This window comes from Halomonas sp. KO116 (assembly GCF_000734975.2).
Taxonomy (GTDB): domain Bacteria; phylum Pseudomonadota; class Gammaproteobacteria; order Pseudomonadales; family Halomonadaceae; genus Vreelandella; species Vreelandella glaciei.
This window is the reverse complement of record NZ_CP011052.1, coordinates 1,380,168-1,495,510: the sequence shown is the minus strand read 5'-3', so window position 1 is coordinate 1,495,510 and position 115,343 is coordinate 1,380,168. Positions and strand designations below refer to the sequence as shown.

Annotated in this window: 97 protein-coding genes, 1 tRNA gene and 1 pseudogene (2 of these 99 cut by a window edge); 42 read left to right on the top strand and 57 right to left on the bottom strand. The window is 55.3% G+C overall.

Features of this window, described 5'->3' with window-relative positions; translation table 11 throughout:
* The 5 genes from KO116_RS06890 to arcC all read left to right on the top strand — a co-directional run.
* Nucleotides 1-752, top strand: the 3' portion of a protein-coding gene (locus KO116_RS06890; RefSeq protein WP_035559960.1) for a DMT family transporter. Its footprint begins 187 nt before the window's first position; 752 of the gene's 939 nt are visible here — the last part of the coding sequence; its start codon lies off the left edge, out of view; it ends in the stop codon at nt 750-752.
* A gap of 522 nt (nt 753-1,274) precedes the next feature.
* Complete coding sequence (locus KO116_RS06885) at nt 1,275-2,720, top strand: YfcC family protein (RefSeq protein WP_035559940.1); 1,446 nt, start codon at nt 1,275-1,277, stop codon at nt 2,718-2,720.
* A gap of 22 nt (nt 2,721-2,742) precedes the next feature.
* Nucleotides 2,743-3,972: an arginine deiminase gene (locus tag KO116_RS06880; protein ID WP_035559937.1), complete on the top strand. Its 1,230-nt coding sequence runs from the start codon at nt 2,743-2,745 to the stop codon at nt 3,970-3,972.
* 18 nt (nt 3,973-3,990) lie between these two features.
* Entirely contained in the window at nt 3,991-4,992 is a 1,002-nt protein-coding gene (locus tag KO116_RS06875; protein ID WP_035559934.1) for an ornithine carbamoyltransferase, read from the top strand.
* A 15-nt stretch (nt 4,993-5,007) separates the two neighbouring features.
* Nucleotides 5,008-5,913: a carbamate kinase gene (arcC, locus tag KO116_RS06870; protein WP_035559932.1), complete on the top strand. Its 906-nt coding sequence runs from the start codon at nt 5,008-5,010 to the stop codon at nt 5,911-5,913.
* A gap of 157 nt (nt 5,914-6,070) precedes the next feature.
* Here arcC and astB read toward each other — a convergent pair whose 3' ends face one another.
* The 5 genes from astB to KO116_RS06845 are packed head-to-tail and all read right to left on the bottom strand — an operon-like array spanning nt 6,071 to nt 12,309.
* Entirely contained in the window at nt 6,071-7,438 is a 1,368-nt protein-coding gene (gene astB / locus KO116_RS06865; protein ID WP_035559931.1) for an N-succinylarginine dihydrolase, read from the bottom strand.
* Nucleotides 7,435-8,907, bottom strand: coding sequence for a succinylglutamate-semialdehyde dehydrogenase (gene astD / locus KO116_RS06860; RefSeq protein ID WP_035559930.1), 1,473 nt, complete (start codon nt 8,905-8,907; stop codon nt 7,435-7,437). The genes astB and astD overlap by 4 nt, the downstream gene beginning before the upstream one ends.
* Nucleotides 8,908-8,960: 53 nt before the next feature.
* Complete coding sequence (astA, locus tag KO116_RS06855) at nt 8,961-9,992, bottom strand: arginine N-succinyltransferase (protein ID WP_035559929.1); 1,032 nt, start codon at nt 9,990-9,992, stop codon at nt 8,961-8,963.
* The gene (locus KO116_RS06850; protein ID WP_035559927.1) at nt 9,992-11,056 is read right to left on the bottom strand and encodes an arginine N-succinyltransferase; all 1,065 of its coding nucleotides are present in this window, start codon (nt 11,054-11,056) and stop codon (nt 9,992-9,994) included. Before KO116_RS06850 ends, astA begins: the two co-directional genes overlap by 1 nt.
* Nucleotides 11,057-11,094: 38 nt before the next feature.
* Nucleotides 11,095-12,309, bottom strand: coding sequence for an aspartate aminotransferase family protein (locus tag KO116_RS06845; RefSeq protein WP_035559924.1), 1,215 nt, complete (start codon nt 12,307-12,309; stop codon nt 11,095-11,097).
* A 229-nt stretch (nt 12,310-12,538) separates the two neighbouring features.
* Here KO116_RS06845 and KO116_RS06840 point away from each other — a divergent pair, with 229 nt between their 5' ends.
* Nucleotides 12,539-13,333 carry an SDR family NAD(P)-dependent oxidoreductase gene (locus KO116_RS06840; protein ID WP_035559922.1) on the top strand — a complete coding sequence of 265 codons (795 nt, stop codon included), beginning with the start codon at nt 12,539-12,541 and terminating at the stop codon, nt 13,331-13,333.
* A gap of 33 nt (nt 13,334-13,366) precedes the next feature.
* On the opposite strand, the gene KO116_RS06835 is transcribed toward KO116_RS06840, so the two are convergent.
* The 5 genes from KO116_RS06835 to fabV form a co-directional block, all read right to left on the bottom strand.
* Entirely contained in the window at nt 13,367-14,344 is a 978-nt protein-coding gene (locus KO116_RS06835; protein WP_442905821.1) for a GlxA family transcriptional regulator, read from the bottom strand.
* Nucleotides 14,345-14,571: 227 nt separating this feature from the next.
* Nucleotides 14,572-15,357 carry a PRC-barrel domain-containing protein gene (locus tag KO116_RS06830; protein WP_035559919.1) on the bottom strand — a complete coding sequence of 262 codons (786 nt, stop codon included), beginning with the start codon at nt 15,355-15,357 and terminating at the stop codon, nt 14,572-14,574.
* A 189-nt stretch (nt 15,358-15,546) separates the two neighbouring features.
* On the bottom strand, nt 15,547-15,801 hold the full coding sequence (locus KO116_RS06825) for a hypothetical protein (protein WP_035559918.1): 255 nt from the start codon (nt 15,799-15,801) through the stop codon (nt 15,547-15,549).
* A 192-nt stretch (nt 15,802-15,993) separates the two neighbouring features.
* Nucleotides 15,994-16,209, bottom strand: coding sequence for a hypothetical protein (locus KO116_RS06820; protein ID WP_008958099.1), 216 nt, complete (start codon nt 16,207-16,209; stop codon nt 15,994-15,996).
* A 54-nt stretch (nt 16,210-16,263) separates the two neighbouring features.
* Nucleotides 16,264-17,475, bottom strand: coding sequence for an enoyl-ACP reductase FabV (gene fabV, locus KO116_RS06815; protein ID WP_035560353.1), 1,212 nt, complete (start codon nt 17,473-17,475; stop codon nt 16,264-16,266).
* Between the two features lie 207 nt (nt 17,476-17,682).
* Here fabV and KO116_RS06810 point away from each other — a divergent pair, with 207 nt between their 5' ends.
* Nucleotides 17,683-18,069 (top strand): DUF7079 family protein, encoded by a 387-nt coding sequence (locus KO116_RS06810; protein WP_035559915.1) that lies wholly within the window; start codon nt 17,683-17,685, stop codon nt 18,067-18,069.
* 44 nt (nt 18,070-18,113) lie between these two features.
* Here KO116_RS06810 and KO116_RS06805 read toward each other — a convergent pair whose 3' ends face one another.
* Both KO116_RS06805 and KO116_RS06800 read right to left on the bottom strand, forming a co-directional pair.
* Nucleotides 18,114-18,605, bottom strand: a complete 492-nt coding sequence (locus KO116_RS06805) for a glutathione peroxidase (RefSeq protein WP_035560350.1) — start codon at nt 18,603-18,605, stop codon at nt 18,114-18,116.
* Nucleotides 18,606-18,663: 58 nt separating this feature from the next.
* Complete coding sequence (locus KO116_RS06800) at nt 18,664-19,281, bottom strand: LysE family translocator (RefSeq protein WP_035560347.1); 618 nt, start codon at nt 19,279-19,281, stop codon at nt 18,664-18,666.
* A 245-nt stretch (nt 19,282-19,526) separates the two neighbouring features.
* Here KO116_RS06800 and KO116_RS06795 point away from each other — a divergent pair, with 245 nt between their 5' ends.
* Nucleotides 19,527-20,261, top strand: a complete 735-nt coding sequence (locus KO116_RS06795; protein ID WP_035559913.1) for a YebC/PmpR family DNA-binding transcriptional regulator — start codon at nt 19,527-19,529, stop codon at nt 20,259-20,261.
* Here the strand turns inward: KO116_RS06795 and KO116_RS06790 are convergent.
* Both KO116_RS06790 and KO116_RS06785 read right to left on the bottom strand, forming a co-directional pair.
* Entirely contained in the window at nt 20,258-21,109 is an 852-nt protein-coding gene (locus KO116_RS06790; RefSeq protein WP_035559911.1) for a mechanosensitive ion channel family protein, read from the bottom strand. The genes KO116_RS06795 and KO116_RS06790 overlap by 4 nt on opposite strands.
* Before the next feature lie 35 nt (nt 21,110-21,144).
* Nucleotides 21,145-22,293 (bottom strand): hypothetical protein, encoded by a 1,149-nt coding sequence (locus KO116_RS06785; RefSeq protein ID WP_035559909.1) that lies wholly within the window; start codon nt 22,291-22,293, stop codon nt 21,145-21,147.
* Between the two features lie 157 nt (nt 22,294-22,450).
* Between KO116_RS06785 and KO116_RS06780 the strand changes: the two genes are divergently transcribed.
* Complete coding sequence (locus KO116_RS06780; protein WP_035559906.1) at nt 22,451-22,717, top strand: hypothetical protein; 267 nt, start codon at nt 22,451-22,453, stop codon at nt 22,715-22,717.
* An 89-nt stretch (nt 22,718-22,806) separates the two neighbouring features.
* On the opposite strand, the gene KO116_RS06775 is transcribed toward KO116_RS06780, so the two are convergent.
* From KO116_RS06775 to ybaK, 6 genes are all read right to left on the bottom strand, one after another.
* The gene (locus KO116_RS06775; protein ID WP_035559902.1) at nt 22,807-23,814 is read right to left on the bottom strand and encodes a zinc-dependent alcohol dehydrogenase family protein; all 1,008 of its coding nucleotides are present in this window, start codon (nt 23,812-23,814) and stop codon (nt 22,807-22,809) included.
* Between the two features lie 36 nt (nt 23,815-23,850).
* Complete coding sequence (locus tag KO116_RS06770; RefSeq protein WP_035559897.1) at nt 23,851-25,755, bottom strand: ABC transporter ATP-binding protein; 1,905 nt, start codon at nt 25,753-25,755, stop codon at nt 23,851-23,853.
* 39 nt (nt 25,756-25,794) lie between these two features.
* On the bottom strand, nt 25,795-26,826 hold the full coding sequence (locus KO116_RS06765; protein WP_144408627.1) for an AbrB family transcriptional regulator: 1,032 nt from the start codon (nt 26,824-26,826) through the stop codon (nt 25,795-25,797).
* A 196-nt stretch (nt 26,827-27,022) separates the two neighbouring features.
* Nucleotides 27,023-27,898, bottom strand: a complete 876-nt coding sequence (locus KO116_RS06760) for a PA4780 family RIO1-like protein kinase (RefSeq protein WP_035559891.1) — start codon at nt 27,896-27,898, stop codon at nt 27,023-27,025.
* A 33-nt stretch (nt 27,899-27,931) separates the two neighbouring features.
* Nucleotides 27,932-29,365: an ATP-dependent RNA helicase DbpA gene (gene dbpA / locus KO116_RS06755; protein WP_200897132.1), complete on the bottom strand. Its 1,434-nt coding sequence runs from the start codon at nt 29,363-29,365 to the stop codon at nt 27,932-27,934.
* Nucleotides 29,366-29,477: 112 nt separating this feature from the next.
* Nucleotides 29,478-29,945 (bottom strand): Cys-tRNA(Pro) deacylase, encoded by a 468-nt coding sequence (gene ybaK / locus KO116_RS06750; protein ID WP_035559888.1) that lies wholly within the window; start codon nt 29,943-29,945, stop codon nt 29,478-29,480.
* 366 nt (nt 29,946-30,311) lie between these two features.
* Here ybaK and KO116_RS06745 point away from each other — a divergent pair, with 366 nt between their 5' ends.
* Nucleotides 30,312-30,497: a DUF3008 family protein gene (locus tag KO116_RS06745; RefSeq protein ID WP_035559886.1), complete on the top strand. Its 186-nt coding sequence runs from the start codon at nt 30,312-30,314 to the stop codon at nt 30,495-30,497.
* A gap of 62 nt (nt 30,498-30,559) precedes the next feature.
* On the opposite strand, the gene KO116_RS06740 is transcribed toward KO116_RS06745, so the two are convergent.
* Both KO116_RS06740 and KO116_RS06735 read right to left on the bottom strand, forming a co-directional pair.
* Nucleotides 30,560-30,832: a hypothetical protein gene (locus tag KO116_RS06740; protein WP_035559884.1), complete on the bottom strand. Its 273-nt coding sequence runs from the start codon at nt 30,830-30,832 to the stop codon at nt 30,560-30,562.
* A 101-nt stretch (nt 30,833-30,933) separates the two neighbouring features.
* Nucleotides 30,934-31,800 (bottom strand): cation diffusion facilitator family transporter, encoded by an 867-nt coding sequence (locus tag KO116_RS06735; protein WP_035559882.1) that lies wholly within the window; start codon nt 31,798-31,800, stop codon nt 30,934-30,936.
* Between the two features lie 115 nt (nt 31,801-31,915).
* Between KO116_RS06735 and KO116_RS06730 the strand changes: the two genes are divergently transcribed.
* A complete protein-coding gene (locus KO116_RS06730; protein ID WP_035559881.1) occupies nt 31,916-32,785 on the top strand; it encodes a LysR family transcriptional regulator in 870 nt (289 codons plus the stop codon).
* A gap of 195 nt (nt 32,786-32,980) precedes the next feature.
* Entirely contained in the window at nt 32,981-34,390 is a 1,410-nt protein-coding gene (locus KO116_RS06725; RefSeq protein ID WP_035559880.1) for a PhoH family protein, read from the top strand.
* Nucleotides 34,391-34,474: 84 nt separating this feature from the next.
* On the opposite strand, the gene KO116_RS06720 is transcribed toward KO116_RS06725, so the two are convergent.
* The 10 genes from KO116_RS06720 to KO116_RS06675 form a co-directional block, all read right to left on the bottom strand.
* Entirely contained in the window at nt 34,475-35,458 is a 984-nt protein-coding gene (locus tag KO116_RS06720) for a YihY/virulence factor BrkB family protein (protein WP_035559878.1), read from the bottom strand.
* 36 nt (nt 35,459-35,494) lie between these two features.
* Nucleotides 35,495-37,267 (bottom strand): complex I subunit 5 family protein, encoded by a 1,773-nt coding sequence (locus KO116_RS06715; protein WP_052703736.1) that lies wholly within the window; start codon nt 37,265-37,267, stop codon nt 35,495-35,497.
* The gene (locus tag KO116_RS06710) at nt 37,264-38,769 is read right to left on the bottom strand and encodes a complex I subunit 5 family protein (protein WP_035559875.1); all 1,506 of its coding nucleotides are present in this window, start codon (nt 38,767-38,769) and stop codon (nt 37,264-37,266) included. The genes KO116_RS06715 and KO116_RS06710 overlap by 4 nt, the downstream gene beginning before the upstream one ends.
* Complete coding sequence (locus KO116_RS06705) at nt 38,766-40,256, bottom strand: complex I subunit 5 family protein (protein ID WP_045812088.1); 1,491 nt, start codon at nt 40,254-40,256, stop codon at nt 38,766-38,768. The genes KO116_RS06710 and KO116_RS06705 overlap by 4 nt, the downstream gene beginning before the upstream one ends.
* Nucleotides 40,253-40,933 carry a hypothetical protein gene (locus KO116_RS24090; protein ID WP_052703735.1) on the bottom strand — a complete coding sequence of 227 codons (681 nt, stop codon included), beginning with the start codon at nt 40,931-40,933 and terminating at the stop codon, nt 40,253-40,255. Before KO116_RS24090 ends, KO116_RS06705 begins: the two co-directional genes overlap by 4 nt.
* Before the next feature lie 40 nt (nt 40,934-40,973).
* Nucleotides 40,974-41,639 (bottom strand): alpha/beta hydrolase, encoded by a 666-nt coding sequence (locus KO116_RS06695; protein ID WP_035559872.1) that lies wholly within the window; start codon nt 41,637-41,639, stop codon nt 40,974-40,976.
* Between the two features lie 90 nt (nt 41,640-41,729).
* Entirely contained in the window at nt 41,730-43,499 is a 1,770-nt protein-coding gene (locus tag KO116_RS06690; RefSeq protein WP_035559870.1) for an SLC13 family permease, read from the bottom strand.
* Between the two features lie 223 nt (nt 43,500-43,722).
* The gene (locus KO116_RS06685; protein ID WP_035559868.1) at nt 43,723-43,926 is read right to left on the bottom strand and encodes a cold-shock protein; all 204 of its coding nucleotides are present in this window, start codon (nt 43,924-43,926) and stop codon (nt 43,723-43,725) included.
* Nucleotides 43,927-44,157: 231 nt separating this feature from the next.
* A complete protein-coding gene (locus KO116_RS06680) occupies nt 44,158-45,828 on the bottom strand; it encodes a GMC family oxidoreductase (protein WP_035559866.1) in 1,671 nt (556 codons plus the stop codon).
* 26 nt (nt 45,829-45,854) lie between these two features.
* Entirely contained in the window at nt 45,855-47,366 is a 1,512-nt protein-coding gene (locus tag KO116_RS06675) for a CoA-acylating methylmalonate-semialdehyde dehydrogenase (RefSeq protein ID WP_035559863.1), read from the bottom strand.
* Between the two features lie 150 nt (nt 47,367-47,516).
* Between KO116_RS06675 and KO116_RS06670 the strand changes: the two genes are divergently transcribed.
* Both KO116_RS06670 and msrA read left to right on the top strand, forming a co-directional pair.
* Nucleotides 47,517-48,425 (top strand): LysR family transcriptional regulator, encoded by a 909-nt coding sequence (locus KO116_RS06670; RefSeq protein WP_035559860.1) that lies wholly within the window; start codon nt 47,517-47,519, stop codon nt 48,423-48,425.
* A gap of 106 nt (nt 48,426-48,531) precedes the next feature.
* Nucleotides 48,532-49,200: a peptide-methionine (S)-S-oxide reductase MsrA gene (msrA, locus tag KO116_RS06665; RefSeq protein ID WP_035559857.1), complete on the top strand. Its 669-nt coding sequence runs from the start codon at nt 48,532-48,534 to the stop codon at nt 49,198-49,200.
* Between the two features lie 50 nt (nt 49,201-49,250).
* On the opposite strand, the gene KO116_RS06660 is transcribed toward msrA, so the two are convergent.
* Nucleotides 49,251-49,490, bottom strand: a complete 240-nt coding sequence (locus tag KO116_RS06660; protein WP_144408565.1) for an iron-containing alcohol dehydrogenase — start codon at nt 49,488-49,490, stop codon at nt 49,251-49,253.
* 405 nt (nt 49,491-49,895) lie between these two features.
* Here KO116_RS06660 and KO116_RS06655 point away from each other — a divergent pair, with 405 nt between their 5' ends.
* From KO116_RS06655 to KO116_RS06630, 6 genes are all read left to right on the top strand, one after another.
* A complete protein-coding gene (locus KO116_RS06655; protein WP_200897131.1) occupies nt 49,896-50,681 on the top strand; it encodes an ABC transporter substrate-binding protein in 786 nt (261 codons plus the stop codon).
* A 120-nt stretch (nt 50,682-50,801) separates the two neighbouring features.
* Nucleotides 50,802-51,467, top strand: coding sequence for an amino acid ABC transporter permease (locus KO116_RS06650; RefSeq protein ID WP_035559850.1), 666 nt, complete (start codon nt 50,802-50,804; stop codon nt 51,465-51,467).
* On the top strand, nt 51,464-52,192 hold the full coding sequence (locus KO116_RS06645) for an amino acid ABC transporter ATP-binding protein (protein WP_035559849.1): 729 nt from the start codon (nt 51,464-51,466) through the stop codon (nt 52,190-52,192). Before KO116_RS06650 ends, KO116_RS06645 begins: the two co-directional genes overlap by 4 nt.
* 12 nt (nt 52,193-52,204) lie before the next feature.
* The gene (locus tag KO116_RS06640) at nt 52,205-53,497 is read left to right on the top strand and encodes an NAD(P)/FAD-dependent oxidoreductase (RefSeq protein WP_035559847.1); all 1,293 of its coding nucleotides are present in this window, start codon (nt 52,205-52,207) and stop codon (nt 53,495-53,497) included.
* 96 nt (nt 53,498-53,593) lie between these two features.
* On the top strand, nt 53,594-54,388 hold the full coding sequence (locus KO116_RS06635) for an IclR family transcriptional regulator (RefSeq protein ID WP_035559844.1): 795 nt from the start codon (nt 53,594-53,596) through the stop codon (nt 54,386-54,388).
* A 237-nt stretch (nt 54,389-54,625) separates the two neighbouring features.
* The gene (locus KO116_RS06630) at nt 54,626-56,008 is read left to right on the top strand and encodes an NAD-dependent succinate-semialdehyde dehydrogenase (RefSeq protein WP_035559843.1); all 1,383 of its coding nucleotides are present in this window, start codon (nt 54,626-54,628) and stop codon (nt 56,006-56,008) included.
* Nucleotides 56,009-56,097: 89 nt separating this feature from the next.
* Here KO116_RS06630 and KO116_RS06625 read toward each other — a convergent pair whose 3' ends face one another.
* From KO116_RS06625 to KO116_RS06605, 5 genes are all read right to left on the bottom strand, one after another.
* Nucleotides 56,098-56,586, bottom strand: a complete 489-nt coding sequence (locus KO116_RS06625) for a phosphatidylglycerophosphatase A family protein (protein ID WP_035559841.1) — start codon at nt 56,584-56,586, stop codon at nt 56,098-56,100.
* A complete protein-coding gene (locus KO116_RS06620; RefSeq protein WP_035559839.1) occupies nt 56,586-57,329 on the bottom strand; it encodes a tellurite resistance TerB family protein in 744 nt (247 codons plus the stop codon). The genes KO116_RS06625 and KO116_RS06620 overlap by 1 nt, the downstream gene beginning before the upstream one ends.
* A 113-nt stretch (nt 57,330-57,442) precedes the next feature.
* Complete coding sequence (locus KO116_RS06615) at nt 57,443-60,508, bottom strand: AAA family ATPase (RefSeq protein WP_035559838.1); 3,066 nt, start codon at nt 60,506-60,508, stop codon at nt 57,443-57,445.
* On the bottom strand, nt 60,505-61,650 hold the full coding sequence (locus KO116_RS06610) for an exonuclease SbcCD subunit D (RefSeq protein ID WP_035559835.1): 1,146 nt from the start codon (nt 61,648-61,650) through the stop codon (nt 60,505-60,507). The genes KO116_RS06615 and KO116_RS06610 overlap by 4 nt, the downstream gene beginning before the upstream one ends.
* A 126-nt stretch (nt 61,651-61,776) precedes the next feature.
* Nucleotides 61,777-63,426 (bottom strand): DASS family sodium-coupled anion symporter, encoded by a 1,650-nt coding sequence (locus KO116_RS06605; RefSeq protein ID WP_035559832.1) that lies wholly within the window; start codon nt 63,424-63,426, stop codon nt 61,777-61,779.
* Nucleotides 63,427-63,700: 274 nt separating this feature from the next.
* Between KO116_RS06605 and KO116_RS06600 the strand changes: the two genes are divergently transcribed.
* The 4 genes from KO116_RS06600 (at nt 63,701) to KO116_RS06590 (ending at nt 73,589) form a co-directional block, all read left to right on the top strand.
* The gene (locus tag KO116_RS06600) at nt 63,701-64,324 is read left to right on the top strand and encodes a CDP-alcohol phosphatidyltransferase family protein (RefSeq protein ID WP_035559829.1); all 624 of its coding nucleotides are present in this window, start codon (nt 63,701-63,703) and stop codon (nt 64,322-64,324) included.
* 185 nt (nt 64,325-64,509) lie between these two features.
* Nucleotides 64,510-69,984, top strand: a complete 5,475-nt coding sequence (locus KO116_RS25710) for a glucoamylase family protein (protein ID WP_235272518.1) — start codon at nt 64,510-64,512, stop codon at nt 69,982-69,984.
* Complete coding sequence (locus KO116_RS25705) at nt 69,984-73,127, top strand: GH36-type glycosyl hydrolase domain-containing protein (protein ID WP_235272517.1); 3,144 nt, start codon at nt 69,984-69,986, stop codon at nt 73,125-73,127. Before KO116_RS25710 ends, KO116_RS25705 begins: the two co-directional genes overlap by 1 nt.
* A gap of 141 nt (nt 73,128-73,268) precedes the next feature.
* Complete coding sequence (locus KO116_RS06590) at nt 73,269-73,589, top strand: hypothetical protein (protein ID WP_052703734.1); 321 nt, start codon at nt 73,269-73,271, stop codon at nt 73,587-73,589.
* A gap of 87 nt (nt 73,590-73,676) precedes the next feature.
* Here the strand turns inward: KO116_RS06590 and KO116_RS06585 are convergent, their stop codons facing one another.
* The gene (locus tag KO116_RS06585) at nt 73,677-74,006 is read right to left on the bottom strand and encodes a hypothetical protein (RefSeq protein WP_035559823.1); all 330 of its coding nucleotides are present in this window, start codon (nt 74,004-74,006) and stop codon (nt 73,677-73,679) included.
* Nucleotides 74,007-74,223: 217 nt separating this feature from the next.
* On the opposite strand from KO116_RS06585, the gene sstT reads away from it, so the two are divergent.
* Nucleotides 74,224-75,447, top strand: coding sequence for a serine/threonine transporter SstT (gene sstT, locus KO116_RS06580; RefSeq protein WP_035559820.1), 1,224 nt, complete (start codon nt 74,224-74,226; stop codon nt 75,445-75,447).
* Nucleotides 75,448-75,502: 55 nt separating this feature from the next.
* Here sstT and KO116_RS06575 read toward each other — a convergent pair whose 3' ends face one another.
* The gene (locus KO116_RS06575; protein WP_035559817.1) at nt 75,503-76,807 is read right to left on the bottom strand and encodes an MFS transporter; all 1,305 of its coding nucleotides are present in this window, start codon (nt 76,805-76,807) and stop codon (nt 75,503-75,505) included.
* A 158-nt stretch (nt 76,808-76,965) separates the two neighbouring features.
* Between KO116_RS06575 and KO116_RS06570 the strand changes: the two genes are divergently transcribed.
* The 6 genes from KO116_RS06570 to KO116_RS06545 all read left to right on the top strand — a co-directional run bounded on the left by KO116_RS06570 (nt 76,966) and on the right by KO116_RS06545 (nt 81,632).
* Nucleotides 76,966-77,496 (top strand): helix-turn-helix domain-containing protein, encoded by a 531-nt coding sequence (locus KO116_RS06570; RefSeq protein WP_035559814.1) that lies wholly within the window; start codon nt 76,966-76,968, stop codon nt 77,494-77,496.
* Nucleotides 77,493-78,215: an AzlC family ABC transporter permease gene (locus KO116_RS06565; protein ID WP_035559812.1), complete on the top strand. Its 723-nt coding sequence runs from the start codon at nt 77,493-77,495 to the stop codon at nt 78,213-78,215. The genes KO116_RS06570 and KO116_RS06565 overlap by 4 nt, the downstream gene beginning before the upstream one ends.
* Nucleotides 78,212-78,544 carry an AzlD domain-containing protein gene (locus tag KO116_RS06560; protein ID WP_035559810.1) on the top strand — a complete coding sequence of 111 codons (333 nt, stop codon included), beginning with the start codon at nt 78,212-78,214 and terminating at the stop codon, nt 78,542-78,544. Before KO116_RS06565 ends, KO116_RS06560 begins: the two co-directional genes overlap by 4 nt.
* Before the next feature lie 111 nt (nt 78,545-78,655).
* On the top strand, nt 78,656-79,600 hold the full coding sequence (locus tag KO116_RS06555; RefSeq protein ID WP_374730574.1) for an ABC transporter substrate-binding protein: 945 nt from the start codon (nt 78,656-78,658) through the stop codon (nt 79,598-79,600).
* The gene (locus KO116_RS06550; RefSeq protein WP_035559808.1) at nt 79,594-80,598 is read left to right on the top strand and encodes a FecCD family ABC transporter permease; all 1,005 of its coding nucleotides are present in this window, start codon (nt 79,594-79,596) and stop codon (nt 80,596-80,598) included. The genes KO116_RS06555 and KO116_RS06550 overlap by 7 nt, the downstream gene beginning before the upstream one ends.
* The gene (locus KO116_RS06545; RefSeq protein ID WP_035559805.1) at nt 80,595-81,632 is read left to right on the top strand and encodes a FecCD family ABC transporter permease; all 1,038 of its coding nucleotides are present in this window, start codon (nt 80,595-80,597) and stop codon (nt 81,630-81,632) included. Before KO116_RS06550 ends, KO116_RS06545 begins: the two co-directional genes overlap by 4 nt.
* A 70-nt stretch (nt 81,633-81,702) precedes the next feature.
* On the opposite strand, the pseudogene KO116_RS06540 reads toward KO116_RS06545, so the two are convergent.
* Nucleotides 81,703-83,841: pseudogene (locus tag KO116_RS06540) on the bottom strand (TonB-dependent receptor).
* Nucleotides 83,842-84,056: 215 nt separating this feature from the next.
* Between KO116_RS06540 and KO116_RS06535 the strand changes: the two are divergent.
* Nucleotides 84,057-84,896, top strand: coding sequence for an ABC transporter ATP-binding protein (locus tag KO116_RS06535; RefSeq protein ID WP_035559802.1), 840 nt, complete (start codon nt 84,057-84,059; stop codon nt 84,894-84,896).
* 89 nt (nt 84,897-84,985) lie between these two features.
* Here KO116_RS06535 and KO116_RS06530 read toward each other — a convergent pair whose 3' ends face one another.
* A complete protein-coding gene (locus KO116_RS06530) occupies nt 84,986-87,049 on the bottom strand; it encodes a TonB-dependent siderophore receptor (RefSeq protein WP_035559799.1) in 2,064 nt (687 codons plus the stop codon).
* A gap of 566 nt (nt 87,050-87,615) precedes the next feature.
* Between KO116_RS06530 and KO116_RS06525 the strand changes: the two genes are divergently transcribed.
* The 4 genes from KO116_RS06525 to nadS all read left to right on the top strand — a co-directional run bounded on the left by KO116_RS06525 (nt 87,616) and on the right by nadS (nt 90,413).
* Nucleotides 87,616-88,335 carry a Crp/Fnr family transcriptional regulator gene (locus KO116_RS06525; protein ID WP_035559797.1) on the top strand — a complete coding sequence of 240 codons (720 nt, stop codon included), beginning with the start codon at nt 87,616-87,618 and terminating at the stop codon, nt 88,333-88,335.
* A gap of 407 nt (nt 88,336-88,742) precedes the next feature.
* Nucleotides 88,743-89,312 carry a Crp/Fnr family transcriptional regulator gene (locus KO116_RS06520; RefSeq protein ID WP_235272516.1) on the top strand — a complete coding sequence of 190 codons (570 nt, stop codon included), beginning with the start codon at nt 88,743-88,745 and terminating at the stop codon, nt 89,310-89,312.
* 481 nt (nt 89,313-89,793) lie between these two features.
* A complete protein-coding gene (locus KO116_RS06515; protein ID WP_035559796.1) occupies nt 89,794-90,132 on the top strand; it encodes a type II toxin-antitoxin system RelE/ParE family toxin in 339 nt (112 codons plus the stop codon).
* Entirely contained in the window at nt 90,129-90,413 is a 285-nt protein-coding gene (nadS, locus tag KO116_RS06510; RefSeq protein ID WP_035559794.1) for a NadS family protein, read from the top strand. The genes KO116_RS06515 and nadS overlap by 4 nt, the downstream gene beginning before the upstream one ends.
* Nucleotides 90,414-90,458: 45 nt before the next feature.
* Here the strand turns inward: nadS and KO116_RS06505 are convergent, their stop codons facing one another.
* On the bottom strand, nt 90,459-90,875 hold the full coding sequence (locus tag KO116_RS06505) for a DUF6088 family protein (RefSeq protein ID WP_035559793.1): 417 nt from the start codon (nt 90,873-90,875) through the stop codon (nt 90,459-90,461).
* Nucleotides 90,876-91,224: 349 nt separating this feature from the next.
* On the opposite strand from KO116_RS06505, the gene KO116_RS06500 reads away from it, so the two are divergent.
* Nucleotides 91,225-92,430 (top strand): IS256 family transposase, encoded by a 1,206-nt coding sequence (locus KO116_RS06500; RefSeq protein ID WP_035565815.1) that lies wholly within the window; start codon nt 91,225-91,227, stop codon nt 92,428-92,430.
* Here KO116_RS06500 and KO116_RS06495 read toward each other — a convergent pair.
* From KO116_RS06495 to KO116_RS06465, 8 genes are all read right to left on the bottom strand, one after another.
* On the bottom strand, nt 92,420-93,598 hold the full coding sequence (locus tag KO116_RS06495; protein WP_045812086.1) for a hypothetical protein: 1,179 nt from the start codon (nt 93,596-93,598) through the stop codon (nt 92,420-92,422). The two genes, KO116_RS06500 and KO116_RS06495, sit on opposite strands and share 11 nt — an antisense overlap.
* A gap of 62 nt (nt 93,599-93,660) precedes the next feature.
* The gene (locus KO116_RS06490) at nt 93,661-94,860 is read right to left on the bottom strand and encodes a GIY-YIG nuclease family protein (protein ID WP_035565260.1); all 1,200 of its coding nucleotides are present in this window, start codon (nt 94,858-94,860) and stop codon (nt 93,661-93,663) included.
* Nucleotides 94,853-96,841, bottom strand: a complete 1,989-nt coding sequence (locus tag KO116_RS06485) for a DEAD/DEAH box helicase (protein ID WP_235272515.1) — start codon at nt 96,839-96,841, stop codon at nt 94,853-94,855. The genes KO116_RS06490 and KO116_RS06485 overlap by 8 nt, the downstream gene beginning before the upstream one ends.
* Before the next feature lie 241 nt (nt 96,842-97,082).
* Nucleotides 97,083-97,334 carry a hypothetical protein gene (locus KO116_RS06480; RefSeq protein ID WP_035565255.1) on the bottom strand — a complete coding sequence of 84 codons (252 nt, stop codon included), beginning with the start codon at nt 97,332-97,334 and terminating at the stop codon, nt 97,083-97,085.
* The gene (locus tag KO116_RS06475) at nt 97,331-98,263 is read right to left on the bottom strand and encodes a hypothetical protein (RefSeq protein ID WP_052703733.1); all 933 of its coding nucleotides are present in this window, start codon (nt 98,261-98,263) and stop codon (nt 97,331-97,333) included. Before KO116_RS06475 ends, KO116_RS06480 begins: the two co-directional genes overlap by 4 nt.
* Nucleotides 98,263-100,728 carry a class I SAM-dependent DNA methyltransferase gene (locus tag KO116_RS06470; protein WP_235272514.1) on the bottom strand — a complete coding sequence of 822 codons (2,466 nt, stop codon included), beginning with the start codon at nt 100,726-100,728 and terminating at the stop codon, nt 98,263-98,265. The genes KO116_RS06475 and KO116_RS06470 overlap by 1 nt, the downstream gene beginning before the upstream one ends.
* A complete protein-coding gene (locus KO116_RS25700) occupies nt 100,709-101,008 on the bottom strand; it encodes a type IIL restriction-modification enzyme MmeI (RefSeq protein ID WP_235272513.1) in 300 nt (99 codons plus the stop codon). Before KO116_RS25700 ends, KO116_RS06470 begins: the two co-directional genes overlap by 20 nt.
* Before the next feature lie 342 nt (nt 101,009-101,350).
* Nucleotides 101,351-101,427 (bottom strand) — tRNA-Ile (locus tag KO116_RS06465).
* A 112-nt stretch (nt 101,428-101,539) separates the two neighbouring features.
* Here KO116_RS06465 and KO116_RS06460 point away from each other — a divergent pair.
* The gene (locus KO116_RS06460; RefSeq protein WP_045812085.1) at nt 101,540-102,130 is read left to right on the top strand and encodes a hypothetical protein; all 591 of its coding nucleotides are present in this window, start codon (nt 101,540-101,542) and stop codon (nt 102,128-102,130) included.
* A 10-nt stretch (nt 102,131-102,140) separates the two neighbouring features.
* Here the strand turns inward: KO116_RS06460 and KO116_RS06455 are convergent, their stop codons facing one another.
* From KO116_RS06455 to KO116_RS06435, 5 genes are all read right to left on the bottom strand, one after another.
* Complete coding sequence (locus KO116_RS06455) at nt 102,141-103,952, bottom strand: ABC transporter ATP-binding protein (RefSeq protein WP_035558816.1); 1,812 nt, start codon at nt 103,950-103,952, stop codon at nt 102,141-102,143.
* Between the two features lie 113 nt (nt 103,953-104,065).
* The gene (locus KO116_RS06450; protein ID WP_442905824.1) at nt 104,066-104,830 is read right to left on the bottom strand and encodes an ABC transporter ATP-binding protein; all 765 of its coding nucleotides are present in this window, start codon (nt 104,828-104,830) and stop codon (nt 104,066-104,068) included.
* Between the two features lie 50 nt (nt 104,831-104,880).
* Complete coding sequence (locus tag KO116_RS06445) at nt 104,881-105,996, bottom strand: FecCD family ABC transporter permease (protein ID WP_235272511.1); 1,116 nt, start codon at nt 105,994-105,996, stop codon at nt 104,881-104,883.
* Between the two features lie 8 nt (nt 105,997-106,004).
* Nucleotides 106,005-106,973, bottom strand: a complete 969-nt coding sequence (locus tag KO116_RS06440) for a FecCD family ABC transporter permease (RefSeq protein WP_035558820.1) — start codon at nt 106,971-106,973, stop codon at nt 106,005-106,007.
* A 53-nt stretch (nt 106,974-107,026) separates the two neighbouring features.
* Complete coding sequence (locus tag KO116_RS06435; protein WP_082072556.1) at nt 107,027-107,998, bottom strand: ABC transporter substrate-binding protein; 972 nt, start codon at nt 107,996-107,998, stop codon at nt 107,027-107,029.
* A gap of 243 nt (nt 107,999-108,241) precedes the next feature.
* Here KO116_RS06435 and KO116_RS06430 point away from each other — a divergent pair, with 243 nt between their 5' ends.
* A complete protein-coding gene (locus KO116_RS06430; protein WP_035558823.1) occupies nt 108,242-110,374 on the top strand; it encodes a TonB-dependent receptor domain-containing protein in 2,133 nt (710 codons plus the stop codon).
* A gap of 154 nt (nt 110,375-110,528) precedes the next feature.
* Here KO116_RS06430 and KO116_RS06425 read toward each other — a convergent pair whose 3' ends face one another.
* Nucleotides 110,529-112,487, bottom strand: a complete 1,959-nt coding sequence (locus KO116_RS06425) for a ligand-gated channel protein (RefSeq protein ID WP_035558826.1) — start codon at nt 112,485-112,487, stop codon at nt 110,529-110,531.
* A 190-nt stretch (nt 112,488-112,677) separates the two neighbouring features.
* On the opposite strand from KO116_RS06425, the gene KO116_RS06420 reads away from it, so the two are divergent.
* From KO116_RS06420 to KO116_RS06410, 3 genes are all read left to right on the top strand, one after another.
* The gene (locus KO116_RS06420) at nt 112,678-113,592 is read left to right on the top strand and encodes a LysR family transcriptional regulator (protein ID WP_035558829.1); all 915 of its coding nucleotides are present in this window, start codon (nt 112,678-112,680) and stop codon (nt 113,590-113,592) included.
* A gap of 85 nt (nt 113,593-113,677) precedes the next feature.
* On the top strand, nt 113,678-114,553 hold the full coding sequence (locus KO116_RS06415; RefSeq protein WP_035558832.1) for an AEC family transporter: 876 nt from the start codon (nt 113,678-113,680) through the stop codon (nt 114,551-114,553).
* Nucleotides 114,554-114,683: 130 nt separating this feature from the next.
* On the top strand, nt 114,684-115,343 hold the 5' portion of the coding sequence (locus KO116_RS06410) for a PQQ-dependent sugar dehydrogenase (protein WP_035558835.1). Its footprint extends 537 nt past the window's final position; only the first 660 of its 1,197 coding nucleotides appear in the window; the start codon lies at nt 114,684-114,686; the stop codon falls past the right edge of the window.

Sequence of the window (115,343 nt, the reverse complement as noted above, 5' to 3'; positions counted from 1 at the left end):
TTGCACTCGCCGCCTATCGCCGCAATCTGCCACCGTTGACCGTTCGCAGCGTCGAGTACTACCTGATCTCTGCGCTGCTGGGCGTGGCGGGCGCCAACCTGCTCTTCTTTTCGGCTATCCCCCATGTCGGCGCAGGATTTGTGGCATTGATCATCACGTTGCCACCGCTGCTCACCTACGTTGGTGCGTTGACGTTAAAAATGGAGCGCTTTCAGCTCTTGCGTGCGGCTGGCGTCATGTCAGCCCTTGCGGGCGCCTTCACTCTGGCTTTCCATAAGCTTTCCGCCCCTGATGCTGACTACCTGTGGATTCTTCTTGCCTTGATTGGCCCTGTGCTGCTGGCCATCGGCAACCTCTACCGGACCCTGCGCTGGCCAGTGGGCGTATCCAGCGATGCCTTGGCGCCTGGAATGCTGATAGCTGCCTCTATTCTTCTGCTGGGAGTGGGCCTACTGCCAGGCTTCTCACTTCACGTCTCCATGGATCGGTCTCTGCCGATAGTCCTAATTGCTGTCCAAGCAGTGGTGTTCGCTGGCCAGTTTTTACTGCTCTTCCTGCTGCAAAAAAGCGGTGGCCCGGTATTTCTGAGTTTGTTGGGCTCCGTCGGTGCCGTGGTGGGAGTTCCAGTCGCCATCCTGTTACAGGGAGAAACTGCCCCTGAGGGCTTGCTGCCTGGCATCCTACTGATTGGTGCCGGTATTGCCTTGCTTAACATTGGTAAAGCGAAGCAGGTGCCTGATAAAGCAGTCTAAACGGTGGCCTTAAGCGATGAGGCAATGTGATGATCATGGCAGGGCGCCACTGAGAGGGGGACAAGAACTGTTATACGATCCTACTTACTGCTACAGAATGCGACACTCCATGGGGTAAACGTAGCTGAAAATCTCACTTGTAGAAGACCTGTTGCTGGGAAAAGATCACAGCGTTTATTTCAAGCCCCGAGATTCATCAAACCGATGTGCTGTAGCGAGATATAAAAACCACTAGTGAATAAATCACAGAACCAAACTTAGCCTGCTGCCAAAAAAACGTAAAAAATAATAATAGCTAAAGCTACGAAAAACTTACCAGCTCGTCTTCAGAACATACCAAAGCTCAAAATCTGCATTACCAGTTACAGCAGCAAGCACGGCTCGACCAATTAAATTTTTCGTCATTTATTAGCTGCAGCTGCATGTACTTTTGCGTGATTGATCTAAATCAATTCAAGCCATTGTAATGGGAATACACTGAATATAGTTGATTGCTCCTTAACCATAGGTCGGAGACAGCGCATGTCAGATGAAAAGCTCACTTCACCAAAGCCTGAAGAGGATCTAGCGACACGGTTCCCTACAGCCTACTCAATTCTCTTCCTGCTAATTATTCTTGTAGCGGCGCTGACCTGGATCATTCCTGCCGGGCAATACGAACGTACGATGAACGAAGAGGTCGGACGCGAAATTGCAGTACCTGGCACCTATGTAACGGTTGATTCAAACCCTCAAGGTTTTGTGGACGTCATGCTGGCCCCCACGGCGGGTTTCTATGATCCCGACAGCTATGTCGCCAATGCCATCGACGTTGCCTTATTTGTGCTGTTTTTGGGTGGCTTCTTAGGCGTTATCAATGCTACCGGCGCAATCGACACGGGGATACGTAACGTGATGCATCGGCTGGAAGGCCGAGAGATCTGGATGATCCCCATCCTGATGACGCTGTTTGCCCTCGGAGGCACCACCTATGGCATGGCAGAAGAGACTCTGGCCTTCTATGCCATTCTAATCCCCATCATCATCGCTGCTGGCTATGATGCGATCACAGGAGTCGCCGTGATTCTGATCGGCGCTGGTATTGGTGTGTTGGGCTCCACTATCAACCCCTTCGCTACTGTCATTGCCTCTAACGCAGCGGATATTCCTTTTACAGAGGGAATTGTACTTCGGCTGGTGCTGCTGATTGGCGGGCTGGTGATTTGTTCAGTCTACGTGATGCGCTACGCCAAACGCATTAAGTTGGATCCTGCTCGCTCCGTTGTGGCCAGACAACAGGATGCACACCGCAAACTCTTTCTACAGGGACACGACGAGCTGGAAAATTTTGATCTTTCAGGCACTCAGAAAATTACCCTTGTTATTTTTGCTCTGACCTTCATCGCGATGATTTGGGGCGTCTCGTCCCAAGGCTGGTGGATGGCTAGGATGGGCGCACTTTTCTTTGGTTCCGCCATTGTGATCGGCATCATCGCTCGGCTGGGCGAGAAAAAGCTGACCAGTAGTTTTGTCGACGGCGCCCGCGATCTGCTCGGCGTAGCCCTGGTCGTTGGTCTGGCCCGCGGCATCGTGGTGATCATGGAACAAGGCATGATTGCCGATACCATCTTGCATAGCGCCGAAAGTACATTAGGTGGATTGCCTGAACTAACCTTTATCAATTTGATGTTCTGGATCGAGGTAGGAATGAGTTTCTTCGTACCCTCCTCATCCGGACTTGCCGTACTATCCATGCCTATTTTAGCGCCCTTGGGCGACTTTGCTGACGTAGGACGTGACTTGGTGGTAACTGCTTACCAATCAGCCAACGGCCTGGTTAATCTGATAAACCCGACCTTTGCCGTAGTGGTCGGTGGCCTAGCGATAGGCCGTATCTCTTATGACCGTTGGCTAGTATTTATCTGGCCTCTCCTTCTTATTTTGACTGTTTTTATCAGTGCAGTTATTAGCATTGGTGCATTTCTATAATCAGGGCAAAGGAGTATGCGACATGTCAGAACACACTTTGGGCGTTCACTCGGAAACTGGGACTTTACGGCAAGTTATCGTCTGCCGCCCTGGGCTAGCCCATAGAAGACTGACTCCCTCCAACTGCGATGCGTTGTTGTTCGACGATGTCTTCTGGGTCAAGCAGGCACAGAAAGACCATGACGTATTCGCCGAGGTAATGCGTGAACGTGGTGTGGAGGTTCTGGACGTTAACGACCTGCTGGCGACAACGCTTGATATTCCCGAAGCACGTACCTGGGTTCTAGACCACCGGATTACCTGGAATCATATCGGGGTAGGCATGGTATCCGACCTTCGCGCATGGATGAACGAACTGCCTGGTAATACGCTGGCGAAATTTCTCATTGGTGGTTTGGAAGTAGGTGACCTGCCTTTCGACCCTGCAGGGCTGTTCGGTAACCATCTGGGGCCTCACGGCTTTGTGCTGCCGCCACTGCCCAACTTACTGTTCACCCGGGATAACAGCGCCTGGATTTATGGTGGTGTCACCCTGAACCCTATGTACTGGGCTGCGCGCAAACCAGAGACGCTGCTAATGAGCGCGATCTACCGGTTCCATCCGAAGTTTGCCGGCAAGGTGAACGTGCATTGGGGCGACCCACTTGAAGATCATGCGCTGGCGACCCTGGAAGGAGGGGACATCATGCCGGTGGGTAATGGTGTCGTGCTGGTGGGAATGGGGGAACGATCCTCTCCGCAAGCCATTGGCCAGCTGGCCAAGACGCTTTTTGCTAACGGCACTGCAGAACGGATAATTGCCTGCCAGATTCCCAAGAGCCGTTCTGCCATGCACTTGGATACCGTGTTTACCTTCTGTGGCGGCAATGTAGTGACCACTTTCAAGGAAGTCGCAGATGAAATGGTTTGCTACGACCTGCGTCCGGGGGAAGGCAGCAAGCACCTGTCGTTCTTCCAGGACAGCCGTCCGCTGTTTGATGTTGTTGCCGATGTACTTGGTTACCCGTCCCTGGAAGTGGTCGCCACGGGTGGCGATACCCCTGCCGAACGGGAGCGAGAACAATGGAACGATGGCAATAACGTGCTGGCACTGAGTCCGGGGGTCGTCATCGGTTATGACCGCAACGACGATACCAATGCTGCGCTGGAAGCAGCCGGCATAGAGGTACTGGCCATACCCGGAGCGGAGTTGGGCCGGGGCCGGGGCGGTGGGCGCTGCATGAGCTGCCCGACAATACGAGATACAGTCTGACAAGGTAGGAGCAGAACCATGGCTTTCAATCTCAAGAACCGGCACTTCCTGACCCTGAGGGACTTTACGCCCCGAGAGATCAGTTTTTTGCTCAAGCTTTCCACCGACCTGAAAACAGCCAAGTACGCCGGCACCGAAGTACCGCAGTTGCAGGGCAAGGACATAGCGCTGATCTTTGAAAAGAACTCCACCCGAACCCGGGTAGGCTTTGAGGTTGCAGCGTTTGATCAGGGCGCCCGAGTAACCTATCTGGGCCCGACGGGCACCCATATCGGCCACAAGGAATCCGTCAAGGATACCGCCCGTGTGCTCGGCCGCGTTTACGATGCCATCGAATACCGGGGGTTCGGCCAGACGGTGGTTGAGGAGCTGGCACAATATGCCGGCGTGCCGGTTTACAATGGGCTGACCAATGAATTCCACCCCACACAGATCCTCGCAGACTTCCTGACCATGCAGGAAAACGTGGAAAAGCCGCTGCGGGATGTTGCCTTTGTATTTATCGGGGACGCTGCGAATAACATGGGCGACAGCCTGCTGATCGGCGGCGCCATGATGGGAATGGATGTGCGCTTGTGTGCGCCCAAGGCCTGTTGGCCCAGCGAGGCTATTCAGAATGAAGCACAGGCTATTGCCAGTGAAACCGGCGCCCGGATTATGATCACGGAGGACATTGATGCCGCCGTTGCGAGCGTGGATTTTGTCTACACCGACGTGTGGGTGTCCATGGGTGAACCCAAGGAAAAGTGGGCAGAGCGAATCAAACTGTTGCAGCCCTATCAGGTCAATGCTGCCCTGATGGAGAAAACCGGCAACCCCCGCGTAAGGTTCATGCATTGTCTGCCGGCCTTCCATAACACCGAGACCACCATAGGCAAGGAAATACAGGCCGAGTTCGGCATCGACGCCATGGAAGTCACCGACGACGTCTTTGAAAGTCCCGCCTCTATCGTATTTGATCAGGCGGAGAACCGAATGCACACCATCAAGGCGGTGCTCGTCGCCACTCTTGGAAACTGATTCAAGGAGCATGACATGCTTGTAGTAGCAGCTCTGGGAGGCAATGCCCTGTTGCGGCGAGGGGAGCCCCTGACCGCCGAGGCCCAGCGCGCCAACGTAAAAATTGCCGCCGAATCATTGGCCGAAATCGTCCGCGCTGGCCACCAGCTGGTAGTCACTCACGGCAATGGCCCCCAGGTAGGCTTACTGGCGCTTCAGGGCGCCGCCTATAAGCCGGACGAGGCTTATCCGCTGGATGTACTGGGCGCTGAAACAGAAGGTATGATCGGCTACATCATCGAGCAGGAACTGGAAAACGCCCTGGACCATAACAGACCTGTGGCCACCCTACTTACCCAGGTTCTGGTCGACAAGAATGACCCCGCCTTCAGCAATCCCACCAAGTTTGTCGGGCCAGTTTACGAAAGGGAAGAAGCCGAGACCAAAGCCGAAGCCGCCGGTTGGCACATCGCTCAGGATGGTGACAAGTGGCGGCGGGTAGTGCCTTCGCCCAAGCCCTTGGAGATACCCGACATGAGGGTGCTCCAGCTGCTGCTGGAACAGGGCGTTGTGGTGATCTGCGCTGGAGGCGGTGGCATCCCCATTCTTCGCCGAGAGAACGGCAGCATGATCGGCATCGAAGCCGTGATCGACAAAGACGCCGCCAGCGCACTTCTGGCCAGCCAGCTGGGCGCAGACGCCTTGCTCCTTCTCACTGACGTGGACGCCATCTACCGTGACTTCGGTAAGGACACCGCTGCACCTATCCATAAATTAACGCTGGATGAAGCTCGCAAGCTGGACCTGCCGGCTGGTTCTATGGGGCCAAAAATGGACGCCGCGTGCAATTTCGCTGAAAGCGGAGGCATCAGTGGTATCGGCCGTCTAGAGGATGCACTAGATATTCTTAACCTACGGACGGGCACTTGTGTTGCTAGCTAACGCTGTTTACTGCTTATTGCAGACTTAATGAAGACGTGTACCTACCGAAGGACGCCTTCATCAGTTGTCACAGCCTCCCCCTTATAAAACTAATAGAGGTAAGCCACCAAATCTGATGGCTCTTTTGATTCTCTCTTTACTCTGTTTATTCAATCCCCTACCCCAACTGGAACGGGTAGACCGAACCAATCTGCAGTAACTGCGTCAGTTCATCCAGAGCAACCAGTGACTCTTCCGCCAGCTGTGGATCGGCGAGATCGTCCGGGGCTAGGCGATCGCGGTAGTGGCGCTCCACCCACGCGGTCAGATCGGTATACAGTGCCTCGTTGAGCAGTACTCGGCCAGTGAGCGCGGCACGTTCGGCTTCCGTTAGCACCACACGCAAGCGCAGGCAGGCGGGGCCGCCACCGTTGCGCATGCTCTGCTTGACGTCTTTGACGATCACCTCACCGATGGGGTTATTGCCCGCCAGGATCAGATCCTGGATCGTCCGCCAGACCGCTTCGCGCTCCTGACATTCGCCGGGTACCACCAGCGTCATGGTGCCGTCCGGGCTGGAGAGCAGTTGGGAGTTGAAGAGATACGATGCGACCGCGTCTTCCATGCTCACCGCCTCGACCGGCACGCGCACGGGAATCAGCGGCGTGTGCATTTTGGCACGCAACTCATCGAGCGTGCCCTCTTCGTCCAGAAAGGCCATTTCGTGGTAGAGCAGCACGGGCCCGTTGCCCACTGCAATGACATCGTTATGGAACACGCCAGCATCGATGGCATCCGGGTGCTGCTGGGCGAAGACGGTTTGCGCTTCCGTAAGCCCGTGCTGGCGGGCTACCGACTGGCTGGCTTCCAGAGTCTGCCGGGCGGGATAGCGCTGGGGTTCACGCTCGCCGCTACGCACGTCACCAAATGCCTGGCGACCATAGACAAACAGGTGAACCCCGGGTTCACCATATTCGCCGCAAAGGCGGGTGTGATTGGCCGCCCCTTCATCGGAAAAGGCCGGCGTTGCAGGCAGCACCGGGTGGTGAGCAAAACACTGCTCATCGCGGAAAATAGCTTGCAGTACTCTCCCGGTGGTTTGCGGCTCCAGGTAGCGGTGAAAGCTCGACTGCAGATTGGCTGGCGTGAAGTGCACCCGGCCATCCGGTGCGTCGACGCTGGGGGTAATCGTGCCTGCGTTAGCGGTCCACATGCTGGAGGCCGAGCATACCGCCCGCAGAAGCTGCGGTGCCTCGACAGCGGCACGGGCCAGCACATCGCTATTACTGCCGCTGAAGCCCAGATCACGCAGCGCCCCTACATCAGGCCGCTGCTGTGGGGGCAGTACGCCCTGGGCGTAGCCCGCGTCCATCAGCGACTTCATCTTTGCCAGCCCCTGGAGCGCGCCCTCCTTGGGATTGGAGAGCAGGCCACCGTGGCTCATCGAGGCGACGTTACCAACTGCCAGCCCCGAGTAATTATGGGTAGGGCCGACCAAACCGTCGAAATTGACTTCCCTGATACGACTGAAGGCACTGCCTTTCATAGACTCACTCCTGGTGGCAGGGTTTCAGGCATCTCCAGGGTGTCGGCTTCCATGGAAGCCACCGGATAAGCGCAGTAGTCTGCCGCGTAATAAGCGCTGGGGCGGTGGTTGCCGCTGTCACCTACGCCGCCGAAGGGCGCATCGCCGGAAGCGCCGGTGGTCTGGCGGTTCCAGTTGACGATGCCTGCGCGAATGCGCAACAGGAAGTCGTCCCAATCGGCTTGCTCGCCGCCAATCAACCCGGCGGAGAGCCCGTAGCGGGTGTTGTTGGCAAGCGAGAGTGCTTCATCCCAATCGCGATAGCGGTGGATTTTCAGCAGCGGTCCAAAGTGCTCCTCGTCAGGAACGTCCAGGCCCGTCACATCAATCAGCGCGGGGCTTAGCAGGCTGGTGTTCTCTTCCAGGCGCCGCATGCGGTTGATCACCGTACCGCCCATGGATTCCAGTTCCTCTTGCGCCTTGAGCAGGCCATCTGCAGCGGCCACGCTCACCAAACCGCCATAGAACGGGGTAGGGTTCTCTTCGAACTGGCCCGCCACATGCAGCTTGCTGACCGCCTCTGAAAGCGCATCGATCAGCCGGTCGCCGACGGCGCCCTCCGGCACCATCAATCGGCGAGCGCAGGTGCAGCGCTGGCCACCGGAGAGAAACGCCGACTGCAGAATGGTAAGCACCGCCGCACGCTCGTCATCGATATCTTTCACTACCAGCGGATTATTGCCGCCCAGTTCGAGCGCCAGGATTTTATCCAACTGCCCGGCAAACTGCTGATGCAGCATGCCACCCACCTTGGCGCTGCCGGTAAACAGCAGGCCATCGATCCCGGGGTTGCCTGCCAGCGCCTGGCCCACGGCAACGCCGCCCTGCACCAGGTTGATCACCCCGGCAGGCAGCCCGGCTTCCAGCCAGCACTGAAGGGTTAAATCGGCGGTCAGTGGGGTCTGGTCGCTGGGTTTGAAGACGACGGTGTTACCCGCCAATAGCGCGGGCACCATATGGCCGTTGGGCAGGTGGCCTGGAAAGTTATAGGGGCCGAACACCGCCATCACGCCGTGGGGGCGATGGCGCAATACGGCTTTTGCATTGCCAACAGCTTTTTCACGCTCACCGGTACGCTCGTTATAGGCCTTGACCGATAGCGCGACCTTGCCCACCATCGCACCCGCTTCAGTGCGCGCTTCCCAGAGGGGTTTGCCGGTTTCAGAGGCAATCGCCACGGCTAGCGCTTCCCCTCGGGATTTCAGCACCTCGGCAAAACGCTCGACGAGAGCCTGGCGCTCGGCAAAGGGGGTACGCGCCCAGCCAGGAAAGGCACTGCGGGCGGCTTTCACAGCGATCGTGACCTGATCCTCGCTGGCCGTGGCGGCCTGCCAGAGCAGCTGTCCGGAAACGGGATCGTGCTTGCTCAACGACGCGGCGTCGCCTGCTAGCCAGGCGCCATTGATAAGTTGCTGCTGTTGGGCGTGCATCGTTCTCTCCTTGCCGTGTAAATGCGGGCTTATGTACGTACAGGCTTTCGGGCTCAGGTTTCCAGCAGGCGCAGGTAATCACCGGTAGCGACACTCAAGCGGCTCGCTTCCTGCTCGTTAAGCACGATGGTGTTGTCGTCGGCGGGCGCGCGGCCTATCCAACTGGCAGTAAAGTTCAACATATGGGTGGTAGCCGCCAGCCAGCGGCTGACGCTCTCTTCACGGGCAGCGGCAGATACTTCCACCTGGCATAGCCTTGAATTACGGATAGCGCGCACATCATCGATGTAGGCTTCCACGGTGGGGCCCCCGTCGAAAATGTCGATATAGCCTTCCCAGCGCAATCCCTCCTTCTTCAGCATTTCCAGTGCTGGGCGGGTATGGCGATGCACCTGACCAATGCAGGCGCGCGCCTCTTCGGCCATAAAGGTGGTGTAGATCGGAAACTTGGGCATCAGCTCACCGATAAAGCTCTTCTGCCCCAAGCCGGTGAGTCGGTCCGCTTCGCTGAAATCCATGGGGAAGAAGTGTTTGCCCAGGCTCTCCCAGAAAGGGCTGGTGTTGTTCTCATCGAACACACCGCGCATTTCTGCCAACACTTTATTGGGGAATCGGTCACGAAACTGGGCGATAAACAGCCAGCGCGCCTTGGAAAGCAGCGCGCCGTTGCGCAAGTGGCGATTGGCTTCACCGCGATACTCCGGACGCAGGAACAGCGAGCACACTTCGGCATCACCGGTGTGGTCGGAGCTTAAAAACAGCGTGTCGATGGTGCGGTGAAGGTCCAGCTGGATGGAGGAGTGCGCCAGGGTGCCGAGACGATAGTTATAAAACGGCACTTCTCGGCCTACCTGGCCTTCAATGGCGCAGCAGCCCGCCAACTCACCACTCACTTCATCTTCCAGTACAAAGAAGTAGAGTCGGTCATCCACCGGGGTGCGCTCTTCAAAGGCACTGGCGGCGGCTTCTATCTTGCCGGCCAAAAACTCGCGGTTATCCGGCAGCGAGGTAAACCCCACCCCGGCCTGCTGCGCAAGCGCCTGCAGCCCATCCAGGTCATTGCGGGCAATGGGTCGAATGCGCATTACATTTCTCCTTCATCGAGCGCGTCCACCGCGACGGGTAAGGTAAGCGGTGCGGCCAGCACGGCTCGCCCTTCCGAAACGCCCAGCCGCTCGGCGTGCTCCGCCGACAGCATCAACTGGCCCGTGGGCGACAACGCATAACGCGCGACGATACAGCGGAAATCACCCAGCTTCTGGTTGGCAATCATCGCCGGTTCTGCGTCCGGCAAAGCGTGTTCAGGGCGAATGCGCACCGGATGCCAGGCGGCACGGCGAAAGGTTTCCAGCCGGTCGCGCTCGGCTTTGACAATTGGCCCGGCGTCGAAAATATCCACATGGCGAGAACGCACAAACCCCTCGGCCAGCATCTCTTCCAGCGCCTCTTCATGGGCGGGGTGTTCACGTCCAATCGAAGCCCTCGCCTGGGGCGTCAACAGCGGCAGGTAGAGCGGGAATTGGGGCATCACTTCAGCGATAAAGCTTTTCGAGCGTACTCCCGCAACGTGATTGATGTCCTGGAAGCTGCGGGCAAAAAAGTGCCTGCCGACGCTTTCCCAAAACGGCGATTCGCCGCGGGTATCCAGATAGCCGGGGAACGCGACCGCCAGGATGCGCGAAAAGCGCTCGGGATACTGGGCAATAAACATCAACCGCGCCCGACGCAGCAGGTTCTCGGCACTGGTGCCCTTATAGCGGGGGTTCAGCGAAAAAGCGCATAGCAGGGTGGCATCCGAAACTTCGTGGGAAAGTGCCAGTGTCTGAACTTCACGACGCACATTCAGCTGCTGCGAAGCGTGAATCAGCGTTTCCTGACGATAGGTGTAGTAAGCCTCATTGGCACCCGCCTGGGCACGGATAGTGGCGGTACCGAGCACTTCCTCGCGTGAGTCGTCAGCCAGCACAAACGTATAGTGCTCGTTTTCTGGAAACTCGACGTCACCATTGAAAGCCTCCTTGGAGCGCGCGATGCGCTCCTGAAGCCGCTCGCGATTGGCAGGCAAGTTGGTCAACCTGGGCACTGCATGCTCAGCCAACTGTTCGAGCGCCGGTAGATCCGACGCTTTAACGGGTCGCACTACCAGCATCTTCGACGCCCCCTCTGTTAACCCAGTAGGCTGCTCACTCATGCTGAGGCAACTAGCCGCTCAATGGCACGCTCTAGCCGAGCCATGCCCTCGGCAATATCCGCTTCTGGGATCACCAGCGAAGGCGCCATGCGCAGCACATTGGGGCCTGCAATCAAGGCCATCAAGCCCTCTTCGATGGCCAGCGGCAGGATATCTTTGGCGCGGCCTTCATAGGCATCCGACATTTGGGCACCCATCAGCAGGCCCATACCACGGATCTCCTTGAACACCCCGTGTTTGCGGTTGATGGTTTCCAGATGCTCGCGGAACAGGTCGTGGCGTTTTTTCACCCCTTCCAGCACGTCAGGGGTATCGATAAACTCGACGGCCGCCAACGCCACGGCAGAGGCCAGCGCATTGCCGCCGTAGGTGGAGCCGTGAGTACCAACGACCAGCGACTTAGCGACGTCATCGGTGGCCAGCATGGCACCAATGGGGAAACCGCCGCCCAGCGACTTGGCGCTGGTAAGGATATCCGGCGTAATGCCGTAGTTCTTGTACGCGTAGAGCTCGCCGCTGCGACCCACGCCGGTTTGCACCTCGTCAAAAATCAACAGCGCGTTATGTTCATCACACAGATCGCGCAGGCCCTGAAGAAATGCTGGTGTTGCGGGCACGATGCCGCCCTCGCCCTGCATGGGCTCAACCATGATCGCGCAGGTGTCGTCGCCCATCAGCGCACGAACGCTTTCCAGGTCGTTGTAGTTGGCGTGCTGAATGCCACCCGGCACCGGGCCAAAGCCCTGGGAATACTTGGGCTGGCCGCCCACGCTGACGGTAAAGAAGGTACGACCGTGAAACGATTGATAAAACGAGATGATCTTGTCTTTCTGTTCGCCATGGTTATCGACGGCCCAGCGGCGTGCCAGCTTTAGCGCAGCTTCATTGGCTTCACCGCCGGAAGAGCATAAAAACACTTTATCAGCGAAGGTGCGTTCAACCAGCGTTTTAGCCAGGTTCAACGCAGGCTCGTTGGTAAACACATTAGAGAGATGCCAGAGCTTTTCGCCCTGCTCTTTCAGCGCATTAACGAGCACCGGGTGACAGTGGCCCAAGGAGTTGACGGCGATGCCACCGGCGAAATCGATATATTCGCGCCCCTGCTGATCCCACAAGCGGCTCCCTTCGCCGCGCACGGGAATAACCTGCTGCGGTGAGTAGTTGGGCGTCATGTAGTGATCGTAATCTTGACGGCTTGGGGTATGGCTCATGGGGCGTTATCTCCAATGGAGGGAAGGAATGAAAACAGTATAAGGGGCCAACACGGTCAACCGCTTTCAGCAATGGGACGGCAAATTATGAATAGCGACGCCCACTGAGTCGCGTTAACGTCTTGAAGAACGCTATAAGACCCCCATACTTATTGGCAAGCGATAAAGTCATGCTTGGATAGCGAGGTATCGCGACGTACTGACACTCAGGAAGAGAGGAGTACACCTTATGCAAATTGATCTAAGCGGTAAGCACGCCATCATTACCGGCTCGACGGCGGGTATCGGTTTTGCGATTGCCCTAGGGCTTGCCAACGCTGGCGCCAAGGTTGTCGTCACAGGCCGTTCGCAGGCACGTGTGGATCAGGCAATAGCCAGCATTAAACAGGATGCCCCGAATGCCCAGGTAGAAGGCGTGGCCGCCGATCTCGGTACTGCTGAAGGCTGCCAAACACTGATCCAGCAGCAACCCAGCGCAGATATACTGATCAATAATGTGGGAATTTTCGGTCCACAGGACTTCTTCGAGGTTGATGACGCGACCTGGCAACAATTTTTCGACATCAATATCATGAGTGCCGTGCGCCTTTCTCGCCATTATGCCCAAGGCATGCGCGACCGCAACTGGGGCCGCATCCAGTTTATCTCCAGCGAATCGGGCATCAACATCCCCACCGAGATGGTGCATTACGGCATGACCAAATCAGCACTGCTATCGGTTTCGCGCGGGCTGGCCAAAGTGCTCAGCGGCACGCAGGTAACTGTCAACGCTATCTTGCCTGGGCCAACGCGCTCTGAAGGCGTGCTTAAGATGATTGCTGAAATGGCTGAGAAAGAAGGCACTTCTCAACAGGAGATGGAAGCGCGCTTTGTCAAAGAGAACCGGCCCTCTTCCATCATCCAGCGCCTCGCCACGCCTGAGGAAGTGGCCAGCATGAGCGTCTATGCCGCATCGACCCAAGCGAGCGCCACCACGGGTGCGGCGCTGCGCGTGGAAGGCGGTATTGTCGATACCTTAACCTGAGCTCTCTAATCTTATCTTTCTAATCATACCTTTCTAATTTAGGCGCTCTTCTCTTGGCGTCATGCCAAAATGATTTCGGTAGGCGGTGGAAAAATGCGCGCCGGAGGAAAAACCGGTAGCAAAAGCGATATCGCCTACCGGCCGGTCACTCTCACGCAGTTGCTTGCGCGCTTCCTGCAGGCGTAAATCGAGGTAGTACCGGCTAGGTACCGCCTGTAGATACTTCTTAAACAGTCGCTCCAGCTGGCGCCGGGAAATCCCCAGGTGCTCGGCCAGTTCGAGGGTCGAGAGCGGCTCCTCGATATTGGCTTCCATTAGCGTAACGGCATCCACTAAGCTTTGCGGCGCGTGGCCCAAGCGAGTGCGCAGCGGCACATGCTGGCGCTCATCCGCCAGCCGAATGCGATCGCACACGAACTGTTCTGAGACCTGCTCTGCCAAGCGTGCGCCGTGGTGCTGACCTATCAGCGTCAGCATCAGATCCATCGCCGCCGTGCCACCGGCGCAGGTCAGCCGGTCGCGGTCAATTTCGAACAACTGCTGGGAAAGGGTGACTTGCGGGTAGGCCTGCGCAAACGCCTCAAAGCGCTGCCATGGCAGCGTGGCACGATAGCCTTCCAGCAACCCACAGCGGGCCAGCACTTCAGTTCCCCCGGCCAAACCACCAAGCGCCACACCGCGCCCTTGGTGGCCTCGCAACCACTCATTGAGCTTTGCTGGCAACGTATAGGGAAGCGGCGTGGGTGCGCATATTAGTAACAGATCAAGCGGCCCCAGCGCTGTACCCAGTTCATGTTGTGCGATCAAGGAAAGCTGAGCACCGCTGCGCACTGGTTCATCGCTGAGGCTTAACGTAACGGTGTGATAAAGCATCTGGCCGCTCAATTGGTTCGCCATTTGCAGCGGCTCCAGCGCGCTGGCATGGGTCAGCAGCGAGAACCCCGGCAGTAGCATAAACGCGACCCGCCGACGGACTATCGTTACTTTTGATGCTAAGTGATTTGACTGCATAATTATTGAAGAAACTGCATGAAAACCGCCATCGGCTTGGATAAATAACCATCTTACCCAATTGCGCAAATGAAGGCAGCGCTTGTTACTCATACATAAAAAAAGATGTCGCTGCGTTAATAGCGTCAGGTCAGCCACCAAAAAGGGCAAGGCGTATCCGCCTTGCCCTCATCATTAGTCACTAAAGATCGACTGAGTCAAACAGCGTCTCTGTTAGTGTTGCTGCGTTACTGTTGCTGCGCCTCAGATAGCGTCATGTTGCCATCCACTTCGCTGTACTCATCTTCTTGGTAATTATTAGATGAAGCTTCGATTTCATCTTCGCCATAGTTTGTGTTGACAACGAACTGATCATTTTCAAGCTGCATGTCATTGATAGGCAGCGCAATGTCCGTTGCGCCAAAACCCCAAATACCACCTACCGAAACGATAGCAAACAAATCGCCAGACTCATCGTGCTTTGCAATATGCTGCACTCCACCGATCTCTTCGTCCTCCTGATTCATCACTGTCATCCCTTCCAGATCGCTGACCTGACGTGACATCAGTGAGTTGGACTGGTCATTTTGATCGGCCTGATCATTTTGATCAGTTTGGTCACTCTGCTGATCATTCTGCTGGCGCTCTTGCTCGTCTTCATTGACATTGACCTGGGCGTCTTCCGCTTGCTCAACCGTCACCTCAGGCTCGCCAGTTTGCTCAATAGTGACATTAGGTTCGGCGTCTTCAACGGTCACATTGGGCTCAGGTTGCTCAATAGTGACTTTAGGTTGAGACTGCTCCACCGTGATATCAGGTTTCTCTTGCTCTACTTCTACTTCAGCAGGCTTTTGTTCAACATTGATGTCCCTAGTTTCGTCGTTGCTACGCTGCTCTTGCGCGTTTGTGTCTTGTTGCTGAGCCGTTTGATTGCTGCGATCAGTGTCATTCTGGTTCTCTTCCTGAGCAAGAACGCCAGCTGACAAGCCTGCGCAAACCGCACCGATGGCAATTGCTAATGCTGTCCGTTTCATACAATCTCTCCTTGTGTTGGTTTACACATAAGAAGCTAGTACACCGAAGTACACTAAATCAAAGCCAAAACGAATTTCTTATAAAAGATTAATAAATATTAACCACTTACCAACAACAACTATTATTGATTTAGGCAAAGTATTTACTACCACTTTTACTATTTAGCTTTTAGCTAATTAGCAATGCAATTACCCAGGAAAACGCTTACCCGCCTGTTCATCCGACGCATCATAATCTTGAGTATCATCAGGGTCGGAGCCAAGCTCCTCGGCTGTTTTGGCTTCAAAACGACGTGCAGCCTCAATGGCTTGAGGTTCAGTTTCGTGTTGTGAGATTTCCTGAGGCTCATTAGGATCAGTTACATCTATCACTCGCCAACCCGAAATAATAAGCTTATTGTCTCGCTTTTGACTGATAGGCTCCACGCGTGCTACTCGTGTCATATATCCTCCTGCTTGACAGGTATTAACTTTTTATAACCTCTTCCTTTCTTAGCAGAGCTTTCGCCCTCTGACGAATTTATAGGCGAAATTTAACAACGGTTGAAAGTAATAAGCCTCCTTCTAACTATTAAGCGCTCTTGCCAAAAAAATTGCCGGGCGCTTGGCCCGGCAATACATCAGCATCGTGACTCGCTAGTTACCCCGATTAATGATGCCTAATACAATAATGCTCACCACAATCACACCAAGAATGATAATCACCAGCGGGAGTAACTTATACATCCCGCCGGGGCGCTTCTTGGCCTCAGGTTGAAGATGTGGCTTGGAAGATTCAAAATCTTCGGGCACCCGTTCACCAATGATGTGCTCTTTCTGTTCTTCCGGGGTTTTGCTTTCCTTAGTATCCATAAACACCTCCCGCGTTCCGGTCGAATAGGCGTCACTAACGCCTAGGTGAATGACTTACAGATTGACGACATCGAACGTAACCTCTGGGTTGACGTCAGCATCGTAATCTACGTCGTCACGCTCGAAACCAAACAGCTTCAAGAATTCGTGCTTATAACCAGCATAGTCGGTAATGTCGAACAAGTTATCGGTCGTCACCTCTGGCCATAGATCCTGACAAGCTTGTTGAACGTCGTCACGTAGCTCCCAGTCATCCAAACGCAGACGCCCAGCTTCATCTGTCACGAGTTCGCCCCGCTGTCCTTGGGCTGAGTAGAGGTGCTCGCCGAATAGGCGGTTCAATTGGTCAATAGTGCCTTCGTGCAGCCCCTGCTCTTTCATGATGCGATAGACCATGGCGATATACAGCGGCATTACCGGAATCGCCGCACTCGCCTGGGTGACCACCGACTTGAGTACCGCCACATTGGCACCGCCACCGCTCTCTTTCAGCTTGGCGTCGATAGCCATGGCAGCACGGTCCAGATCTTCCTTGGCTTTACCCAATGCACCGTGCCAGTAAATCGGCCAAGTGATTTCGGTACCGATATAACTAAACGCCACGCTGCGTGCGCCTTTCGCCAACACGCCTGCTTGGTCAAGGGCTTCCATCCACAGTTCCCAATCTTCGCCACCCATGACGGTAATGGTGTCGTCGATCTCTTGCTGGGTGGCAGGTTCTACTTCCGCTTCAATGATGGCGTCTTTATTAGTGTCGATTGCGGTGGCACGGTAGGTTTCGCCAATCGGCTTCAGGCTGGAACGCTTCAGCTCGCCGCTGTCCGGCAGCTTACGCACGGGCGACGCCAGCGAGTAGACCACCAGATCGATTTCACCCATGTCTTGCTTGATCAGCTCAATGGCTTTTTCTCGCGCTTCATGGGAGAACGCATCGCCGTTGATCGACTTGCTGTAAAGCCCTTCCTGCTTGGCAAACTTATCGAAAGCCGCACTGTTATACCAACCGGCAGTGCCCGGTTTTTTGTCGGTGGCGGGCTTTTCAAAGAAGACGCCTAGCGTATCGGCCCCATAGCCAAACGCCGCGGTAATACGGGCGGCCAAGCCATAGCCACTCGAAGCTCCTATCACCAATACTTTTTTCGGGCCAGCCTGCTTATCCAAACCGCGGGCACGGGTCGCTTCAATCTGCTCGCGAACGTTCTGCTCACAGCCAATGGGGTGAGTGGTAGTACAAATAAAGCCGCGCACTTTGGGTTTAATAATCACATTGAACCTCGTTATAGGATTGATTTGGTTACCAACATCGCCCTGCCAAGGCAACATTGTGACTCAGTGGGGCTATTCTAGCTGTCTCCGTGCCGTGTGTCCGCTCTTGAGCTATTGTGTAGCCGTGCGCTATTGTCCGCCCTTGAGCTAAAGGCGCTTTCACGTCACGATAGTTGCCTAAGCACCGACTTCTCTAATGAGGTGACCATGAATGCACAGCAGCTAGTAGATGAACGTGGTGACCTTTGGCTAGCGCTAGCCCCGCTGTGGCTGGATCGTGAACCCAGCGAACGCGATTACGCCCACATGGTAGAGGTCGTGCAGCGCTACGATATGACCCTCAATGAACTTGAGTGGATGTTTCGCTTGGAAATGGCCCCGGTGATGTCTCGCCACCAACTTTCAATCGCTAGCGAGTGGCGGCAATTTGACGATTATAAGCTGATGAAGCAGTTGGTTAATCACAACATGCGCTTGAAGGGCTGGCGACGCAAAAGCTGGGCGCTGTTTTCGGGGTTGACCACGATGATGGTTCGCCACCGCTGGAATGCGCTAATGAACCGCGTCGCTGTCACGCGGGGAGAACAGATTTAGGCCGACTTTTTCAGGCAGTCTCACTCTTGTTTTACAGATTAGCGTTATGGGTAGGCTTGATCCAGCGCTTGCTCTAACGCCAGACGCAGCGGGCGCCCATGGTCGCGGGGCCCAAAGCGCGCAATCACTTTGCCATCGCGGCCTATTAAGAATTTGGTGAAATTCCACTTAATCAATTGGGTCCCCATCACACCGGGCGCTTCACGCTTAAGCCAGCAAAACAGAGGATGGGCCTGGCTGCCATTGACGTTAACCTTCTCCATCAACGGAAAGCTTACCCCAAATTTCTGTTCCCCAAACTGGCAAAAGGCTTGCGCGCTCTCGGGTGACTGGCGGCCAAACTGGTTGCAGGGGAAACCAAGCACGGTAAAGCCCCGGTCCCGATAGCGCTGATAAAGTGCTTCCAGCTCGCTTAACTGGGGGGTGAAGCCACACTGGCTGGCAACGTTGACCACCAGCAGTACTTGGCCACGCAGCGCGCGTAGGTTGAATGGCAGCCCTTGGTGGGTATAGCAGTCTTGGTCGTAAATTGGCATCACTCGACCCCACAAAACCTCAAACGGCATAGCGATCACCATGCCACGACTCTACTTTTTACACCAGCGGCCCAGCGACCACTCTTAGCGCCAGCGCGATCAGTAGTACCCCGGTAATGCGGTTAATCCAGTGGGCACGCTGTTGCAGCCAAGGCAAAATGCGTGAGTGGGAAAGCAGCACAGCCACCAACACGTACCAACCACCATCAATAATCATCGCTGTTAGCACTATAATTGCTTTGGCCAGCGCGCTCATGCCCGGCGTTACAAACTGACTTAGCAGGGCGACAAAAAATAGGATCAGCTTAGGGTTACCTAACGCGACGAGGACGCCCTCTTTGGCTGCTTGGCCCCGGTTAGTGGTCATCACTGTCGGCTGTAAGGCACCCGCTTGACCGGCCCGCAGTGCTTTAATTCCCAGCCATGCTAAGTAGGCGGCACCGCACCAAGTGATCAGTTGAAACAGCAGCGGAAAACCGGCAATTAATGCCCCCAACCCCCACACGGTCAATAGCGCGTAAAACCCTACGCCCAGGGCATGAAATATGGCTGCCGTTACACCAACAAAACGACCACCGCCTAATGTATGGCGTAGCACCAGTGCCAAACTTGGCCCCGGCGACATAGCGCCCATGGCACAGATCGCGGCAAGTGATAGCCACAGTGTCAATGGCATGCGGTTGTCTCCTTGGGGGTCGATATCACGATATAAGGCGTAAGCGCCAGTATACGCTAAGCCAAGTAACACTTCGGCCAGCTTCTTAAATAACGCTGTTAGCATGGTACGCTGTTGGGTAAAATTTGCTTTTTCGCTCTTTTGCACTCTTTTGAAGACACCCGTCCCGCTGCGCAATGCGCGGGGCATATAGAAAACTTAAGTCTAGAAAAATTAGGTCTAGAAAACATACATAGGACGGCAACATGGGTAGGGCTTTTCAGAACCGTAAGGAATCCATGGCCAAAACGGCCGATGCAAAGACCAAGGTCTACAGCAAATACGGGCGCGAAATTTACGTCTGCGCCAAAGCTGGTGGTACCGACCCGAACGGTAACTTAGCACTGCGCGGTTTAATGGAGCGGGCTAAAAAAGACCAAGTGCCCTCTCACGTCATTGATAAAGCACTCGATAAAGCTAGCGGTGCCGGTGGGGAAGATTTCTCTGCCGCGCGCTACGAGGGCTTTGGCCCCGGCAATGTGATGGTGATTGTCGACTGCCTAACCGACAACCCTAACCGCACCTTTGGCGATGTGCGCGGCTGCTTTACCAAAACCAAGAGTAAAATCGGTACGCCCGGTAGCGTTAGCCATATGTTTGACCACTGCGCCATCTTCTCCTTCGCCGGAAGCGATGAAGACGCCGTGCTGGAAGCATTGATGGAAGCCGATGTCGATGTCACCGACATCGAGCAGGAAGGCGAGCGTATTACCGTTTTCGCGCCGCATACCGACTATGCCAAAGCCAAGCAGGCGCTGCTGGATGCGTTTGGCGAGATTGACTTTGAGGTTGACGAGATTCAGTTTCTGCCGCAAACCACCACGCCGGTTGAAGGCGATGACGTGGTCATGTTTGAAAAATTCCTGGGCATGCTCAATGAGCTGGACGACGTGCAGAACGTCTATCACAGCGGTGAATTACCCGAAGAGAGTGATAGTTAATCATTACCTCTTGAGGAAGCTGACCCTACCGCGTTGCGGGTATCCAGAGCCGCATCCGGTGGCAACATCGCTGACTGTACGCCCGCGGCACTCAGCACTTTTTTGCCGCGTAAGGTGAGATCGGTAATAAACAAAAATTGCTGGCGAGGGTCCACCGGGTAGGCGCGTATGCGGTAGTGGGTACCCCAGGGTTTCTCCTCAGCTACGACAATAATTGGTTTGTCGAACTTCAGATAGGCACTGGTTAGCGCCACATCGCGCAATGCTTTGCGTACCCAGCCTGCTTCGTGCTCCGGGTGAAGATAAAAGCTCGCCACGCACTGCAGGCTGGTACCGCCGTTGTTGGCGTTATAAACGGCGTGATCCCACAGCTTTAAATGCGGCACATAAACTAAATCATCGTCAGGGGTTTGGATGTCAACGGTGCGTAAGCCAACGTGTTTGACCTCGCCGTAGGTATCTTCAATTTGAACCCAGTCGCCGGGCCGATAAGGCAGTTCTACCGCTGAGACAACGCCCGCTATCAGGCTGCTGACGTAATCTTTCATGGCAAAGCCAATGGCTAAGCCCAACGCCCCCATCACGGTCACCATGTTACGTAGCGACGGCTCTATAATCGTCGGTACGATGATGGCGAGCGCAGTCATCAATATCAGCAAGCGTGTCATCGGCACCAAGGCGAAAATACGAAAACGCACTTGGCCGTGCATTCGATTGCCGATCCAGTTCAGCCCGCGTTGGCTGACAATAATCAACACAATGGTTGCTAGCAGCACAACACCTAACGTAATCAGCGTTTGGCTATCGATATCGTTAAACAGTCGCGCGTACTTCTGTTGTTCTTCCATGGAATGCCCTCCGTGGGCCTATCGAGAAGGGCTGCTTAAAGAGGGTCGACCAGATAATTACGCGACGCCAATAACTGACGAACGCTCGCGTAGCTTAGCGGTGTGATCTGCCAGCGCCCTTCGCAACTTAAAATAATGCCTTTGCGCTGCAGGGCTAAACGGGCATTCAGTGCTTCATGGTGTGAGAACGGCAGCACATCTCCTAGAGCGTGGTCATCCAGACCGCCATGAAGCAGTAACGCATGCAGTACCAGTGTGGCGATATCCCCGGTGTCGGCGGAAAGCTCCGCCTCGGCTAGGGCATCCACTAACCATAGGGCCTCTTCATCCTCTGCTTTTGGCTCACGCAGCCGCTCGCGCCAGTAGTGCCATGCAAGTCCTATATGACCACGGCAGTGAGCCGCTAAGCGCTGGAGCTCTTTATTAGGCGCTTTACCGTTTTGCTTAGATGCTGAATCGGACAATACCTGCTTGCCGGTTCGCGTACTGTAGACCGCTGGAGGCTGCCCCTCATGAGTCGCCATCGCCGCAAAATAACGTGACAGCTGCTCACCCTCCATCGATTGCAGGGTAAACACCGGCGCGCCATCAATTCCGATCACCTGCTGAAGATACGCATAGGCCCAGCTGTCACAGCCAATCACGCCCTGCCCCAGGCGGCCGCTTAAAGCGCGCTCAAGAAACTCACGAATACCCTGAATCCCTTGGGTATGGCGTAAAAAGTGGCGCTCTAGGGCCGGCACTGCCCACTTTTGTTGATTGATGCAGCGCTCTACCCACTCAGTGCCCCCCTTGGCGAGTTCGTTAAGCGTGGGTGGCGGTAAACAGGCGACGTGATGCTCTTCCGCCCACTGCCTAACCACCGATGTATGGCCGCTATGAGGTGGGGTAATAAAAAAGATTACCGGCGCTTCGCAGCTTTCAAGCTGTTGCGCTAACGCCTTAGCTGCAAATGACCAATCGATGGGTGGCACTAAATGCGCCAGCCGAACCTCAGGTAGCGCGCGTAGCTCGCTCTCTTCTTTCACTTGCTGCTCGGCAGCGCTCTTGCCCACTAGCCATTTTGACGCCGAGCGTAATGAACGTCGCCACTGGCTGGCCTGGGTCTGCTCGGGGGTATGAAATTGATCAAGCTCAACGACTTCCCACAACGGTGTGTCGGCTGATGATGGCTGCTCCCCCATGTACCTATTCCTGTCACTAGAAATACCAGCACTTTAGCACGGCATTCCTAAAGGCTAACCTCATAACCGAACTTATAGTCTAAAATAAAGTCGTTAAAAGCAGTATTTAACGCTCTTAAAGGACGGATGTCGTAGGCAACAGCTAAAGGAGAAAGCGATGAGTGTTGTTCAGGTCAGCGCAGAAGAGCTACACGCCAAATTAGAAAAATGTATTGCTGGTGAGCGGCTATTGATCGAGCATGAAGGTAATCGATTTAGTGCCAGAATTCAGCATGTCGGCTTGTTTGGCGTGAAAGTAATTCCAGAAACTGAAATTAAAAACAGCCACCGCACGCCAGGCGATGTGGAAGGGATTACAGTGCCCTACAAAGAAATACTTGAGCTTGAAGTAAAGGGGGTAGTCTATAGCCTATTGCCGGAATAACGTAAATGTTGTCTTGCACGCCCACAAGGTCGGCTAGGCGTGCAAGCTTTCTGGCTATAGCGATGGTAGAAATGACGCTGCCAACTGGCTTAGAACGTTAGACAAATCTTACCGAAGTGTTGACCTGACGCCTGATGACGAAAGGCGTTAGCGATTTCAGCCAGCGGAAATTCCCGGTCAATTACCGGATGCATATCGAGGGTTTCCAGCGCACGAATCATTTCGACCTGCTGGCGACGACTGCCGACGATTAAGCCTTTCAAATTCGCCTGCTTGGCCATTAACTTAGCCGTGGGTATTTCACCCTCACGGCCAGTGAGGATGCCAATCAAAGCGATATGCCCACCGATTTTTATCGCATCAAAGGATTGCGGCAGCGTACCCGGCCCACCTACTTCAACGATATGATCAACGCCTTCGCCATTTGTCAGCTCTTTCACGCGCTTACCCCAATCAGGCGTCTCTGTATAGTTGATGGTGTGCTCGGCGCCCATTTCCCGCAGCCGCGCCAGTTTTTCATTCGACGATGAGGTGGCGATCACACGCGCGCCCATCAGGCGAGCAAACTGCAGGGCAAAAATGGATACCCCACCGGTGCCCAGCACAAGCACCGTATCGCCCGCTTTAATGCCACCATCGACGACCAGTGCCCGCCATGCGGTTAAGCCAGCGGTAGTTAACGTAGCGGATTCCGCATGGCTGTAGCCCTTGGGCTGATGAGTAAACCATTCAACCGGGCGTATAACCTGCTCACGGGCATAGCCATCCACGCCGTCGCCCGGCGTAGTGCGAAAATCCCCCACTCTGGCCGGGCCTTCCAGCCAGTGTGGGAAAAAGGTCGAGACCACGTGGTCGCCCACCGCGAATTCGCTAACACCTTCGCCGACGGCTTCGACAACGCCCGCACCGTCCGACATGGGAATACGCCCATCTTCGGCAGGAATCATCCCGGCGACCACGGCATAGTCGTGGAAATTCAAGGAACTTGCATGAAGGCGTACTTTAATTTCACCCGCTCCCGGCTCACCGGGGGCTTCCGCCTGCTGCACCTTAAGATTGTCTAGCCCGCCGGGCTGCTGCAATGTAATCACTTGCATCGGATACCTCCTTCGAAGCAGTAGCTGCTGCTGTATTCATGTGTACGACACGTTAGCAGACGAAGCATCTTCTGACACGTCCAGACCCAGGAAACCACCAGATTGGCGCTGCCACAGGCTGGCATAGATACCCCCTTTTGCCAGTAACTCCTGATGCGTACCGGTTTCCACCATGCGCCCTTCATCCACCACAATTAACCGATCGAGCATGGCAATGGTAGAGAGACGATGCGCAATGGCAATCACCGTTTTGCCTTCCATTAGCGTATCCAGCTGTTCTTGAATGGCGGCCTCCACTTCTGAGTCCAGCGCCGAGGTGGCCTCGTCCAGAACCAGAATCGGAGCATTTTTGAGCAGCACCCGGGCGATCGCGATCCGCTGGCGCTGCCCGCCGGAAAGCTTCACACCGCGCTCGCCCACATGGGCATCCAGGCCGCGACGCCCTTTCGGGTCGACCAGATCATTGATAAAGGTATCTGCATGGGCACGGCACACCGCGTTCCAAACATCTTCATCACTGGCGTGGGGGCTGCCGTAACGAATGTTCTCGCGCAGCGAGCGGTGCAGCAGCGAGGTGTCCTGGGTCACCATGCCAATCTGGTGGCGCAAGGAGGTTTGCGTCACCTCGGCAATGTTTTGCCCGTCGATCAATATCTGCCCACCTTGCAAGTCATAAAAACGCAGCAGCAGATTGGCCAGGGTAGATTTACCTGCGCCGGAACGGCCGATCAGACCGATTTTCTCGCCAGGCTTAATGGTCAGGCTGAGTCCATCAAAGACATTTTTACTCTCCCCTTTCGCCTGAGCGTATTGAAAGCGCAGCGCGTCAAACACAATTTCGCCATGGGGAACCTGAAGCGCTTTCGCATTGGGCGCATCGTTGATCGTTGGCTTCTGAGCGATGGTGTTCATGCCATCTTGAACCGTGCCAATATTTTCAAACAGCCCGGCGACTTCCCACAAAATCCAGTCGGACATAAAGCGGATACGCATGACCAGCGCGATGGCAATCGCCAAAACGCCCAGAGAAATCGCCTCCGTATACCAGGCGCTGATCGCCATGGCCGCAGTACCCACCAACAGCGCCGTGTTGAGCAGCGTCAATCCCACGCTCATGATCGTCACCAGTCGCATCTGGCGGTGAACGTTGACCATAAAGCCTTCCATCGCGTCTTTGGCGTAGCGCTGCTCGCGCTCGGTATCGGCAAACAGCTTGATGGTTTGGATATTGCTGTAGCTGTCCACCACGCGACCGGTCATCTGGGCACGAGCGTCCGCCTGGTCCATAGAGACATCACGCAGACGCGGTACGAAGTAACGCATGATCGCCAGGTAGCCCACCAGCCAGAGCCCCAACGGGATCAGCAGCAACAGATCCGCCCGGCCCAGCAGGTAGGCCGCGCCGGTAAAATAGACGATGGCGTAAACCAATAAATCCATCACCTTGGTGACGGTCTCGCGGATCGCCAGCGCCGTTTGCATCACTTTTTGCGACACCCGCCCGGCAAATTCGTCCTGATAAAATGCCAGGCTCTGGCTCAGCATATGGCGGTGGGATAGCCAGCGGCCGATCATCGGGTAGTTGCCGAAAATACTCTGATGGGTGACCAGTGACTGCATCAGCACCAACAGCGGCAAGCCGACCAACAGCACTAGCCCCAGGCCAGCAAGCCATAGGCCGTTTTCAGCCCAAAAGCCTGCACGTTCAACGTTGCCCAGCCAATCGACCAGTTGACCCATGTAGCTGAAGAAAACCACTTCAGCCGCCGACACCAGCGCCGTGAACAGCGTCATGAGCAGCAACAGCGGCAGCATCGGACGGGAAAAGTGCACAATAAACGGTATTAAGCCCTTAGGTGGCGTTTTGACCTCGCCTTCCGGGTAAGGGTTAACCCGTGTTTCGAAATAACGAAATAGCGGCTGTAAAACACGCGATAGCATGATGTTTCCTTACGTCACTGGCGTTGGTGTTAATGGACGTTATGGCGTGGTGGAGGAGTGGCGCAGTAACCAGCGCGCCCAGAACGGAGCAATAATCATCAGCGTGACCATACGCAACAGGTGATGAAAGGCGACAAACACCGGATCAATGTTGAGCGCAACCGCAAGAATCGCCATTTCGCCAATACCGCCGGGGGCAAGCGCCAATAGCGCCACATCGCGCCCGACGCCCAACAGCTGGTGGATTAGCTCGGCAAACAGCGCCAGTACCAGCAGTGCTAACAGCGTCGCCACGCCAGACTGCCATAAATAGCGGCCAAAAAGCTTGCGCGTCATGCCTTGAAAGCGCGAACCAATGGCACTGCCCAACACCCATAGCATCAGGTTCATCCCCCACCCTGGCAGAGCGAGACTAGCCATATCACTACCGGATAATAAAGCCGCGACTAGCAGTGGTGCCAGCAATGCGGGGCTGGGAATTCGCAGCCAGCGGCCTAGCGGCAATATTAGCGGGATCATCAATAGCATCCAGCCATGTTCTAAGCCACTGTGAATAGGGCCAATGCTGTCGCCACCGTCCTCGTAGGCCCAGAACAGCGGCGGAAGAAATAGAATCACTAAAATGACCCGCAGCGACTGCGCGACCGCAATGCGCTGAGGGTCGCCGCCGCACTTTTCGCCCAACAGGATCATCGCCGTCATGGCACCAGGAGAGGCACCAAACCAGGCACTGACTGGGTCAAATCCACAGCGTCGATACCAGGCAGCGGCGACGGCGGTGGAAGCGGCTACCCCTAGCAGTAATAGCGCAGCGGAAACAGGCCAATCCAACACCCGGTGCGCTAACTGTGGGGTCACCTGGCTGCCCAGCACCATGCCCATCACCGCTAGAAACACGTTACGCAGCGGCTCGGGTACCGCGACCTTCACGCCTTGTGAAGACGCCAGCAGGTTGGCAATCAAGGGGCCTAGCATCCAGGCGAGGGGTAATCCGGTGAGTTGAAACAGCGTGCCGCCGACGGCGCCAACGGCTAACGATATTGATAGCGCTTTTGCACTCCCTGCAGACACTCCCGTTACGCTGCCCCTCACACGTGCTCCTCACCTTAGCCATGTTTTCACTGGCAGCCCTGTCAAGAAGCGAGCGGCCAACAACCGTTAACAAGCTAAGGATATCGATTTACGTCAGCTATGGCTATTGACCGGGGCTCTTCTTCAAGGACTGTTCTTCAAGGGCTATTACTCAAGGGCTATCAACTGCGCTGATTCAGTAAGGCTGCGGAATCTCGCCGTCGTCATCATCGTCGCGCATACGCGCCTGGCGTTCCGCCTCTTCCTCTTTGGCATCGTCGATCACTTCCATCAACTCATCGACGTTAGCGATATGGGTGTCGGCATCGAAGTGGCCGGTGAGCTTGCTATCTGGGTGTAGTTCACCGGTTTCGTACAGCGCCCACATCTCTCTGCCATATTCGGTATTCAGAAGTTCAGGAGCGAACTGGCCAAAGTAATTGCGCATGTTATCCACATCGCGATACAGCATTGCTGCCGCACTGTTATTACCGGCGGCGTCAACGGCCTGGGGAAGATCGATAATCACCGGACCGGAGGCATCGACCAGCACGTTAAATTCCGACAAATCGCCATGAATCAGGCCCGCGCACAGCATTTTAACCACGTCTTGAATGACCTTGGCGTAGTAGGTCTCGGCCTGCTCTGCGGTAAGGGTCACTTCGTCCAAGCGCGGCGCGACGTTGCCCTCGGCGTCGCTGATCATCTCCATCAGCAATACACCATCGACAAAACCATGGGGCTCGGGCACGCGGACGCCCGCCGAGGCAAGACGGTAAAGCGCGTCGACTTCGGCATTCAGCCACGCCTGCTCCTGCTCTTTCTGTCCGTAACGGGTTTTTTTGGCCATCGCCCGTGAACGGCGGCTATTGCGCTCTTTACGCCCCTCTTGATACTGAACGGCCTGTTTAAAGCTGCGCTGCTTGGCCTCTTTAAACACTTTGGCACAGCGCACTTCTTCACCGCAGCGCACCACGTAGACCTGCGCTTCCTTGCCACTCATTAACTGCACCAACACCTCGTCGATCATTCCATCATCGACCAGGGGCTGTAATCGTTTAGGGATTTTCATGGTTAGCTGCGTCGGCTCCTCTTTGGTACGCGTTCAATAACGGATACGGCGAACACGGAAAGCACGCCCTTTTAATTTATCACGCTCGAGTTTGGCCTGAGCCTGCTGAATCACATCGCGGTCAACGGCCACATAGGCACTGCGCGCAAGCACTTTGATTTTACCCACTTGATCGCCGCGCAACCCGCCTTCACTGGTCAGCGCGCCAAGAATATCGCCGGGGCGCAGCTTGTCTTTTTTACCACCGGCTAACTGCAGTGTCGCCATTAACGGCTCAAACGGCACCGAGTGCTGCGGTTTTGGTAAGGGTTCAGTTTTAATCGCTTGCTCCAGCAATCCTTCCAACCGCTCCAAGCGGTAGCTCTCTTTAGGAGTCACCAGCGTGCAGGCAATACCGCTGGCCCCGGCACGCCCGGTACGACCTACCCTATGCACGTGAACATCAAGCTCGCGGGCAATTTGGTAATTAAACACGGCGTCCAGCTGGGCAATATCAAGGCCGCGGGCGGCAACGTCCGTGGCTACCAGGATAGACGCACTCTGGTTAGAGAACAGAATCAGAATGCGGTCGCGATCCTTCTGCTCTAAATCGCCATTGAGCGCCACAGCGCTAAAGCCGGCATCGGTCAGTTGCTCCGCCACCGCCTGGGTTTCGCGTTTGGTGTTGCAGAATACCACGCTGGTCGCGGGCCGATAGACCAGCAGCAACTGGCGAAGGGCGTCAAATCGCGCCTCTTCATTGGCGACACTGTAGAAGTGCTGCTGAATCGTCGTGGCGTCGTGCACCTCGGCGATTTTGACCATCACCGGTTCACGTAAGATACCGCGGGTCAGCTCGGTTAGCCCGCCCGATGTCTGCTCGTCTGGGAAAGTCGCGCTGAACAACAGCGTTTGGCGGTCAGTTGGGGTCTCGGCAATGATGTCGTCAATGGTTGCCTGAAAGCCCATATCCAGCATGCGGTCGGCTTCATCCAATACCAGCGTGGCGAGGGATTCCAGCGTCAGCGAGCCTTTGCGCAAGTGCTCGTCAATACGCCCTGGCGTGCCTACCACAATGTGCGCCCCGTGCTCTAAAGAGCCGAGCTGCGGGCCAAAGGGGGCGCCGCCGCAGAGGGTGAGTATTTTCACATTGGCCATGCCGCGGGCCAAACGGCGCAGCTCTTCAGCCACCTGGTCAGCGAGCTCCCGGGTCGGGCACAGCACCAAGCCTTGCACCGCAAAGCTCTCGACTCTCAATTTAGCCAGCAGTGCCAAACCAAACGCCGCCGTTTTGCCTGAACCGGTTTTCGCCTGCGCCAGCACATCGCGCCCGGACAGCATCGGCGGCAGGCTCTCTGCCTGCACCGGCGACATTTCGTGGTAGCCAAGGGACGCAAGGTTGCTCAGCAGTGCTTGTGGCAACGCTAACGAGGAGAAAGAGGAGTCAGACACGATATTACCTTGCTTGGGCCACAGGTAGGCGGCCATCGGAAAAACAGTGCGTGCTACCTAGAGGGGTAGACGACACACGCAAATATTACCGCACCATACCAGAAAGTGCCCTGGGCTGCGCCGCCATCAAATTGCCGTCACATCGACATCAGGTTGCCAGGGGTACAAAAGTAGCCTGACTAAGCGCGGCTAAATCTCCTGGCGCTAGTTCGATTTCAAGCCCGCGACGTCCGGCGCTCACATAGATACTGGCGAAATTTTTGGCGGAGTGATCAATAAAGGTGGCCAAGCGCCTTTTCTGACCCAATGGACTAACCCCGCCCAGCACATAGCCGGTAGTACGCTCCACCTCCAACGGTTCCGCCATGATCGCTTTCTTCGCACCTGCGGCTTTGGCGATCTGCTTTAATCCCAGTTGGCCATTCACCGGCACAATACCCACCGCCAGTTGTTTACCATCCAGCTTGACTACTAAGGTTTTAAATACCTGTTCCACCGCGACACCGAGTTTTTCAGCGGCTTCCAATCCATAGGATTGCGCGGTGACATCGTGATCGTACTCGTGGATTTGAAAAGCAATGCCTGCATGTTTTGCACTATTGATAGCCGGTGTCATGGCGTTCTCTTGGTTAACAGCGTTGATACGATGACTTTACTGAATGGCACACTTTGCCCGATAGGTTAATAGCGCGACAGGCAAATGGAAGTCAACGTAAGGCAGGACATTAATTTTAGGGTTTGTACGAAAAGTCGGCGAGCGAAGACTAGACAAGGCAAAAATCAACGAGAAAGCGGAGTTTACGGGGTGTAAATGAGCATTTCGAGGCGATTTTTAACGCAGTATTGTCGAGCGCAGTCAGTTTTCGTACAAAGCCTAGCACGCTATGAATGGAAAGCTGAGCACCAGCTACTATGTTTAAAGGTGCAATGCTCAATAGCGTAATAAGTCGTTAAATGGAAGCTAAATGAAAGGAGTTCAACAATGCCAGCAAACTCCCAAGCGCAACAGAAAGCAGCGGGCGCGGCGCTATCCGCTAAGCGCGGAGAAACCAAGCCCAGTGAACTGTATGGTTCGTCTAAAGAGATGTATGACTCCATGAGCGAGGAGGAGCTAGAAGAGTTCGCGAGTACAAAGCGCAAAGGCAAGCCGGAAAAGAAACAGGATTAACTATCCTTTTTGTTATAAAACCGCCAGCTTAACAAAGCTGGCGGTTTTAGTTTCGCTAACGACTACTGCTTGCAAGGCACCACTTTACGCAGGGTGTCTTTTGCCCACAGCGTCTGGCCATCCGGCGTCTGGCCATGCTCATTCCAGCGTTCGGCAGTTTCCAGACAGAACGATCCAGCGCTTTCAACGCTCGCATCGCGGTTAGCCGGGCGCTCGCCGCCAATCCGCATAACATCAGGATTGTCGGAGGTATAGTTTGGCGCAATGGTAGAACTTGCACAGCCAGCGACCAGTGCGGTCAGTAGCAGTACGGGTAAACAGCGGCGCAATGGCATGTTTTTACAACCCTCAACGTAGCACTATTAAGCCGACACCCATTGTCGGTAGCGCTAAATAGCACTGCTTCTAACTAAACGTCAATCTTTTTTCACGCAGTTCAGCCAGCAACTAAAGTAAGGCTGGTAACCGGGCGCAGGTTTAGCCGCTTACAGCGCTTCTCTACGCTGTCCATAATTTCTTGAGCGTCGTCGAACTGCTGCTTGTCCAGCTGGATATCCACCATCAGGAAGCTACCCACTTGGGCCAGACGCACATCGTCGGCGGAGACATCAAAGTCGGCGACATCTTCCACCACATCGCGACGCACGCTACTACATGAGCCGCCGAACATCAGCTCACGCAGCGCCCCCTTCACCATGCGAATCGGCATGGGTAAGAAGTAGCCCGCGATAACCAGCACCATCACCGGGTCGGCAAAGCGCGCGTAGCCTGCCCAGGGCGACTGGGTTAACAGCCAGGTAAACCCAAAGCCCAGCATGACAGCGGCACTCAGCCAAGTATCCATCTGCCATTGGCGTAGCTCGGCGGCCAACAGCGAGGAGCGCGCCACCCGGGCGTAGCGCGCCAGCCACCACCAGGTTAATAAACAGCCCGTTACGTTGACCACGCCAAACATCAGCGCCAAATCCAACGTGACCAGCCGCCCGCCATCAAGCAGGCTCCACAGAGCGGAAACCAGCGAGACGATACACACCATCGCGATCACTACGCCTTTGAGCAGCACAGCGAGTGGCTCTACCGTCAGCCGCCCAAAGGGGTAGTGATCATCCGCCGGTTTACGCGCCTGCTGAAGCGCAAACAGAGATAACGACGCCAGCACAAGGCTCAACAGCGAGTAGCCGCTGTCAAAAAGAATCGTTATTGAACCACTGGTCAACCCTAGCGCTAGCCCAGTAAACGCAAATAGGCTGGCAGAAATGGCTGAAAATCTTAGCGCACGGCGCTCGGCAACAAAGGGGGTCACGCGGATAACTCCATCACATTATTCGGATTATGCGCCATAATAGTGAAGAGTTATGACAATCACGAATCGCTCAGCGCCAAGTTAACTGGCGCTCAAAGCGCTAAACGAGGCGACTATGCGTGCAGAACAGGTACAGGCCTTTATCGATGTCACCGAGCATGGCTCCTTTGCCGCCGCTGCACGACATACCGGCCTTAAACGGAGCACCCTGAGTGCTGCCGTCAATGCGCTTGAGGATAGCCTGGGCGTGGCGCTATTTGAGCGTTCAGGCAATAGCCTAACGCTTACCGCGGTGGGCGATAGCGTGCTCCCCGACTGCTACCGCCTGCTGACCAGCGCCAGCCGAATCAAAAAACACTGCCACCAGCACTTGCAAGGCGTGGAAAGCCAACTCGGCATTGCCCGTGATGATGCCTTGCCCGAGGTGTTTTGGCGCCAGGTGATGCATGATTTAAAACAGCAGTTTCCGCTAACCGCGATTTCGGTGTACTTGGTGCCACCCCAGGAACATACCCAGTTTGTGCAGCGCCAAACGGTGGATATTGCCTTCGGTCTGTATACAGCTGAAGGCATTGATGCCAACGCGGCCAACCTTGCCCCCGTCAGCATGCGTTTAGTGGCAGCGCCCCATCACCCGCTCAGCCGCCTCCCCAGCGTTAATCGCGACGACTTAGCCCAGTACACCCAAGTGTGTTTGACCCATGTACAGGACGACAAACTGATCAGCGAAGCGCTGTTTTCAGGTAATTATCTGGGTTTAACCATGTTTGAAGTGATTCGCGACGCCGTCATCAACGCTACCGGCTGGGCGCTGCTGCCTTACCCGCTGGTTAAAAGCGCTCTGGAAGCAGGTACCCTCTGCACGCTAAATCATGATCTCGCCTTGGATAGCCACTATTACCGCTACGTGGAGAGTGATAACCGCGGCGTGGTGGCCACCGCGCTACTGAATAAAGTGGCGCATTTTCTAGCCACGCTTAATTAGCCCGATGACCACTCACTGACATATCGTTGAAATCTTTTTTGTGGAAAAAAACGCCAAAGCCTTCCACGCTATTAAAAATAGCTAAATAAGGAGACGCCAGGACACGCCACGTGAGGAACACTGGTAAGTGTCATCCAGACGTAATACGCACCTGCCAGTGTCGAAGTTGCCGTCAACCAAGGAGTGATTCCAACGATGGTACGACTCGATAAGAAAGCCACTCGGCTGTATGTGTTGGACACCAATGTCCTGATTCATGACCCTACCGCGCTCTACCACTTCGATGAGCACGATGTGGTTATCCCCATGACCGTCCTGGAGGAACTTGATAAGCACAAAAATGGTGTACGTGAAATTGCCCGCACGGCCCGCCAAATCAGCCGTACGCTCTCTGACCTTACCAGCCAAGTCACCTTTGATGAGATCCAACGTGGTATTCCGATTCCCCGCCTCAGCGGCGACACAGGACGCCTGCACTTTTTATGCTACAACGATTTAAAGCTGTTTGATTCCCTCGACGATAGCCCTGATAACCGCATACTGGCGGAGACCTGCCGCCTGCGCGAAGAGCGTCCCGACGCCTCGGTCATTCTGATCACCAAAGACATTAACCTGCGCGTTAAAGCCGCTGCGCTGAAAGTGCCTGTTGAGGATTACCTCAATGACCGCGCCTTCTCCGACAGCGACGCCATGATTGAGGGCGCGCAGGTTTACGCCTCTGCAGGGCAAAATGGCGCCTCACTGTGGGAAGCGTTGAATGTCGATGTCACGGTGGAGCGCCTGGATCACCACACTTTCTACCAGCTCACCGGCACTATGCCGCGAAACTGGCACGTGGGCATGCTGGTCTCGGATAGCGAAAACGGGGCAGAGTTTGAAGCGATCATTCGCGAGCTGGGCCCCTCTTCGGCGCGCCTTCAGCTGCTGACGAACTACCGCCACCACGCGGGTGTTTGGGGCGTTCACGCCCACGACAGTCGACAAAACTTCACGCTAAACCTACTCATGGACCCCGATATAGATCTGGTCACCATTGCGGGTAATGCCGGTACGGGTAAAACCTTTATGACCCTGGCCGCCGCCTTTCAGCAGACACTGGATGCCAAGCTGTTTGAACGCATTGTATTTACCCGCGCGCCGATCCCCATGGGGGAAGACATTGGCTTTCTACCCGGCACCGAGGAGGAGAAGATGTCACCGTGGATGGGTGCCTTCCACGACAACATGGATAACCTGCTGCGCAACGAGGAGGGAGAATCAAGCTGGGATAACGGCGCCACGCGGCAGTTGATTGGTTCACGGGTGCAAATCCGCTCGCCAAGTTTTATGCGCGGCCGCACCCTAAACGACACCTTTCTAATCATTGATGAGGCACAGAACTTCACCCCCAAACAGCTTAAATCGCTGGTAACTCGGGCGGGGCGTAATACCAAAATTGTCTGTCTGGGTAACGTCGGGCAGATTGATACGCCCTACCTTACAGCCAACACCTGCGGTATGGCTGCGGTGGTGGAACGCTTCCGTGATTGGCCCCACGCCGGGCATATCACCCTGAAGAGCGTTGAACGCTCGCGCTTGGCCTTGGCGGCGGAAGAGCTGCTTTAAGCCTGCTGTCTTAAACCTGTTGTTTTAAACCTCTCGCTTTAAACCAATCGCCCCCCACCAGCGGTGGGGGGCGATTTTTTGCACTCAATTATCGTTACTGTCCTCAATATCCTTCCACGGCCGGGGGGCGCCAATGGTGTCCGCGGCAAACGCCTCGCGCTCCCCCAACGGGCGCACCTCGCCAACGGTAGTGTCGGTGAAGGTTTGCCGCTCCATCTCACAGTTGACTTCCGCGCCAAACAGCACCACAAAAGCAGACAGCCAGAACCAGATCATGAGCGCCACCACCGCCCCTAACGAGCCGTATAGCTCACTAAACATGGAGAAATAGCGCACGTAGAGCGAAAGCCCACCGGAGCCTAACAGCCACATCACCGTCGCCAGTAGGGTGCCATAACTTAACCAACTCCACTGGGCCGAACGACGATAAGGCGCGTAGCGGTAGAGCAGCGCAATTAACATGCTCATTACTATAAGCAACGCTGGCCAGCGCAGCCACTGCAGGATTTGATCCAACGGAGGATCAATCGCCAGGGCGTTGACGACCACCGGTACGATGGCAATGAACGCCAGCGACACCAGGGTCATAAAAATCAAGCCAAAGGTCAGTGATACCAATACCGTACTGCGGTGTAAAAGGCTGCGTTTTTCGCTTTCACCGTACACCACGTTCAGCCCTATCACTAATACCGCCACCCCTTTGGAAGCGATAAACATGGCAATCAGTAGCCCAGCGATAGCACCCAGAAAGCTACCTGACTCCGCACTCTCCACTACCTGCTGGGCCTGCTTATCGATTAACTCAGCAGCATCCGGTGGCATGAAGCGACTGATCTCGTACAACTGCTGGCCTGCTTCATAGGGGTCAAACAGCAACCCCCAGAGGGAAATGACCGCGGCAATGGTGGGAAACAGCGCCAGCAAGGCGTAGAACGCCACCCCGGCGGCCAGCATGGTCAGGCGGTTACGCCGAGCGGCGCGCACTACCCGCCAGGCAATATCGTGCCAGCCGCGCTGGGGAATATCGCCGGGCACCTGCGCGCGGCGACCGCGCGGGAGCTTACCCATAGTAGGCTCCAGACAAGTACAGTCCACACAGTCGTTTCATCGCTGACCTTCCCACATCATTAGCGCCGCAAGCAGCACGGCAAGCACCATCATCAAACCACCGGCATGGTGACGCAACCAGGACTCGGATGCCAATAGGCGAGTTAAATGGCCCATCAACGTGTCTTCAGCTTTTTGTGCGTTTGCCACACTCGCCGCTTTAAGCTGGGCGCAGTAGTGCCCAACCAGTCGTATCGGCACCAATGCAGCGCCGACCATTCCCGCGTAAAGCCACCATAGATCGCCAGCGGGCAGTGACTTACCCTTAAGCGGGCGTGTTAGTAGCCAGCCAGCCGCGGCGAACAGAACCCCCACCGGAAATGGCCACATAATCCCCAGCCACTCTTTAAGCGGCGGCATTTCGATACTGCCCGCAGGTAAGGGGAGCCAAAGTGGCGTCAATAGCGCTGCCGCTATGGCTACTAACCAGGCCCCCCACTGCTCTGGGTTACTGCCGCCCTTATGGCGCTGCTGCCACTGACGCCATAAAGCGACGCTTACCAATGCCGCGGTGCCAACAGCCGCCCAACTGAGCAGCTTGACCAACGATTCATGATGCATTTCATAAAGCGGACTCTTCACGCCCCACTTACTGACCATACCCGCGCCAATGGCGCCCGCCAGTGAGATACCCGGCAGTGCCAGCAAAGCCCAAACCAACGGTAGCGGCCAGCGCGGTAAGTGCTCGCTGATACTGGTACCCAAAAACAGCGAACCTTTAGCCAGCGCGTGATGGGCAGCAAACAGCACAAGGCCCGGCCATAACAGTGACCATACGTCGGGCGCAACCAACCCCATGGCGACCACCGCGGTCATCATGCCCATCTGGCTGATACTGGAGTAGGCTAAAACGGCTTTAGGGTGGCGCTGAAAAACGCCATAAAGCGCGGCGCCAAAGGCTGCCGCCAGCCCCGCGATTAGCATGATGTTGCCAAACTGGGCTAGCGAAGAAGACACCTGTTCCTCACCTAACGGCAGCACGCTGATCCAGCCCAACAGCCCCGCCTTAATCATCGCCCCGCTAAGCACCGCGCTGGCCGGGGCCGGGGCCACCGGGTGGGCTAACGGTAGCCATACGTGCAAGCCAATGACGCCGGCTTTAACGCCAAAGCCCAAGCACAGCAAGGCGGCCATCCATGCGCCTTGCTCGGCGACTAAAATGCCTTCACGCACCCCTTGTAGCGTAAGCGTATCCGCCGCGCCGGCCGCCCATAAAAAACCACCTAAAATCAGCCCTTCGCCCACCACGGCCAACATCAAATAGGCCTTGGCACCCAGCCGTGCTTCCTGTAAACCGCTATGCACCACTAAGGCGTAGGCGGCGAAGGTCATCAGCGCAAAGCCTAGATAAAAACTGGCGATATCCTGGGCAATAATCAGCAGCACATTACCGAGCAGTGTCAGCGGCCACAGCAGCGCTAAACGCAACAGGCGTCGCTCAGCGTCTTGATCACCGTCCCGGGCCTTCGTCTGCTCCGCGGCAAAATAGCCTCTGGCATGAAAAGCTGCCAGGCTCCAGAGCAGCGCGGTAAACGCAAGCCAGGGGCGGCTTAGCGAGTTAAGCGCCCATTCGCCGCCTAGCATCCAGGCATCCATCGTCCACTGCGCTTCGCCGCCGTACGCTAACAGCAGCGCGGGCCAAGCAGCGCTTAGCCATAGTGGTGAAAAATAACCCTGCTGCGCAGCGGGAGTGCGGTAGGCGCTCCATAGCGTCCAACCGATGACAACCAGCGGCCAGAGTAGCGCCAGAGCAAGCAGCAGCGTCATCATGGCAGATACTCCCCGTTGGCTACCCGCGCCGCCCAATCCAAGGGGCTAAACGGGAGCCCGGCAAACAGCCCTGCCCCCAAACTCACCAAGGCGGTAAACACCATCGGTAAAAGCAGCCAGCTATGGGTTTCAAAACGGCCTAGGCGCTGCTCTTTGGGCCAACTGCCTTTGCCATGGGAGGGCCCTGAACGGAACCATAAGCGGTGCACAATGGGTAAAAAGTACATGGCGTTGAGAGTACTACTCGCCACGAGTACGGCGACGACCCAGTACATCTCGGCCTGAATCGCACCAACGCCGAGGTACCACTTGGTAATAAACCCCGCTACTGGCGGAAGGCCAATCATACCCAGCGCGCCGATAGTAAACGCAATGCTGGTCAACGGCATGCGTTTGCCTGCGCCGTCCATTTCATCAATACGATGAATCCCCAGCTCCTCGGCATAGTTACCCGCGCAGAAGAACAGCGTGACCTTCATTAGGCCCTGATGCAGCAAGTGCGCTAAAGCACCGACGGTGCCGAAAGGGCCAAACAGGCCTATCCCCAGAATGACGTAGGAGACCTGGCTAACGGTGGAAAACGCTAGGCGGGGTTTAAGCTCCTCTTGGGCAATGGCTCTTAACGAGCCATAGATAATCGTAATCGAGGCTGCTACCGCTAGCGTGGTAATAACGCCGAGCTCCACACTCAGTTCAATGCCAAACAGATCGTAAACGACCCGCAGAATCCCGAAAGCCCCCGCCTTTACCACTGCTACCGCGTGTAGCAGTGCACTCACCGGCGCAGGGGCGACCATCGCCCTGGGTAGCCATCCATGCAAAGGTACCATGGCCGTTTTTACCGCCAACCCACCCACTAGCAAGGCAAATATCAGCGTCAACAAACCGCGATGGTCGTTTAAATAGTCGCCCAAGCCCTCTTCTGAAGAGAATGACTGATCCCCGGTCAGGCTATACAGCAGCACGGTGCCCAGCAGCAGTACCACACCGGCGCTTAGGGTGTAGCGCAAATAGACGCGCCCGGCATTGAGTGCTTGCTTCGTACCACTGTGGACCACCAAGGGATAGGTGGAGAGCGTCAACATTTCGTAGAAAACCAGGAAGGTAAACAAGTTATCGGCCAGCGCAATGCCGATCGTGCTCGCAACGCAGAGGCTAAAAAAGCCAAAAAAGCGCTTCCGATTAGCTGAGCCTTCCAAGTAGCCAATGGCGTAGATGGTGGTGCATAGCCACAGCAGTGAAGATAGCCCGGCGAACATCACCCCTAGCGCATCGCTGCGCAGTACGAAATCAACGCCACCGATCACTTGAAAGCTAAAAATATCCTCATGCCCCGCGGCTACCCGCCTGACCATAAGAATCACTAGAATAATCTTAACCACCGCGGCCGCTAGGTTAATCGTGGTGCGCAGCCGCCGGGCGTCTTCCGGCAGCGCAAAGATAATCACCACCACCAGTAGCGAAGTAGCCAAAGCAGTCAGCGGTAACCAGGCGGCGTTCATGGGCTACCTCCATGCATCAATTCCAGCGGGAAATGCGCCAATAGCCCTAGCGCGAACGCAATCAGAGCAAGCGTTAGTGCAATCAGATCCATGCCCGGCGCCAAGGGTTGATAACGATGCCGTGGGGCGGTCTCATCAAAGCAGTAGCGAAACATGCGAAATATATAAGCAGCAGTGAGTAGCGTGCCGGTTAACAGTGCTGCCACCGCCCACCACTGCTGGGATAGCACCATCGCTTGTAGCAATAGCCACTTGGCGGTAAACCCCGAACTGGGCGGCAGCCCCATCAGAGTGATGGAGGCAATGCCAAACACTAATAGTGAAAGCGGCAAACGGCGGCTGGTACCGGCCAGGCCTTTGAGCGTGCTCTCCCCAGTGGCCAGTATCAGGTTGCCTGCGGCCATAAACATGGCGGCTTTAGCAAAGGCGTGGCCCATCAGTTGCAGCCAAAACCCTTCCCAAGCCAAAGCACGCGGCAGCGGCGCAATATCCGGTCCCAGCAGCAGCGGAAAAGCCACCATGAGATACCCCAATTGGCCAACAGTAGAAGAAGCCACCAGGGTTTTAAGAGAATCGGTACGCCAGGCCAGTAACCCACCCCATACAATCGCCAGCAGGCCTAACCAGGCGATAACACGCGGGGCGTAGAACGTATCAGGCAGCAGAATGCTCCATAGCTGCAGCAATATAAACAGCGACGCCTTGATCACCAGCGCGGCGTGAAGCGAGCTCACCGGTGTCCAGGCATTCTCGTGCACAGGTGTCAGCCACGCATGCAGCGGAAACAGCGCGGCTTTCAAAGCTAGTCCTGCGCCGATCAACGCAGCAGCGAACCACGCCACCGGTCCAGGCTCTACGACATCAGCCAAACCCTGCAAATCCAATCGACCCCAGTGGCCTAAAATCAGTGCCACCCCAAGTAGATAGGTTAGCGAGCCTACCAGGGCCAACAGCAAGTAGCGCACTCCCGCCACTAGCGCGGGCGCCTTTCCCGATAGCATCAGCATGCCGACTGCCGCCAGCCCCATCAATTCCAGCCCGGCATAAAGGGTCAATAGATCGGTGGCCAGCCAGATTAACGAGAGCGCACTCAGCACAACGCCCATCAGCGGCCACAGCCAGCGTGCCAACGGCCCGGTTTCGCTTAAGCGCAGATACCCTGGGGTATAGAGCGCTGCCGCAACACCAATCACCTGGGTCATTAACAGCAACAGCACACTCAGCCCGTTTAGGCGCAGCGACAGATGAATATCGGCAATTTGCCACTGCCAGCGCAGTAGGCCCGCTTGGTCATAAGCTGATAGCAGGACCAGCCCCGAAGCCAATACCGGCACACAGGCAAGCGCTACGGGCCATGCCCGCCTGGGGGGAAAGAGTGCCGCCAGCATGCCCCACAGTAGCGGCAAGCCAAGCGCGGCTAACAGCGCCCAGTGAGTATGGAGAAGGGGTTCAAAGGTGCTATCGAAAAGACCGAAGCGCCAGATCATATGGCGCTCTCCTCAGGCTTACCGTCACGCCCCAAGGCCTCGACCCCTTCCAGATGCAAAAGCTGCCTAATCAACAACGCACCCAGCATTGTCCCCAGCCAGGCCACTAACAGCCCCACGCTAATTAATGCCTGGGCCGTCGGCGAGGTGCCCGCCACGCCAGCCAATAGCATAAACACCGCAGAGCCGAGTAGATTAAACGCCAGCAGCCGACGCAGCAGATGGCGGTGTAGCGCGAACGCCCCTAAGGCACACGCGGCGATCAGCACGCCAGCAAGCAGCAGCGGATGCTCGGAAGGTGAATACGCCATGTCGGTCATTACAAAGCGAATCGCTGCCCCTACCATCACAAACCAAGCCAGCGCCAACACCACCCGCATCGCTACTCGTGACCAAGGCTCGCTGAATTTATCACGCTCTAGAGGCGAGGAAGCGCCGGGTAAAACATGGCCCAGGGCATAAAAAAAGCAGGGCCCGGTTAGCCCTACCCCTAGCACCAGCTCGACGGCTGCCAGCCAGGGCGCACCGAGCTGCCACCAGGCGGCTGTCATTGCGGCCGCAAAGGTCACAAAAAAGTAGCAGGCGCGCACCAGGTGGCGATCAAACAGGCACACTAGCGCCGACGCTGTGAGGCACAGCGCCAGCAGCACTTCTATTGCATCAAAGGAAGCTATCATTCGCTTTCGCTACATCCTTGCATCGGTCACGAATAGGCGCTTAGTGTAGGCGAGAACTCAGCCATTTGCCGATATCATTCACCTGCTGGGGGCAGAGCGCATGGGCCATTGGGTATTGCCGGTAGTTGACCGCGTAGCCCATCTCTTTTAAACGGTCAGCACCGCTGCGACCCAGGCTTTCAGGCACAATGGGGTCAAAGTTACCGTGTTGCACTTCGACAGGGATCTGACGATTGGCTTCCGCAAGGTCGATATTATCGGCGGTGGCGAAGTAGGTCGACATAGCCAATAAGCCCCCTAGCTGCGCGGGAAAAGTCAGCGCAGCATGATAGGCAACAGCTCCCCCTTGCGAAAAGCCTGCCACAATAATGCGCTGGCTATCGATGCCTTGGTCGATCTGCTCTTGAATCAGCGCTTGGATACGCTCAGCGGATTTTTTGAGTTGGCGCTCATCAACCCGACGCCCTAAATCCATGGCCAAAATATCGTACCAGGCGGGCATTACCATACCGCCATTAATCGTCACCGGCAGGCGTGGCGCATGGGGCATGATAAAGCGCACGCGTGAATCTTTGGGCAGCGCTAATGCGGGTACCAAGGGTTCAAAATCGTGCCCATCCGCGCCTAAGCCGTGAATAATAAACACACAGGCATCGGCGGGTTGACCACCTTTCGGCTCAATAATCAGTTCGCCAGGAGCAGTCATGACATCGTATTCCTTATTCAAAAAGGGCCACCCTAGCGCAAACCCGCGTTAACAGCGAGCCATGGCATGTTTAAAAAGGTCACGCCACGTTTAAAAGGGCCACACAAGGGGAATCAAAGCAAGCGCTATGGCACCGGTCAGTATATTTAAGCCACTGCCCAAACGCAGAAAATCGCTCACCCGGTAACCCCCGGGGCCATACACCATCAGGTTGGTTTGATAGCCGATGGGGGTTAGAAAGCTCGCCGAGGCAGCAAACATAACCGCTACCACATAGGGCATCGGACTCACACCCAAGCTCTCTGCTGCGCTCATCACTACCGGGAAAATAATTACCGCCGCTGCGTTATTGGTCACTAGTTCGGTGAACAGCGCAACCACGCAGTAAGTGCCGATTAATAGCAGTAATGGATTACCTGCCACTAAGGTGAGCACCCCACCAGCCATTGCCTCGGCGGCACCGGAGCTTTGCAACGCCGCCCCCACCCCGAAAGATGCGGCAATAGTGAGCAGCACCTGGGTATCCAGCCCACGTTTGGCGGCGCCCACCGAACAACAGCCCGTTAATAGCGCTAATGCCGCCCCCAACATGGCAGCGTTAAGCATGCTCATCACGCCAAAGGCGGCGAGCAGTACGGCGCCTAACAGCAAGCCCCAAGCTAGTGGCGCTTTCTCATGGATCGGCCGCGCCGCGCCATTTAGCTCGCTAATCAGCAAAAAGTCCCGTGACTGGCGATGACGCTCAATAAACGGCGGCCGCGCCTCCAGCAACAGCACGTCAGCGGGCTGCAACCGAACTTGGCCCAGATTGCCCTTAACCCGCTCGCCGCCACGGCAGATCGCCAGTACCGCTGCCCCATAAAGGGTTCTAAAATGGCCATCGCGAATACGCTGGCCAATAAACTGGCACTGGTTGGAGACCACCGCCTCAACCAAACGGCGCTCTTTAAACTCTTTCTCCAAACTGGAGGTCTCGTCCCGGGAAGGAATTAAGCCACGAATTTGCTGCAACTCCACCGCCGCATCAGAGGTGCCCGCAAACACCAGCCGGTCGCCGCCTTTGAGCTGCTCGCCAGGCCCAACAACGCTGACCACGTTACCCGCGCGCTCAATCTCGACTAGAAACAGTTCCTGCAGGTGGCGTAGCCCCGCCTCTTCGACAGTGCGATCCACCAGCACTCCCGCTGGGTCGACCTCCATTTCGATAGTGAACTCGCGGGGGTTGGCAAACGCATTGGCCAACCCTTCCCTGGCAGGCAACAAACGTGGCCCCAGTAAAATGAGATAGGCAAGTCCTGCTACGGCTACAGGAACACCCACCCAGGCCAAATCCAATAGGCCCATGCCAAGCTCTGGGTAGCGCTCCAGCAGCAGTCCATGCACCACCAAGTTGGTGCTGGTACCAAATAGCGTAATGGTACCACCGAGGATAGAGGCGAAACTGAGCGGCATTAGCAGCCTCTGGGGAGACAAGCGCAGCCGACGGCTCCAGCTCATTACCGCAGGAATATAGGTAGCCACAACCGGAGTGTTATTGACAAAGCCGCTTAGCGAGGCCACCGGTAACAGCAAGCGCACCAGCGCACCTCGCTCGCTTTTTGGCCGTTTGAGCACATAGCGAATAATCAGATCGATGCCGCCGGTTTCGCGAATGCTTGCCACCAGCACATACATAAACGCGACAGTAAACAGACCGCTATTGGAGAAGCCCCCCAGCGCCTGCTGTGGGTCAATCACGCCCAGCGTCATGAGTAAAATAACCGCGCCCAGCAAGATAATATCCGGCCCCAGGCGTGAAAAGGCCATCAACGGGAAGATGGTGAGCACCACCCCGACCGCTATCCAAGCATCCAGCGACATAACCACGACATCCTTAACAAATAAGCATGGCGGTATTGTGAAGCCAATCCTATATTCTAAAAAGTTATTTTTAGAAACATTTAAAGATCAAAATGGAATATAAGATTATCAAGCATGAGTATCTTCTTAATCATACAGACACAAAAAACCCCGCACTGGCGGGGTTTCCTGGTCAATCAACGCCAAGCGGTGATTGCAAACATCTCAATGCTTAAGAGTTAACTTAAACTACTTTGATGTTAGAAGCCTGAAGGCCTTTTTTACCCTGGGTGACGTCGAAGGAAACCTTCTGGCCGTCTTGCAGAGATTTGAAGCCTTCTGCCTGAATTTCAGAGAAATGCGCGAACAAATCGTCGCCATTGTCGTCAGGAGAAATAAAGCCGAAACCTTTAGTGTCGTTGAACCACTTAACGGTACCAGTTGCCATGATCGAAATCCTCGATGTTGCTAATTAAACCGGGAAATACCCGAATTGCAGTGGGTATAACAAGAGACTTTCACCAGATTTAACGCTAGAGGCGCTTCTATACTGCTGACAACGTTCGACTTGCTAACCAACTGGCTTTATTTTGCGCTTAACCACCCTCCTCCGTCAACACCCCCCATAAAACGCGAGTTAATAGCTCTTGCCACTAGCCATTGCCTGCAACCTAGGCAGCTAACGACGCTCAGCCAGCATCCAACCCGCGGCCTTTTCCGCAATCATCAGCGTGGGCGAGTTCGTGTTGCCGCTGGTGATGGTTGGCATAATGCTCGCATCAGCCACCCGCAGTCCTCTAACGCCGCGCACTCGCAGCCGTGCGTCGACCACTGCCATGGCATCATCCTCACGGCCCATTCTCGCGGTGCCCACTGGGTGGAATATCGTCGTGCCAATATCACCGGCCAGCCGGGCCAGCTCATCGTCGCTTTGGTACTCGACGCCGGGCTTGACCTCTTCCGGCGCGTATTTGGCAAACGCAGGCTGCTCGGCGATACGCCTCGTCACCCGTAGAGAATCCGCGGCCACCTTGCGATCTTCAGGAGTACTCAGGTAATTGGGAGAAATCGCCGGTGCCTGGCGTGGGTCACTGCTTTTAAGCCGCACGGTGCCACGGCTGGTAGGGTTCAAATTGCATACGCTGGCGGTAATCGCTGGGTACGGGTGCAGCGGCTGGCCAAAGGCTTCCAGGCTTAGCGGCTGCACGTGGTACTCAATATTGGGGTGCGTCTGATCCTGCGTACTGCGGGTAAAAGCTCCTAACTGCGAAGGCGCCATGCTCATCGGCCCAGAGCGCTTAAGCAGGTACTCAAGGCCAATGCCCGCTTTACCCCACAGCGTGCTGGCCATGGCATTGAGGGTTTTGCCATTAGTAATCCGATATATCGAACGAATCTGCAGGTGATCCTGCAAATTCTCGCCGACGCCCGGCAGCTCATGCACGACCTCAACGCCATGCTCTCGCAGCGTCTCTGCGGGCCCCACACCGGAAAGCTGAAGTAGATGTGGCGTACCAATAGCGCCGGCGCAGAGCACCACTTCTGCATTGCCCCCCTCCTTGGTCAAAATAGCATGTTGGGTTTTGCCCCCTCGCTCTACCTCTACACCCGTGCAGCGCAGTGCTTCCGCTTGCTCAAAGAGCAGCCGATTGACCTGGGTAGAGTGCCATAGCGTGAGGTTGCCGCGTTTCAGCGCGGGTCGTAAAAACGCTTTGGCGGTATTCCAGCGCCAGCCCGAGCGCTGATTGACCTCAAAGTAGGCCACGCCCTCATTAGAGCCGCGGTTAAAATCGTCGGTACGCGGGATGCCCGCCTGCACGGCAGCTTCGGCGAAATCATCCAGCACCTGCCACTTGAGTCGTTGCTTTTCGATCCGCCACTCGCCACCGTGGCCGTGAAAGTTGCGGTGTTTTGCGTCTGCATCGCCGCCCTCGTCCAGACGGTAGTGGTCTTCATGTTTGATAAAGTCGGGTAGGCAGTTCTCCCAGCGCCAAGCGTCGTCGCCGGTGACTTCCGCCCAGTGGTCGTAGTCCCGCGCTTGGCCGCGCATATAGATCATGCCGTTGATGCTGGAGCAGCCACCAAGGGTTTTACCCCGCGGGTAGATCAGCGAACGGCCATTGAGCCCTTTATCGGGCTCGGTGCGAAACAGCCAGTCGGTGCGTGGGTTATTAATGCAGTAGAGATAGCCCACCGGAATATGAATCCAGTGGTAATTATCGCGACCGCCCGCCTCTATCAGCAGCACCTTATTATTGGGATTGGTGCTCAATCGATTCGCCAGCAGACACCCCGCGGTGCCTGCGCCGATCACGATATAGTCGAAATTGTTATTGGTGGGTTCTGACATTAGTCGGCTCCGGTAACGTGTGGGCGTTACTTCGCCGTGGGCATTACAAACTCAGCCCCGGCATCAATCGAATCGGACCAGCGCTGCATAATCGATTTCTGCTTGGTGTAGAAACGCACGCCCTCTTCGCCGTAGGCGTGAGTATCACCAAACATCGAGCGCTTCCAGCCGCCAAAGCCGTGCCACGCCATGGGCACCGGAATGGGCACATTGATACCCACCATGCCGACCTGAATGCGGCGGCCAAACTCCCGCGCCACCGTACCGCTTTCGGTAAAGCAGCTAACGCCGTTGCCGAACTCATGGTCGTTAATCAATTGGATCGCGGTGGCGATATCCGGCACCCGCACGCAGACCAGCACCGGGCCAAAAATCTCCTCTTTGTAGATCGTCATCTCAGGAGTGACATTGTCGAACAGCGTGCCGCCCATCCAGAACCCGTCGGCGCACTCCTCTCCTGCAGTAGAGGCGTCAAAGTTGCGGCCGTCGACCACCAGTTCAGCGCCTTCAGCCACGCCTTTTTCGATATAGCCGGTAATCCGCTGGTGGGCTTGACGAGTCACAATGGGGCCCATTTCCGCATCCAGCTGCATGCCATCTTTTACTTTCAGTGCTTTGGCACGCTCCGCCAGTGCCGGAACGACTTTATCCGCTACATCGCCGACCAACACCGCCACGCTAATCGCCATGCAGCGCTCACCGGCAGAGCCATAGGCGGCACCGATCAGCGCATCGACGGCTTTATCCAAATGCGCATCCGGCATCACTACCATATGATTTTTGGCCCCACCCAAGGCTTGAATACGCTTGCCGTTGCGGGCGCCGCGCTCGTAGATCAAATTGGCAATCGGTGTGGAGCCCACAAACGACAGCGCCTTAACATGCGGGTGGTCGATCAGCGCTTCCACGGAGTCTTTGTCACCCTGGACAACGTTGAACACGCCGTCGGGCAGGCCCGCCTGCTTCAACAAATCGGCCATCAACAGCGAAGCGCTGGGGTCCAGCGGGCTGGGTTTCAAAATAAACGTATTACCCGCCGCAATGGCGAGTGGGAACATCCACATCGGCACCATGGCCGGGAAATTAAACGGTGTTATACCAGCCACGACGCCTAACGGCTGGCGCAGCGTCCAGTTATCGATCCCGGTACTCACCTGCTCGGTATAATCACCTTTGAGCAATTGCGGGATACCGCAGGCAAATTCCACAATATCGATACCGCGGGCCACTTCACCTTGGGCATCGGTAAACACCTTGCCGTGCTCTTTGGTAATTGCTTCAGCTAGCTCATCTTTATGGGCGTTTAACAGCTCTAAAAACTTAAACATTACCCGGGCGCGGCGGATGGGCGGGGTATCGGCCCAGGCGGGAAAAGCGGCTTGTGCTGCCTCTACCGCCGTATTGACGTCCGCCGGGGAAGCCAACGATACACGACCGGTCACACGGCCGGTGGCGGGGTTAAAGACATCCTGGGATTGAGCAGACTCACCGGCAGTGACCTGGCCATTAATAAAATGCTGAATCGGTGTTGTTGTCATGGGAGTACCTAGTTAATAACGCATGTTTAAAGCGTGTGCAAAAAGCTTACCTTCAGCCTAGCCTACTGGGCCCAGCGAACGGATCAATTGAGTTATTTAAAAGCCAGTTATAATCTCTGCTAATATCATGACGAGTATTTGAGGCTAATCATGCAAGAGTACGCCACCCTGCGCGCCTTCGTGGCCGTTGCTCGAACGGGCAGCGTGTCACGCGCTGCTGAACAACTGCACCTGACCCAACCGGCCATTAGTCTAAAGTTGAAGCAGCTGCAGGCGAATTTAGGCCTCACGCTGTTTAGCCGCCGTCCTCAGGGTCTGGCACTGACGGCCGACGGTCATGCGCTGTTACCCGCCGCTGAAAAAGCCCTGTCCAGCGCCCAGGCGTTTGAGCAAACTGCCGGAACACTGCACAGTACGCTGCGCGGCAAGCTCTCAATCGGCACTATTGTCGACCCGGAATTTCTCCGCCTGGGTGCCTTTTTAAGCCGCCTAATGGCCCGTGCGCCGCAGCTAGAAACCGAACTGCAGCATGGAATGAGTGGCAGCGTACTTAATCGCATTGAACACGGGGATTTAGATGTGGGGTTTTACCTAGCGCCGCCTGGGCAAGGCCCTGGAAAAGGGCATGAGGCGCTGGCTTGGCGTGAGCTAACCCACTTTGATTATCACGTGATTGCCCCTTCAGGCTGGGAAAACCGACTCACTGATACCCGTTGGGAGCACTTAGCCACGCTGCCCTGGATTGTTACGCCACAGGATTCAGCCCACCATCGGCTGTTAAAGCAGGCGCTGGCAGCGAGCGGCGCAGTTCCCAATCGGGTGGCCCAGGTGGATCAGGAGGCCTGCATGCTTGATCTAGTGCGCGCAGGCGTTGGACTAAGCCTGGCCCGGGACGCCCTGGCGATGACAGAGCGCCAGGAGAGCGGCCTAGCGGTAGCGGAGAATATTCGCCTGCCCTGCGCGTTAAGTTTTATCTGGAGGCATGAAAGCACCAACGAATCGACTGTCAACGCTGCGCTCAGTACGCTGGACGAGGTATGGCCCCATCGTCTTGACTAAGTCATAAAAAAGGTTGTGAGCAAGGAGCCGTAAGGAAAGGGAACACCAAGCCACTAATCGACTCAATAATAGGCAGTAACTCGCCCCCGCCCCTGGAGTGTTTGCAATGAACCGACCGTCTCTTCTTCGTCCATTCACGTTTGTCGCGTTGGCTGCCGCTGGCCTAGCCAGCCCTTCGCTTCAAGCCCAATCCTCTCAAGAGCAGCCCTCTCAAGAGCAGTCCTCTCAAGATCAAAGCAGTGCGGAAGCGACCTTTGCCGGTGGCTGCTTCTGGTGTATGGAGCCGCCGTACGATGACCAACCCGGCGTCAGTGCGACTATTTCCGGCTATACTGGCGGCGAGCTTGAGAACCCCAGCTACGAAGATATTACCCGAGGTAACACGGGCCACGCCGAGGTCGTAAAGGTCGAGTACGATTCAGAGCAAATCAGCTACGCGCAGCTGTTAGAAATTTTCTGGCGCAACATCGACCCCTTTGCGGTCGACCGTCAGTTCTGTGATGTGGGCGATCAATACCGCTCCGCGATCTTCTATCACGACGAAGCCCAGCGTGAACTGGCCGAAGCCTCCAAAGCCGAAATGGAAGCGCGCTTTGACCGGGAGATCGCCACCCAAATAGTACCCGCCACTACATTCTGGCCTGCTGAGGAGTACCACCAGGACTATTATCAAAAGAACCCCGTGCGCTATAAGTTCTACCGCTACAGCTGTGGTCGCGACGGCCGCCTGGAAGAAGTGTGGGGCGAAGAAGCCGGTGGGCCTACGTTTGAGTAAATAGAAACGTGATCAATCTCTTCACTATTGTCCGAATCAGCTATCGCCACTTACTGACCATCGACGGCTGTAACAAAAAAGAAGCTAATATACGCGTTCTGTTTAAAAAAATGCCTGCTTGGATATATGCACCATATTGTCCTTTTGTCGCCGCTATCGGTAACGATTAAGGGGCGCTGCATATCCAGCGACTGAACATAGGGCTGCAACTGCTGTGCGGCCCCATGGCCAGTAATTAGCTTACCGGCGCTTTTAAAGCTACTCACTTGATTAAAGCTACTTAACTGCATATTGCGTTTCCTATTAGCTTTTATTGGTTGTTTTTCCAGCTCGATTATCAAACAGAGCATAACGCTGGCCACTTTTTACTTCGCAAACGCCACGCCAACCAAAAAATTAACAACTATATGATTTAATTGATAAAAAAATTAAAGATAAAATCATACAGGTATATGGGAAGCAAAAAATCATCGAACATCGATATTTTGATGACTTAATTCATCAACGTAACCACATGCTGGCCCGAGCACGGTAACTACGCCCTTCAAATAAACATACCCTGATATTTTATCGCAATGCGATAAATAATAACTCTTGCCGATAAATAAAAACTCACCTAGGCTCTGAAGTGACGTTACCGAATAGCTTTTAACAAGGCGTAAATAACAACCCCCAACACTCTCAATGGTGACCCAATGAAACCTACATCCGACAGCCAACCTCTTATTCACTTTAAAAAAGCGATGTTGTTACCGGCCGTACTGGGCGCAGCCTTATCACTTGGTGCCACGGCAAACGCACAGGAAGTGCTAAAAGCAGGCGGAACGCCAAGCGGGATTCCGTTTACGTTCCTGGACGTGCAAACCAATGAGATCACCGGCGCGATGGTCGATCTGGTCAATGCACTGGGCGAAGATATGGGCTATGAGGTCACTATTCAGGAATCGCAGTTTAACGCCTTGATACCCTCGCTGACCGCTGGGCATATCGACATCATTTCCGCCGCGATGCTGAAGACTGAAGAGCGCGCCAAACAGGTCGCGTTCAGTGATGATGTCTACCCCTATGGCGAAGGGGTCGTTACCCGTCAGGACTACGATGGCGAGATCAACACACTTGAAGACCTCTCAGGCGAAGTGATTGGCGCACAGGTCGGCACCACCTACGTCGAACAGCTCAACAACATGGGCATTTTTCCAGAGATCCGCAATTACGACTCTTTGGCAGACATGATGCGTGACATCTCGTTAGGTCGCATTGTGGCGGGTGTCGGTGATGCCCCCATCATGAGCTACCACCTCAGCCAAGACCGCTTTCCAGAACTCCAGCTAGCGGACAACTACGAGCAACAAATGGTTGGTCATATTGGCTTTGCGGTTGACCAGGAAAACTCCGAACTGCTGGAACAAGTGAACACCTCGCTTGCTCACCTGAAAGAGAATGGCACTCTAGATGCCATCTTCGAAGAGTGGGGCTTGTAAATCACCCCCAGGTAACCCACCTGCAGCGTTAACCAAACAACCTGCTAATGATCACAACAGCACCGCTTCACTGCCCCTTCGGGGGTAGTTGAAGAAGTGCATGCAAAATAAAGGCTTCCCATGGAGTTTTCGGACATCACCGCCTTTCTACCCATTTTATTAAAAGGTGCTCTGATTACGGTGCAGATCACCATTGGCGCCTTACTGCTAAGCACCCTACTCGGCCTGCTACTTGCCCTGATGAAGCTCTCGCCAGTGCGCGCACTGTCGCTTGGAGCAGGCACCTTCATCAATGTGGTGCGCGGTCTACCGATTATTGTTCAACTGTTTTATATCTACTTCGTACTCCCCGAACTCGGCATACAGCTTAGTGCCTTCCAGGCAAGTATTATCGGGCTTGGCGTCGCCTATAGCGCCTACCAAGCGGAAAACTTCCGCGCCGGTATCGAAGCGATTGAAGCAGGGCAGATTGAAGCCGCCAGATCCATCGGCATGAAAAGCAAACTCATCATGCGCCGCGTCGTGCTTCCGCAGGCGATCCGTATTGCGCTACCTCCCTACGGCAATACGGCCGTCATGATTCTGAAAGACTCATCGCTAGCCTCCACCATCACCGTGGCCGAAATGACCCGGGCCGGGCAGTTAATCGCTGCCTCCACTTTCCAGAATACTACGGTCTATACCCTGGTTGCCCTGCTCTATCTCTGCCTTAGCCTACCGCTGATTTTTGGCGTTAACCGCCTAGAGCGCTATTTCGGAAAGTCGGCGAAAGGAGGCAAAGCATGATCAACATCAATGCTATTCATAAATCCTTTGGCGACGTAGAAGTACTCAAAGGAGTCAGTCTAACGGTCGCCAAGGGTGAAGTGGTTTGTCTGATTGGCCCCTCAGGCTCTGGCAAGTCGACCGTGCTTCGCTGCATCAATGGCCTGGAGTCTTATGACCAAGGCAGCATTACGATCAACGACCGCCAAGTCGATGTGGCCAGCAAAGATATTAACGACCTGCGTACTCAAGTCGGCATGGTATTCCAGCGCTTCAACCTATTTCCCCACCGCACGGTGGTTGAAAACGTCATGGAAGGCCCGATCTTCGTCAAAAACGAACCCCGCGATACCGCCCACGCCAATGCTGTCGCCTTACTGGAGAAAGTCGGGCTGGGCGATAAAGTCGATGCCTACCCACAGCAGCTATCTGGCGGTCAGCAGCAGCGTGTTGCTATTGCCCGCGCCCTAGCCATGCAACCGGAAGCCATTCTGTTCGATGAGCCCACCTCCGCTCTCGACCCCGAACTGGTGGGCGATGTGCTTACTGTTATGCGCGACCTGGCCAACGAAGGCATGACCATGGTGGTCGTCACCCATGAAATGAGCTTTGCCAAAGAAGTCGCTGACCGCGTCTGCTTTCTGTATGGCGGGCAGATTGTCGAATCCGGCGATGCCCACACGCTGCTTACCCAGCCTTCCCACGAGCGCACCCAGGATTTTCTGCGCCGCGTGCTAAATCATTAACGGAGACCAAGGATGGCAATCGCATCTCATATGCCCCCCTCCCTATGGGCTGACACAGCCCCCGCAGGTAGAGACTTCCCAGCGCTGCAGGGCGCCCAGCGCAGCGATGTGGTGATTATCGGCGGCGGGTTTACCGGCCTTTCCGCCGCCCTTGCCCTCGCCAAGCGCGGCATCAGCACGGTTTTACTGGAAGCCGAAAGCATCGGTTGGGGCGCCTCTGGCCGAAACGGCGGCCAAGTCATCCCCGGCCTCAAATACGACCCGGATGAACTCATCACACGCTATGGCGAAGAGCGCGGCCAACGCATGATCGCGCTCTCAGCCCGCAATGCCGATGTGGTGTTTGACCTGATAAAGCAGCACAACATTGACTGCGACGCCCAGCAGCGCGGCTGGATTCAACCCGCCGTAACCCACGCCAGCCTGAAAGCGATTGAATCCCGCGCCCGCCAATGGCAATCTCGCGGCGTAGAGATCGCTTGGTTAGACCAGCAGCAGTGCGCGGAACGTCTCGGCACCTCAGAGTATCTTGGCGGCTGGGTAGACCCCAGGGCTGGCGGGTTGAACCCGCTAGCCTACGCTCGTGGGCTGGCACAGGCAGCGCACGATAGCGGAGCAACGCTGCACGAACACACTCGCGTAAGTTCGCTTACCCGCGCCGAAGGGCGCTGGCGCGTCACGTCGGAAGGCGGAGCGGAAATTCAGGCAGAGCGGGTTCTGCTCTGCACCAACGGCTACAGTGACGCTCTGCAGCCCAAACTCGCCAGCAGCCTGATCGCCGCCAATAGCTATCAGATAGCCACCCGCCCCCTTACGGCAGAGGAAGGCAATCATATTCTGCCCGGGGGCGAAGTGGCGTCAGATGCCCGCAAGCTGCTGCTCTACTTCCGCCGCGACAGGGATGGCCGCCTGCTGATGGGCGGTCGTGGCTCTTTCAATGACCCGCGTAAGCCTAGCGACTTTCGCCATCTCGAAAACGCCATCATCAAACTCTACCCGCAGCTAAAGGATGTTGAGGTCGCCTTTCGCTGGGCAGGACGCATTGCCATCACTCAGGACTCGCTTCCCCACGTACACGAGCCCCAGCCAGGGCTCACCGTGGCGCTAGGCTATAACGGCCGTGGAGTTGCCATGGGAACCCACCTTGGCAAGTTGCTGGGAGAACAGCTAGGGCAGCACTCGATGGATGCAGCCCTGCCCTTTCCGCTCACGCCCATCAAGCCGATTCCCCTGCACGGCCTACAAAGGCTGTATGTTGAAACGGTGGTCAATTACTATCGGGCCAGAGACTGGCTGGAGCGCTAAACCGCCCAGACGCTTCCACACCAACACACAAGATGTTGATATGCTCCCTTTGCGGCCTCGCCCCCAAGGGGAATATGTAAGGAATTCTATAAAAGCATGAAGCACGCCAACGCCAACGAACCACGCTCGCCGCAGTTCAATCAATCGCTGGAGAAAGCGTTTTCTTTGCTTGAGCTGTTTGATGCTCAACACAGCGAACTCAGCCTTTCGGAAATCGCCAAGTATTCAGCGCTAAGCATGGGCTCGGTGCAACGCATCACCCACACGCTCGAGCAGCTCGGCTACCTAGTCAAAGCGCCCGCCAGCCGCAAATATCGGCTTGGCATCCGCCTGATGACCCTCTCCGCCAACTATCTAGAAGCCGACTTACTAGTCGATTGCGCCAACCCCTACCTCTCTGAATTGAGCAACAGCTGCCTGGAAACCGTGTCGCTGACCGAACCCTCCGGACTCGATATGATCTACATGGCCCGTTTTACCAGCCGCCATTACATTCCCATTCATATGCCGGTGGGCAGCAGCGTACCGATGTACTGCTCCGCCTCCGGTAGAGCGTATTTATCGGCGCTGGACGACACCCAGGTTCACGACTATTTAACCGCCTGTGAGCTAAAGGCCCATACGCCCAACACGATTACTAATATCGACACCCTTAGCGAGCTGATCCGTGAATGCCGCTTACGCGGGGTCGCCTGGAACGACGCTGAATACTTTCTTGGCGATATCAATATTGCCGCACCGATACGCAACGCCGCGGGTTTACCGGTTGCTGCCGTACACATCACCACGCCCAGCAGCCGCTGGACTCTCGACCGCGCCCTGGAACAGCTCGCGCCATCGTTAATGGAGTGCGCCCGCGCCATTACCAAAGCCGCTCGCATGCGTAGCTGATGGTAGTGATTAAGCCGAGTTTTTATTACACACCGGAACAACACAAACAGGCTCACACAAATTCTTTGAGCAATTAAAGGAACTGATTGATCGTGTCACTGCCGGACAATAGAGACTTCATTATGCAGAGGCGCTCATTTTGTACTAAGGTGGCTGTGCAACAGAAGTAGACCGGTCGATTAGGCGCCCTGGAGCTGGACGCTTTGACCCCACGTTGATCTATAGATAGGAGATCTTATGAGCAACAGCATCAAAACGACTAATCCCACCAATGGTGAAACCCTCGAAACCTATGCGCTAATGAGCAGCGCAGAAGCCAAGCAGGTAGTCGACGCCTGCTACGAGGCGTTTCTCGATTGGCGCTTAGAATCGCTGGAAAGCCGCGCTAAAACTGTCAAAGCTATTGGCCAAGCGATGCAAACGCATAAAGAAGAGCTTGCCGACCTGATGGTCAAAGAGATGGGCAAACTGCCTTCTCAGGCCCGCCAGGAAGTCGATCTTTGCACCGGCATCTGTGACTACACCGCTGAACATGGCCCCAAAAAGCTAGCCGACGAAGAGCGTCAGCCTGGCAATGGCGAGAGTGGTTTTATTACCTACTCACCGATGGGTGTGATCTACGGCATTCAGCCCTGGAACTTCCCTGCATATCAGGTGGTACGTTACTCCATCGCCAATATTATGGCGGGTAACGGCGTGCTGCTAAAACACGCTGAAAACGTGACTGGCAGCGGCCTGCTGTTGGAAAAGATCTACCGCGAAGCGGGTCTTCCGGAAAACGTTTTCCGTACGCTGGTAATCTCTCACGATATTTCTGATGAGGTGATTGCTCACTCTGCGGTACGTGGCGTAACCCTAACGGGTAGCGATGGCGCAGGTCGCAAAGTCGCGGGCAAAGCGGCTGAGTACCTTAAAAAGACCGTGCTTGAGCTGGGCTCTAACGACGCCTACCTGGTGCTTGATGACGCCGACATGGATGTCGCCATCGATACCTGCGTCCAGGGGCGCGTCTATAACGGCGGTCAAACCTGCGTCGCGGCCAAGCGTTTTGTGGTCACTGAAAAGAACTACGAAACGTTTAAAAAGCGCTATGTAGAACGTATGCAGTCGCTTAAAGCGGGTGACCCGACCCAAGAAGACAGCGACCTGGGCCCCATGGCTCGCGTGGATCTGCGCGATGATCTCCACGACCAAGTGGAAGAGAGCGTGCGCAAAGGAGCGAAGATTCTTTGCGGTGGCGAAAAGCCATCCGGTGAGGGCGCGTTTTACCCGGTCACCGTGCTGGATAACGTGACTCCCGGCCAGCCCGCTTACGACGACGAGCTGTTTGGCCCCGTCGCTGCGCTGATTCGTGCCAAAGATGACGAAGATGCCATGCGCATTGCCAACGACAGCCGTTACGGCCTGGGCGGTGGCATCATCTCTAAAGATGTGAAACGCGCCAGCGAGCTTGCCAGCAAGTACTTTGATACCGGCATGGTATTCATTAACGGCTTTGGTGTTGCGACACCGGAAATGCCTTTCGGCGGCGTTAAAAACTCCGGTTACGGTCGCGAGCACGGCGGCTTCGGCATGCACGAGTTCGTCAATGCCAAGTCGGTAATTGTCGTTCAAGAGTAAGGCAGTAAACGCTCAAAATCGTGAGCGATAACCAAGAGCGCCGCTAGCTTTGCATCAGGCTAGCGGCGCTTTTTTCGTTGCGAGCACTGTTACGAATTTAACTGTTGCCCAGAGGCTCGACGCTGCCACAGCTTTAGCCCAATCGCCATGACCACCCAGGTCACCAGCGCCGCAATCACATCGTCTAGCACAATGCCAAAACCGCCATTAACATACTCTGCCAGATGAATCGGCGGCGGCTTCAGCGCATCGAAAAAGCGGTAAACACCGAATGCCAGCGCCATAACCAGCGGATGGCGGGCGGCCTGCAACCCAATGACTGCCAGCGGAAACGCCACGTATTCATCGGCAACGATACTGCCATGATCCAACCCGGCGTAGTGCCAGGCAGCGACGTGGCAAACCGGTACGGCAAGTAGCAGCAGCGCTGCCATGATGGTGCCCTGTTGCACCAGCGGGCGGCTCAACAGCCACCACGCCAGGGGGATGCCCAGCAGCGAGCCAAAGGTACCTGGCGCCATCGGCGCTAGCCCCAGCCCAAAGCCGGTAGCTAGCCAAAAATTAATCGTATCCAGCATTAACCCGCCTGCTGCGCTTGACGCTCAAGTTCGGTGGTCATTTCTTTAGGCAAGTTAAGCGCACTGCCCAACTGATCAAGCCAGGCGCGCTCCATGGGGTTTTGATCATCTGTCACGGCCACGCTGATCAGGTACATTTCCCGGGCCGCTTGAGGGGAGTCTGCTTCGCGGGCCAGCGCCTGGGCATCCAGCGGCGCTTTTAGCTGCTGCTCCACCCAGTTATGCATCTCCTGGTCGGCGCCTAGGGCGTCAATCTGTTCAGTAATCAGCGCCTGCTCTTGCTCATCAATATGACCATCGGCCCGGGCGGCCATAATCATCGCCTGCAGTAGCTCAAGGCTACGGCGCTCTTGATACTCACCGCTAAGCACTTCTACCCGCTCGCCCTCTGAGGCATTTTGGGCCGTATTTTGCTGCTCATTGCCATTTTTTGCCGCTTGGGAGCTCTGCCACGCTTTCCACGCCAGTACGCCCACACCGGCAATGGTACCATATTTCAGCGCCTTGCCGCCCATGCTACGGCCGCGCTTGGAGCCAACTAGCATACCCATGGCACCGCCACCAAGCAGGCTTTTAACATCAAAGCCACTGGAAGAGCCGCCGCCTTGGCCGCTGCTGCCACCGCCTAGCTGGTTAGAGAGCCCGCTTAGCATGCCTTTAACATCGACACCACTGCTACTGCCGCCCTTCTGGCTACCGCCAGCTTGCTGCATCAGCTGCTGTAAAATCTTGCTCGCGTTCATCCTTGTACTCCTAAGTCAGTATTATCTTTAGAGCGATTGAGTCGATTCGTTCTCTTTATAAAACATTCTGTATGAACGCAGCATGAACTCACGCTGCCAGTCATTAATGGCTATTAAAAAAGTGCGCCCTTTACTTCCACCGAGCTCCCCTGACGGCTGGCACGCACTTCTATACGGACTGGCATCTGCTCTTTGAGTTCGCTGACATGGGAGATCACCCCAATCATGCGCCCGCCCATTTGCAGTTCGCTGAGCATGGCGATGGCTTGATCCAGCGCATCCTGGTCGAGGCTGCCAAAACCCTCATCGATAAATAGCGTATCCAGTTGAATGCCGCCAGCGTAAGCCTGCACTACGTCTGAGAGCCCCAATGCCAGCGAGAGCGCAGCCATAAACGACTCTCCGCCAGAAAGCGTCGCTACCGAGCGATTTTTACCGGTGTAGGTGTCGGCCACATCAAGCTCCAGGCCCGACGCTTTATTCCCTTTGGAGGGATCTTCCCGACGCACCAATTGATAGCGCCCGCGGCTCATGCGCACCAAACGCTCGGAGGCTTGAATCAATACGTCATCCAGCAACACACCCAGCACAAAGCGCTGCAGACTAATGCGGTGCCCGGTACGGCCATTAGCGACTTCGCTGAGCGTGCCCCAAAGCTGATACTGGGATTCGAGCTCTGCCTGCGCCGTGTGGGCAGTGGCAAGCTTTTGACGAATACCGCGCAGCGTCGTTAACCGCCCATCCAGCCCCCGCCACCCCTCTAGCTGGGTGTTCTCGTCTGCCTGAGCGACCTCGGTTGTCGCAGCTAGCGCGGCAAGATCCGGCGGTGTTTTGTCCGCAAGCTGGGTTTGGTAATTCTCCAGCGCGCCCTCAAGCTCGGCCAGGCGGCGTTGGTATGCCTCTACCTGGCGAGTCAACTCTTGCCGCTGGGTGTCATCCAACTGCGCAGCCTGAAACGCCGCCTCATCACCAAAGGGGCTGGCCTGCAGAGCGGTTTGCCATTCTGACTGGGCCCGCTGGAGCGAATGTTCGCTGCGTTCGATTCGTTCGTTCGCTCCGCGTAGCTGCTCTTCCGCCCGCGCCAGCTGGGTTTGGCTGGTCGATAGTGCCTGCTGGGCGCTCTCCCAGGCTTTTTCAAGCTGGGCGATTTGGTGTTCCAGCTCAGCAAGAGTTCGGCGCATTGCCTCAGGGTCACGGGCATCTTCCGGCAGCGATTGACTCAGCTGGTCACGCTGGCTCTCTAGGCGCAGCGCGTCCTCTTTGGCCTTTTCAATCTCGGGTCGCTGGGCTTTAAGCTGTTTATCCAGCGCCCCCCACTCGCGGCGCAGCGCATCCCGAGCGGCAGTTTGCTGGCTAATCTCACGCTCTACGCTTTCTCTGCGCTGAACTTGGCGGCGCAAGCCTTCGCAGGCATTTTGCAACTCAATCAGTGGCTGGCCAGCCCACTCGCCCAACTGCTGATTAAGCCGCTGGCCCTGCTCTGCGGTGTAGTTAATCTGCTGCTCAAGCTGGTGGTGATGGCGTTCGGCGCTCTGGCATGCCTGGCGAGCTTGCTCTTGCGCCGACCTGGCGTCTTCAACCTGCGCCTGGCTGACCACGTTTGCACTGTTGGCTGCTGGGGCTGGATGCTCCAGGCTGCCGCACACCGGGCAAGGCGCATCCTGTTCAAGGGTGAGCGCTAACAGCGCGGCCTGCCCCTGGTGCCAGCGCATCTCCTGCTCAGTAGCGTGGCGTTTCGCTCGTTCTGCTTCGTTTTGCAGGCGGTTGAGAGCCTCCACCGCCTGCTGCTGTTGTGTGGATAACTCCTGCCCCTGCCGGGAGAGTTCATCCAACTCTTGGCGCTGGGTCAGCAGGTTGTGATGGCGACTTAGCTCAGCGGGGGCGCTGGCTAGCTGCTGATACTCTGTTTGTAAACGCTCCAGATTCACGCCGATCGCTTCGCCCTGCTGACGAATGCTATCTAGCTGCGCCTCATCGCGCTTGAGTGCCACATCGGCTTGTTGCCAGGCGGCCTGCGCCGTTTGAAAACGCGCCTGCAGCTCGCTGAGCTGCTGACCTTTATGGATAAATTCACCCAGCTGGCGATGCCGTTCGCGCAGCGTAGGGAGCTCTAACTGACGCTGGCGTGAAACTTCTAGCGCCTGCTGGGCCTGTTCGGCGTTACTACGTTGAGTGGCTAACGCAGTTTCCGCCTGTCGCTGATCGGCCTGGGCGGCGATTAGCGTCTGCTGTGCTTGGTCTAGGGCAACTCTATGGGGGCGCAGCGCCTGGGCGTGGGTGCTTTGCGCTAAACGCTGCTGAGTGTTTTCTATATGAGCGTGCTGCTCAAGATGGCGAGTTTTATCCGCCGCAAGCGTATCCCGGGCCTCAAATTGACGCTGCAGCGCCAGCGCCTCATCGCGCTGTTTTTCGGCGCTACGGCGCTGCTGCTGGGCGGTTTCAAAGCGTTGCCGCGCTTGGTCTACCTGGGGTGTCAACGCTTCAAGCTCTTGCCCTAACGCGGCTTCGCTCTCAAGCTCCCCCCCGGCGAGAATGCCGCTGATATGCTGGCGATGGTCATTCACTGCCCGCTCGATTTGATTGGCCTGGGTGCGCAGACGCTCTTCGATACGCTGGAAAATCTGGGTTTGAAACAGTTGGGAAAAAATTACTTCACGCTCTTTAGAGCCTGCCAGCAGCAGTTCGCGGAACTTGCCCTGGGGTAACACCATCACCTGGCGGAACTGGTTGGCATCCAGGCCGATCAGGGTTTGCAACTCCGCGGTGGCGTCATTGACCTTGCGGGCCACCAGGCAGGTCTCCACCGCGCCATCCGCATTTAAGCGCCACAGCTGGGCTTCAGCGTTATGGGTAGTGGTTCCTTCACCGCGCGCTTTGGGGCGCTCCTGCTGGGGCACGCGGCGAACCCGGTAATCTTCACCACGTAGGCGAAAATCGAGCGTCACTTCCGTTAGCAAAGCAGCATCGGCCTGATCGCAGCGCATCTGCGCAGGATCACGCTCATTTCCCGTGGTCTGACCATAAAGCGCAAAACACAGCGCATCAAGAATCGAGCTTTTACCGGCGCCGGTAGGGCCATTAATCAGAAACAGCGGGCTTCTGCCCAGCGCGGTGAAATCGATGGTCTCACTGCCCGCAAAAGGCCCAAACGCCTGCATGGTGAGGGTTAACGGCGTCATCCTTGAACCTCATCGCACTGCAGCCGATTAATTAATTCTGCCATAGCGCTCGCCTGCTCATCGCTCATAGCCTCCCCGCTGGTTTGATTGAAGAAGTCGCTGAACATATCCAGGGCATCGAAGCGCAGCCGCTCGCGATCAAGCTGCTGATTGCCCCGAGCATCGAGCATGCCGGGCTTCTCCAGATGCAGCACGTTGGGATACACCTCACGCAGCTTGCCCATGGGGTCGAGGATAGCGTGGCGATCGGTAAGTCGCACCAGCAGGTAGTCGTCGGCATTGGCGTCCGTTCGCCCCTGGGCAATCAACGCCTCAATCTTGCCCTCTAGTACGCGCACTTCACGACTGGGTATGAGGGGTATCTGCTCGATCTGGGTGACGCCGCTCGCATCAATATCCACCAACGTCACGCCTTTACGCTGGCTGGCTTCGGAAAAGCTGTACTTGAGCAGTGAGCCGCAGTAGCGAATATGTTCGCCGCCGCGGTACTGGGGGCCGTGAAGGTGGCCAAGCGCCACATAGTCAAAGCCTTGCATAGGCTCCCAGGCCACACTTTCGGCGCCGCCCAGGGTCAGTGGGCGTTCAGAATCAGAAGCGCTACCGCCATCCACAAAGCAGTGGCTCATCAGTACGCAGGGGCGTGTGGGGTGGCGCTGCGCTTCGATGCGCTCAACCAGGTAGCGGTGGGCGCCGTCAAAGTCGCGCACCTCAACGTTAAACTGGCTGCGCACATGCTCGGGGTCAGCGTAGGGTATGCCAAACACATCCACCTCAACGCCCTTGATGGTCAGCGTTACTGGTGAGGCAAAATCGGCCAAGTCGGAAAGAATGTGCAGCCCGGCTTGACGCAGGTGGCGCGCACCGAAGCGAAGCCGCTCGGCGCCATCGTGGTTGCCCGAGATCATGATCACCGGCAGCTTACGCTCCTCGCAGAGCGCGTGGAGCACCTCATCCAGCAGGGTTACCGCCGCTGCAGGCGGCACCGAGCGGTCGTAGATATCGCCCGCAATCAGCACCGCATCGACGTTTTCGCGGTCGATTATCTCGATAAGTTGGTCGAGCACATGGCGCTGGTCATCCAGCAACGACAGGTTGTGGAACAGCCGCCCCAGATGCCAATCGGCGGTGTGAAGTAGACGCATAACAAGCTCAGCAAAAATAGTGTATCGGCATGATAACAACCCGACACGCTATCTACTCACAAAACTCCATTTCAGCATAAAAAAGCCCCGCACACGGGCGGGGCTAGGCGGCACTATAAAATCTTACTAACGACGGAAGGCGTCTGGGTAGCTTGTGAGGTCAACCCCCCACATAAGTGGCAGCATGAAATATACCGCCGCCACAATCAGCAGCATGGCGATGATGTTGATCCAGAAGCCGGTGCGCACCATCTCTAAAATTGTGATCTTACCTGTGGCGAAGATAATCGCGTTAGGCGGGGTACCTACAGGCAGCATAAAGGCACAGTTAGCAGCCATCGCGGCGGGCACCATCAGTACAAAAGGATGGATATCCAGCGCCAGTGCCAGTGACGCCAGCACCGGCAGAATCATGGTGGCCGTGGCGGTATTCGAGGTGATTTCGGTCAGGAACAGCACCATGCCGGTCGCCAGCAAGATTACTAGCAGGAAGTTAACACCTTCCAGCACGCTCATTTGCCCGCCAATCCACTCTGCTAGACCGGAAGAGCCAAAGCCTGCGGCAATCGCCAAACCACCCCCGAACAGCAGCAGGATTCCCCAGGGTACGTCTTTCGCTACGTCCCACCCCAGCAGGCAGCCACCCTTATTTTTGGAGGGAATCAAAAACAGCAGCAGCGCAGCGACAATCGCGATCATGGTGTCATTGATGCCGGGGATATTGATGATCTGGCCCTGCCACAAGAACGAGCGGGTGATCCACATAAAGGCCGCGAATAAAAACACCGCCAGCACCGCTTTCTCTTCGAAGCTGGTTTTACCCAACGCCGCTTTTTCTTTGTTTATGAGCTCTCGCCCACCCGGTAGGTGACTAAACTCGATGCGGAAAAACACCCGCGTTAGTAGTAGCCAAGTGCTAAACAGCAGCACCACTACCACAGGGAAAGCAAACATAAGCCAACCGGCAAAGGAAATCTCGATGCCAAACAGCTGATTCACAATCGCGGCAAGAATAATATTCGGTGGGGTCCCGATTAGCGTGCCCAACCCCCCAATGGTACCGCCGTAGCCGATACCAAAAATCAGCGCTTTGCTGAACTTATCGATTTCGGCACTGTGGTCGCCGTCACTTTTCGCCAGCTCTTGGCTCACCTGGTAGACAATAGCAGTACCAATGGGCAGCATCATCATCACCGACGCGGTGTTGGAGACCCACATCGACAAAAAGCCCGTCGCGGCCATAAAGCCAAAAACAATACTGTTAATACTGGTGCCCAGCACGGCAATAATCGACAGCGCGATACGCTTGTGGAGATCCCATCGCTCCATCGCCAGCGCGATTAAAAAACCGCCTAGAAATAGGAAAATAATCGGGTTGCCGTAAGCGGCGGTTACCGTATTGCCATCCAGCGCGCCGGTAATCGGCAGTAGCACAATGGGCAGCAACGAGGTCGCGGGAATAGGAATAGCTTCGGTGATCCACCATACGGCTACCCACAGGGTGGTGGCGAGCACCATGCGTCCTTCAAAGCTTAGGTCTTCGGGGTGAAAAAACATCACCACGAAAGCGAACAGCAACGGGCCAAGCAGCAGACCAATCTTCTGCGGAGTGGTGTAGGCAGGCGGCTTAGGTTGAGGGGAAGGATCACGCTTGGTATTCGAAGCCGAGGCGTTGGCGGCCCCGCCCGTAGGCAGCGCACACATCAATAGGTTTTTGGCTTGGTAGTGGGAATCCCATAGCTGGTTCCACACCGTCGTCAGGGCAGTTATATGCATATAATTAGCGGCCACTTATTTGGTCAGGGTTAAAAAAAGAGGACGAAGATAGCCTCCTGGCAAAGGAGCCACCCTAAGCAAAATGCTGAGCCTCCTTTGGCGCTCTTTATAACTGCAATAGGCAATTAGTCCAGTGAATTGCTCATATTTAAAACTAAAGTCTAACAACTTTAGTTTAACTATTAGCAGATGCTAACAGTGACATAAGCATATGAACTACGTACGTTGTCGCTATTATTAACCTAATTCCCCCCTGCCTGTTGAGGAGAACCACGTGCTTGATCGCTGGACAATGCCGCTTACCCAACGCCCCTTGAGACGCATCGCACAGACGTTACTGAATAAACGCATCACCCCCGACCAAGTGACGCTTAGTGCTTTTGCGTTGGGTATAACGGCCTTGCCTCTGCTGGCATGGGAGCAGTACGGGCTCGCGCTGGTGGTGATTGTGCTTAACCGCCTGGGCGACGGTATTGATGGCGCCCTGGCACGCTTAGCGGGTCGCGCAAGCGACGCAGGCGGGTTTCTGGATATTGGGCTCGATTTTGTTTTCTATGCCGCCGTGGTGCTGGGTTTTGCATTGGCTAATTCCAGCCAGAACGCCCTCGCCGCTGCGCTGCTGCTATTTGCCTTTATTGGTACAGGCACCTCGTTTCTAGCCTTTGCCATTGCCGCCAAGCAGCAAGCCATCGAGCGCCCTCACTTTCCCAACAAGGCGTTCTACTATTTGGAGGGATTAACCGAAGGCACCGAAACCGTGCTGGCGCTAGTGATATTTTGCGTATTCCCTGAACACTTTCCCATTTTGGCTACGCTCTTTTCTATTGCCTGTCTTATCACGACGGCAACCCGGCTGTGGGGAGGATACTGGACACTGCGCAGGCATGAAGCAGGCTAGATGCCCGAGGTGGTACCACTGTATTAACGTATTAACGCTATCCAAGCAGCTCATACAACCTGCATAAGCGCAGAGAAAAAGCGCAATGTGTGCTAGCGCACGGACAAAATCTCACATCACGACCATCGTTCTGGTAAGGAAGCATCGTTGGTGCGCCGAGGTGCACTCTCACCAGGATGGAATCTGTGAAACAACTTCTCCGTTTTGTGCGTCCGCACCCTACGTTTGCAGCGCCGTGGAACTCGACTACCCCCGTCAGGGAAGAGCTCTTCAGCGCAGAGCGACTTGAACAGCACGCAGGCAGTTTGGCGCTTAACCAAGCAGTGACCAGCACGCCACCCAAAGTAGTATCGTTAACACGACGGCTCAACGATAACGCGCACGCCCTGCTGGACGTTTACCGCGCCAGCTCCACAGCGCTGGCAGGTGGGCGAGAAATTGTGCCCGCTGCCGCCTGGCTGCTCGATAATTACCACCTCATTGAAGCGCAAATTCGTGAAATACGCAGCGACCTTCCCCCCGGTTATTACCGCCAGCTACCCAAGTTAGCCAACGGGCCTTTTGCGGGCTACCCGCGGGTATTCGGTATCGCATGGGCCTTTGTGGCGCACACCGACAGCCATATCGACCAGGAGAATTTGCAGAATTTTATCACCGCGTATCAACGCGTTCAGCCACTGACCATTGGCGAACTATGGGCAGTGGCAATCACGCTTCGCATTGTGCTGATTGAGAACCTGCGCCGACTTGCCGACCAAATTATCAGCGAACAAACAGCAAGGGACGAAGCCGATGCATTGGCCGCTAAATGGTTAACGCCCACCGACCGGCAAACCTCCCAGGAACGTCATACCTTTCACCTGGAAACCAGCACCCTTAATATTCATAAAGGGCCGCTAGCAGAGCCCTTCACTGCGCAGCTCGCTAAGCGGCTACGCGGCTTAGACCCACGCTGCAGCCCGCTGGTAGGTTGGCTAAACGAGCAGCTTAGCCAGCAGGGTGAAAGTATTGACGACATGGTTCAGCACGCTCAGCAGCGCCAAGGCGCCGCCAACGTCACCGTGCGCAATGTCATCACCAGCATGCGCTTCGTTTCCAGCATCGACTGGGCCGAGCTGTTTGAGAGCGTTAGTTTGGTGGATAGGCGATTACGTCAGCAGAGCCACTTTAGCCAGCTCGATTTCCCCACTCGCAATCAGTACCGCAGCGCCATAGAGCAACTTGCCCGTGGCTCTCGTTTCAGCGAGCTTGAGGTAGTCGAAGCGGCGCTCTCACTCTCCCTCCAGGCAGCGGCTGGCACCAGCGACCCGGCCGAAGCTGCACGCCGGGGAGACCCAGGCTATTTCTTGGTTGGCGCAGGTCGTTTAACCCTTGAGCGCCAAGTTCAGTTCACCCCCTCCTCCCGTCATTGGCTGCGCCGTACGCTTATTCATCACGGTATTCGTAGCTATATCGTATTGATGGCGGTGGTCACACTGACCCTGATGACGCTGGCCGGTGGGCTACTGCTTTCGTTGCCGCTGGCGATAGGCGACGTGCCGTTACCTTGGCTCATGCTCTTGGGAGCGTTCGGTTTCCTGCCCATTATGGAAGTCGCAACACTGATCGTTAACCGCCTGATTATCTACTCTATCGACGCTCAGCCGCTGCCAGGTCTCGACCTTGCCAAAGGGGTTCCACCCCAGCTACGAACCCTTGTGGCTGTACCTACACTGCTGACCAGCGAAGAAGACCTGCGCGAACAGATTGAGCGCCTTGAAGTGCACCACTTATCCAGCGGTGAGGGGGCGCTTAGCTATGCGCTACTACTCGACGGCGTGGATGCCTCTCAAGCGGAACTACCCCATGAGACCGCGCTGTTAACAGCTGCTCAGGCAGCGTTCGAGCAGTTAAATAAGCGTTACTGTCCTCTCGCTCTCAACAGCGATAAGCGTTTCTTTTTGCTCCATCGGCGGCGGGTATTTAACCCCAGCGAAAATACCTGGATGGGCTGGGAGCGTAAGCGGGGCAAGCTGCACGAGCTGAACCGCTTGCTACGTGGCGCCACGGACACCACCTTTATCGACCCGCCACCGCTACCCAGCGACGTACGCTACGTGATCACCCTGGATGCCGATACCCGTCTACCGCGAGGCGCGGCCAGCCGTTTGGTCGGTAAAATGGCGCATCCGTTAAACCAGCCACGACTGGATCATCAGCAATGCCGAGTCGTGGAGGGATATGCGATCTTGCAGCCTCGCGTTACTCCTTCGCTGCCCACGGGGGGCGAAGGCTCCATCTACCAGCGGCTATTCTCCGCGCCAGGAGGCATCGACCCCTACGCCGCCGCTATTTCAGATCTCTATCAGGACCTGGTCGGCGAAGGCTCGTTCGCCGGTAAAGGTATTTACGCGGTTGATGCCTTTGAAGCGTCGCTGGCTGGCCGGGTGCCCGACAATAGCCTGCTCAGCCACGATTTGTTCGAGGGTGTGTTTGCCCGTGCGGGACTCGCCTCCGATATCGAAGTGATTGAAGACTTCCCGGCCCGCTATGATGTCGCCGCCAAGCGTCAGCACCGCTGGACACGCGGCGACTGGCAACTGCTCCCCTGGCTAATCGCACCTGCGCTGCCGCTCACCGGGCGCCTGAAAATGCTCGGCAACCTGCGCCGCTCGGTGACGCCGCCGTTAGTCCTGGCAAGCCTTGCCGTTAGCTGGCAGATGCCGCTGAGCATGGCCATCACCAGCACACTGCTATTATTGGCCGTTGTCGGTGCACCGGTGTTACTTTCCTTAACGGCCTCATTCGTTCCCTTCCGGGCGTGGTCTAGAGTACGCCACCACTACCACCTTTGGTTTGACGAACTAAAGCTGGGTAGCGCGCAAATGCTGCTAATGATCCTGTTTTTGCCTGACCAGGCGTGGCGCATGCTGGATGCCATCGCCAGAACGCTCGTCCGTGTTCTGGTCACCCACAGGCGTCTACTGGAGTGGACATCTGCTGCCCAGTCGATGAAAAGCCCGCCGCTGACCGTACTGGGATTCTATCAGCGCATGGCACCCGGTACCGCACTGGGGCTAGCGGTGGTTATCAGTGCGCTCTGGACAGCCAGTCACACATGGCCCATCACACTGCCCATGGCGCTGCTTTGGTTGGCGGCACCAGCAGTGGCGTCGTGGTTAAGCAGCAGCACAAGCGCCATTGTCCAACCCATCATCTCCGAAGAAGAAGCCCTTGAGCTAAGGGTTATTGCTCGGCGAACCTGGCGCTATTTCGAAACCTTCGTGACCGCCACCGATAACCGCTTACCGCCGGATAACTTTCAGGAGGATCCTCAGCCCGCCCTCGCCCAGCGCACCTCGCCAACCAATATGGGGCTCTATCTACTTTCCACCCTAGCAGCTCGGGATTTCGGCTGGATTGGCACCCATGGGACGCTTGAGCGGCTTGAAACAACCTTAAGCGTAATGCTGGGACTACCCCGCTATCGTGGGCACTTCTATAACTGGTACGCCACCCACGACCTGAGCCCGCTTAACCCCCGCTATGTGTCAACGGTGGATAGCGGCAACCTTGCAGGACACCTTATCGCGATCGCCAATGCCTGCGAAACCTGGCTGGAGAAAGGCTATTTAGCTGACCCTCGCGTAGGCATTGCCGACACACTAAACCTGGCCCGTCAGACACTTAAGCAAGCGTCAACCTTGTCTGAACAGCTCACAGTTCAGCTTAGCGTGCAGTTGGAAGTCATAGACGCTCAGTTGAAGAGCGAAGAGATGTCGTCGGTAAGCTTGGCAAATATCGCCGCGTTGACGGATAGCACGTTAACGCTGGCGCGCACTTCTCTTAACGAACATAGCGATCCATACAGCGAAGACCTGCTGTTTTGGTTGCAAGCCTTGCACGCTTCGGTGACGCAACACTGCCATGACCGAGAAACCCAGCCCAACCTTGAAGAGGGTCCACTCGCCCTACGCCTGCAACAGCTTGCGGACTCTGCGCGACGCTTGGCATTGGGCATGGATTTCGCCTTTCTGCTCGATAGCGAGCGCCAACTGCTGTCGATCGGCTACTCGCTGGATGACAACTGCCTGGATACCAGCTGCTACGACCTGCTGGCCTCCGAGGCGCGTCTGGCTAGCCTGTTTGCGATTGCCAAAGGCGATATTCCCACCCGCCACTGGTTCAAGCTTGGCCGCGCAGCCACCCCCGTTACCTTTGGCTCGGCGCTGATCTCCTGGTCGGGATCGATGTTTGAGTACCTGATGCCGTCACTGGTGATGCGCGCCCCAGGAGGCAGCCTGCTTGAGCAAACCAACCGACTGATGGTGAAACGCCAAGAGACCTACGCCGCCCAGCTCTCCGCACCCTGGGGTATTTCCGAATCTGCTTATAACGCCCGTGATCGGGAATTCACCTATCAATACTCTAATTTTGGGGTGCCAGGATTGGGGCTCAAACGGGGACTATCTGCCGATCTGGTGATCGCGCCCTACGCCACTGGATTAGCCGCCATGGTTGACCCCAGTGGCGCCTGTCGCAACTTCAAGCGCATGGCGGAGATGGGTGCAGTAGGCCGCTATGGCTTCTATGAAGCGCTCGATTTCACCCGTTCGCGGCTACCCGCCGGTGAGAAAGTGGTGATTGTGCGCAGCTTTATGGCCCACCACCAGGGCATGACCATCGCGGCCATCGCTAACACACTGCACCACGGCCAGATGCGTGCTCGCTTTCACCGCGAGCCGATGATTCAAGCCAGCGAACTGCTGCTCCAAGAGCGGGTTCCACGTAACGTGGCGATTGCCCACCCCCGCGCTGAAGAGGTGAAGTCAAACGCGAGCCAGATGATTAACGAAGCACAAACCATTCGCCGCGTTGCAACGGCGGCCAGTGGCCCGCCCGTTACTCATTTACTCTCGAACGGCTGCTACTCGGTGATGCTAACCGCCACCGGCAGCGGCTATAGCAGATGGCGCAACGTTGCCATTAGCCGCTGGCAGCCGGATGCCACCCGCGACCACTTAGGCAGCTTTATTTTTCTGCGCGACACCCGGCATCCCGGCGTGTGGACAGCCACGGGGCAAACGGCGGCACACCCAGCCGGTGCAACCGATGAGCACAGCCATGTCATATTTACCGAGGATTATGCACGCTACAGCCATCGTCACGACGATATCACCAGCCATATGGAGGTGCTGGTTTCCGGCGAAGACGACAGCGAAGTTCGCCACCTTTCGCTCACTAACAGCGGCCGTCACGCCCGGGACATCACGATCACCTCCTATCTAGAATTAGTCTTGACCGCTCCCAGCACCGACAATGCGCACCCTGCGTTTGCCAAAATGTTTGTGGTCACCGAGTACCTGGAAGTCTTCAACGCCTTGATCGCCACAAGGCGACGGCGCTCACCCGATGAAGAGGATGTGTGGGCGGCTCACTTTGCGGTGGTAGAAGGTGATACCGTGGGCGAGCTGGAGTTCGAGACTGACCGGGCCCGGTTTTTAGGCCGCGGCCGAAGTACCCTGCACGCCTCTGCGCTGGCAGAGGGCCAGCACCTATCGAGCAGTGTTGGCAGCGTGCTGGACCCTATTTTTGCACTGCGCTACTGCCTGCGCGTGGCCCCGGCAAAGCGGCCCGCATCGCTTACTGGACAGTGGTCGCCTCCTCCCGTGAGGCGCTGATGGATCTGATCGATAAACACCACGACCGCAGTGCGTTTGTGCGCGCCAAGACCCTCGCCTGGACACAAGCCCAGGTGCAACTTCGCCATTTAGGCATTCAGCCTGAAGAAGCCGCCGACTTTCAGCGTCTGACCGCACCCATTCTTTACCCTGACGCCCGCTTTAGAGCGTCCTCCGAGGCCATTGAGCGTGGTGCCGGCCCACAGTCGCGGCTCTGGCAACACGGCATTTCCGGCGATCTGCCGATTATTCTGCTGCGTATCGATAGCATTGATGACATTGGCCAAGTACGCCAACTGCTGCGTGCCCACGAATATTGGCGCATGAAGCGGCTAGGCGTGGACGTGGTGATTATTAATGAGCGCTCCTCCTCCTATATTCAGGATCTGCAGCAGGCCATTGAAACCGCGGTGCTTAGCAGCCAAACACAGCCACGTCTTAAAAAGGATTTCGCTCAGGGTGCCGTGATTGCATTGCGGGCCGACCTAATAAGCCTAGAAGTGCGCACACAGCTTCAGTCGATCGCCTGCATTGCATTAATGGCCCATCGCGGCAGCATCGCCAATCAATTAGCCCTGACGCTGCCTACACGCCTCGCCACAACACCACCCCAAGCGTTGGTCAAACGCCCCCTACCCAGACACACTCCGCACAATGCAAGCGAAACGCCACTCCCAGCGCTTGAGTTTTTTAATGGATTAGGCGGCTTTGCCTTGGATGGCCGTGAGTATGTAACGGTACTTGAGTCAGGCAGCTCCACGCCCGCCCCGTGGATAAACGTGATTGCCAACGCAGGCTTCGGCTTTCAGGTATCGGCAGAAGGAGCGGGCTATGTATGGGCGGATAACAGCCGCGAAAACCAGCTGACAGCGTGGTCAAACGACCCTGTGGTGGATCCGAGTGGCGATGTGATCTATGTTCGCGATGAAGAGTCGATGGCACTCTACACCGCCACTGTCCGCCCTTTTCGGGACCATGGCCGCTACATAGCGCGGCATGGCTTCGGCTATAGCCAGTTCGAGCATCAGGTGGATGGGATTGCCCTGGAGCTGCTGCACTTCGTGCCGTTAGAAGACCCGCTTAGGATTTCGAGGCTACGCCTTAGCAATCACTCCGGGCGGCCACGCAAGCTCTCCGTCACGGCTTATGCCGAGTGGGTGCTGGACACGTCGCGCAGCGGCTCGGCGCCTTTTCTGATCTCACACCCCGATGCCGACAGCGGCGCGCTGCTGGTTGAGAACCCCTGGAATATAAATTTCCCTGGCCGGGTGGCGTTTCTGGATATCGGTGCTCAGCCTGCTTCCTGGACGGCTGACCGCTGCGAATTTATTGGCTACGGCGGCAGCCTGGCAGCCCCAGCGGGGCCGCGCAGCCAGGCTCCGCTTTCCGGCACTCATGGTGCGGGGTTGGACCCCTGCGCCGCGCTCAACCGCGGCGTAACGCTGGCGGCAGGTGAAAGCGTCGATATCGTTGTATTGATGGGTCAAATCAGCTCAACCGCTGAAGCCAAAGCGCTGATTGCGCGGTATCGTCAGGCGGATATTGACGCCGAGTTAGCCACGGTGACTGCGCACTGGCAAACGCAGCTTAACGCGATACAAGTAACCACTCCTGACCGCGCCATGGACATCATGCTCAACGGCTGGCTGATGTACCAAACCATTGCCTGCCGCATCACCGCGCGCTCCGGGTTCTACCAAGCCAGCGGCGCCTATGGCTTCCGCGACCAGCTACAGGACGGCATGGCATTAACCTTCACCAGCCCCAAAACCACTCGCCAACACCTGCTGCGCGCTGCCTCCCGCCAGTTTGTCGAAGGTGATGTCCAGCATTGGTGGCTGCCCCACTCCGGCCAAGGGGTGCGTACGCGTATTTCCGATGACCGGGTCTGGCTGGCCTATGCCTGCGCCCGCTATATTGCCACCTCCCACGACACCGCCGTACTGGACGAGCCGGTGAGCTTTCTGGAAGGTGCCGAATTAGCACCCGGCGAGCACGACTGTTTTTTCCAACCAATGATCGCAGGGGAGACCGCCTCGCTGTTTGAACACTGCGCACGCGGCTTGGATCAGAGCATTGAGCTTACCGGCAAGCACGGCTTACCGTTGATCGGTGGCGGAGATTGGAACGATGGTATGAACCGCGTTGGCGAAGCAGGCGAAGGCGAAAGCGTGTGGCTTGGCTGGCTGCTGGTGCATACCCTGGAACTGTTTCTACCCTATGCCCAGCAGCACGAAAAACAAGCGGCTACTGACTCAACCGCACTGGACTCAGCCACAGTTGGCACTCCTCGCGCCGAGCGTTGGCGTGCCCATATCACTGCGTTGCGCAGTGCGCTGGAAAGCAACGCTTGGGATGGCCAGTGGTACCGCCGGGCGACCTTCGATGACGGCAGTTGGCTGGGCAGCAAAGAGAGCGACGCCTGCCAAATTGACTCGATTGCCCAGACCTGGGCGGTACTCTCGGGGGCAGCTGAGCCCCACCGTGCGGCGCGCGCCATGGAGTCACTGGAACGCGAGCTGGTCAGGCCCGATGAGAAGCTTGCACTGCTGTTTTGGCCCCCCTTCGATCAGCCCCAGCGCGACCCTGGCTATATAGGCGGCTACCCACCCGGCATGCGCGAAAACGGTGGGCAATATAGCCACGCCGCGATGTGGGCGATTCTTGCTTTTGCCAAACTCGGCGAAGGCAGCAAAGCGCATGCGCTTTTTGCGCTACTCAACCCGATCAATCATGCCCGCACCGCCGAAGAAGTCGCGCGTTATCAGGTCGAACCCTATGTGGTCGCCGCGGATGTCTATTCCGTTGCGCCTCACACGGGGCGTGGCGGCTGGACCTGGTACACGGGCTCAGCGGGTTGGATGTACCGTGCCGGTATTGAGGGCATTCTGGGCATACGTAGAGAGGGTGGCTGGCTGGTAATTGCCCCTTGCCTCCCCCACGACTGGCCAGGTTTTAGCGCAACGCTGAGCATTGCCGCCACGGAATACGCGGTTAAAGTCACCACCACCGATGAAGCGCCCAGCGCGCAGCTTGATGGCCGAATACTGACGCGCCAGCAAGGCGAAGTGCGCATTCCATTGGATGGCAAACAGCACCAGTTAGAGGTATTTATCAAGCCAAATATAACCGCGGAGCAATAGTCATTTACCGCATGTTTTTCGCATTTGCTTCTCACTCACGGCTATATTAAGCTCGACTGTGTACCACACAGGTATCATTCAAATTCAGGCGGTTAACCCAGGTTAACCGCCGTCCCATTCGCAATCACACGGAGCCGTGATATGCATAACGAAACGTCAAACGACCTTTCCCAGGCGGGCCTTCACATCGCCATACAAGACATCAAGGATGAACTATTCGACACTCCCGAGTGCGACTACGCCATTGCTCAACTACTTACCCGCTGGGGCCAGGCTGAACAAGCCGAGCAGTTGCTGGATGAGATGCTGTTGAAGTGGGGCACGTCACCCGAGGTGCTTGCTTTAACCCAGCGCGGGTATACCGAGATGGTTGGCAGCAGTGAGTTATTTGCGGATAACGACGAAACCATGCCCAAGCCGCAAAAAACTGCGCCAGCGAACTTAGAGGTGGTAGCGGCCTGATCTAAAGGCTTGATAGCCAAGGCAACGAACATCATCTATCAATGCCGCTTACGCGGCGGGGGCATTTTTATTACATCAATGCAGGCGTTAGTCCAAGTGATCCAGCGTGACGATAATGTCTTGTGTTGAGACATCCACGTTCCAGAAGGTATAGCTGTCGTTATCTTCATCGACGAGACGAATATCGAAGTAGGGATTTGTATACCCTGTTAAGTTAACTCGATGGGTATCGGTGTTCATCAATACGTCACTGCCTAACACGTCCTCTTCCCAACTTTTTGAGTTCCCTGGGCTTACGTACATGTAGAAAATGGTGTAACCCGTTCGGTTGGTGATATCTACATAGTAGTCAGCGGCCATCGCTAGCGATGAAGCACATAGCGCGACAATCGCTATTAACAATGTTCGGATAGGCATTGGAAAGATCTCTGAATTTTTTATAAGTAAACAACAACGTGATGACTAAGTAAAGTTGTGTACTTATGTTCAACTGCAGTTGCTTTTCATAGTCTGCGAGTTTTTTTACCCCGTCACCCGCTGCATACCCGTAGCTGATAGAATACCGCCCCTTTCAGGCACGTCAGCGGCCAAGCGCCGCCACGTCATCCACCTTTTACTACCTGAGAGTTGCGCAATGATCGCCACCGCCCGCACTGTTTTCCGGCCACTTATTCGGCTGGGCCTTATCCCGCAGATTTTAATCGGCATCGTTGCCGGGGTAGCACTCGCCCTGTTTGCGCCGGGCATTGCTAGCGACGTGGCACTGCTTGGCCAGCTATTTATCGCTGCTTTGCAGGCGGTGGCACCCATTTTGGTGTTTGTACTGGTAGCCGCAGCAATCTCTGCTCATCAAAAAGGCCAACCGACACACATTCGCCCCGTGCTGGTGCTGTATGTGGCGGGCACGCTGATCGCCGCGCTCATTGCGGTGGCGGCCAGCTTTCTATTTCCCACCGAACTCGCATTGAATGCAGGCCAAGTTGACGGCAGCCCGCCGGGGGATATTTTTAGCGTTCTACGCGACCTGTTGTTGAATGCGGTGGCCAACCCGGTTAGTGCACTGATGGAAGCTAACTTTATCGCTATTCTGGCCTGGGCTATCGGCCTGGGTTTGACCCTGCGTCAAGCTAGCGATACCACCCGCCAAGCGTTGAGTGATTTATCAGCAGCGATCACTCGCATCGTGACACTGGTGATTCGTTTAGCACCGCTGGGTATTTTTGGTTTGGTAGCAGGCACGCTGGCTGAATCTGGCGTTGAGGCGCTGCTCAACTACGCCCAGCTGCTAGGTGTGATTGTGGGCTGCATGCTGTTTGTCGCGCTAGTTAGCAACCCGCTGCTGGTTTACCTCACCACCCGGCAAAACCCTTACCCACTGGTGTTTACGTGCCTGCGGGGCAGTGCGATTACCGCCTTTTTCACCCGTAGCTCGGCCGCGAATATCCCGGTGAACCTGGAGCTATGCCGCCGCCTGAAGCTCGACCCTGACACCTACTCCATTTCCATTCCGCTGGGCGCGACGATCAATATGTGCGGTGCGGCCATTACCATTACGGTAATTACTCTAGCGACTACTCATACGCTAGGCATTAGCGTTGACTTCCCTACGGCGCTGCTACTGTGCGTGGTTTCAGCGCTGGCTGCCTGCGGCGTTTCAGGCGTGGCGGGCGGATCACTGATGCTGATTCCCATGGCCGCCAACCTGTTTGGCATTCCCACGGAAGTGGCCATGCAGGCGGTGGCGATCGGCTTTGTGATCAGCGTGGTGCAGGATTCCACCGAAACCGCGCTCAACTCCTCTACCGATGTGCTATTCACCGCTGCCGCTTGCCATTCTCAAGTGGCGAAGCGCTCTTAAGCGCTCCCCCTGGGGTGGCTGCTTATAACAGCCACTCCCCCATCGCGCTCATGCATCAACTATGTGAGGGTTTGTAAAGGCTCGCCAAACGCTCGCGCTCATCCTCTTCATAGAAGCTTGGGTCATCGAATAAATCGCGCTGGGTATCATCGAAGATCATTTCTAATGCCCCTGCACTACTTTGTACCATCGGCTCGAAGTGAGCCGTATGGGTAATCAAGGCCGTTACATGGCGGCGACGATAAATGGCGTAAATCCCCAGCAGGGTAAACACGCAGGCGATATAGACCGGCAGGCCGTGACTACCCACAGCCGTCATCAGCGACCCCGCCGCAATCGGCGCGACAGCACAGCCCGCACCGTGCATCACCAGCATATCCGCCGAGCCGGAGACAATTTCATCCGGGTGAAGCTGGTCGATCAATTGAGCCACCGCCAACGGATAAAGCGAAAACGCCAAACCACCCCAGATAAAATAGAGCCCCAGCAGCACTTCATGGCTGGGCGCAAAGGGCATCCCCGCGGCGATTAACGCCGCTAAGAGCACCACCCAGGTCATTACTCTGGGGCGGTCATGTTTGTCAGAAAAACGCCCAATCGGGATTTGTAGTAGTGCACCGCCAATAATCGCTACGCTCATCACCAGCCCAACGCCGCCAATATCAAACCCCAGCTGCGTCGCATACACCGGGGTCATCGACCAAAAAGCCCCCATCGCGAGCCCCGATAATGCCGCGGATGCCACGGCCAGCGGTGCAAAGCCCAACAGCGCCTTTAAGCTGCTTTTAGGGCGCTCAGGGATTGTAGGCTGCACGCGACGCGTCAGAGTAATCGGTAGCAGCGCCCAACTGATCAAAATAGCAATGACCACAAAGAGCAAAAAGCCTTGCGTTGAGGAGAGCCGCAGTAACTGCTGAGCAGTGGCTAAAGCGCCCAAGTTAACCACCATATAAACCGCGAAAATTCGCCCCCGCTCATGGCTAGCGGCTTGGCTATTTAGCCAGCTCTCAATCACGGTAATTAAGGTAATAAACGAAAGTCCGTAGACCACCCGCAACGGCAACCATACCCAAGGGTTAACAAAGATAAGGTGCAAAAGCGCTACCGATGCACAAATAGAGGCACAGAAGCCAAAGGTACGGATATGACCTATACGACGGATCAAGCGCCCGCTCACCCAGGTGCCGCAGATAAAGCCAACAAAGTAGCCGGACATGATTATCCCAAGCACCGCACTGGAAAAGCCCTCATCAGTCCCCCGCAGCGTTAGCAGCGTATTCAGCAAGCCGTTGCCCAGCAGCAACAACGCCACGCTCTGCAGTATCGATTTAACCGGTTTGAGCATTGCCAATGAACGCATTGCGTTTCCTCGCAGCAGACAACTTAAAGTTCATCAAAAAAGTTCATGCAGAAAGTAGATGCATAAAGAGTGCCACTGAAAGCGTTCACAATAACCGTTGACAAGCTAACGTTCTTTATATAGAACGTTCTATATAAAGAACAGCCGGACACCAGACGATGGATCAGCTCTCCCTAAGCACCTTAGGTCAACATTTACAGTCATTGCGATTAGCGCGGGGTTGGTCACTTTCTCAGTTAGCCCATGACGCGGGCATTGCCAAATCTAATTTGTGCCGTCTGGAGCAAGGGAACGGCAATCCAACGCTGGATACTATCTGGCGCTTGGCGGTGCAGCTCAACGTGCCTTTCGGCACAGTGGTGGCGCCCATTACCGTACCGCTAGGCGAAGATGGCGTACAAGTGCGCTTAATTGATCAAGGCAAAGATACCCCCCATGTGGATGCCTATTGGATGCGCTGCGCGCCCCACACCCTTCGCCGAGCCGAAGCCCATACCGCCGGCACTCGCGAATCGCTGACGTTGATTAGCGGTTGGCTTGAAGCCGGGCCAGAAGGGGCCACTACCCCGCTTCAGCCAGGAGATACGATTACCTTCGCCGCCGACCAGCCGCATCTTTATCGTACCCAAGAAGCAGAAGCCACCTTGATGATGACCATTACTTACGGCATAAAAGGCGAAACGCCATGAACCACTTTGCCAACCACTCCCCCATCCGCCACGCGTTCAAAGGCGTGCGGGAAGCCATTCCCCTGCTGGGTGGCTATATTCCTGTTTCGCTCTCGTTTGGGTTAGTCGCCACTCAGGCGGGGTTTAGCATGTGGGAAGCCGCCGCTATTTCAGCGCTGATTTACGCCGGCGCCTCGCAGTTTCTATTTGTTGGCATGGTGGCGGCGGGCTCTCCGCTTTGGCTGGTGATTGCGATGACGTTACTGATTAACGTACGCCATGTAGTTTACGGACCGAACCTGGCGGCTTTATTACCGCGCAGTCGCCACTGGCCCTGGCTGATGCATGGCTTAACCGACCAGGTATTTGCCCTGGCGCTTACGCGGCTTCCACAGTTGCCTGCCCCTGAACGATTTGGCTGGTTTGTCGGCGCATCGCTGCTGGCCTGGGGGGTGTGGATTATCGGCACCATGGTCGGCGCCACGGCGGGTGAAACGTTAACCGCCCGCTGGCCACTACTCGGTGAAGTGATGCCCTTCGCCCTACCCGCGCTGTTTCTGACCATGGTCGCGCCGCGCTTTACCGACAAACGCTGGGCATTGGCGCTGAGCTGCACCATTATCGCTGCGCTGTTGTTTACCTTTTTCGGTTGGAGCAACGTGGCCATTCCGCTGGCCGCCGCCTGCGGCGCGATCTGTTTCTATATGGTGAAGTTTCAAACGAGGAGATGTAACCCATGAGCAGTGCACTCTGGCTAGCCGTCGTGGTTTCAGCACTGGGAACTCTGCTCATGCGCGTAGTGCCTTTTCTATGGATGCAGCGCCGTTTAAACAGTGCGACCGGGATTAATAACATGCCCCAGTGGCTCGGCATTCTGGGCCCGTTGATGATTGCTGCGGTACTGGGTGTTTCTATCATGCCGGTTAACCCAAGCGCTGTTTCCTGGATCGCAACCGCAATTGGGTTATCGGTCACGTTGTTGGTTTGGTGGAAATTACGCTCACTAGGCTGGCCGGTGGCTGCTGGGGTAGCGGTATTTGGGCTAGTGCAGGTGATCGCCTACATTTGATAATGCTTTGCATTAGCTTTTACCTCATGCCATCATTCTGGCTCTTGTATTCGAGCCTATCGTAAAGTGACATTAATGTTAAAAGCGCGCACCCATCGCAGGAAGTTTTTAATGAGTGTGTTGCTGTTAACGGTGACAGCGCTCACTTCTTTTATAGCGGCTGCGGACACGCCGAACAGCCCACCTGAGCCGCCAAGCATTGTAACGCTCTACCAGGGCGCAACCGATAGCGCCGTCGCCCTTGGACTGACGCCTATTGGCGTGGTCGATTCCTGGCTGGAAAAGCCCATGTACCGCTATCTGCGTGATGCGCTTGATAGCGTCGAGCATGTGGGACTGGAAACTCAACCGAACCTGGAAAAGATTGCATGGCTTAATCCTGACCTGGTCATTGCCAGCGACTTTCGTCACGCGCAAATAGCACCGCTACTTAACGCTATTGCCCCCACGGTATCAGCGCCTACGGTGTTTAACTTCAAAACTACGCTCACGATGGTGGCTAATGCTACGGATCGCGAGGCTGAAGCCCGTGAGTTACTACAGCACTGGGACGCACGCGTTGTCGATTTTCGCCAGCAAATTGCCGTCAAGCTCGGCAGTGATTGGCCGCAAAAAGTGGCCGTGGTGCGTTTTAAAAGCGACCACGTACGTATCTATACCAGCGGCTTTGCAGGCTCGATTCTCAAGGAGCTGGGCTTTGAGCAACCGGAGACACTGCAAAGCCAGCGTTGGGGAATGAAGCTTTCCAGTACTGAAAACATTCCGGTGCTGGATGCCGATGCCCTGTTTATTCTGCTTGAGCCAGATGACCCTGCGATAGCGGATAATTACCAGCACTGGGCCTCCCACCCTCTCTGGCAACAACTCTCAGCGGTACAAAGCGGGCGCGTATTTGAAGTTGATCCGGTCAGTTGGATGATGGGCGGCGGCATATTGGCGGCCAACGCTATGCTGGATGATTTATATAGCCGATATGGGTTGTTGCAGCCCGGCGCGGCGCAGCATCAAGCTTGCCTGACTCGCTCCTCAGATCATGGGAAGCCTGCTTCATGTTAAACAGCGCCGCTGCAAAAACTCTTGGCCTGCTTCTCGGCGCGCTGGTGGCGCTAGGCGCTTTCTTTGCCAGCGTTATGTTAGGCACAACGGAGATCGCTCTCTCTTCTCTGTTCCGTTCGCTCACCCATTATGATCCTACCAACATCGCCCACATCATTCTTTTAACTGAACGCTTACCCCGTGCGGTGGTTGCCGCGCTGGTGGGTGCTAGCTTGGCAATTGCCGGCGCACTGATGCAGACCATGACGCGCAACCCGTTGGCGTCACCGGGCATTTTGGGCATTAACGCTGGTGCAATGTTTTTTGTGGTGGTCGCGGTCTCCTTGCTACCGCTGCACACCCCCGCTCACTACATTTGGGCAGCCCTTCTGGGCGCACTCGTTGCGGCCATACTGGTAGTTTTGCTCAGCCGAGGGTCTCATGGCGAACTTTCCCCACTACGGGTTGTGCTGGCAGGCGTGGCGGTAACGGCGATGTTTGTGTCATTCAGCCAGGGGCTGTTGGTGATTGATCAGCAAAGTTTTGAAAGCGTGCTCTACTGGCTGGCAGGCTCGGTGTCGGGGCGCGATCTTTCATTAGTAGCGCCCTTACTGCCACTTTTTGGCGCAGCACTGCTACTCAGCGCACTGCTGGTACGTCACGCCAATGCCCTTTTGTTAGGGGATGACATGGTCACCGGGCTCGGCATGCAGGCCACCACCATCAAGCTGCTGCTCGGGCTAATTGTGATTGTGCTAGCGGGTAGCTCCGTGGCACTGGCGGGCATGATTGGTTTTGTCGGCCTGATTGTGCCCCACATGGCACGGGGAATATTTGGCATTGACCATCGCTGGCTGCTGCCGGCCTGCGCGCTCTTGGGTGCCTGTTTGCTGCTGCTGGCCGATCTGGGCTCGCGCTTTTTAATGCCACCCCAGGAGATCCCGGTCGGCGTGATGACTGCGCTGATCGGCACGCCCTTCTTTATCTATCTGGCACGATGCAAAATGGCTGGCCAATGAGAGCAGACGCTACGTTAACCCTCAACAGCGTAGTAAACAGCGACAGTCATCGCTTACTGCGTCGCCTGCTGATACTAAGCTTTTTATTGCTAGCAAGCGCCGGGCTGTCGCTCTGTTTAGGCAGTTTTCCTACGCCACCTCTGCAGGTGCTAAACACGCTGGCGGCCCCACAGAGTAGCGATATTGCCTTTATTATTTGGGAGCTGCGGCTGCCACGCATTGCGCTGGCGATACTGGTCGGCGCCGCCCTGGCGATAGCAGGCGCGATTCTGCAAAGCATCGTGCGTAACCCGCTGGCGTCACCGGATGTGATCGGCATTACCAGCGGAGCGGCGCTGGCGGCAGTGGTGTTCCTGTCGCTGCTCAGCTCGACACTGAGCATCCACTGGCTGCCCGTTGCGGCCATGCTGGGAGCACTGGTTTCTGCATTGCTGGTAGTTAGCCTTGCTTGGAAAAGCGGCATTAGCCCATCGCGCATGGTGCTAGTCGGCATTGGCCTGGCCGCGGCCATGGGCGCTGGCACCACCCTGTTAATCGTGATCAGCGATGACTCTGCCGCCATGACCGCCTATGTATGGCTCACCGGTAGCCTTTATGCGGCACAATGGAACGATGTGTGGGGGCTATTGCCGTGGCTAGTCGTCGCGGTGCCTATTAGCCTACTATTCGCCCGCCATGCGGATGCCATGGCCCTAGGTGATAGCGTTGCCGAAGGGCTTGGGGTGGCGATTCTGCGCAGCAGATTGGCATTGCTGGCCTGCAGCGTGGCACTGGCCGGGGCCGCCGTGGCGTTTGCCGGCGGCTTAAGCTTTGTAGGCTTAATTGCGCCCCACTTGGCGGCCAAGCTGGTGGGGCGCAACCTAGCCCGCTTGGTGCCTGCATCAGCGCTGGTTGGCGCCTTGATTGTGCTGTACGCAGACCTGCTGGGTCGGGTAGCGTTTTTGCCCAAAGATTTACCTGCGGGCATCTTTGTTGCCGGGATAGGCGCGCCCTTCTTCGTTTATTTACTGCATAAATCGCGAGCTCGCTTTTAAAGCGAATTGACGAAAAAAAGCGGCGCCCCAAAGACACCGCCAAACAGTAACGAGCATAGAAAGCGGTTAATTAGAAATCTAGCTGATACCCCAGCGTGAAGGTGCGGCCTCGCCCAGTGAAGTAGTACTCGTCGCTGATGCGTGCGGCTTGGGAGTAGTAGGTGATGTAGTCTTCATCGGTTAGGTTTTCGATACCTACTGACACCCTACCGGTGGGCAGGCGATAAGCTAGAGAAGCATCTACTAGGCCGTATCCGTCAAAATCAAGCTCAGGATTATCGACGCTGCGATCAAAGTAGTAACTACCCTGTAAGCGCGTAGAGACGCGGTCATTCCAGGTAGCACTCCAGCCCAGCTTGAGCGTATCCGGGGCAATATTGATGCCGGTGAGCTTGGTGTCTACGCTGCCGTCGCCATCCTGATCCGATTCGCCCTCGGTGTGGGCATAAGAAAGCGATAGATCGTGCTTATCCGCCACCTGCATGTCGCCGGTAACCTCAACACCTTGAATCTCAGTCTTCTCCCGGCTACCTACCCAGGTGCCATTCTGCTCGGTAAGCCGCTGGCCGTAATCCGAGTTGGACTCGTAGTAGCTGATCTCTAGCCCGTAGCCATCCCAGTCAAAACGCGCGCCGATTTCCCGGTTATCGGTCACGATAGGCTGAAGTTGCAGCAGGGTATCCACATCCTGGCCCGCCGTGCTAATACCCCGCAGCACCCGTCCCACGTCGGGCATGCCAAACCCTTCCGAGTAGTTGGCATACAGCTGTGCCCAATCGGTGGCTTGATAGGTTAAGCCGACGTTATACAGCGTCTCATCGTAGCTTGGATTGCCACCATCAACGGTAACGTTGTCTTGAGTAACGTTGCTGCGGTCAATGGTCTGAAAGGTGTCCACCTCAAGCTCAGCATGCTCGTGACGCACCCCTGCGTGCAGTGTGAGCGGCTCCGCGAGCTTAAACTGGCCCTGCAGGAAAGGCGCCACATTACGATAGCGGCTTTCCGGCACATAGGTGCGCCCGGTATGCACCAGCATCTGTCTTGTCTCATCTTCCAGCACATCCAAACCCACCGTCACACCTAAACGGTCGTCCAGCATGCCATCTCGGTTCAAGGTGAATTTGGCCCCCTGTTTATCGGACTCATTGCGCGTTTGGTCGTATTGGGTATCCCCCGCGCTATCCAGATAGGGGAAATACGGGGTGGTGGCGAAGCGGGCACGAAAGCGCTGGTGATAGACCTGGGCATCCAGCTCGTTACCAAACCAATCCGCGTGGGAGTATGCAAGCCGCGCCGAGGTCACTTCATTAAATCCAGGCTCGCCGTCACGGCTGCCTTTGCGCGCCGTGGTCGGAATACCAGCGGAACGGTCTCCTGCTACCGGCACGTAGTCGTTACCCTCTTCCAAATCGAAGTGGTTAATCGAGGCCTCAATATTCTGGTTGTCGTCGATCCAATAACCCAGTTTGCCGAAAAGATCGTAGCTTTCCGAGTTTTGCAGCTCGCCTGGTTAGGCGATACCGACAACCTCATCGTTACCATCGTAAAAGAGCCCACGCTCCTGACGTGTCGCTGCGGCAACGAAATCCCAGTCGCCTTGCTGGCCGCTAATGCGGTAGTCCAGCTTGTGGCCCAACCCATCCGACTGGAGATCATCATCCATGGTCAGGCTAATGCCTGCGTGCTGGCTAATGCCTCCGCCCTCGGCACGCCGGGTCACCAGGTTGATCAAGCCACCCGTAGCGCCCAAACCATGCTCGGCGCTGGCGCCGTGGATTACTTCAATACGCTCAACCATGGAAAGGTCAATGGTATAGCTATCCCGCGCGCTGTCGCGCAAAGGGTTGGACTGCGGTACTCCGTCAATCAGGAACAGGGCATCGCGGCCGCGGAATGTTTCGCCCCCGTTCGAGAGCTTTTGTCGGCTGGGAGAGTAAGAGGGAATAAGGTTACTGAGCACCTGGCCTGGGTCATCAGTAATCGCCAGCTGCTGCTCGATCTGTTCACGGGTAATGATCGTAACCCGCTGCGGCGTTTGGCCCGCTTCGCTATGGCTACGGCTGGCCGTGACCACCATGGTCGAGTCGGTATCACTGGCGCCACTTTGCGGTTCTGTGGAAGCAGACTCCTGTCCATAAGCGTGACTGGCAGCTACCAAACCTGCGAGTGTCACCGTAGGCCAAAATACCTGACGTTTCTTAGTGTACATCTAGTTTTTATCCCCTTGCTTTTGAATGAACCTTTTCTTCAAAACGTAATCTACATCTAAATGATAATGATTATTTTATACGTATGAGAACACAAAGGTCTACTCAACTGGAGCGAACCGTTCGTTAAATTGCTGACTTGACAGTCGCAAATATTGAAAATGAGAATATTTTAGCTTACGGTTCTGCCTGTTTTAATAACCCTATGAGCACATCCATGGCCCACTCTTCCCATCCCCATCAGCCACCTCGCTTAAAGGGCGAAGCGCTGCACGCAGGCTACGACAATCGACGTGTACTGGATGGTGTCGACATCGCGATTGAGGAAGGCAAGCTCACCGTGCTGCTGGGGCCCAATGGGAGTGGCAAGTCGACGCTGCTAAAAACCCTTGCGCGCACACTCACACCCACTGGCGGGAATGTGTATTTGGACGGCAAGGATATCCATCGCAGCAAGACGCGGGAGGTCGCCAAGCGCTTGGGGATTCTGCCCCAGGGCCCGGTAGCGCCCGAAGGGCTGAGCGTAAAGCAGTTAGTGGGGATGGGAAGATTTCCGCATCAGGGGTTATGGCAGAAAAATGCTCAGCAGGACGCCGATGCCATTCGCGAAGCGATGGCCTTTACCCATGTGACTGAATTTGCTGATCGCTACGTAGACGCTCTTTCCGGCGGCCAGCGCCAGCGCTGCTGGATTGCCATGGTGCTGGCCCAGCAAACCGACCTGATTCTGCTTGATGAGCCCACGACGTTTCTGGATCTGAAGGTACAGGTAGATTTGCTAGAGCTACTCTCGCGCCTAGCCCATGAGAAAGGCCGCACCCTGCTACTGGTACTCCACGACCTCAACTTGGCTGCTGCCTACGCTGATCAGTTAGTGATGATGTGCGATGGCCGTATCGTCACCAGCGGCGGGCCTAGCGAAGTCTTTACCACAACCAATCTCAATCGCGTATTCGACCTGGATGCCCATGTGATCCAAGACCCCGAAAGCGGCAGCCCGATTTGTGTGCCGCTTAAACGGCGCCAAGCCGCCAGCGAGCCAGGGGTGGTTGTTTAGCAACGCTGTGCAGGTGAGCCAAGGTGAGAGGAATTCACTCAAGCACAAAAAAGCCCGGCAATAGGCCGGGCCTTTAGAACATTAACGCCTTACCAGCTGTATTTCACGCTGCCAATCACGCTGCGGGATTCGCCGTAGTAGCACCAGTATTCACAGCTTGCTACGTACTCTTTATCGGTGAGGTTATTAACGTTGACCTGAGCTTCCCAACCCTCGGCAAACTCATAGCCCACCATCGCATCAACCAGCGTATAACTATCCACTTCTGTGTTGTCCGCGACGCTGGTATCAACGGTGCTGCCTACATAACGCACACCACCGCCAAGAGTAATGCCATTCAATGCACCGCCGGTAAAGGCATAATCCAGCCAGGTAGAGGCTTGATGACGCGGGATTAACGGCGCGCGATCATCGTCTTCTAAGCGAGAATCTGTATAGGTGTAAGCTGCCGTAACTTTTAACGCATCGGTTAGATAGCCAACGCCTTCCAACTCAAAGCCCTGCGAGGTGCGTTCACCTTCTTGCACCTGGAAGCCTGCTGGAGAGTTAACCAGCGTATTGCTTTCTTCCAAATCAAATAACGCCGCCGTTACGTAACCATCCCAACCAAAGGGAGCTACCTTAACGCCGGCTTCCCACTGACGACCTTCACGGGGGTCGTAAAGATCACCAGCGCTGTCAACGCGACCGACTGGGTCAAACGACTCGGTATAGCTGATATAAGGGTTTACACCGTTTTCACCCAGATACATTGCACCGCCTGACCAAGAAACTTGATCATCATCTGAACGCTGAGTCGATCCCGCCGTTACGTTACGGTTATCAGTTTCGGCTTGGTCATAGCGTACGCCGCCCAACAGCACCCAACGGTCATCGATACGAAGCTGATTTTGAGCATATAAACCAGTCTGCTCTTTATCGATTTCTCGTGTTAACAGATCTTCCTGGGCGATTGGCGTAAAGTTGCCGTAGGTTGGGTTAAAAATGTCAATCGGCTCACCGAACGCGTAGTCGTCCCCTTCCTGACCACGCAGGCTTAGGTTCTGATAATCAACGCCCAGCAGTAATGTGTTCTCAGTGCGATCACCGTACCAGGTACCTACCATGCGATTATCGACGGTCCAGCTATCGATAGAACCGTCACGATATACCAACCCTCTTGAAGCACGGCGATCATCGACCATAAAAAGCGCATAGGTGCTGCGCAGCTCAAGATCTAACTCGCTATAGCGTAAATCTTGTTCAAATGCCCAGGTGTCATTAAGGTCATGACGAAGCTCATAGCCTAACCCCCACTGAGTCCGCGTATCCTTATCGTAGCCTGGCTCGCTCAAATTGGTCTGAGGGTCGACCCGGCCGAAAGGTGTATCTTGTACGGTGCCGTAGGGTAGTTTAAATCCGTTAACCGGAACGCCGTCATCTTTTTGCACGCTGGCTAAAAAGGTAACAGTCGTATCTTCGCTAAAATCAACCGCTAGGCTTGGCGCAAAGTAGTAGCGTTCGTTATCCGTGGAGTCTAAATCGCCATCCCGCTCTTTGTAGAGACCCACTAGGCGATAGCGTACATCATCTGACTCACCCAACGGCCCGCTGGTATCAATCCCTACTTGGCGATGGTTGCGGTTACCAAGCTGCAAATTAACTTCCCCTTGGGGAGTTTCGGTAGGGCGTTTGCTAACCGCATTGATCAAGCCACCAGGAGGCGCCTCGCCGTAGAGAATCGATGAGGGCCCTTTAAAGACATCCACCCGTTCAAGGCCATAAGGCTCGGGTAGCCACTGATAGAACCCTTCACGGTAGATCCGTAGACCATCTTGATAAGTAGACTGATCAAAACCACGAACCTTGAACCAATCGGTATTGTTATCGCTACCATAGTGGCCCGACAAAACGCCCGCCCGATAACGGAACGATTCATCTAACTGCTGAACGTTACGGGTTTCTAACTCTTCACGGTCAACGCTCGAAACCGGGCGCGGCGTTTCTACCAGCGGCGTGTCCACCTTCAGCGCGGTAGCAGTTACTACCACGGTATCATTGGAAGTAGTCTCTTCCTGAGCATAGGCAGATGTGCAAAGGAGCACCGCGGTAACGGGGATCAGCGCGGATATTGAGCGCGCCAAGGGGCGACGAGCAAACGGCAGACGAGGCATGGGCAGGACTCAGTTAGAATTAGCGACAAGAAGCAGAATAAATATCATGATAATAGTTGTTATTAGCATTTATGATAGCGCTATTGAGTTGTTTTGATCAATGCTTCGCGGCGGGAATTTTGAGTGGTTTCTAATAATGGATCAATCAAGTGCAAGGGAAAATCAATCATGTATCTCGACTGCCACGAGTCTGATGGCAATCGAAATTTGAGAAGAGAGACGCCGCGTTCCCTGCGGCGCGAAGTGCAACATCCTGCTTAGGCATATCCGCTGCCACACTCATAGGTACCCTAAAGCGTATATTCAAAAGTGACTGTACACTGGCGAACACGGGATGAGAAAAATCCTTTACCGTCTAAGCTTTATTGATACGGCTCGCATTTTCGATACTTACCAAGCTTCCTTATGTGCGTCAGTGTACAGAGTTTGCCTATCGCCACTTTATATTTAGCGGCATGATGTTTAACGACTTGAGATATCAGGAAAAAGTACTTGAAAACGAGCATTCTACACAGGCGATGTGTATTAGAAGCTGAGCGATAGCCAGCAAAGGGGGAAGAGATTCAATGCTTGAACTTAGCAATTTCCAGCAGAATGCCCTGCTAGGTCTGCTGCCGGAAGAGGAGCTTTCACGTTTATTACCCCATTTAGAAAGGGTAACGCTAACATTAGGCCAATCGCTGTCTGAGTCTGGGCAGCAAATGAAGTATGTCTATTTTCCGCTGGATTCCATCGTCTCGTTGCTGTGTGTAATGGAAAACGGCGCCTCTACAGAAATCGCTGTTGTCGGCCATGAAGGGGTTGTTGGCGTATCACTGTTCATGGGCGGTGAGACCACACCCAGTCGAGCGATTGTTCAAAGTGCTGGGCTGGCGTACCGCCTTAAAGGCCAACTACTCAAGAACGAATTCTACCGCGCTGGCCCCATGCAACGGCTGCTGCTCCGCTACACCCAAGCTCTGCTAACACAGATGGCTCAAACGGCGGTATGCAATCGCCACCACAGCGTTGACCAGCAGCTATGTCGCTGGCTACTCCTCAGCCTTGACCGCCTACCGGGCGATGAATTGGTCATGACGCAAGAGCTGATTGCCAACATGCTGGGCGTTCGTCGTGAGGGAGTCACTGAATCGGCGGGCAAACTTCAGCGAGCCGGTCTTATCTCTTACAACCGTGGGCGTATCAAGGTTATTGACCGACCAGGACTAGAGGCACGGGTTTGCGAGTGCTATGCCGTTGTCAAAGATGAATACTACCGTCTGTTAAATCACCATAATGTGATGTGAATAAAAGGCAGCATCCCTTTTAAAACAGGCATTATCCCGCTATGTACGCTAGCGTGCCGACCTTAATTGACTCACTGTTAATATGCAGACAGTTCGTCAGCGAGCAATGACGGCCTATCTGCAGCCGACATCAAAATGATAGATAACGTCATTATGCCGTTTGCCAGGTTCCTATAACCGGAGAGGCACATGACGTCTATTTTAAACGTTCCAAATGCCAACCAACTGCTTGCAGGGCTTCCGGCTATCGAACGGAATGCGTTTATGACGGCGTGTGAAAGCGTTGAGCTGCAGTTTGGCGAAGTGCTCCTCCAGCCCAGGAACCTATTACCCACATTTACTTCCCAATCGACAGTTTTATTTCCCTGATTATCGTCATTGTTAATAACCACCGATTAGAGGTAGCGATGGCGGGCCGTGAAGGTATGCTCGGTAGCTCCCTGGTGCTCGGCGTCGAAGAGACCCCACTGCTCGCTCTGGTACAAGGTTCAGGTTCAGCCCTACGCCTCACCGCGGACAGCTTTCAGCGGCTTCTCTTGCATAGCCCGGTATTACATCAGCGCCTGAAGCGATATCTCTATGTGGTAATGAATCAACTGGCCACCTCTTCGACCTGTAATCATTTCCACCGCATTGAAGCGCGCCTAGCCCGGTGGCTACTGATGACCCAAGACCGCGCCGAAACGGACCAACTGCAGTTAACCCATAAATTTCTAACCATAATGCTCGGCGTAAGACGGGCGGGTATGATACTGGCGGCGATAGCCCTGCAGGCGCGTGGCTTGATTCGTTATCAACGCGGCGCGATCAAAGTGATTGATCGGCCGGGCCTGATTGAAGCGTCCTGCGAATGCTATAGCGTCGATTGCGCGCTCTATACCAAAATGCTGCCGGTTTTTATAACCGTGATGGAGTTGGCTAAATTACATCAGCTCTCATACTCGACTTGTCCGTGCAATTCCCCTTGGAACTTGTAAAACACTAAAGATAAAAACCCGCTATGGCGGGTTTTCAAAAAAGATCATCGTCAAATGAACAGGCATTATGCACAAGTCACCCCTGATCATTTGACGGAAGCCGTCACGTACGGCCCGAAGATATTCGGTTGACACTTGGTTGCCACTTTGATGAAAAGTACAGCGAGGAGGGGATAAAGCGAGGATAAGTCATTGAAAAGTGGTGGGCCCAGTAGGACTTGAACCTACGACCAAGGGATTATGAGTGCAACCAAACAAACTTTGGGATCGCACCTGCAATGCGTAAACGAAGACTTTTCAATAAGTTAAGATATTCCATGGTTTACATTACTCACACGGTTTTCACCCTGTTAACAGCCAAATAACAACCACGTGACAACCAAATTACTGCCAGCCACAGCAAAATATAGGGTCGATAATTGATAACCAAAAATGTACTATGTACACTAAAATACGCACTGGCTAAAGGAAGTGCCCTAACGTGAGTCATGCGATTGAATTTATCGAAACCCCGACGTTCACCCGCCAGATTCAGGCAATTGCGACAGACGACGAATTAAAGGAGTTGCAGCGCACCCTGATTGCTCAACCCGACAAAGGCGACCTGATTCAGGGCACGGGAGGGCTGCGCAAAATACGCATGGCGTTGGGCAACCAAGGCAAGAGCGGCGGTGCCAGGGTTATCTACTTTTTGGCAACGGCAGAGAGAATCTATCTGATACTGGCCTACCCCAAGAGCGTCAAGGACAGCTTAACGCCCGCTGAAAAGGCCGCACTGAAAACACTGACCCACCAATTGAAGGGGGAGGTTTCCAAATGAGCATTTTTGACGAACTGCAATCATCACTGCAGGAAGCCGTTGAGATCAAACAAGGTAAAGCGCAGGCCAGCCGCATCACACGCCATGAAGTGGCCGATGTAAAAGCGATCCGCGCCAAGCTACACGTCTCCCAGACGGAGTTTGCTAAAGCTATGGGAACCAGTGTTGACACCATCAAAAGCTGGGAAACCAAGCGCCGTAACCCTACAGGGCTAGCCGCTAAGGTATTGGCAACGATTCAGGACAACCCTGCTTTTTTCAACGAACTTGCTTCGCATTAGCGCTTTTTTTGCAGGACGAATGCAGTGTCAATATCTAGTTAATATTCATGAAGAATATCGCTCGATACTCAAGTGGTGTTTGCCGTAGGCAATCTGCCGATTAAATCGGCCTTTTACTTTGACCACTACCCGCGCCGGAATTTGTGTGCGGCCCGCCTGATAAGCTTTTTCTGCACTGGCTGGCTCCCACTGCACCCCTAGACGGTTCAATGCCTCTTTGGCAGCCTGGTCAAAGCCACCAGGCGCTGCAATCATTGGTTTGCCCGTAATACGGTTTGGGCGCGCTTTGGCGTATAGCCCCTTACCAATACGTACTAATCGTCCCTGCGCCTCCAATTGTCGAAGCACAGGGCCAACTTGGTCATAACCACCCAGTGCAGCGAAATCATCACGTAGAAATACCATTCGCCGACTTTTGCGAATTTTTTCACGAATGCGGGACTCAAGCGTTTGAATGGTCATGTAACACGCTTAGCCAATTTGAGTTTTTTCCCGCCGAATTCCTCTGTTTTCCGTCTCGTCTATAGCAACATAAGCAAGGCCCGCCATGGTGGCGGGACCAAATAAGGAGGCTCACATGGCCAAGCATGATGATGACAACCGCAGCCGACAGTTAGATCCCGAAAACGACGCATACTGGCAGTCTCGAGGAGAGGACGAACGTCCAGATGGTTGGGAAGACCTTATCTAATGATGAGACAGGCAGGGGGCGGCAACTAGCCGCCCCTCGCTTCGGCTATAGCCTGTGACGCTTTGGTAGTGTTCAGAATTCTGTGTCATTTCTTTAGACTGAACCGAAAAGAGATGACTTATGACCAAACCTATGTTCGATATGGATGCCGCACTTCAAGCTCTGCGTGAGGGCAAAGACCTCACCGGCAAAGACGGTATCCTGACCCCGTTGATCAAGCAACTCACCGAAGCCGCCATGCAAGGTGAGCTGGAGGCCCATCTAGCCTCGGAGGACACAGCCAACCGCAAGAACGGTTCCAGTCGCAAGACCATGAAAGGGCCGACTGGCAGCTTTGAGCTGGACGCACCGAGAGACCGGACCGGCTCCTTCGAGCCCCAGATCGTCAAGAAGCACCAGACCCACCTTACTGACGAACTGGAACGTAAAATCATTGCCCTGTTCGCACTCGGTAACAGCTATCAGGACATCCGTACGCACATCGCCGAGCTGTATGGTGTTTCGCTCTCCAACGGCACCATCAACGCCGTCACCGACAAACTGCTACCGGAGCTGCAAGCCTGGCGTGAGCGTGACCTGGAAGCTATTTACCCCATTGTCTGGCTCGACGCCATTCACTACAAAATCAAAGAGAATGGTCGCTACGTCAGCAAAGCGATCTACACGCTCCTTGGCCTGAACATCGAGGGCAAGAAAGAACTGCTCGGCCTCTACCTCTCGGACCAGGAAGGTGCTCACCACTGGCTCAGTGTACTCACGGACCTCTACAACCGGGGCGTCAAAGACATCCTGATTGCCTGTATCGATGGACTGAAGGGCTTCCCCGAAGCCATTGAGTCGATTTACCCCGACACCGAGATCCAGCACTGTATCATTCACCAGATCCGGAACTCGATGAAGTACATTGCCTCGAAAAACCAGAAGGCCTTTATGGCCGACCTGAAAGCCGTCTACAAGGCTGCCACGCTCAATGCCGCCGAACTTGCGCTTGATGACCTGGAAGCCAAGTGGGGTGATAAATATCCCATGGTTATCAAGTCCTGGCGGGACAAGTGGCCCACGCTCTCAGCCTACTTCAAATACCCCGATTACGTGCGCAAGGCGATTTACACCACCAACGCGGTGGAAGCCGTACACCGCCAGTTCCGCAAGCTCACCAAGACCAAGGGCGGCTTCGCCAATGAGAACAGCTTACTCAAGCTGCTCTATGCCGGTATACTCAAGGCCTCTGAGCGCTGGACGCACCCCGTGCAGAACTGGAACTTGACGCTGTCACAGATGGCCATCCACTTCCCAGGGCGCTTGGAACATCACATCAGCCTATAAGGCTGGTTGGCTGACACAGAGTTTTGAACACCCTCGACGCTTTTTTATACTCCGCACCATACACAGAGAATATCTCTTCGATCATGGGGTTGGGTAACTCATGCGTACTAAGAAATGCTCTAAACTCCCTGCATGTTTCAAGAAAAATAAAGGCCCTGGTATAACCTATCGCTATGGCATCAATTGCATGATCGCTGGGTGAAGCTTGTGTATAAGCCACTGCTTCCGTTAAACCCTTGATGGAGGAATGCTCGGGACGTCCACTATCTTTCCCTATCCAGTTTCTTAGTAGCTTTTGCTTCGAAGCGATATCCTCTCCTCGGCCGCTACCTTCATCGTCTTTCAAGTATTCATGTTCTGCCCACAACTTGCCCAGAAAAGCGCTAGTTGTACTATTCGGTGGGCAACCGGAATTGGCCGCTATGTAATCTAGGAAGGACGAAACTGGATTGCTCCACTCGCCTACTTGAGGGCAGAACTTCGGCAGGAATGTCTCGAGCGGCACTCTCCCTTTGTGGCTACCAGTCAAGTATTCCCATTCGGCAACTAGCCATGCTGCAAAGCGAAGCAACATAGACGAGAAAGCGCACAGACGGAAACGAATCAATTCAGGGTAGGCCTCAAAGCTCCCGCTAGGCGGATCGATAGACAGTAGGCCCTCCACATTTTGTCGAACCAGCAAGCAACCCGGCTCGGAGGCGAGGTTACACGCCAATAAAACCCGCAATTTATTATGAGCACCCACCGTATTGAGTAACTCTTTGATCAAATCTCTTTCCGCATCGACTCGAGACTGCCAATACTCCTTGCTGACGGTTTCATGAAGACATTTGCTCGCAATCAAGGCAGACCATTCATTATAAGGCTGCCAAAGAAATTCAAGTTCTTGTGGGTCTTGGCGGAGCGCCTTTAGCTCAGGCTTGTCTTCTAGGATGCGCTCTATTTTAGCCTGGGTGCTCGGCCTTATTTCCTTCATATTGGAAGGGTTCAAAAACTTTATAAAGGTTCGCCAAGTTAGCCAGCCAGGCTTTCGTGTCTCTTCGTACCCATGCTTAGGAGCCGTTGGGGCATTCAGCAATACGCAAAGCTGTTGAGTTGGATAAAAAAACAAAAAACCTTTCACATAGGGTATTCGCTTTTCGTCGGCTTCCAAAAGCTTCTTAACCATATCTACGATGCTCCACTCAATTCTCAGCTTTCATAACCTTGTGCCCCTGCTTTATTGTTAGTTTAGCTAATCAACTGCGCGATTTCCGGCTCATAAACCAAACCCATAATCGACCCATCTCGAATCCTCTTTACCGCCTCATCAATCACATGCAATGGCACCAAAAACCACTCTCGTGGCTTAACCGGATGCCCAAAACGATCTTGAATGGTCAGCTCAAGCTGTGCGGGGGCAAAGATGCAATGAAAAAGCGCTTCCAGTTTGCGGCGGTTAATACCAGCCAGCTTGTAAGTGGCGACTACCTCAACATCAGCCAGTAGATAGGTGGCATCGTGTGCGGCATTGGCTATGCGAGCTTCGACCTTGCCACCTGTGACGCCGATTTTGTGGATCAGCTCTCGATGTTCCGCCACAAACGGGTGTTCTGACAGGCTCCGCAGCACGTAGATGGTGCCGCTTTCTATGTCTTCTTCTTCCCAAGTTTCGCTAAAGCGGTTTTCATTAGGCTGCTGTTCAGCAAACAGAGGCCCGGCATCTGGCTCGGTAATTCGGCGGCTGGCTTCATCTTTGTAAAGCGCTCTGACTAACGATAGGCGCAGCAGATTGCTTTCCGTTCCGTTAGAGAAAATCACTCGCAGTCGGGCATCTTTCTTGCCCTGGGGTGAATCAAACTCCTCACCCTCCTCGGCCACATAGGCCGTTTGACCATCCACGATGAACCACTGCCCTACCTCAATGGTAGCGTTCTTACCGAATCGTCGCGTGGTTCTTAGCCCACTTTTCAGCTCGCTTTCTATTTGCTCAAACAGCGGCTGGTAGGTTGCAAAGTCTTCGCATTTCTCTCTATTCGCCACCTCTTCAGCGGCACGCTTCTCCGCGCTTGAGCGCACATGCCTTAGCTCGGTAAGCTCAGACGCCCCGGAAATCCCAGACAGCTCAGTAAGCAAGGCGTCATCGTCCATCGTCTCTGTCGCATCAACGTCGCTGACACGGTTGCCATCTAGCAAGCCTTGATGGTCAAGGGGCTCCACCAGGGTTCGGCACTCCTCAAGCGAACGAATGCGATCAAGACGCACGGCATAGAGCCGTTCAAAAATATCGTTGCCTTCACCGTGCTGCGGGGCACAGCCATGCTGATCGACAAAGCGCTGAATCTCTTCAAAGCCCGCGATGATGCGCTCTTCACGTGCCGAAAGGCCTTTCTTTTTCTCGGGTTGAGCTAACTCATCTAGCTCGGCGCGCAAGTCGTCCAGGTCAATCATAACGCCCCTCATCTTTAAAGCGCACGAATGCAGAAGCACCTTCGGCCATGCGTTTTTCCCAGGCATCTTGGGAGCTAATTGAAGGCAAACGCCCTCGCTCTTTCTTGAATTTGACCGCTCTCATCGCCAGCTCTTTGGCTTCATCTGGTGACAGGTTGGTACGTTTACCAGAGATGACGGCGGCTACTTGCTTCAAGCTATCTTCACTCATGCTCTTGGCCAGAATCGCGTAGGCCTCGCTAAAGGGGTTGATACGATCAATCAAATCAATATCGAGCTCCCGCACGTCCATCGCGTACTTGCGTACCCCTGCTATTAAAGCTGTGTTCGGCTTTGGCTCATTGCTACCAATATCAACGGCCTCGCTACCCGCCAGCAATAGTTTAGCCTGCTGGGTGAGGTTGAGCGCTGCGATGGCGTGTTGGCGAACAGCTTCTTGGTCTTGTTCGTCCAGGTTGGGGTAGCGCTCCTTGATGATCTTGCCCATGCGTACCTGGGTGAGCTCTTCGGGCACCAGTTCTTCATCAAACAAGCCACGTTCAATGGTGGTCTTGTCCTGCACGAAGCCTGTAATCACCTCATTCAGGTCTTCTTGGCAAATCCGGGTGGCTTCTTCGCTTTTGGGTTCTGCCAGCCCCTTAATTTCGATTTGATACTTGCCGGTTTCTTCGTTAACGCCCACATTGCATTTGCTATGGTCGTAGCCCTCGTCACCGTAGTCGAACCCTTCTTGCGGGCCGCTGGTAGGGTTCTTTGGCTTGAACTCAAAGCGTGGTGCCAGTACTTGCTCCATCAGCAGGCTGGCAGCAATGGCTTTTAAGGTATCGTTAATGGCTTCGGTCACTGCCTGTTCAGCCGCATCCGGTTCGGCGATCAAATTCGTGAAGCGTGCCCGTGTCTTGCCCGGCGCATCCCGCGTGGCGCGACCAATAATCTGCACGATCTCCGTTAAGCTAGAACGATAACCCACCGTTAACGCATGTTCGCACCAGATCCAGTCAAATCCTTCTTTGGCCATTCCCAGCGCGATGATGATGTCCACATGGTCACGATTGTGCTTCTGCGCGGGGTCTTTCAGTGCGCTCGACACACGCTCACGCTTGGTTGAATCATCGTCTACCAAATCAGCAATTTTTAACAGCCGACCTTCTGGTGTTTTTACCAATTGAAAACCTGTGACTGGGTCAGTCCCCTGCCACTCCCCTAGCTCCTCGATGATGTGCTCAACCTCACGCACCTTATCCTTGGAACTCTCGCGTGAATTAACATTGGGGATATGAAGAATGGTCTTCTCAGCAGGATCGAGCACCTTGAGGATGTCATCAGCGTAAGAGCCAGAATAGAAGTAGTAGCCGATATCCAGCTGTTTGAGGTACTCGTAACCGTTGAGCTGCTCGTAATAGGTATAAGTCACCGTATCAAAACACGACTCATCCTGCGGGGCCAACACCGCCTCGGTGTCGCCGCGGAAGTAGGAGCCGGTCATCGCGACGATGTGCACCTTATCGCGGTTGATAAAGCCGCCCAAGTGAGCACCTAACTTATTGTCGGGATTTGCAGAAACATGGTGGAACTCATCCACGGCGATCAAGCGGTCATCAAAAGCTGCTAACCCAAACTGATCAATCGCAAAACGAAACGTAGCATGGGTGCAAACCAGCACTTTGTCGCTGCTTTCAAGAAAAGCGCCCAGAGATTTGACCTTGCCGCCATTGTCCGTGCCCGGCGCGTTGCACAGGTTCCATTTGGGTTCTACATGCCAATCAGCCCAGAAGCCGTAATTGCTGAGCGGCTCGTCATTAAAACTGGAACCGATAGATTTTTCTGGCACCACGATAATGGCCTGCTTCAGCCCCTGGTTATGCAGCTTATCCAGCGCAATAAACATTAGGGCGCGGCTTTTACCCGATGCGGGTGGTGACTTGATCAGCAGGTATTGCTCACCTCGCCGCTCGTAGGCACGCTCTTGCATGGGCCGCATGCCAAGTTCATTGGACGCGGTAGAGCTGCCATTACTGGCGTACGAGACGGAAACTGAGGGTACTCTCTTTGTCATAATGCGATACCTGTCAGGGCCGCTTTAGCCCTTCCTTGAAAACTTGCTTCTGCAACTGTCAAGCATTCCTTGACAGTTGAGAAAGCTCATAGGGCGTTGATTCTGTTTCTTATTTTCCATAAAGGATCATAACGGCTCATAACGGCTCATAACGGCTCATAACGGCTCATAACGGCTCATAACGCTTGGTACGATAGTTCTTGCCGTCTGCGACAGTTGTCAAGGATTCCTGGACAACTGAATCATGGCGTAACTCCCCGTATTCAAATATATTTTTGGCGTGAAGGGACACGTTCTGCTTGGTAGTCTGGAATAGTTCAGCAATTTCTAGCTGACTCAGCCAGGCGGAACCTCCTTCTGTCCGAAGAGGTAGTTGGGCTTGGTCATCCTCAGAGGTGTAAAGAATTATTTCACTCATTCGTTAGCTCTCCTCACGGACTGGCTTGTTACGAATCGCTTTCCAAGATTTTCGACAGGATGGTTCTTTTTCACCAACAATTGGCGAATATCATCCCAATCCAAAAGAATGGAGATCTTTTCTACAATCGCGCCATTTTCTTTTACGATAGCTGTAAGTCCTGAATAGCGTTCTTTTGCTTCAGCCTCATGGCGAGCAATAGCGTCCTCAAATAAGCTACGTGCTTCTTGTACGAAAGGCTTGATGAGCTCTCGAACCTTTTTATGCACTGAGCTGATGCCGCCAACATGGATACGTGCAGCCGAAATGATGTCCACTTGCTCGGAGCACTGATCCAATACAGCTCTCTTAAATGCCGGCTCCTCTTCTAAAGCTGACTTTAAAGCATAAGGAATGATGGAAAACTGCAATTGCTTTGGATCGCTTGGGGGTAGCCAACTCATTCCCATTGTCACACCATGCACCGCTAAACCTGCATGCTGTGCATGGTTGCGCAAGGCCTCCATAAAGCGATACTCAAAAAAAGTATCGTAAGCTGTGGAAGCAACTTCCTTAGCCGATTTTGGTTCAGCCCCCACTTTTTTTAAGAGTTGCGGGTATTGATCTAAGTACATGCGCGTAGCTGAGAGGAGGTTGACGACTCGGCGATTAATGCTGGTACGGATCTCAAAAAAATCATTATAGCCGTGCCTGCCTGCCGTCATATTAGAAACTGCCGCAGACATAGCCTCTAGCTCAAGCTCACGATAATTGCCAAGTAATAAATCATAGTTTTCCTCAAGTGCAATGGCGGAGTTCAAGCAGCTTTTTGCTTGCTTCAGACTTTGAAATTCCTCTTCACTGAGGGGTAGCTCCGGATTAGTCTCGAGAACGAGTACGTGGAGTGAACACTTTCGATTTTTTTGGCCTTCCGCTATCTGTTCCTTCATCAGCTGTCACCCTTACCCGGCTTTTGTTCGTCGGTCATCTTGGTATACAGCTCAAACAGCTTTTCCAAGCGCTCCGTATCGTTTTTGAAGCGACGCCCGATGTAGATACGCTCCAACACCTCATCATTGCGCTCATGGGCTTCACGCAGATTGTCGGGCATTTTTTCAGGATCGTAGAGGTCAGCAATGGTGGCCGGAAAGTGCGCTTCGCGAGCCAGCAAAATATTCTCGGCACAGCGCTTCAAGTCGGCGCGGTTCTTTTCAGTGAGGACAGGAAGAGGAAAAGTATTGTATACGACAGTATTTCCATAACGTGTTCCGTTACCTAAGCGTCCGGAAACTGTTTCTGCCCATACACGATGCAAAGAAGAAGCAATAACAGAGAACTCAACTAAGGGAGTTCCGTATATGGTGAATGCGTTATGGTTTGAGACAAATCCACGCTTACGAATTTCAACAGGAACATAAGCTAAAGAGTTTCCAATCGTGTTTCCCACTTGGATAAAGTCTGCATCCTCGTAGGTTGAATAACAGAAAGCGTGTGGCTTTCTAGCAGCCTTTTTAGCGTCCCGACCTGCACTAAGTCGGTAAGTTCTACACTCATTAATAATTTCAGAAATTGGTGGTATTTTAAGCGCCTCCTCGACGTTCTCCTCATCTACCCAAACACACCAACGATGCGTGCCTGACACCAATTCCTTTGTACCGCCATACCTATTGATAAATTTAGCTGCACCAGGCCATTCAGCAATTATTTTTGACCTATCGCTATGTTCAAGAATAAGTTTCTTTCCATCGACTGCATTACTTCCCATTTTCATCTTGGCAAGGTTTGATATTGGCTTATCCTGAGGAGTGCAAATAACTTTTGGCCCTGAAACCAAGTATGGAGAAATGCTTTCGCAAAGCTTAATGCTGCTTTCAGAAAAGAGGCGTTTTGGCCGCTTTTCAGTTTTTGATAGTCCAATAATTGTACAGTAGACACCTGCATTATTTGCCGCTGAATTCGCCCATTTAAAAGGCCGATAAGCAAAGTCTACAGCTGCTTTATCAAAAATTTTAGGCCACAGCAAAGCAACCTGCTCTCCCTGACAAATTGAGCTTGTGGAAACCAAAGCCATACTGCAATCAGTGCGATGGACCATATCCAAGCCTTTAACAATAAATGCAGCGACGTAATCTAGAAGCTGAGCTTTGGATAGCCCTACTGCGGCCATTTCATCTGATTGCGCTTTGCTCTTTTTCTTCGCGCCAAGATAGGGAGGGTTACCACAAATATATGTTTCTCCACCTTCATTCTCAAAATCAATCTGAGCCTGATTCAGCGGGATTTCAAACAAATCATCAGCTTGGTATTTCACGCCTGTTCCGGTAGGCGGGCAGATGCTAAACCAATCCAACCGCAGTGCATTACCACAAGTGATCCAATTCTGTGAGTCCAGAGGAAGAAACTCGGCTAATGCCAGCTTCTGGCCGCGATACATGAGATCACACTGATATTCAGCAATAATCAAGGCTAGGCGGGCTACCTCCGCCGAAAAGTTTCGCAGCTCAACACCACGAAAATTAGTTAGAGGGATCTCCGTGGGTCGATTAGGCTCTCCCCGGCACTGGTTAATCCCAGCCTCGATGGCCCGCATCTGTTTGTAGGCGATAACTAGGAAGTTGCCCGAGCCACAGGCCGGGTCGAACACCCTGATTTTGGCCATGCGGTTGCGCAAGTTGAGTAACTTACGTGTGTTGTCGCCAGTTTCTTCCAATTTCTCGCGCAGGTCGTCCAAGAATAGTGGGTTCAGCACTTTTAAGATATTCGGCACGCTAGTGTAGTGCATCCCCAGTTCACTACGCTCTTCTTCGTCCGCTACTGCCTGAATCATGGACCCAAAAATGTCAGGATTGATCTGGGTCCAGTCCAGACTGCCGATATGTAGCAAGTAGGAACGGGCAATTTTGCTGAAGCGCGGCACTTCCACGTTGCCTGAAAACAACCCACCGTTCACATAGGGGAAGCCTTCATCTACCCAACGGGGAATACTAGCCGCCGCACGTTCGGCCTGTTTGGTATTCATGGCTCGGAAGATTTCGCTAACCACTTCATGGGTATTAGCGGAATCTCTGTCGCTCATTTTTGCAACAGTATTGGTAAACAGGCGAGTGCCATCGAAGATGCTTGTGGCTTCAGCAAAAAAACAGAAAATCAGCCTTGCCATGAAGTGATTCATCTCTTGGCGCCGCTCTTCCGAGCCCCAGCTTGGGTTATCTTTCAATAGCTCTACATACAACCGATTCAGGCGACTGGTTGCACGAATATCAAAGGTCTTCTCACGCACCTGCTTAAAAGCGGTTATTCCCGCCAGTGGTAGAAAAACACCAAAGTGGTCAGGGAATGACTCATAGGAGCAGACAACCGTCTCGCCACTTTCCAGTTCTTCGGCCTCCAGCGTCTCACCATCTGTGGCGAGCACGAATTTGGCCTTGGCACGTGCAGTGGCTGGCAGTGGCTGGGCTAGCCTTCAGAGCGGCTAGGGTTTGGGTAACGGCTCCGGCGTCCGCCACAGCGATATGGATATTATTCGTCTGCAGAACGCCACCCGCATCAGACTTATTGGAATGACCCGAGCGCAGCCGGCTGATGGTAGTCGGCTTGTTGCCAAAGGCTTCCAAAAAAGCATAGGGGAATTCAGCCGGATTAAACGGCTGTTGTGCTAATTCAGAGATGGCGGATTCGATTTCAACTGCGTTCATGGAGTGCCATTTATCCTGTTCGCCTTAAAGCGAGTGCTGTATTTCTCGTTGCTAAGCCGTTCAGCAGCAATAGCTAAATGCAGGCTGCATAGTTCCATTGGGCTAAGAACATTAATCGCAAATAAAAATAAGCGCAGCAGCTAAGTACTGCCATCCACAGTACCTGCCCTCACTCAATAAGTATTTGTTAATTGCGATTATCATACACAGCCAACAACGAGCTATCAGCCGTTGAAAGCGAACAAGAAAGAGATAAACAAAGAAAGGGCAAAACGAGTGGCGGGGAGCCGCAGACCAAGGGAGTTATAATCCCCTGCTTTTTGAATTAGGCAAATATAGAAATGGTGGGCCCAGTAGGACTTGAACCTACGACCAAGGGATTATGAGTCCCCTGCTCTAACCAACTGAGCTATAGGCCCGAAAAGCGTGCATATCATAGCGAATGTGGCCGGGTGAGGCTAGTCCCTTTGCGCTATCTTGATGTCATTACGGCACTTTATGTGGATTGGGCAGTCTGGTGAGTAGTTCTTTATGCGGAGACGCGTTGTGAAAGCATTGATTGCTCTATTTCCTTTATTGTTGGCATTGCCCGTGCACGCTGACTGGCAGCTTGACCCTGCCCAGTCGCAGGTGCAGGCGTCGATTACTCAGTTGAACGGCGAAACACCGCAAACTCATCACCACCAAGTGCGTGATCTGCAGGGTGATATCTCCAGCGATGGCACACTGCGCCTGCCGTTAAAACTTAGCCAAACGGATGTGCTGGAACGCTTTGGCGAGCTGCCACCGTGGATAGGCATGCTGGCAAATACCACCCTGGTCACGCTAGTGGCACAGATGCCACCCGAGCGTTTAGATAGCTTAGATATTGGTGAATCACTGGTGGAGACGTTGGAGTTTCGCGTTCAGTCCGACATGATTAACCAGCAGGAATCCGTGCCGCTGCGGTTTACCCGCGAAGGCTTGAACGAGATACGCGTGACCCACGCGGAACCAATGGCGATGGATGGCCGAGCACTGATGGCCAACAGCACGGTGCGCACCGTGCTGTCGATGCTGGGCTATCAAGAGATTGACGAGCATGTGCCCGTCACTCTCAATGCGCTCCTGGTTAATAGATAATCGATAGCCGTTAAAGGTTGCTAATTGCTTCCACATCCCCCGCCTGGGCTTCGCCGGTTTGTACGCGCCACTGGGCGGCATAGTGGCCGTTAGCTGCCAATAGGCTCGAGTGGCTGCCCCGCTCGGCCACTTGGCCTTTCTCGATTACGACGATCTCATCGGCATGCACGATGGTCGAAAGCCGGTGAGCAATCATAATCACCGTGCGGCCATGGGCAATACGCTTGAGCGAGCGCTGAATGGCCGCTTCGGTTTCGTTGTCCACTGCGCTAGTGGCTTCATCCAGCACCAAAATAGGCGGGTCTTTCAGCAGCGCCCTGGCTAGAGAAAGCCGCTGGCGCTGGCCGCCGGAAAGCCGCACGCCTCGCTCACCTACTGGCGTGTCCAGCCCTTGGGGCAACGTTTCGACAAAGCTCCACGCTTCGGCGGTTTTGGCGGCATCGATAATCGCCGCTTCGTCCGCATCAGGTTTGCCGTAGGCGATATTGTCGCGAATGCTGCCTTCGAACAGGTAAACGTCCTGGCTAACCAGGCCAATCGATTGGCGTAGCGAGTTCATGCTGACATCGATAATCGGCTGGCCGTCGATGAGTACTCGTCCGTTTTCCGGGTCGTAAAAACGCAGCAGCAGTTTGATCAGGGTCGATTTGCCCGAGCCCGTCGCCCCAACCAGCGCCAAAGTGTTGCCTGCCGGTGCGTGTAAATGAACGTTCTCCACGCCAACGCCGCTGGTGGCGTAGTGAAAGCTCACATTGTCGATGGTCACTTCGCCGCGCACCGGCTGAGCGAGCGGTGTGGTGCTGTCGTCTTTGACCGTAATCGGCACTTCGAGCAGATCAAGGATGCGCCGCGTGCTGGCCATGGCGCGCTCAAACAGGTCGATCACTTGGGCCAGGCCGGTGAGTGGCCAGAGCAGCCGCTGGGTCAGAAACACCAGCACGCCGTAAGCGCCAACATTCAGCGAGCCGTTGAGCGCCATCATGCCGCCAACGGTAAAGGTGGCGAGAAAGCCCGCCAAAATCGCCATGCGGATGACCGGAATAAAGGCGGAGCTAACCTTGATCGCGCGGCGGTTGGCTTCAACATAGGCTTCGCTAGCATCGCGCAGGCGCTCGGCTTCGCGGTCTTCGCTGGTAAAACTTTTAATCGTGGCAATGCCGCTTAGGTTGTTGGATAACCGGCTGGCCAGATCCCCCACTTTCTCGCGCACATCGCTATACAGCGGCCCGGCCTTGCGCTGGAAGAAGAACGCACCCCAGATAATCAGCGGAATCGGGGTAAATGCCAACAGCGCAATCAGCGGTGAAAGCACGAAGAACACCGCGCCCACTGCTATCACCGTGACGACCACCTGAATCAAGGAATTGGCGCCACCGTCCAGAAAGCGCTCAAGCTGATTGACGTCATCGTTCATGGTGGCCACTAGCTGGCCGGAGCTTTTCGATTCAAAGAACGCCATATCGAGGCGCTGGGCATGCTCGTAGGTATCCTGTCGCATATCTGCCTGTAGCCGCTGGGCCAGGTTGCGCCAGAGGATTTGGAACAGATACTCGAACAGCGATTCTCCTGCCCAGATAACGAACGTCAGCACTGCCAACATGGTGATCTGCTGCTGAGGCGTTTCAAATCCCAAACTCGCCACAAAGCTCTGCTCTTGGTTGACCACCACATCAATGGCGACACCAATCAAAATCTCGGGGGCAATATCAAACAGCTTGTTGATAACGGAACAAGCGGTGGCGGCCATGATGCGTCGCCGGTAGCCTTTGGCGTAGCGCAGCAGGCGCACCAAGGCTTGAAAACTGTGCGCAGGAGAGGACACAAGTATTCCTTACTGAGTGATTATCGAGGCATTAGAGTAATGAAATAGCCCCGCTATCTCTAGCGGGGCATCCGTTTTTAGCAGGCATCCATGGCGCCAGCCCGGCCGTTGGCCTAATAAGTGGGCTCTGAACAGCGCCTCACGTTAGCCAACAAGGGGCTGCCGGTATCGGGGTCGATGAGTAGCGTACAATCGACTTGATAGAGCGTGCGCACCAGATCAGGCGTCACCACCTGCGCGGGCGGTCCTTGCGCAACAATCTGCCCTTCGCGCATGGCGATGAGATGGTCGGCATAGCGGCAGGCACTGGCAAGGTCATGCAACACCATCACGACGGTGCGGCCATGGTGAGCAAGGTGTTTGACCAACTCAAACACTTCAATCTGATGCCCTAGATCCAGTGCGGAGGTGGGCTCGTCCAGCAGCAGCAGCGGGGTTTGCTGGGCGATGGTCATGGCAATCCAGGCGCGCTGCCGCTGGCCGCCGGAAAGCGCATCAATTGGCCTGTCCGCGAGCGGCTCAAGCCCTGCGGCTGCCAGTGCATGCTGAACCACGCGCTGATCCTCCGCCGACCATTGGCGCAACCAGCCCTGGTGGGGCTGGCGGCCAAAGCGGATTAGTTCGGTCACGGTCAAGCCTTCCGGCGCTACGGCCTCTTGGGGCAGCAGCGCCAGCTGAGTGGCTAACTGGCGAGTGGGCAGGCGTTGAATATCGCCACCGTCCAGCAATACCAGCCCGCTATCAGGTTTATGCAGGCGCGCAAGCCCGGCCAGTAGCGTCGATTTTCCGCACCCATTGGGGCCCACAATCGCGGTCACTTTGCCGCTGGGTAGAGCGATATCCAAGCCGTTGATCACCTGCCGGGCGCCATAGCTCATGCCGAGTGAGTGGGTCGACAGTGACGGTAACGCAGAGTTGGAAGGTTGGCTCATGTAAAGCTCCGTTGAGGACGCATTAATATCCAAAGTAACCACGGCCCGCCGACCACGGCCGTGACAATACCGACCGGAATCTCAATCGGCGCCAACAGTGTGCGCCCGGCCAGGTCAGCCAGCACCATCACCAAGGCCCCTGCCAGCGTTGCCGCCGTAATCGGCACTCCGCGCGAGCTCGACAGCGAGCGGGCAATCTCTGGGCCAATCAGCCCCACCATGCCAACAGGCCCTGCCACCGCGACGGCCAGGCCGGTCAGCGCCACCGAAAGCAGCAACACTTCTAATCGGCGGCGTTTAACTTTGACCCCTAAACCACTGGCGGTGGCATCTTTAAAACGTAGCAACGTAAGCGAACGAGCTAACATCAGCGCTGTGATCAAACCTAGCACTAACCCAAACATCAGCAGTTGTAGCGCGCCGCTGGGGCGGGCATTGAGCGAACCGACGGTCCAGGGGTAGGCGGCATTGGCGGTGTCGATCGCCACGCGAGCGAGAAGTAGCTGAGTGACAGCGCCAAACACGGCACCAACGCCAATGCCCGCAACGATAAAGCGATAGCCCTGGGTGCCGCTGCCCGCCGCCAAACCAAACGTGAGCACCGCGGCGGTGGTCGCCCCTGCTAATGCCATGGCGGGGGGCGCAATGGAAACGCCGATGCCTACGATGGAGGCCACCGCAAAAGCCGTCGCGCCATTATCAATGCCGATAATACCGGGGGTCGCCAGGCGATTGCGGGCTAACGTTTGCATTAAAATGCCGGCCAGGGCAAAGGCCGCACCGGTGCAAGCGGCGGCGGCTAACCGCGGCAGGCGGAGCTCCTGCACCACGAAGTTCGCCATCATATCCGCCTTGCCAAACAGCGCGTGCAACACCGCCATCGGGGCGACGTTGACGCTCCCCAGGCTCAGGTAGAGCACACTGGCCAACAGAAACGCGCCTAACAAGCTCGCATTGACCGTTACCGCACGCCGCTCCAGCAGCACACTTTGGTCGCCATGGCGGCTTCGCCAGCATAAGCGCCAATAGCCTTGGGGTGGCGAAATGGGGATACGAGCCGGTCGTGTAGAAGCGGCATCGAGAGCAGAAGAGCGGACTGGGGTAGGTTTCATTGTTCCACTCATAGCATCGGCAAACGGCGTGCGCGCACCACCGCTATGAGCACGGGCGCACCGCATAGCGCGGTGAGTACGCCTAGCGGCAGTTCTGAAGGGGCAACGACGACACGAGATACAATGTCCGCCGACAACACCATCAAAGGACCAATGGGAAGGCAGAACCATAGCGTGCGACGAATATCTGGCCCGGCAAACGCGCGCGCAACAAACGGCACGACCAGTCCAACGAACGCGATGGGCCCTGCAATAGCGGTAGCCGCGCCGACCAAGAGCGCCACACAAGCAACCACCAACCAACGAATAAGGTTGGGGTGGTGGCCCAACCCCGAGGCAACCCGTTCCCCCAGTGCTAACGCGGCTAACGGCCGGGCGATCAGCAATACGATAATGGAAGCGACCAGCATACTGGGCAGCACCGAGAGCAGGTCGTCCAAGCGGCGGCCAGCCAAACTGCCAATGACCCAGAAGCGAATTTCATCAGCGGCGCGCTGGTCATAAAGCAGTATCAACGAGGTGAGGGACGCCAGTAGCCCCGAAAACGCAGCGCCAGCAAGCACGAGCCGTATAGGGTCGTTACCCACACCGCGAAAACGCGCCACGCTCAATACGCACACGCACCCCATCAAGGCGCCCAACTGAGCAACGGAAATACGCAGCGTGGCCGCACTGGCCCCCAACACCAAGGCCAGTGCCACGGCAAAGGCCGCGCCCGCGCTCACCCCTAACAAGCCTGGCTCAGCCAGCGGGTTACGCGCCACCGCTTGTAACAGCGCCCCCGCCACGCCTAGCGCCATGCCCACCACAATGCCAATTAACGTTCGCGGTGCGCGCAATTCCCAGACAATAAAGTGTGCTTCACTGTCTTGGGAACCGCTTAACAGCGCCATGGCTCTACCGGGCCCAACGCTGCCCGCGCCGATCAACAGGCTAACGAGGCTCACCGCCACAAGGGCGGTGAGCAGGAGCAGCATTAACGTGCGCGGGTTAGCTCTTTTAATAGCTAAGGTTGCAAATGGTGAAACCCTCACGGCAACAGCGCAGCCTCAATCTCATCAAGAATGGCTTGGGCGGCCAGCGGGCCGTTGGCGCTTGTCCAGAGCTGGCCATCCACAGGGACAACACGCCCTTGCTGCACCACATTTAAGCGCGTAAAGGCACTACTCTGCTTAGCCGACTCCAACGCTGCTTTACCATCATCGTTGAGCGTTGCTAGAAACAGCCAGTCGCCATCCACTTGTGACAGGTTTTCCAGGCTAAGCACATCGCTGTGCACACCGCGCTCGCCCACTAACCCACCGTCCTGAACGTCCAGCCCAGCTTGGGCTAACAATCCAGCGGCGAAAAGGTTTTGCGACATCACCATGGGGCCGCCGGGCATCCAACGAATGAGGAAAGCACTACCAGCCGCCCCTGCTTCGTCCACGGCTTGACTAACCTCAGCGGCACGTTGCTCTACGGCCGCAATGGCGTCTTCTATCGCGGCCTGGCGATTAAGCGCTTCGCCATAAAGGCGCGCTTCGGCTTTCCAGTTATCCGGCGCCAGCGGCTGAGTGGGTGGCACCACCGTAGGTGCAATGCGGGAAAGCAACTGATACTGCTCATCAGCCAGTTGCGCTGGCGCCAGAATCAGATCCGGCTGCTGCGCCAGCACGGCTTCAATATTGATCTCGCGCACCACACCCATGATCGCTGGTCGGTCATCCCCCAGATGCGGCTCTATATAACGGGCGACATTGTCGCCACCGCGGGAGGTAACCGCGCCTAGTGGTTTCACACCTGCCGCCACGGCGGCGTCCAGTGCGCCTTCATAAAGCGTCACCACGCGCTCGGGGGTTCCTTCAACCTCTACATCGCCAAACGCCGTTTCCAGCGTGCGAGCGTGCGCGGCAGACACGCCTAATGCACTGATGAATAAAACATTCAATAACGCAGCAGCCATGCTCAGGCGCCCGCGCTTGGGACGGCCGAAGGCTAACGATGTGATTTGAGCCAGCATTGATTTCTCTCGAACAAAGAAGATAGAGAAAGATAGTAACGATTCTCAAAATCACTTGCACTATTATTTGAACGAATAGCGCGTTCCATTTAACGCAACGCTTTGAGGCACGTAAGGTTGCATTTTACGCAACGGAGCGTTCCTTCAATTTGCATCGTAAATAGGAACTTTTCTTCTTAGAATCACAAACCTACTTGATAATAAATATCATTAGAAAGCAAATCGTATTACCAAGGGGTACACATGCACTACTTCACTCGTCGTACATTAACCAGTGCCATCGCGCTCGCCACATTATCTACGGGTGCCCATGCCCAAGAAGCCACTCAGCTTAATAAGATCGTGGTATCTGCCAGTGGCTTTGAGCAAGCGTTGGTAGACGCCCCGGCCAGCATTTCGGTGATAACACGCGAGGAGCTAGAGCGCACGCGGGTGACGAGCATTGCCGATGCCCTGCGTGATGTGGAAGGCGTCGATGTGGGCGGCCAAGTGGGTAAAACGGGGGGCAGTAATATCAGCATCCGTGGCATGCCCAGCGACTACACCTTGATACTGATCGACGGGCGCCGCCAGAACGCAGCGGGCAGCGTGACGCCTAACGGCTTTGGTGAAACCTCGACCAGCTTCTTCCCGCCTGTCTCTAGCATTGAACGCATTGAGGTAATACGTGGGCCGATGTCGACCCTTTATGGCTCCGATGCCATGGGCGGCGTGATCAACATCATTACCCGCCGCGTTGGCCGTGAGTGGACTGGCTCAGTAGGTATTGAGAACACCTTTAACCAGGATCGTGACTTCGGCGATCGCCGTGAGATCAATCTCTACACCAGCGGGCCACTGATTGAAGATACCGTGGGCGTCCAGCTACGCGGGCGCTTTTATGAGCGCGACGCATCCGAGCTTGTCTACAGCGACGAAAACGGTGACCCGATCGAAGTGAGCCAGCGAGGCCCCAGCCCTGTCGAGAGCGACATTTACAACCTGGGCGGCAAACTGACCTGGACCCCGAACGGCGGCAATGACCTTTGGGTTGATGGTGAAATCAACCGGCAGCGCTATAACAACGATGAGTGCCAGCTGGGCACGCTGGATGGCCGCACTCGCAGTTGCGACCCCGAACCCGGCGAAGCCTTTGGCTACTCTGATGAGCTGCGTTTCGAGCGTGAGCAAGTCGCGATTGGCCACACGGGGCGATTTGCGTCGGGCACTTTAGAATCCAGCCTAATGCGCAATACCACTGAAACCAAAGGGCGCACCATTCCAGGCACCATCGGTGAAGCTTACGATGGTTTTCCCGGCATTGTCGGCGGCGACCCGCGCGAGCTTGAGACGACTAACACGGTGCTCGATAGCAAGTTCATCATGCCGTTAGGCAATCACATGACCACCGTAGGGATGCAGTGGTGGGATGCCGAACTTGACGACGGCCTGGCAGGGGAAACCTTTGAGCAAACCACGTGGTCACTATTTGCTGAAGACGAGTGGCTGTTGCAAGAGAACTTAGCGCTTACTTTAGGCGGCCGCTATGACCATCACGATGCCTTTGGCAGCCAGTTTAGCCCACGTGGTTACCTGGTCTGGAACACGACGCCGGAGTGGACGCTAAAAGGGGGCATTAGCCGCGGCTACAAAACGCCCACACTTAATGCCCTGCACGACGGCATTAACGGCGTAACAGGCCAAGGCACGGTGCTCACTATAGGCAACCCTGACCTGGAGCCCGAAACCAGCACCAGTAGCGAGATCGGCGCGCACTACGATAATCAACAGGGCTTCACCGTTAGCGCGACGCTGTTCTACAACCAGTTTGACGACAAGATTGCCAGCGGCAACGATATCTTGATTGAAAACGACCCGCTGATTCCTGACGGCCTGTATGGCCAAGACGTCAATATCGATGAAGCGATCACCCAGGGCGTTGAGCTCGCCACCGGTTATCAGTTCAACCCGGATTGGCGCTTGAGTGCCAACTACACCTATACCGACAGCGAGCAACAAAGCGGCGAAAATAAAGGTGATCCACTGACCGACACACCCGAGCACGCGATCAATACCACGCTGCGCTGGCAAACCACTGCGAAGCTGGACACATGGCTTTCAGCGGAGTACCGCAGCGAGCGCTACCGTAATCGTGAAGGCGTTCGGGGCGCGCCTTCCTTCGACGATTTAGGTGATTTTAAAGCCTACTCGCTGTTCCATCTGGGCGGTAGTTACGCAGTCACCAATCAGCTTAATCTGAGCGCGACCATCTATAACCTGTTCGATAAGGACTTTGTCGACTACCGCGCCTATGGCAATGGCACCAGCTTTGGCAATGTCTACGCCAACAGCGAAGAGGGCCGCCGCCTGTGGCTGTCGGCCCGCTACGAGTTCTAACCCCTTTCAGCTCGCTACTGTTTCAATGCTGATTTCTGCCCCGGCCATGTGCCGGGGCTTTTTTGTTTATTAGCACATACTTTTCTCAACCCAAAAAAAGCGGCTATCGCTGGATAGCCGCTGCAGTGATGCGTTGATTGTTTGAACGTTACATCTAAAACGCGACGTTAAGGCCTAGCCAAACCCGACGGCCATCTTCCACATAGCCGTACTCGTCGTAATCGATCGCTTCGTCAAACAGGTTATAAATGCCCGCATTGAGTTGCGTCGTTTCATTAAGTTGGTAGCCAACGCCTGCATCCACAAAGGTGTAGGAAGGCGCTACGATGGCGCTTTGCGAAGGGCCGGTGTTGGGTTGGCTCTCTTCACCGCGATAAGTCACTTTTGTCCACTGGCGCAGCTTAGACGAAACCTGCCAATCCAGCGTGGCCGATACCTGGTGGCGTGGCAGTTGCGTCAGTGGCTCGCCTGCGTATTCACCGCTTTTTTGCTCGCTATCAGTGAAAGTATAGCTGGCTGTTAGCTCGACCGCCTCGCCTAGCGGCGCCGCTAAGCTTGCCTCAACCCCTTGGGTGACGGCCTCATCGATGTTGATGCGATAAGTGGGATCACTGCCAAAATCGTTGGCCTCATCGGCACATAGACCTTCAGGGCAGGCAATGCGAGTAATTTTATCTTTGAAATCATTATGAAAGAGTGTGAGACCACCACTTAGCCCGGCATCATTGGCGTATAACAGCGCCAACTCTTTATTGAGTGAGGTTTCTGGCTCTAGATCTGGATTTCCGTAAACATCGCCACCTCGGCTAGTTTGCCCCCAGTCAGCGGTGACTTCACGTAGGTTGGGTGAACGGAAGCCCGTGGATATCCCGCCCTTTAACGTCCAATCAGGCGTCATGTTCCATACGCTGTAGAGTCGAGGACTGATGTGACTACCATAGTTCTCGGCATCATCTAGCCGCATCCCGCCAGTGAGCGCCCAGGTGTCGGTCAACAGCCATTCGTCTTCGGCAAACAGAGCCCATTGCTGCTGCTCTACATGGGTACGGTCAGATATCTGGTTGGTTTGGTAATCGTCCAGCGACTCTTCTTCGTAACTCGCACCGAGGGTGAGCATATGCGCACCTAGCGGCATTACTAGGCTGGTTTTAGCAGTGGTATTGGTGATTTCAATTTCCCGCGATGGGTTTTCGCTGGTTTCCCGCTGGACAAAGCTTTCGCTGGTACCAAGATCAAAGCGCCCGCTATGGGTGAGCGCTACATGGCGGTGAGTATAGTCGTTGTAGCTGTCCGTACAACCGCCACGGCAGCCTTCTGACGGCGCTGACTTACCCATTAGTGATTGCCGCTGCTGCTCGGTAATTCCAGCTTCCGCGGTAAAGTCGTGGTTATCCGAGGCGGCAAGACTGAACCTCGCCGTAAGGCTTTGCAGGCTTTTATCTTCGTAGCCGTTAAGAATGTTGTCTTCGTCGCGCTGAGAGGTGCGCCCGTAGAGCTGCAGCCCTAACCGATCCCCTACCAGCGGGCCGCTTAGATAAAAATTGGCTTGACGGCTGTCGCCAGCGTCGCTGTCTTCTTGTAGCACCGTGTCGAGCTGCACATTACCGTGCCACGCCTGGGCGACTTTGCGAGTAATCACATTGATGACGCCGCCAATGGCATCGGAGCCATAGAGCGTCGACATGGGTCCGCGCACCACTTCAATACGCTCAATGGCCTGTAGCGGCGGCAGCCAATCCTGCTCAAACCCGGCGCTACCATTGGGCCGTGATTCACGCGAATTTTGCGGGCGACCATCCACCAATATCAGCGTGTACTGTGACGGCATGCCACGGATAGAAATGTCATGACCGTTATCTCCCGAGCCGCCACCGGTCACGATCACACCGGGCACATCACGCAGAGCATCGGTGACATTTTGATAATAGCCCCGCTCTAACTGTTCTCGCGAAATGACGCTAATAGAGGCGGGTGCATTGGTAATCTGCTGTTCAAAGCCGGAGGCCGTCACGACCATATCATCTAGTCGTGGTGCTTCTTGTGCCAACAAGGCGCCACTGGCAAGGCTAGAAACGGCGCTGGCCAGCAGCGTGCGACGCAAACAGGGAGACATAGTAAAATCCTTCATAGTGTGTGAGCGATCGCTCTATAAATGCGAACTATTAGCATTTATATATTTACACACTCTTTGCACAATAAGGTGAGACAGTGCGTTCAAAGAAACGGAACACAAATGCCTATTATTTTCATTCTCACCGAACAGTGGCACAATCAAGTCTCATCCTCTGCCCGTGGGCCTGATCATGTATGACTTCGATGAACTCACTGCCTTTGCTGATGTGATGACCACGGGCAGCTTGACCCGCAGTGCGCAAAAACTTGGCTTGGCCAAGTCGACCTTGAGCCGACGCATCAGCCAATTGGAAACCCGGCTCAATCAACCCTTGCTACGGCGGCAAGCCAACCGCTTAATACCAACCGAAGCGGGACTGCTTTTCCACAATTACTGTACCGAGCTTTTAGCGATGGCGGCCCATAGCCAGGAGGCGCTGGCTGAACTGCGCGAGGAGATCAGCGGTGAAATAACCCTTGAGGTGCATGGCGCTTTAGCCCGTAGCTGGCTAGCTAGCGCTATCGATGCGTTTTTAAATCGACATCCAAAGGTAGAGCTAACGCTTCAAACCCGTGAAATGCCACCGACGAAAATGCACAGCAACAGTGTGCATGTGTGGCTAGGGCCAACCCATGAGTGTGGGCTTAATCAGGAACGGCTGGGGTATTTAACCCGCGGGTTATATGCAAGCCCTCGCTATTTAGAGACCGCTGGGATGCCTAAGCACCCCGATGAGCTTACTCAGCATGCGTGGATCGACCTGTTGGGCTCGGCCTCGAATGGGCTGCTGCTGTCTCATTCTGAACATGGCGATTACACGTTTGATCCGCCCCGCTCGCGGCTGCGTGTGGACCTTACCGCTCTGCATATTGATGCCATCGCTCGTAGTCAGGGCATCGGCCTGCTCGCTCACTGGTTAACCGCAAAGCGGGAGCAGCATCATCCCGGCGAGTTAATTAACTGCCTACCCGGCTGGGAGCCAGTCTCCCTACCGATCACGCTGCTGTACGCTTATGGCCATCAATCCCGACGCACCCACGCGCTATTGGAGTTTTTACGTAGCCAAGTGCCCGCCCAATGGCGTACCTCAACCGCTACTGTTTAGGGTAATTCGAGTGTTTACCTTGCCAGCTAGCCCGCTCATTAACGACAATAGGCTGCTAACAAACCGCTGATTGCCAAGGAAAGTAATGCTTGCCGAACTTTTTGCCGTTATGGCGCCCGTGCTTGCCGGGGCAGGACTTGGCTTTTTATGGATCCGCTTAGGCCATCCCTACCCGGTCGACTTCATCACGCGGCTAGTATTTAACATCGGCACCCCTTCGCTGGTATTGGCATCCCTGGCGGGTGCCGACATTGATGCAGCCACCTTTGGCCAAACGATGCTTGCCGCCGCGTTGGTGATTCTTACCATGGGGGGCGCGACTTTTTTGGTGGCAAAACTGTTGCGGCGCAGCTGGCGGGTATTGCTGGCACCGATGATGTACCCCAATACCGGCAATATGGGCTTACCCGTGGTGCTTTACGCGTTTGGGAGTGCAGGTTTTGCCTACGGCATCACGGTCATGGTCACCGTATCGCTATTTCAGTTTACCTTAGGCGCTGCGCTTAACAGCCAAGGCAATCCGCTCAAAACCCTTGTTAAAACACCGACCGTTTACGCCATTCTTATTTCTATGGCGCTGTTACTGACCGGTACCTCGCTACCGCCTTGGTTGGCGAATACAGTAGATTTAATGTCTGGGTTCACGGTACCACTAATGTTGATTACTCTTGGCGTATCACTGGCCAGTATTCAGGTTAAAAACCTGCGCTCGGGGCTGGGGTTTAGCTTGGTGCGCATCCCTCTCGCCGCCGTGGCGGCTTGGTTTATTGCGGGCTGGGTGGGCCTCCCACCCTTGGCACAAAGCATTTTAGTGGTACAGATGTGTATGCCCGTGGCGGTATTTAACTATTTATTTGCGCAACGCGCTCAGCGCGAACCTGTCTATGTTGCCAGCCTGGTGTTCTGCTCAACGCTGCTAGCGTTGGTTTATATACCGGTGCTACTCGCCATACTCATGTAAGCCCGATTTTATCAATAACGCCGTTTAAGCACTCTTAGCGGAACCCCGACGTGAGTGAAGAGTCACTGCTAGACTGTTATTAATAACGGGTACTAATGATAACGGGCATTAACATCACAGAGGGCACGCTATGCACTATGCCAATAAGAGTCACTCTACCCGCCACTGGTTGGCGCCGGGGATTCGAGTAGCGGTGATTAGCGGGGCAATACTGGCGGCTACGATGAGCAACGCGAACGCAGAAGTGATTCAGACGTCGCTTGAAACCGAGCATTTAACCCTTTCTATTGAGCGTATCGCCGAGGGTTTTGAACACCCCTGGGCGATTGCATTTTTACCCGATGGCCGCTCGCTAGTCAGTGAACGCAGCGGGCAACTGACGCTTGTTGACCCCGAAAGTGGCGAAACACGCTCCCTGGAAGGTATGCCAGACGTCAGCACTCAGGGCCAAGGCGGCCTGTTAGATATCGTTTTGCACCCTGATTTCAAAGGGGGCAATGGCGCGGGTGACAACGACTGGATTTATTTCACCTGGAGCAAGCCCGATGGCAATAACACACGCTCGGCGCTATCACGCGTACAATGGCTGGGCGACGAATTGGGTGAAGTAGAACAACTATTTGAACAGCATCGCGCCTCTGGGCCTGGCCGCCATTATGGCTCGCGACTCGCTTGGCTACCTGATGGTACGCTGCTAATGAGCATTGGCGACCGCGGTAGCGAGCCGCCTCGCGCCCAAGCTAGCGATGACCACGCTGGCTCAACATTGCGCCTTACCGCCACCGGCGGC

What these genes read in the sequence shown, in the direction of transcription:
- KO116_RS06850 (WP_035559927.1), bottom strand. Translation starts at nt 11,056, where the DNA reads ATGCTGGTAGTGCGACCCGTTAAAGCGTCGGATCTACCGGCGCTCGAA.
- KO116_RS06420 (WP_035558829.1), top strand. Translation starts at nt 112,678, where the DNA reads ATGTATGACTTCGATGAACTCACTGCCTTTGCTGATGTGATGACCACG.
- KO116_RS06810 (WP_035559915.1), top strand. Translation starts at nt 17,683, where the DNA reads ATGAATGCACAGCAGCTAGTAGATGAACGTGGTGACCTTTGGCTAGCG.
- KO116_RS06835 (WP_442905821.1), bottom strand. Translation starts at nt 14,344, where the DNA reads ATGCAGTCAAATCACTTAGCATCAAAAGTAACGATAGTCCGTCGGCGG.
- dbpA (WP_200897132.1), bottom strand. Translation starts at nt 29,365, where the DNA reads ATGGCCGCCTACCTGTGGCCCAAGCAAGGTAATATCGTGTCTGACTCC.
- KO116_RS06745 (WP_035559886.1), top strand. Translation starts at nt 30,312, where the DNA reads ATGCCAGCAAACTCCCAAGCGCAACAGAAAGCAGCGGGCGCGGCGCTA.
- KO116_RS06680 (WP_035559866.1), bottom strand. Translation starts at nt 45,828, where the DNA reads ATGTCAGAACCCACCAATAACAATTTCGACTATATCGTGATCGGCGCA.
- KO116_RS06435 (WP_082072556.1), bottom strand. Translation starts at nt 107,998, where the DNA reads ATGCTGGCTCAAATCACATCGTTAGCCTTCGGCCGTCCCAAGCGCGGG.
- KO116_RS06775 (WP_035559902.1), bottom strand. Translation starts at nt 23,814, where the DNA reads ATGCAAGTGATTACATTGCAGCAGCCCGGCGGGCTAGACAATCTTAAG.
- astD (WP_035559930.1), bottom strand. Translation starts at nt 8,907, where the DNA reads ATGCACGCCCAACAGCAGCAACTTATCAATGGCGCCTGGCTAGCAGGC.
- KO116_RS06640 (WP_035559847.1), top strand. Translation starts at nt 52,205, where the DNA reads ATGGCAATCGCATCTCATATGCCCCCCTCCCTATGGGCTGACACAGCC.
- KO116_RS06545 (WP_035559805.1), top strand. Translation starts at nt 80,595, where the DNA reads ATGAGAGCAGACGCTACGTTAACCCTCAACAGCGTAGTAAACAGCGAC.
- KO116_RS06490 (WP_035565260.1), bottom strand. Translation starts at nt 94,860, where the DNA reads ATGATTGACCTGGACGACTTGCGCGCCGAGCTAGATGAGTTAGCTCAA.
- KO116_RS06620 (WP_035559839.1), bottom strand. Translation starts at nt 57,329, where the DNA reads ATGAACGCGAGCAAGATTTTACAGCAGCTGATGCAGCAAGCTGGCGGT.
- KO116_RS06770 (WP_035559897.1), bottom strand. Translation starts at nt 25,755, where the DNA reads ATGCTATCGCGTGTTTTACAGCCGCTATTTCGTTATTTCGAAACACGG.
- KO116_RS06820 (WP_008958099.1), bottom strand. Translation starts at nt 16,209, where the DNA reads ATGGATACTAAGGAAAGCAAAACCCCGGAAGAACAGAAAGAGCACATC.
- msrA (WP_035559857.1), top strand. Translation starts at nt 48,532, where the DNA reads ATGAACCGACCGTCTCTTCTTCGTCCATTCACGTTTGTCGCGTTGGCT.
- KO116_RS06610 (WP_035559835.1), bottom strand. Translation starts at nt 61,650, where the DNA reads ATGCGTCTACTTCACACCGCCGATTGGCATCTGGGGCGGCTGTTCCAC.
- KO116_RS06705 (WP_045812088.1), bottom strand. Translation starts at nt 40,256, where the DNA reads ATGATCTGGCGCTTCGGTCTTTTCGATAGCACCTTTGAACCCCTTCTC.
- KO116_RS25700 (WP_235272513.1), bottom strand. Translation starts at nt 101,008, where the DNA reads ATGAACGCAGTTGAAATCGAATCCGCCATCTCTGAATTAGCACAACAG.
- KO116_RS06425 (WP_035558826.1), bottom strand. Translation starts at nt 112,487, where the DNA reads ATGTCTCCCTGTTTGCGTCGCACGCTGCTGGCCAGCGCCGTTTCTAGC.
- KO116_RS06785 (WP_035559909.1), bottom strand. Translation starts at nt 22,293, where the DNA reads ATGGGGGAGCAGCCATCATCAGCCGACACACCGTTGTGGGAAGTCGTT.
- KO116_RS06415 (WP_035558832.1), top strand. Translation starts at nt 113,678, where the DNA reads ATGCTTGCCGAACTTTTTGCCGTTATGGCGCCCGTGCTTGCCGGGGCA.
- KO116_RS06505 (WP_035559793.1), bottom strand. Translation starts at nt 90,875, where the DNA reads ATGACCATTCAAACGCTTGAGTCCCGCATTCGTGAAAAAATTCGCAAA.
- KO116_RS06560 (WP_035559810.1), top strand. Translation starts at nt 78,212, where the DNA reads ATGAGCAGTGCACTCTGGCTAGCCGTCGTGGTTTCAGCACTGGGAACT.
- ybaK (WP_035559888.1), bottom strand. Translation starts at nt 29,945, where the DNA reads ATGACACCGGCTATCAATAGTGCAAAACATGCAGGCATTGCTTTTCAA.
- KO116_RS06825 (WP_035559918.1), bottom strand. Translation starts at nt 15,801, where the DNA reads ATGACACGAGTAGCACGCGTGGAGCCTATCAGTCAAAAGCGAGACAAT.
- KO116_RS06585 (WP_035559823.1), bottom strand. Translation starts at nt 74,006, where the DNA reads ATGCCTATCCGAACATTGTTAATAGCGATTGTCGCGCTATGTGCTTCA.
- KO116_RS06500 (WP_035565815.1), top strand. Translation starts at nt 91,225, where the DNA reads ATGACCAAACCTATGTTCGATATGGATGCCGCACTTCAAGCTCTGCGT.
- KO116_RS06805 (WP_035560350.1), bottom strand. Translation starts at nt 18,605, where the DNA reads ATGCCAATTTACGACCAAGACTGCTATACCCACCAAGGGCTGCCATTC.
- KO116_RS06715 (WP_052703736.1), bottom strand. Translation starts at nt 37,267, where the DNA reads ATGATGACGCTGCTGCTTGCTCTGGCGCTACTCTGGCCGCTGGTTGTC.
- KO116_RS06475 (WP_052703733.1), bottom strand. Translation starts at nt 98,263, where the DNA reads ATGAAGGAACAGATAGCGGAAGGCCAAAAAAATCGAAAGTGTTCACTC.
- KO116_RS06525 (WP_035559797.1), top strand. Translation starts at nt 87,616, where the DNA reads ATGCTTGAACTTAGCAATTTCCAGCAGAATGCCCTGCTAGGTCTGCTG.
- KO116_RS06625 (WP_035559841.1), bottom strand. Translation starts at nt 56,586, where the DNA reads ATGCTGGATACGATTAATTTTTGGCTAGCTACCGGCTTTGGGCTGGGG.
- sstT (WP_035559820.1), top strand. Translation starts at nt 74,224, where the DNA reads ATGATCGCCACCGCCCGCACTGTTTTCCGGCCACTTATTCGGCTGGGC.
- KO116_RS06615 (WP_035559838.1), bottom strand. Translation starts at nt 60,508, where the DNA reads ATGACGCCGTTAACCCTCACCATGCAGGCGTTTGGGCCTTTTGCGGGC.
- KO116_RS06495 (WP_045812086.1), bottom strand. Translation starts at nt 93,598, where the DNA reads ATGGTTAAGAAGCTTTTGGAAGCCGACGAAAAGCGAATACCCTATGTG.
- KO116_RS06445 (WP_235272511.1), bottom strand. Translation starts at nt 105,996, where the DNA reads ATGAAACCTACCCCAGTCCGCTCTTCTGCTCTCGATGCCGCTTCTACA.
- KO116_RS06535 (WP_035559802.1), top strand. Translation starts at nt 84,057, where the DNA reads ATGGCCCACTCTTCCCATCCCCATCAGCCACCTCGCTTAAAGGGCGAA.
- KO116_RS06840 (WP_035559922.1), top strand. Translation starts at nt 12,539, where the DNA reads ATGCAAATTGATCTAAGCGGTAAGCACGCCATCATTACCGGCTCGACG.
- KO116_RS06450 (WP_442905824.1), bottom strand. Translation starts at nt 104,830, where the DNA reads ATGAGCTATGGCGCCCGGCAGGTGATCAACGGCTTGGATATCGCTCTA.
- KO116_RS06645 (WP_035559849.1), top strand. Translation starts at nt 51,464, where the DNA reads ATGATCAACATCAATGCTATTCATAAATCCTTTGGCGACGTAGAAGTA.
- KO116_RS06630 (WP_035559843.1), top strand. Translation starts at nt 54,626, where the DNA reads ATGAGCAACAGCATCAAAACGACTAATCCCACCAATGGTGAAACCCTC.
- KO116_RS06800 (WP_035560347.1), bottom strand. Translation starts at nt 19,281, where the DNA reads ATGCCATTGACACTGTGGCTATCACTTGCCGCGATCTGTGCCATGGGC.
- KO116_RS06685 (WP_035559868.1), bottom strand. Translation starts at nt 43,926, where the DNA reads ATGGCAACTGGTACCGTTAAGTGGTTCAACGACACTAAAGGTTTCGGC.
- KO116_RS06720 (WP_035559878.1), bottom strand. Translation starts at nt 35,458, where the DNA reads ATGGGTAAGCTCCCGCGCGGTCGCCGCGCGCAGGTGCCCGGCGATATT.
- KO116_RS06650 (WP_035559850.1), top strand. Translation starts at nt 50,802, where the DNA reads ATGGAGTTTTCGGACATCACCGCCTTTCTACCCATTTTATTAAAAGGT.
- KO116_RS06760 (WP_035559891.1), bottom strand. Translation starts at nt 27,898, where the DNA reads ATGAAAATCCCTAAACGATTACAGCCCCTGGTCGATGATGGAATGATC.
- KO116_RS06460 (WP_045812085.1), top strand. Translation starts at nt 101,540, where the DNA reads ATGCGGAGACGCGTTGTGAAAGCATTGATTGCTCTATTTCCTTTATTG.
- KO116_RS24090 (WP_052703735.1), bottom strand. Translation starts at nt 40,933, where the DNA reads ATGATAGCTTCCTTTGATGCAATAGAAGTGCTGCTGGCGCTGTGCCTC.
- KO116_RS06550 (WP_035559808.1), top strand. Translation starts at nt 79,594, where the DNA reads ATGTTAAACAGCGCCGCTGCAAAAACTCTTGGCCTGCTTCTCGGCGCG.
- astA (WP_035559929.1), bottom strand. Translation starts at nt 9,992, where the DNA reads ATGCGCATTCGACCCATTGCCCGCAATGACCTGGATGGGCTGCAGGCG.
- KO116_RS06485 (WP_235272515.1), bottom strand. Translation starts at nt 96,841, where the DNA reads ATGCGGCCCATGCAAGAGCGTGCCTACGAGCGGCGAGGTGAGCAATAC.
- KO116_RS06845 (WP_035559924.1), bottom strand. Translation starts at nt 12,309, where the DNA reads ATGAGCCATACCCCAAGCCGTCAAGATTACGATCACTACATGACGCCC.
- KO116_RS06790 (WP_035559911.1), bottom strand. Translation starts at nt 21,109, where the DNA reads ATGGAAGAACAACAGAAGTACGCGCGACTGTTTAACGATATCGATAGC.
- KO116_RS06670 (WP_035559860.1), top strand. Translation starts at nt 47,517, where the DNA reads ATGCAAGAGTACGCCACCCTGCGCGCCTTCGTGGCCGTTGCTCGAACG.
- KO116_RS06480 (WP_035565255.1), bottom strand. Translation starts at nt 97,334, where the DNA reads ATGAGTGAAATAATTCTTTACACCTCTGAGGATGACCAAGCCCAACTA.
- KO116_RS06570 (WP_035559814.1), top strand. Translation starts at nt 76,966, where the DNA reads ATGGATCAGCTCTCCCTAAGCACCTTAGGTCAACATTTACAGTCATTG.
- nadS (WP_035559794.1), top strand. Translation starts at nt 90,129, where the DNA reads ATGAGCATTTTTGACGAACTGCAATCATCACTGCAGGAAGCCGTTGAG.
- KO116_RS06605 (WP_035559832.1), bottom strand. Translation starts at nt 63,426, where the DNA reads ATGCATATAACTGCCCTGACGACGGTGTGGAACCAGCTATGGGATTCC.
- KO116_RS06660 (WP_144408565.1), bottom strand. Translation starts at nt 49,490, where the DNA reads ATGCAGTTAAGTAGCTTTAATCAAGTGAGTAGCTTTAAAAGCGCCGGT.
- KO116_RS06830 (WP_035559919.1), bottom strand. Translation starts at nt 15,357, where the DNA reads ATGAAACGGACAGCATTAGCAATTGCCATCGGTGCGGTTTGCGCAGGC.
- KO116_RS06875 (WP_035559934.1), top strand. Translation starts at nt 3,991, where the DNA reads ATGGCTTTCAATCTCAAGAACCGGCACTTCCTGACCCTGAGGGACTTT.
- KO116_RS06675 (WP_035559863.1), bottom strand. Translation starts at nt 47,366, where the DNA reads ATGACAACAACACCGATTCAGCATTTTATTAATGGCCAGGTCACTGCC.
- KO116_RS06710 (WP_035559875.1), bottom strand. Translation starts at nt 38,769, where the DNA reads ATGAACGCCGCCTGGTTACCGCTGACTGCTTTGGCTACTTCGCTACTG.
- KO116_RS06880 (WP_035559937.1), top strand. Translation starts at nt 2,743, where the DNA reads ATGTCAGAACACACTTTGGGCGTTCACTCGGAAACTGGGACTTTACGG.
- arcC (WP_035559932.1), top strand. Translation starts at nt 5,008, where the DNA reads ATGCTTGTAGTAGCAGCTCTGGGAGGCAATGCCCTGTTGCGGCGAGGG.
- KO116_RS06635 (WP_035559844.1), top strand. Translation starts at nt 53,594, where the DNA reads ATGAAGCACGCCAACGCCAACGAACCACGCTCGCCGCAGTTCAATCAA.
- KO116_RS25705 (WP_235272517.1), top strand. Translation starts at nt 69,984, where the DNA reads ATGGATCTGATCGATAAACACCACGACCGCAGTGCGTTTGTGCGCGCC.
- KO116_RS06520 (WP_235272516.1), top strand. Translation starts at nt 88,743, where the DNA reads ATGGCGGGCCGTGAAGGTATGCTCGGTAGCTCCCTGGTGCTCGGCGTC.
- KO116_RS06655 (WP_200897131.1), top strand. Translation starts at nt 49,896, where the DNA reads ATGAAACCTACATCCGACAGCCAACCTCTTATTCACTTTAAAAAAGCG.
- KO116_RS06725 (WP_035559880.1), top strand. Translation starts at nt 32,981, where the DNA reads ATGGTACGACTCGATAAGAAAGCCACTCGGCTGTATGTGTTGGACACC.
- KO116_RS06690 (WP_035559870.1), bottom strand. Translation starts at nt 43,499, where the DNA reads ATGTCGCTGGATGCTTGGATAGCGGTCGGGGTGGTGCTCACCATCTTC.
- KO116_RS06575 (WP_035559817.1), bottom strand. Translation starts at nt 76,807, where the DNA reads ATGCGTTCATTGGCAATGCTCAAACCGGTTAAATCGATACTGCAGAGC.
- KO116_RS06555 (WP_374730574.1), top strand. Translation starts at nt 78,656, where the DNA reads ATGAGTGTGTTGCTGTTAACGGTGACAGCGCTCACTTCTTTTATAGCG.
- KO116_RS06530 (WP_035559799.1), bottom strand. Translation starts at nt 87,049, where the DNA reads ATGCCTCGTCTGCCGTTTGCTCGTCGCCCCTTGGCGCGCTCAATATCC.
- KO116_RS06885 (WP_035559940.1), top strand. Translation starts at nt 1,275, where the DNA reads ATGTCAGATGAAAAGCTCACTTCACCAAAGCCTGAAGAGGATCTAGCG.
- KO116_RS06695 (WP_035559872.1), bottom strand. Translation starts at nt 41,639, where the DNA reads ATGACTGCTCCTGGCGAACTGATTATTGAGCCGAAAGGTGGTCAACCC.
- KO116_RS06780 (WP_035559906.1), top strand. Translation starts at nt 22,451, where the DNA reads ATGAGTGTTGTTCAGGTCAGCGCAGAAGAGCTACACGCCAAATTAGAA.
- KO116_RS06565 (WP_035559812.1), top strand. Translation starts at nt 77,493, where the DNA reads ATGAACCACTTTGCCAACCACTCCCCCATCCGCCACGCGTTCAAAGGC.
- KO116_RS06730 (WP_035559881.1), top strand. Translation starts at nt 31,916, where the DNA reads ATGCGTGCAGAACAGGTACAGGCCTTTATCGATGTCACCGAGCATGGC.
- KO116_RS06590 (WP_052703734.1), top strand. Translation starts at nt 73,269, where the DNA reads ATGCATAACGAAACGTCAAACGACCTTTCCCAGGCGGGCCTTCACATC.
- KO116_RS06440 (WP_035558820.1), bottom strand. Translation starts at nt 106,973, where the DNA reads ATGCTGCTCCTGCTCACCGCCCTTGTGGCGGTGAGCCTCGTTAGCCTG.
- astB (WP_035559931.1), bottom strand. Translation starts at nt 7,438, where the DNA reads ATGAAAGGCAGTGCCTTCAGTCGTATCAGGGAAGTCAATTTCGACGGT.
- KO116_RS06430 (WP_035558823.1), top strand. Translation starts at nt 108,242, where the DNA reads ATGCACTACTTCACTCGTCGTACATTAACCAGTGCCATCGCGCTCGCC.
- KO116_RS06795 (WP_035559913.1), top strand. Translation starts at nt 19,527, where the DNA reads ATGGGTAGGGCTTTTCAGAACCGTAAGGAATCCATGGCCAAAACGGCC.
- KO116_RS06740 (WP_035559884.1), bottom strand. Translation starts at nt 30,832, where the DNA reads ATGCCATTGCGCCGCTGTTTACCCGTACTGCTACTGACCGCACTGGTC.